Genomic DNA, 115,343 nt, shown 5'->3' on the forward strand with positions numbered 1-115,343 from the left:
AACGGCGGCTTGTGCACGACAAATCCCCTGCTCCAGATGCTTTCCTCAAAGATTGACCCGGGCTGGTCAGGATATCGAAACAACGGATTGTTGAGGTCGACGAAGTTGTACGTGTCACGCACGTCCTGACCACCGTTGTTCCGATAGTCCTTCACGCGATCGTTGCGCCAGCCGATGGTTGCCACGATCCATTCCTGCTTCAATGGCCGCCCCTGATAAATCACCGCTTTGGAGTCGATGACCTGCCGGGAGAGGGAACCAGCGGTGAGTGTCCGGTAAAACACATCGTCATTCAGGGCGCTGGACACCTTCGCCTCCCGCGTGACGAATGACTTCTTGTCGCGATCCCAATACCAACCGGTGACGGTCTCGGGTTTCAGTTCGGTCTGGATTCCCTGGAGATTGACTGCAGTCGGGCTGCTAAGTTGGGCCAGGCTCGGGCCGATGTAGACCGCGGTGCGCGCAAGGCCGTTGGAGGAATTTATGTCGTCGCGGGCGCTAGCAGGATTGACGAACGCCCGATTGGCCTGGGTCCATTCCAAGTCCAGCGAGTTGGATCCTGACAGATTTCGCTCCTTGATGTCGTAGCGGTTGACATACCCGGTGAGATTGTGCCGGCCGAGCCACTGGAGCCGCTTGGTGTTCCGGGCGAAGTCCAGCTCAAGATAGGTGGTCAGGCGTTCGCTGGTCTGTTCTGATCTTGTTGTGCCGCGCGTATTGCTGGAGGCGATGAACGGACGGCCGAAGTTCGGATTGGGGGCTCCCCAGGGGAGGGTGGTGTTGACATCGATGTTGATCTGGTAACCGCGCCCGCCGGGAAACATGTCGAAGAAGCTGCGCGTCATGACTTCGCTGCTGAACGCCCCTTCCACGCCGAAGGAACCCAGGGGATGCGTCCAGTTGTGGTCATAACTGATGTTGGCGACATGGAAATCCTCCCATTCCTTTTTGTTCGGGCCGTCCAGCAGATTCTTGCGCCAGTCGAAGATCGAAGTGTCGCCGATTACATCATCGGAGTAGAATGAACCGTGCTTGATGCCGAGCGCCCTTGCCGTAGCCGATGGATACCATTGGTCTCCCTTCGTGATGGAGACCATGTTGGCCTGGAACCCCAGCGTGGGGTTGCCGCCAGGGGTGCGAGGGACTCCGACAAGGAGATTCCAGGCGTACATCATGCGCGCCGGGACTAGGGCACCGTTGGATTCGTAGACAACAGCCGGCTGCTCGAACCATTCGCCAGGGGCGCGGAGAAGATCGCGGTTGATGGTGTTGAACTCGACGGTCCCGGGACTGTGCGTGATCTTGTTGAATGCCGGGCTCCACCAACGGGTAAGGTTGTCGCGGGGAGCATCCATGCGCGGCCTGTTTGCGTCGACGGCACCCTTCTCAAAGCTGGCGTGAAGGATCCCGTTCTTGAATGGGGAGAAATGGATGACCGCGTAAAGCCGCCTGTCGCGCTCGTAGGCGAATTTCTGCTCGAATTGCTGCCTTTCATTGAGCCCCGCAATGCGGACGGCGAGTCGTCCAGGGATCACAAGCCTGTCGATATCCAGGACCGCCCGGGATGAGCCATGCTGATCCATGGAGAACTCCAGTGAAGCGGCATTCTTCATTGTTGGACGGATCAACTGGCTGTTGATGATGCCGCCGGGACTGCCGAGGCCGAACAGGGTGGCATTGGGTCCGCGGTTGATTTCCACCCGCGAGGTGTTGTAGTGTTCTGTTGCTGAAATGACTAGACTTAAAAGTCGTTATCGTTCAACCTGCAAGCATGAGCAGGAAACCGACGATTCTGACGGTCACGGCAGACCAACGTGGCGTTTTGGAGCGCTGGGTGGGCGCGCACGGTACGCCCCAGCAGGTGGTGAAGCGCTGCCGGATCATTTTGCGCAAGGCCGAAGGGCTGGACGATGCCACGATTGCGGAGGAGCTGGAGGTGAACCGGCACACCTGCCGGCTGTGGCGCCAGCGCTTTGTGTCCGCAGGTCCGCAAGGATTGTGGGACGTGGCGAATGGCCGCGGGCGCAAGCCGCGCCGAGGGCTGGCGAAAAGGATCGTCGAAGCGACGCTGCACACGAAGCCGCCGGGGCGGACGCACTGGAGCGCGCGAACCCTGGCGAAGGCGCAGGGCGTGCATGCGAGCACAGTCGCGCGTATCTGGCAGGAGCATGGGTTGCAGCCGCACCGACAGGAGACGTTCAAACTCTCCCGCGATCCACAGTTTGTGCCCAAACTGCTCGATGTGGTGGGCGTTTACCTCAACCCACCGCAAAACGCGGTGGTGCTCTGCGTGGACGAGAAAAGCCAGATTCAGGCGCTGGATCGCACGCAACCAGGCCTGCCGCTGAAGCGCGGTCGCTGCGGCACCTGGACGCACGACTACGTGCGCCATGGCACGACCACGCTGTTTGCCGCATTGAACGTGGCCGCCGGCAAGATCAGCGGCCACTGCTTCCCGCGCCACCGGCACATCGAGTTCCTGAAGTTCCTGCGACAAATCGACGCGGAATATGCCGAGGCGGACGAGCTCCATCTTATCGTCGACAATTACGGCACCCACAAACACGAGCGGGTGCAGCGCTGGCTCGCCCGGCGTCCACGCTTCAAACTGCACTTCATTCCCACCAGTTCGAGCTGGCTCAATCTGGTGGAGCGCTGGTTTGCCGAACTCACCGGCAAGGCGGTGCGTCGCGGCAGCTTCTCCAGTGTTCCCGATCTGATCAACTCGATCACCCGCTTCATCGAGCAATGGAACCAGGAGCCCACGCCATTTGTTTGGACCGCCAAGGCGGAGGACATCCTTGCCAGGATCGAACGCTGTCGTCGCCGGCTCGAGGCCATCCAGCCCGGTTGCACCCGGCGAAAGCCGCGCAAGAAGGCCGCATGATATATGTATAGTCATTTCCGCGACAGAACAGTAGCTGTCGAAGACGATCGCGGTTGGAAAGTAATCGCGCGTGAGATCGGCGCGCGCCAGGCCGCGCACGCGGTTGTTTGTCTGGGGGTTCCGCGTGACGCCGGTAAAGATGGCCGGACTGCCGATTGACGCGCCGGAATAGTTTCCGCCGAGACCGCCCGCCTCCGTGTTCCCGGTGTAGACAAGCAGACCGACGGGTCCCGTCGCGCCGACATCCTGCATGAACTCGCGTGTCACCACGGAGATGGGGCTCGCGATGTCCTTCAGATCCGTGCGTATGCGCGTGCCTGCGAGGGAGGATGTTGCGACATATCCCTTGTCCTGCTCGGAGGAGACGGTGAAAGGAGACAGCTCGATGACCTCCTCCTTTGGCAGGGGGGGATTGACTTGTTGTGCATCGGCCGGGCTGACGGATACCGCCAGCAATCCTGCGAACAGGCTGGCGAGCAGGTTCTTTTTCTTCATGGGTCGAATGGGGTTTGAAATCGGATGCATGGGGGGATGGGTGATATCTGAGGTTTTTTTGTGGGGGAGGGGAGTGTGTCTGCCTACGGTGAGGGCGCCGGTGGTTTCGTCCTGTGTTATTATCAGATCCGTGCCGGCGGCCATCTGGTCCAGTGCTGCACGCGGGGTGAAGCTGCCACGGACGGATTTGGTTCGCACACCCCGCACCAAGTCCACCGGGAAGACGATCTGTTCGCCCGCCTGCCGAGCGAACTGCTGAAGGGTGACGGCAGCGTCGCCTTCCGGCAGACGAAAGGTTCTTTTTGTCGGGTCGGCTCTGGCGGCCCATGCGATCCAAAAGAATACACAGGTTGCCACCAGTGCACGTCGACTAAGCCGCGCGTGGCGGCCGAAAGGGGTCATGGGGTGACATTGAGGGAAACAGGGAGGGATTGCACGATGAGAACGCCGTCTCTGGCGCTAACGAGCGGGGGAGGCGTTTCCGTTAGGCCGATTTTCAAGTTTTTCGGGAGCCTATGATTTGTTCGTGCGTCAGGCTCTCCGGCGCACGGGTGCTATTCCCGCTTTCTCAGCACCCATGGGCCATCGGCCGGTCTGTCCACCTCGATGCCGAAGCTGGCCTCCAGAAGGCGTGCGAACACTTCCACTTGATCGGCGCGAAAGGTTCCGGCCACGCGGACTTTTCCTGCGATGGAATCTCCGATGTTAAGCTGCCGCCGGTTGCGCATGTTGAACTCCGCGACGACGGCTGACAGCGGAAGGCTTTCGAACTCCAGTCTTACGCTTCTCCAGGCGAGTTCGCGATCGATCTCCGCAGGACTGATTTGGGTGACGAGCGGCGGCGCATCCGGTGAGGTCGTGTCAACGCGAGCTCGCTGGCCCGCCACCAGAGCGGTGGTTTGCGCTTTCTGGAGTTCACCGGCCCGCGAGGGTTCAAGCTGCACGCGACCCTCGGTCACCAGCACATCGATGGCATCGGCGCCGCGTCGCACGGCAAAGGCTGTTCCCAGTGCACGCACGGCAGCGCGGTCGACTTCAACGATGAAGGGGCGCGCCGGGTTCTTGGTCACCTCCACATGCAGTTCGCCTTCAAGCAGGCGCACGCGTCGCTCGTGCTCAGTGAAGGCGACTTCGATATGGCTGCCAAATCGGGTGTCTGCGATGGATCCATCCGGGAGCTCCAGACGATCCGGGCCGGGTATCACATGAAGACCGGGCGAAGCGGATGCAGCCGCTTCATTTTGCATGGAGACGGGTTGAGGCATGAACCGCGTCCACAGACCTGCGGTGATGGCTGCGGCCAGACCTGCGGTGAGCAGGCCGGCGCGAAGGAAATGCCGCCTTCGAAACTGCTTCGGCTCCAGCAGGTCGGGGTTGGGATGAGCGCTGTGCTCCGGCTGCCACTGTGTCAGCGAGTCCAAGGAAGTCCATGTGCCGTCCAGCCTGGCCAATGCCTCCCGGTGACGGCTGTCCTCGTGGAGCCATTGCAGGAAGGCGTCCTGCTCGGCCGCGCTCAGTCCGCGGTCGCGCCGGGCGAGCCAAACGGCCGCCTCATGCGTCAGAGCGCCATCATCCTGGGAGGAGGAATCTGATGCGTTCATGGTGCTTCCTAGGGCAGGCCGAATCTGGCGAGAAACGCCGTGCAGCGCTTCACGCCCATGACAACCTGCGCTTCCACGGTGTGCTCTGTGATGCCGAGCTGGCGGGCGATCTCCTTTTGCGGCAGGCCGTAGATTTTTCGCAGGGTGAGGACTTGGCGACAGCGCTGCGGCAATGCCTGGATGGCCTCGGTCAGGAGCTGCAGTTCCTGGTTCCGGCCGACCGTGTCCGATACCCCCGGACGGTCCTCGGCCATCTGCTCGTTCTCGGCTTCGGGCAGGCTGTCGAGCTTGAGCACCTGCATGCGACGAAGCTCGTCCAGAGCGAGATTGCGGGCCGTCGTGAAAAGCAGGGGCTTGACCGCGTAGATGCGGTCGGGGTCGTGGGCGTGCATCTGGAGTACACGCACGAAAGTCTCCTGCAGCAGATCGTCGATGTCCGTGAGCACCGGATACTTTCCCCGCAGCCAGGCACGCAGCGCTGGCACATGCGGCTGGACTTCAGCAACGAACCAACGGGTCTGATCTGATTCGGGGAGGGGCATCGCTGGTATTAACGAATGACCGTGCAGCTTCCGTTAGGATGATTCCATGGTTGGACCGTGACTTCAATTGTGCATTGCGGGAAGAGTGCGAAACGAGCCTTGGCTGGAGCGTGCGGGTCGCAGGTTTGCGAACATGAAGGTCGTGTGGTGGTTCAGTCATGCTGTGCGTAGTCCTGCGTTCTCTGGCGCATGGTTGGCCCAGGGTGGATGCGATAGAATAAGTTACTTAAGACATTGTCCTGAAATATCTAACAGTGTCGGTTATGGTTGCATGGACACGCACTTATGCAAAACCGCTTGAGTTGCCGATCCTTTTGGGGGATCGTGTGGACGAACTCAGTTATCAAACCAAATGAAATTCTTCAAATTACTACTTCCCATTGTTGCGGCAGGTGCGGTTGCCCTGAGCGCTTATGCTGCTGATTCAGGCAAGCCTGCCGGTGCGGCCGCCAAGGGTAAGAAAGCCAAGTGTTGCGTGACCGCTGTCAAGAAGGGCGAGACCTGCACGCACGCCTGCTGCGTTGAGGCTGCAAAGGAAGGCAAGAACTGCGAGAAGTGCGGCGGAAAGAATCCCAGCTAGACCTGCACGCGCTTCGTCCCGACGAAGCTCCAGCCTTGAATTCGAACCGCGGTTGAATTTCAGCCGCGGTTTTTTTATTCCTCCGCCGTGCCCCTGTACCTGCAGTATTATTTCTGGCTTCTGCTGGTTTCCGCCTGCGTGTTCGCCTTGGAGCGCCTGGCGCCACGGTCGCGCACCCAGGAGGTGCTTCGGCCCGGTTTTGTTCAGGATCTTTTCTGGATGGTTTTTAATGTGCAGTATGTGAGTTGGATGCTCGCGCTCGCATCCGTGCATGTCGCCGAATGGCTCAATCGGGCCTTCCTTCACATTGGCCTGGAGCGACCCGATACGTTGAAGCTCATTGCGAGCTGGCCGTTCTGGGCCCAGTTTGCCGTCGCTCTTCTGGTCAAGGACTTCCTGGAATGGAATATTCACCGGGCGCTTCACAGTCATCGCTGGCTGTGGCGGTTTCACAGGCTCCATCACAGCGTCGAGGTTCTCGACTGGGTTGCGACGTTTCGCTCTCACTGGTTCGAGGTCATCATCTACAAGATGATCATCTATCTCCCGCTGGTCGTGCTTGGGGTGGAGCCCGCGGTCATTTTCTGGATGCTCGTGTTTTCGCTCCTGATCTCCGAACTGAGTCACGCCAATCTCAACTTTGACTGGGGAATCCTCCGGTATGTCGTCAGTTCGCCGCGATTCCACGCCTGGCATCACGATGTCGAAATGCATGGTGAGCATGGACAGAATTTTGGCGTAACCCTTGTGCTGTGGGACTGGATTTTTGGAACCGCCCACTGGCCGGCCGGCAGGATGTCGCCTGATCGCCTTGGCCTGAAGGATGCCGGTGCCTTTCCGGGCGGCATCTGGGCTCGGTTGTGGGAGCCCTTCTTTCCCCGCAAGCGTCGCCGCCGTGCGGACGCCGCCAAATCACGGGCGTCCACGCGGCCCGAGTGAAGCTTGGCCCGGCGCAGGCCGGGTGGAGGGTCGGCGGGCGACAAAATGAAAAGCCATCCGGAACGAATCCGGATGGCTTTGAATGCATGGCTAACCTGCGCGAAAGGCTATTTGCGGCGGCTCTTGATGAAGCGTGCGAAGATGCCGAGACCCAGCGCACCAGCTCCCACCAAAAGCGCGGTAGCGATGTTGGTATCGGGAACGTGCACGCCGTTTGTCGCGAGCTGAAGAATGAATGATGTCATGGACGGGATGATTTCGGGGGCTGTGATGCAAAGTCTGGCACCATTTGCTGGAAGCCAACTTGTCGCTGCCAACCGCGTGAAAACGCGGTGGGCGCGGGGAAACTATTTGCGGAGGCTTTTGATGAAGCGTGCGAAGAGGCCCAGACCCAGGGCACTTGCTCCCACAAGCAGCGCGGTCGCGGTGTTTGAGTCAGGGACTGTTTGCGCGGGGGCCGCCGCAAGAAATGCGATCAATGATGTCACCGGCTTGAATGTTTTCGTGAACTTAGGATTGCGAACTCGGGGGTGGTTGTTCGGAAGCGGGGCTCACCTGTCAGCGGGATAAATCGGGGGCGGTGGAGAAGCTTCGTGGAGATGAGGAAACCAATAAAAGAGCCATTCGAGATGAATCTTGGATGGCTCTGAATTCAGGTCGAACCAGCGCAGATGCTATCTGCGGAGGCTCTTGATGAAGCGTGCGAAGAGGCCCAGACCCAAGGCACCGATGCCGAGCAGCAGCGCGGTCGCGATGTTTGAGTCCGGAACATTGTTTGGCACTGTCTGCGCAAGATGAAGAGCAACGTATATCATAGCAGTAACAGTTTTGGGATTGTTTAGACGAACTAACGTACTACTGGTAGCATAAATTGCGCCGTTGCGTTGGCGAGTTCGCTAGTGGTGTCCAACTAGCTCACATGCACGGCTTAACACAATTCGATCGCCAGGTGCCAGGTATTGACAAACCAGGCGATGTGTAAGGTCTGGCGACAATGATGTCGCGTAAACGACCTATCGACGCGACGGGCCAGGGTGCTGCATTCGCACCATTTGACATCACTGAGGGTCAGCCGACCTTGTGCTGTCATGAAAGAACGTCTGAACTACGCCGCGGTATCACCGAAGGGCGTCGAGGCGATGCGCGCGTTGGAAACCCATGTGCGCCAGTCCGGCCTTGACCACTCACTGCTCGAACTCATCAAGACGCGGGCCTCGCAGATCAACGGATGCGCCTTCTGCCTTGACATGCATACGAAGGATGCCCGCGCCGCCGGTGAAACCGAACAGCGGCTCTACGGTCTGAGTGCCTGGCGTGAGGCACCCTACTACAATGCGCGGGAGCGCGCGGCCCTGGCATGGACCGAAGCGGTGACCTTGGTCAGCGAAAGCCATGTGTCCGATGATGCCTACGAGGAGGTGCGCCGGCATTTCGATGAGCCGGAACTCGTGAACCTGACCATGGCCATTGTTGCGATCAACGGCTGGAACCGTCTCGCGATCGCCTTTCGCAAGGAGGCGGGCACGTATCAGCCTCCTGGGAAGCGACCGCACGGCGGAGCGTGATGGATTCCTCCTCCGTCGCGCATCAATCGAGATCGATCGCCCTTCCACCTTCCCGTTTGTCGAGGCTCCGAAACGCGAACATCGTCTCGCTTTCGACAATGCCCTCCGTCTTGAGCAGCGCATCCGTGATCACTGATTCGATCTTGTCCACCGATTCGGACCTGATGACCGCAATCAGATCGAAACGACCAGACACCGAGTAGACTTCCGCAATGTCAGGAATCTCGAGCAGTTTTTCGGCGGTACCCGTCACTTTGCGGTGGTCAATCTTCAACATGACGATGGCGGTTGGCATGACGCTTCCATGAAACATTCCTGCAGCCAACGCAAGCCGGGGCGGCCCTGCCGGGAGATCAGCGGGGTCGCCGGACCCATGCGGGCGGCGCGCGACCGGGGGCCGCGTGCCGTTTGACGAACAACCAGAATCATGAATTCAAACGAACAACGCGTCCGGGCGACGAGGCTTCGGGACCTTCACCAGGGGCCTGGAATCCTTGTGCTGCCGAATGCCTGGGACTGCACAAGCGCCCGGCTCTTCGAGGAGGCGGGCTTTCCCGCGATAGCCACGACCAGCGGTGGCGTGGCGGCCGTACTCGGCTATGCGGACGGACAGCATGTCAGCGCCGGCGAAATGCTGCTGCTGGTCGGCCGCATTGCGGAAACGGTTGCCGTGCCGGTGACGGCCGATCTCGAGGCTGGATACGGGCAATCGGCGGGTGAAATCGCGGAGGTCATGCGGCAGGCCATTTCAGCCGGTGTGGTGGGGGTCAATCTTGAGGATGGCCGGGGTGCCGGTCGGCCGCTCGCGAAAACTGCGGATCAGGCCGAGATCATTGGAGCGGTGCGCGAGGTCGCGTTGTCCGCAGGCATTCCTCTCGTGATCAATGCGCGGGTGGATGTTTTCCTGCGGGCAGCGCCCGGCGATCCCGCAGGCCTGCTTGATCAGGCCGTGGAGCGCGCCCGGGCCTACTGTGGGGCGGGAGCGGACTCGATCTTTCCGATTGGATTGAGAGATTGTGAAACCATCTCGCGATTCGTTCGTGATGTGGGCTGCCCGGTGAACATCATGGCGGGGCACGGGGCTCCGGCGATCGCCGAACTCGAACGGATCGGTGTGCGACGGGTGACCTTTGGCAGTGCAATGATGCGCGCCACGCTGCCGTTGGTTTGGAGCATGGCAAAGGACATGCGCGCCCGTGGTGAGTCGAGCCCGCTTGAACAAGGCGATTTCACGCATGCTGCCGTGAACGCTCTTTTCAACCGGAAATGAGATTGCGCCACAGATGGTGATGCAGACCGGAGAGGAACCACGGATCGAACCGGATGAACGCGGGATGATGCGCGTTCAAAGCGAATTCGCGACGCGCTGACTGGGGAATGGTCGGCGTTACCGGGCCTCACTGGCCCACTCGGAGGCCAGCCGCGCGGCGAAGACGCGATCTCCGATGTACAGCGGGGAAAAATCAAACACGCGATTGAAGCGCTCGATCAGGGGGTGCGCGCGCAGCGCTTTTCTTTTCAACGGCGAGCGCTTGAGTTCATCCGTGAACCGCTTTGTGAGCTTTGTGGCTCCGCTTTCATGGACATCCCGGCGGTTGTCATATTCGGCCGGAGCGTGCTGTCCCACCGCGGCGATATAAAAGTGCGCCAGCTCATGATAGAAGGCACGCAGAAGGGAATGCTTGCGGTCCGCCAGTCGATCGATGCGAAGTTGAATGGTGGTGCCGAAACCGGCCATGTAGGTGACATCCGTGGCGAATGCGCCTGGATCTGTCACGATTTTCGGTGCCTCGGCATCATACCGTGCCCACCAGCGGCGCAATACATCGCGAACCTCATCCTCCAGCGTGTCAAAAATCAGCCAGAAGAGCGCGTGGATTTCCTCTGGTGTCGGCAAGTTTGGCGATTCGACCATTGCAAAGTCATTATTCGGCTGGAAAGGGCAGGGGCTGAAGGAGTCAATCCATTGCAGGCTCCGGTCCTAGGGAGTCCTTGGAGTTTCCTTGGTGCAAGCATGCATGTCTAAGATGAATTACCTACGTTGGACAGCGGATCCTGGTTTGGCCTCATGGAAGGGTCGACTGCGAGATGTCCGGCGTTGTGAACCAACGCGCGTCCCCTGGGCATGACAAAGCATGCCCCTCGTGCGGAGGGGGGGGATTCCAGCGGGGGGGGGGAATGCAAGCAAAGAGGGAGGAGAGAGGGTGCAGGCAAAAATGGAGGCTGGCAGGTCGCGGGGCGCGGGAATGCTCACTTTGAGGATTTTCATATGGGGAAACACGCTTCTACTTCTTCGAAATGAACATCCTCTCGATCCAGTCGCATGTTGCGTACGGGCATGTTGGCAATGCATCGGCGGTGTTTCCGATGCAGCGACTCGGACACGAGGTCTGGCCGATCCATACCGTCCAGTTCTCCAATCACACCGGATATGGCGCCTGGAAGGGCCGCGTTTTCGATGGAGGCATGATTGAGGAATGCGTCGAAGGCATTGAAATGCGCGGCGTGCTGGGCTCCTGCGACGGAGTGCTTTCGGGTTACATGGGGTCATCCGACATCGGAGAGGCGATCCTCGGTTCGGTTGCCAAGGTCAGGGCGGCCAATCCGCGGGCGCGCTATTGCTGCGATCCCGTCATCGGCGATGTCGGGCGCGGGGTGTTTGTGCGTCCCGGAATCCCCGAGTTCATGAAATCCAGGGCGGTGCCATCCGCCGATGTGATCACGCCGAACCATTGGGAGCTTGATTTTCTGTCGGGTTTCGAGACGCGAACGCTCGCTGCAACACGAAAGGCGATCGCTGCGGTGCACGATCTGGGGCCGGGCGTGATTCTCGTGACGTCGCTTCACACCGAGGAGACGCCGGAGGACAGCATCGATCTGGTGGCGTCGGACACCGAACGCCTGTTTCGCGTGCGCACACCCCGGCTGCCGGTGTCGGTGAATGGTGCGGGTGATGCGATTGCCGCGCTGTTTTTCGTTCACTGGCTGGGAGGCGGATCGGTCGCTGACGCGCTGGCCAGGGCGAGTGCGTCGGTGTACGGTCTTCTCAAACGAACAGCCGCGGCGAACTCGCGGGAGATCCTGACGGTGACGGCCCAGGATGAATTTGTTTCGCCGACGCATCGCTTCGACGTGGAAGCTCTTTGAACAACCGGCTTTCCGGACGTGCGCCCCCGCAGGCGCCGCAGTTCGCAGACGCTACGTGGGTCGCTGGGCGGATCAATGCGATCGAACCCGTCGCTGCCAAAGGTACCAGCCGAGCGGGGCAATCGTGGCGAGTGCCACGATTGTTGAAAGGATCAGGGTCTCCGCGGAGAGCGCGCTGGGTCGAAATGAGCGCGAGAAGCAGATCCCGATTGCCCGCAGGGAAAGCGCTTCGACGGTTGTTGCGATGATCAGCCACTTCCACACGCGATCCTGGACGCCCGGCGCGCACGCGGTGACGACAATCAGCGCGATGGCGATGGATTCCAGTCCGTGCCGGCCCAGTCCGTCCGCGCTGGTTCCCCAGACGACGATCATCAGGCTGAGAGCCCCCCAGACGAGCCAGCGCCACAGGGACTGCAGGACACCGGTTTTGCGTTCCGCGGCCACCAGGACGCAAAGAAGAAAGGCGACAAGGCCGACTCCTCCGGGCAGGGACCGGACATATCCGTCGATCCATCGCAATGGAAAAGACATCAGCAATTCCGGGGGGGCTGCCGATGACGGGGAGAAGAATGCCGCGGTCGGCATGAGCGTGTACCAGAAGTTGGATACACGCGCCATCAGCCAGGAGCCGGGATCCGCGGCGCGGTTCATTCCGTGTCCATCGCCGGCAAGGCTGCCAAGGACCTCCGTCATCGCGCTGCCGCGGAACGAGAGCATTATCCATGGTGAGAGCATGAGCAGCACCAGAAACGGAAGGGCGAGTCCGTACCCCGCGCCGACTCCAACGCGCCGCACGGAACTTCGATCGCGCGGCACGGCGGCATGAAGCATCAGGAACCCGATGATGGGCGGAAGAAACATGCCCGCCGTCAGATGGGAAAGGACCGCCAGGGCGCAGAAAACGGCGGCGAGAAACACCGAACCTCCGGCGAGGCCGCTGGCGACAGCGAGCATGGAGAAATACGCCGCCAGCAGCAGTGGAGTGGGAGAGTCGGCATTCAGAAGAACAACGGGAGCCACCGAGAGCCAGGCCATTGAGCGACGCCCGGCCTCCGGTGCCAGCGACACCGCCAGCCACGCGCCTCCAAGAATGACGAAGGCGTTTGTCAGGATGCCGAAGGCGCGACCAAGAAACCAGCCGCCTGAATCGAGCGGCCATCCACCCGCCGTTTGCATGGTTGGCTGCGCGGGATTCACGTGAAAAATCGACAGGAGCGAAACGACTGCGAGGGGAACAAGGGGACTCCTGAACGCTGGAAGGCTTTCGCCGTTGGGCTGCCTGGCTTGATTCGAATTCAACCGTCCGCCATTGAACAGGTCGCGAGCCGTCAGGAACACGGAAGCGCCCTCGTGCTCTGAGGTGACGAATCCACCATCGGGCTTGAATACGGGTGAAAACGATTGAGGGATCGACAGGGGAAGACTGGCGAACGCCAGGGATCCCAGGCAAATGCAGCCGTAGAGCAGGAACAGGGAACGGTCGGCGGAACCAAATGGCGAACCCTTCCTGCACCATCGGACTCCCAATCCCGCGCTTGTGAGAGCGGCAATTCCGAGAGTCACGACTGAGAAGGCTGCGGAAGAGTGGGGGAGCAGTCCGGCCCAGACTCCCAACCCTGCCAGGACCAGTGCCATCAAGCCTGGCAGGGGGAGCAGCGCGGCATGCCTGGGAAAGCGGGAGGAACAGGTGATGAGAAGAGCGCCAGGGATGAAGAGCAGACCGATCATTGCGAGAGTTGAGATGAGCAGCCCGGAAAAGTTTGTGGAGGCATTCGCCAGCCAGAGGTGCCCGGGAAGTGGCGGTCCGGCACCCAGCCAGCCGCGCATGGATGTCAGGCCATCCAACAATCGCAAACGCGCCCGGTGCCCGATCCACGCCTTCACGTCGATCGACCAGATTCCAACGGACTCCTTTGGGTTGCGCGCCTGGCATGTGATGGAGTGGACCACGTCCCCCTGTGCCCCAAGGATCTCCAGGGCGAGTGAGTTGCCGGGCGAGCTCGGGTATCCGATGATGGGGATGGCGATTTCGGATTCGGAAATTGAAAATTCCGTGCTCAGCGCGGTGCCCGTGTAGGCGTCTCCGCCCACATAGGTGCCGAACCAGACTGACCTGTCGCCGGCTTCCAGAAAAACAGCCCCTTTGAATTTGGGGTCGGAGGCCCCGGGTGCGGCACTGCCGGTCTCGCTCAAGCCGAACGGCCTTTCAGCCGCCGCCGTGGCTTGTCTTGAACCGGAGTCCGCGGAGGGCAGCAGTTTCCCCGTGGCGACCAGAGCTGCGGCAAGGGCCAGGGCGGTCGCGAGAACGAAGGCGGTGATGGCGGATGCCGGTAGGCGAAGCATGTTCATCGATCCGTAGCATGACGGACGCGATGAATCGACGCGAATTCACCGCGCTCGTTCAACGCGAGCCTGCGGCTGTCCATGCAGGAGACCGCTTCAGGTCAGCCAGTCCTTCTTCACGATGCCGTGCACATCCGTCAGCCGGAAGTCGCGGCCCTGGTATCGGTAGGTGAGGCGCGTGTGATCGACGCCGAACTGGTGCAGCATGGTGGCGTGCAGGTCGTGCACGCTCACGGGATTCTCCACCGCATTGTACCCAAGTTCATCCGTGGCGCCGTAGTTGAGTCCGCCCTTGATGCCACCGCCTGCGAGCATGATGGAGAATCCCTTGATGTGATGATCGCGGCCCTTGCCCTGCGCCATCGGCGTGCGCCCGAATTCGCCACCCCAGATGATGAGTGTCTCGTCGAACATGCCGCGCTCCTTCAAATCGCGAATGAGCGCCGCGGTCGGGCGATCTACCTCCTCCGCCTTGTATTTCACCTGGGAGACGTCGTCGTGATGGTCCCAGTCGCGGTGGTAGAGTTGAATGAAACGCACGCCGCGCTCGGCCAGACGGCGGGCAAGCAGGCAGTTCGAGGCGAAGCTGCCGTCGCCGGGTTTTGCGCCGTAGTCTTCCAGAACCTTCGCGGACTCGCCGGACACGTCCATCAGGCCCGGGACGCTGGTCTGCATGCTGAACGCCATCTCATACTGGCTGATGCGCGTGAGAATCTCAGGGTCCTGAACGGCATCATGCTCGGCCTGGTTGAGTTGATTGACGACGTCGACCAGGTCCTTCTGGTCGCGGTTGGTGACACCGGGCGGATTCTTGATGTACAGCACGGGGTCACCCTTTGACTGGAACTTCACCCCCTGGAACTTGCTGGGGAGAAAACCGCTGTGCCACTGGCGTGATGCTATCGGCTGCATCTGGCCACCGTTGCCCGAGGACATCAGAACGATGTATCCGGGAAGATCGTCCGCCTCCGAGCCGAGTCCGTAGGTCAGCCAGGATCCCATGCTGGGCCGCCCCGCGATGATGGACCCCGTGTTCATGAAGGTGTGGGCGGGATCGTGATTGATCTGTTCCGTGTACATCGAGCGGATGATGCACACGTCGTCGGCGACGCTGCCGATGTGGGGAAAGAGCGAGCAGATTTCCTGTCCGGACTTCCCATAGCGCTTGAATTCGAACTGTGGTCCGTAGCACTTGAGCTCCCTGCCCTGAAGCTGTGCGATCTGCTGCCCTTGGGTGAAGGATTCCGGCATGCCCTTGCCGTGCATCGCGGCGAGCTTCGGCTTGAAGTCGAAGGTTTCGAGATGCGATGGACCGCCCGCCTGATAGAGGTAGATCACCCGCTTGATTTTAGCGTGATGGTGAAGCCGGTGAATGATCCAGCGCCAATGCTCCGCCGGCGCGACGCCGCCGAGCAGGCGCGGATTGAGCAGGCTGGCAAGCGCCAGAGAACCGATGCCCGCGGCGGAGCGGCCGAGGAATGTCCGGCGTGTGACGGCTTGTGCGTGGGGATCAAAGAGGTGCATGCGAATCTTTCCGGAGCGGGGTCGCCTAGTTGCGTGTGATGGTTTCGTGAAGGTTGAGCAGGGCGCGTCCGACGGACGTCCATGCCGCGAGCTCCACCTTCGGCAGCTTGTAGGGCGGCCGGGTTGCACCGACGCCGAGCAGTTCCTCCGCCGCGTTGGAATCGCTCTGAAAGTGCGCGAGCTGTCTGACGAAAAACGCGTCCAGAACCGCAAGTTCCCGCGCCGTCGGGGGCCGGGTGAGCGCGTGGTTGAATGCCCAGGTGATGCGTGATGCGGTGTCATCTCCGCCCTCGCGCATCATGCGGACACCAAGCGCGCGGGCGGCCTCCACGTAGGTCGGATCATTCAACAGGACCAGCGCCTGAAGGGGCGTGTTCGACGGCATGCGGTTGGCGGTGCATTCCTCGCGCGAGGGGGCGTCGAACGCCATCAGACTCGGGTGGAGAAACGTGCGCTGCCAGTGGGTGTAGACGCCGCGCCGATAAAGGTTTTCACCCTCGTCCTCGACATATTCGCGCGATGGGAAGTTGAGCGCGGCATAATATTCGGCGGGCTGATACGGGAAAACGCTTCTCCCTCCGATCGTGGGAACGAGCAGTCCGCTGATCGCGAGCGCATTGTCGCGAACAATTTCCGCGTCGACCCGGAAGCGGGCCTGATGCGAGAGGAGCCGGTTGAGCGGATCGTGCTCCATGGCAAACGACGATGCGACCGAGGCCTGGCGGTAGGTTCGGGAGTTCACGATCAGGCGCACCATGTGCTTCATGTCCCACCCGCTCTCGCGAAACTCAACGGCCAGCCAGTCGAGCAGCTCGGGATGCGACGGCCAGGCGCCCTGCGTGCCAAGATCCTCCAGCGTCCTGCAGAGTCCCTCGCCAAAGAACTGGTGCCAAAGCCGGTTCACGAAGGCGCGCGCCGTGAGCGGATTGTCGGGTGCAACGAGCCAGTCGGCGAAATCGAGTCGCGTCATCGGCTGGCCATCCTCGCGTTTGATTTGCCTGAGGAAGGCCGGCACACCGGGCTCAACTATCTCACCGCTGTCATCCATCCAGTTTCCCCGCGGGAGAATGCGCATGGTGCGGCGTGGAACGCTCTTCGACACCGGCATCGTGGGGATGTCCAGCACAAGCTGGTCGCGCATCGAGGTTGTCGCGAGAAGCTCGGCCTGCTGACGGCCCAGCATGGGGCTGACCATGCGATGGTAACCAGCCAGTTCCTTCTTCTGCGCCGGTGTTCGCTCATCCTCCGGAGCCTTGAGCGCCTGCAGCACGCGCGTGGGCAGACCAGCGGGCGAGGCGTCGATTCCCGGCAGCGCGTGCACGGTGATGCGGAAGCGTCCCAGGTTCTGAAAGGGATGCCGGCCGGAGTGCCTCACCGTGATGTTCAGAGAACGACCGGGTCCGCCCGTGTAGGGCTCCGCGAGGTCCATGGCGACAGCGACGCTGGTCCTGCGCGCGAAGGAAAGCGATGTGTCGAAGTTGCCGTCGATGGCTGCGGAGGCCGGATAACCGGGCTGAATGGAGTTGCTGACCCTCGCGTTGAGGACCTTGAGCCGCCTGCCGGGTTGGTCCTTTGTCGCGGTTTCCGCCACCTCGATTTCGGAGATGTAGGCTGATGAGCCTGAGCGCGACATTTGGTCGCCTGGGAGACGCAGATCGGGAACACCCTCGACCCTGACGGCTGCAATCGAGGGCAGGGTGGCCGGGATGGTCAGAATGTAGGTGTCGTTGCGCGGGTTGATGCCACTGACAAAGATCGACTTGTCATCCTCGAGCGTGAGCGTGCTGCCGTAGGGCGAGTGAAACGATTCAGGGGTCACTTTAGTCCACTTGAGCGCGCCTTCCCTGACATTCTCAGCGGTCCGCTGCTCCCAGGCCACGCGTTCAGCCGCGAGCTGCTCATCGGTGACCGATGCGATTTCCTGCTTCAGTTGTTCGATGGCGGCATCCAGCTCATGAATTCTTTTCTTCTGGGATTCCGACTGGAAGATGAGCTCCTCCGAGATGTTTATCGGCGTGAATCCCGGACTGACGTCGCCCGCGCCCTTTTCCTTGAGGTCGGAGAAGATCGCGGCCAACCGGTAGAAATCCCTGGCCGTGTAGGGATCGAACTTGTGGTCGTGGCACTCCGCGCAGGCGAGGGTGGCACCCATGAAAACCGTCGCTGTCGTGCGCACACGGTCGGCCGCATACTTGGCTAGGTACTCCTTGTCCTGGATGCCGCCCTCGACGCTGATGCGGTGAATGCGGTTGTAGCCGGAGGCGACGCGCTGGGTGATGGTGGAGTTGGGGAGCAGGTCGCCCGCGAGCTGTTCGCGCGTGAACTGGTTGAAGGGCAGATTGCGATTGAAGGCGTCGATCACGTAGTCGCGATACGGCCAGACCTGGATGGGAACGTCGCTGTGAAACCCGATCGAATCGGCGTACCTCACGAGATCCAGCCAGGGAATCGCCATGCGTTCGCCGAAGTGAGGGGAGGCGAGCAGCTTTTCCACGAGTTTTGCGTAGGCGTCCTTGTCGGAACTGGCCAGGAAGGCCTCGACGTCATCCGCATCTGGTGGAAGCCCCTTCAGGTCGAGGCTGAGGCGGCGGATCAGCGTGCGTTTGTCGGCCTCGGGTGAGAATTGAAATCCCGCTTGTTCAAGTCCCGCGGCAATGAAGGCGTCGATCGGATTCATCCCCTTGTACCCCGGTGCGTTGGCTGGAGCAGGGGGGCGCACGGGGGGAATGAAGGCCCAGTGCGGCTCGTAGTTTGCGCCCTCGGCGACCCACCGCTTCAACATTTCCTTTTGCTTGAGCGTAAGGCTGTGGTTGGAGTCCGGCGGCGGCATGAATTCCTCCGGATCCGTTGAGAATATGCGCGTGATGGCGTCGCTGATGTCCGGCTGGCCCGGTTCGAACGCACCCTTCTCCAAGGCCACATCGCGGATGTCGAGTCGCAGCTTCGCCTTGCGCGCGGCCTTGTCGGGCCCGTGGCACGCGAAACAGTTTTCGGAAAGGATGGGACGGATGTCGCGATTGAACCGCAGGTATTCAGGCGTGCCTGAAACAGCCGTGCCGGCGCAAAGGCGGGCGCTTGCGATCAACGCGAGGCAAACTGGGACGGAGAGTACCCGGGGGACGGAACGAAGCGGCATCGAGACGTGCAGACACGTTGCTGCTCATGAAGCCGCTGGCAAGGGCGAACGCCTCCCAGGAGACGCCTGTCATGGCCTTCGGGAAGGGTGCGCCGCTTGTGTCAGACGGAGTTCAACGCCCTCGAGTTCCAGCAGCCGGGTCTTGATGGCGAGTCCCCCGGCGAAACCCGTGAGCGAGCCGTCGGCTCCGATCACGCGGTGGCAGGGAATGAAGATGGAGAGGGGATTCCGGCCGATCGCCGCACCCACGGCGCGCACGGCGCGCGGGCGGCCGATCTGTCGCGCGATCTGCGCATAGCTGCGCGTCTCGCCGCAGGGTATTGTCGAAAGCGCACTCCACACCTGCCGTTGAAAGGGCGTGCCGGACGGCACAAGGGGCACCGAGAACACGCGCCGGCGTCCCGAGAAATACTCGCCGAGCTGACGCTCCGCCGCCTGAAGCACGGAGCTCCGGCCCCGGGCCGCGGCGCCGCCAGGCGACACGCGATCAGGCCGCTCGTTTTCCCAAAGCACGGCCGTCAGGCCTTCGGCACTGGCAACCAGCGTCAGCCGGCCCACGGGGGAGGGGATGGATTTTGAATGGAGTTGCATGGCGTGCCGGCGGTGAGGGATCGATGTGTGGCGCGCGAACGCGCTTCCTGCGAGGATCATCCTAGCCGGACTGCCGGGAAAATACTCGCCATTTTCGGACATGACCACAATTTGGTTCCATGTCCGAAAACGGCCGGCGCTGAAGGGAGATTTCCGGTATTCATGCACAAGCACGATGATTGATCCCAAAGCCGCCCACAAGGCCCTGCTCGCCCGCGACGTCCGGTTTGACGGGGTGTTCTTCGTCGGGGTGACATCGACGGGCATCTACTGCCGGCCGGTCTGTCCGGTCAAATCTCCGCGTGCGGGCAACTGCCGGTTCTTCGAAAGCGCCGCGGCGGCGGAGAAGGCCGGCTTCCGGCCCTGCCTGCGGTGCCGGCCGGAGCTGGCTCCCGGCAATGCGCCGATGGACTCCTCGCGACGCATCGCCCACCAGCTGGTGGAGCAGCTGGAGGAGGGGCTGTCGGGTGATGGTGTTGACCTTGAGACGATCGCCGCGCGGGTGGGTCTGAGTTCCCGCCAGGTGCGGCGCATCACGGTGAAGGAGCTGGGCGTGACACCAATCGACCTCATCCAGACGCGCCGCCTGCTGCTGGCAAAGCAGCTCCTGACGGAGACCAGGCTGCCCGTTATCGACGTCGCCTTCGCCAGCGGATTTGCCAGCCTGCGCAGGTTCAACGACGCCTTCAGCCGGCAGTATCGCATGCCGCCCACACGATTGCGGCGGGCCGCTGGTGCGGCCGGTGGCGGCACAGTCGAAACGGATGCAACGACAGCCCTGAAGCTGTCCTATCGGCCGCCCTATGACTGGACGGCCATGCTGGAATTTTTCCGCGCGCGGCAGATTGAGGGCGTCGAATCGGTGACCCCGGAGGCCTACTCCCGCAGTCTGCGACTGGGTGACAAGGCGGGGTGGCTGCGGGTGACGCATCTTCCGGACGAACGCTCGGTGAGGCTTGAAGTTCCGCATGTGCTGACCGGCACCCTGCAGGCGCTTTTGGGACTTGTTCGCCGGGCGTTTGATTTGTCGGCGCAGCCCGACTTGATAGCGCGTCATCTGAGGAAGGATCGACGCCTCCGGGCGAGCCTTGCGCGCAGTCCAGGCCTGCGCACTCCTGGAGCCTTTGATCCGTTTGAGCTGACCTGGCGGGCCATCCTTGGCCAGCAGATCACGGTGAAGGCGGCGACCACGCTGGCGGGCCGATTTGCGCGGGCATTTGGGGAGCCACTGAGGCACCCCGTCGGGGAATTGACGCACCTCACGCCCAATGCGGAAAGAATCGCGGTAGCCCGCGTGACGGACATTGTCCGTCTGGGAATCACTTCGCCGCGCGCGACCGCGATCCGGAGCATTGCGCGGGCGCTGCACTCTGGATCCCTGCGGCTGGAGTCGGGCGGCGATCCTGAGGCGGTGATGGCGCAGTTGATGACATTGCCTGGAATCGGACCGTGGACCGCCCAGTACATTGCCATGCGCGCCCTGCGCTGGCCCGATGCCTTTCCCTCCGGTGATGTCGCTGTGCTGAAAAGCCTGGGAGGCCTTCGGTCGCGCGAGGCCGAGGCTCTCTCACAGGCTTGGAGTCCCTGGCGAAGCTACGCGGTGATGCACCTGTGGCGAAGCGGGCGGCCGTGATGGTGGTTCAAGCCGGCGCGCTCTTCGGGCAGCCCGGTCTCGGATCGGGCATGGGGTTTCTGCGCGCAAGAATTGCGATGATGCAGACCAGCGCGAGCAGGCCGAAGGAGAAAACAAGCAGAATCCTGCCCTGATCGGCGAGCCACAGGCAGAAATACGAGAGCACGGGCATTGTGGCAGGGCGGCTGAACGCCAGCCATGAGCCGGCACCTGAAGCCGTGGCAACGATCCTGAAGGGCTCGCCAGGACGGCGCACGTAGACGCTGGCGGGACTTTGGGTGGACAGTGTCGGCAGCGCGATGGATTCGAGGCGCGTGCGCAGATCGGCGGACCAGAGTTCGAGGCTCACCGCGCTCGGTGCTGTTGCCTGGCCGGCGACCTCGAAACGCAGGTAGCCGCCAGCAGGCGGATCGAGAGGATGGCTGACCCAGCGTCCGGCAGTTTCAGGTGCCGACGTCCAGAAAGTTCCGTACGAGAATGCCGGTGCATGGTTGTCAAGGTGCTCCTCGCTGAATCCTTCGCTGGTGTCCGCGGTGACGGGAAGCGCGTCGCGAACCGAGACGGGAAGCAGGGCACGCAGCTCGGGGATGTTGGTGTATTCGACCAAGAGTTGGTCGTTGGGAAAAGGAATGGAACGATTCTGGAGCCAGGTGCGGTCACGCGTCGACATGTAGTGCGCGAGGTTGGTCGTCATCTCCTGAAACCAGCTCCGAATCGGGTATGCGGTGTTGCGCAGAAGCTCGTTGGCCTGGTTGGAAAAGCCGACGCAGGCGCAGAGGCACCAGGCTGCGAAAAGCAGCTGCACGCCGAGGCGGGGAAGGCGCGTTTCACGCCATCGCTTCAGGAGAACAAGGCCGGCGATGAAATTGAGAAACACGCCCACGTTCAGACTGTCCAGGTAGCGCGGAGCTGGAAGCGGGGCGCCGGCTCCGCGGGCGTAGGCGGTGGCGATCAATTGCGCGACGGTCCAGATTCCTGCGGCGATCACAACAGGATCCCATGAGAAACGGGAATCCTTCGTTCCGGTTCGCCAGGCATCCCAGGTTAGCAGGGCCAGGGGAAGGTAGCTTAGTACGACGAACGGGGGAAATCCCTGCTGCGGCCACTCCATGAGTCTGAACAGCGCGTGCAGAAACTCCACCAGTGAGGACGCCTTGAGCGGCCGATGCGGCGGAAAATCGACGCGCAGCAGGGCTCCCGCCACGACGATGATGGCGCATGCGACCAGTGTGGGCCAGTGATTGCGCATCAGGCGCCGAAGCGGACGTTCGATCAGGGGCAGTGTCACCAGCACCGCGGCGGCGGCGGCGAAACCCGAACCCATGGTGAAAATGTCGAGCGCCAGGCAGACCACGCCCAGCCACCAGCCGCCGGAGGGGGCGGGGTGCCTGAGCGCCAGGTTGATGCCGAAAATGGAGAGGGCGATCAGGTAGAACTGCTGGGAGTGAAAGCCGTTGATGGTGTTCTGCCAGGAGTACGGAACGGCTGTCACGATCGCCAGCGCGAGGGTGACAATCGACAGTTGGCGGGGCGTGTTGAAACGCTCGCGCAGCCACCACCAGACGACCGTGACGGTGGCGGCGAAGAACACTGCATTGAACACCATCTCGACGCGTGGATCCCAGACACCGACGAGCGCGGTGAGGGCGAGGGCGGTGATGCGGGTCAGAGCCACGCGGTGTTCGTTGTGCGCGGCGAGGAGGTTGCCGGCGTGGAGCGTTCCCTGCTGCCAGGGGACCAGGACCTGCGTGCCCTCGGCCTCCCATTGATCCCAGAACGGAACATCGCTCGCCCAGGATGAGATCATCCACAACCGGGCGGAGACAACGGTGCCAAAGAGCCCGATCGCCGCCAGCACGCTGAAGGCCGTTGCCGATCGCAGCGCTTTCACCGGGGAAGCAGGGAATGACGATTCGAGCGCAGCCGGTTCGTGGATGCCCGAGCCGGGGACGCCTTCAACCGGCTCAAGGTTTTTTCCCCCAGCCATAGACCCACATGGGTCGGGTTTTCACCTGGCATTCCACGAAACCGGCGCGTGTGAGGAAGGTCTCCAGTTCAGGCACGCTGGAGCAGCGCGACGCATGCGCGGGTCGTGATTGGGATGGGAACTCATTGCGCACCTCCTGGAACATCGCCCAGCCTTCGTCGGACGCGATATTGGCGTTGTCGCAATAAAAGCGCCCCCCCGGGCGCAGCACCCGCATGGCCTCGAGGCAGTAGGTGTAGCGGTCCCATTCGTCCAGGTGCATGAAGACGACGGTGCAGTACACGACGTCGACGGAGGCGTCGGGAATGGGCGACAGATCGTATCCGGACACCTCGACCAGGCGGTAGTTGTCGATTCCGGTCAGTTTGCGCGCGGCGATGCGCAGCATTTCGCCGGAGACGTCGCAGCCCACCCATTCGCGGATGAAGGGGGCGAGGCTCCGGCCCACACGCGCGAGCCCGCAGCCGATTTCGAGAAACGTATCCGTGTCCCGGATACCAACGGTCTCCCGAAGGATCCCGAGCGTGTCATCCGCGGTGGCGTACATCTTCTCCTCGTCGTCGTAGCCACTGACGTAGGCTGCCGCGCCCTCCGGACTTCGGGCGAGGGACTGCCAGACATGCTTGTAGGTTGATTCCATGGGAGGATGGGACTCATGCGGACGGTTGCGCGGCGCAGGTCCGGCCTTCCAATGAATCGGGGCGTGGACGCGGCATCAAGGACGCAGTTGTGCTCAACGAGGAACGCGATGTCCAAGGCATCCAGGGTCTGGTCGAGAAATGGGGAGGACATCCCCCGTGGAGGAACCTGACCCGGTTGTGAGGCGGAACCTTGTGCGTCACCTGGCACCGCACTGCGCGGCGAAAGGCGATTCCAGCAGGACAAATTCGTGTTCGCGAACTGCGGCGGATGTGGAATGCTGCGCCTGCCCTGAAAATCCAGGGATGAAACAAGACAAGCAGCCATGACATTTCTGAACCATCGCGCGCACGCGTACAAGCAGCTCCGGGGGAGAGGCCTTGAGATCGGCGCATTGCACGAGCCCTCGCCGATTCCGCCCGGAGCATCAGTCGCCTACTTCGATGCCATCGACCAGATTGAGGCGCGGCGGCTCTTTCCGGAGATCGAGCCCGGGCGATTTGTTCCCGTGACCTTCAAGGGAGATCTGGACAGGGACGGTCTCGCGCAGTTTTCAGACGGTCAGTTTTCCTTTGTGATCATCACGCATGTGATCGAGCATCTGTCCAACCCCATCAAGGCCGTCGGGGAAGTCTTTCGAATCACCGCTCCCGGCGGGTGCGTGATCCTTGCGATACCGGACAAGGAGTTCACCTTTGACCGCCATCGGGAGCCCACTTCATTCGAACACCTTCAGGCTGACCATCGGAACGGCGTGTGCGAGAGTGATGACGCCCACTATCTGGATTTTCTGAAGAGCGCGGCGCCGCATGTTTTTTCCGAGCCTGCGGAGAATCTGCAGCATCACATCCGCCGCGCCAGGGAGCGGCGCGAGCATGCGCACGTCTGGACAAGCTCCAGTTTCAAGGACTTTCTCGACCGCACCTTTGAGCTTCTAGGAATCAGGGCGACGCTGGTTCTCGAGAGCCTCGCCGCGGAGAACAGGATCGAATGCTTCACGATGTGGAGAAAAGGGTGAAGTCATTGCGGGCTCCGGCTAGAACTCAGCGCGCATGGTGAGGGAGACCTCCCGCGGGTCCTCGCGAAAGCCCCGGCTGGTGTAGCGCGTGCGCGTGATGTCATCGAGCGCCGCCTTCGTGATGTAGATGGTTCGGTCGTCCAGGAGATTCTGGACGTTGACCTGCCAGGTGACAACGGCCTTGTCCGCCCACCAGCCAAAGAGTCCGCGGGTGCGGTACTGCAGCATCGCGTCGAAAAGCAGACGATCATTGCCATAGAGGGGAGTGTTGTTCAGCAGATCGGCTCCCGCGATGTTTCTGCTTTGATAACGCACGCCTCCACCCAGCGTTAGACCGTTGAGCCGGCCGTCGGTGAATCGATAGCGAACCCACGCGTTGAGCTTGTGCTTCCGGTTTCCGTATCCCTGCTCCTCGGCGAGGCGGATGCTGGCGAGCTCCCTGTCCGAATCGGCGATGCGATCGGCGACGGTTCGCGGCTGCACGACATTGCCGGCGTTCACGTACGGTTGCTTCAGGACCGAGGGCCGGCCGGTGCGCGCCGTGTAGATCTGGTCGAGGCTCTGCCAGAGCGCGACCCGTTCCGCCCACCAGGGCACGGCCTCGTTCAGGACGTTCGTCTTCGTCGTCTTGGTGCGGGAGTATCCGAGCCGAATCGCCCAGTTGGGCGTGGGATTCGCCACGAGTTCGAATTCCTGTCCGCTGCTCTTTCGGTCCGACAGGTAGGAGCCGGCCTGGGAAAAATAGACCGTGCGCAGTTCGTCGACGGATTGTATGGGATCGTTCGCGCTGAAGGTCGTGAGGCCCGCCTGCCGGAAGTAGTAGTCGAAGGACGCCATGACGTCGTTGTTGGGCTGAACAAAGGCCGTCGTGACCTGACCGTTGGCCTGCTCGCCGAGGAATTTCGTTTCGAAGGCCTTTATGGATCCGGCGATCCTGTCGTTCAGCAGGCTGAAGCTCACGCCGACGTCGATGCTTTCGCCCCGGTACGGCAGAGGAACCTGCTCGGTGGGAAGGACCGTGCGATTGCGGTCCGGCAGCTCGATGCCGTTCGATGTGTTCGCCGTGAGCGAGAACTGGTTCGTCAGATGATACACCGCGCCAAGCGATCGACGCCAGCCGCGCTGGTCCACTTCGTCGAACCACCGGGTGTTGGAAGCATCGAAGAACGGCTGATCCGCGGCGGAGGCCAGGCGAAAGGCCTGGGTGGCGGCATCCAGGAGCTTTTTCGGGCCCCATGTGTTCACCTGGTCGTGGCGGAGCCCCAGCGTGGTCACCAGCCGCCGGTTGAAAAAGTAACTCTGCATGACCAGGAGCTCCGAGTCCGTGGTGATCTCGTCGTCGAAATCCAGCGCGTTTGTGGGCACCAGACCGCTGTTGAGCGTGCCGATATTTGCGAACGAGGAGCGGTAGCTTTCCGAGCTGAGCGGCTCCTGGGGAAAGCCGGTTGTGTATTCATCCCAGGGCGAGCCGATCCGGATGTAGCGGCGGCGGGCGATCTGGTTCTGCACCGCCGCGGCGGTGCCGCCGAAGGGACGGCCCGCCCACACCTCGCGCAGGCGGTCCCGGCGATAATTGTTGATGTTGCGCTCGAGCATGGCGGCGATACGGTGCCAGCCCCAGTAGCGACCAAGATTCAGATCGTAGGATGTCGAGGCGCGAAACGTGAGGTTTTCCGTGAACAATGCCTGCCGGAGGAAACTGGGGGTCTGCATGAAGTAGTATCCCTTTCCGTAGAAGTAGGGATTCAGGCTTCCGTCTGGCAGCCGGTAGTTGAGGTCCGCCGCGATGGCCGGATCGCCGGCGAGGGTGGCAACGCTTGTCCGGCCGGATTGGTTTGCCGCGAGTTCTGCGTACCAGTGTTCCGCAAGCCGGTGATTGAGCGTGGCGGTGAAGACGTGGTAGTCGATTTTTCCATATTCCGATGCGCCTGTTGCCGTGACCTCCCCAAGCGGTGCAATCCATTCAGGCGCGATTGGCGCCACGCCGGCGGTGAATATGCTGGCGTTGCTCGCAAGCGTCGTTCGATTGGCGGTCGAACTCGCGCCCTCCCAGAGGGCCGGTTCACCGAGCTGCGGGCCGTATACCAGGAGCGTTCGCGTCGCGACGCTGCCCACGCCCACGGAAGCTCCCGCGGCGACGCCCGCAGGGGTCTCATAGCGCTCGCGCACGGGGTTCCACACCACTTCGCCGGAAGCCAGCGCCGCGAGAAACTTCGTGATGTTGTCGAGCGGCCCCCATTTGCGACCCGAGACTCCGGCGAGTCGGGTGTGCTCGTACGAGAGCGTCAGGTTGGAGTCGCGGCCGAAGCTGTAATTCGCCGCGAGCGTTGCGCTCTTCTTCCGCAGGAACTGAAATGGCATCGGACTGCCCTCGTTCTCATACAGCCCCATCACGCGCATGGCAAAGCGGTCCTTCAGGAGCACGTGATTGAAGTCGAACGTCCCCCGATGCGTCTCGTTGGTGCCGATCTTCAGTTCAATATTGCTCGAGTTGCGCGCGGGATTGGCCCTCTTGGTGCTGAAGTTCAGTGTTCCGCCGGGGGCGCCGGTGCCGAACAGGATCGAATTGGGTCCGCGGATCGAACCGACGCTCTCCATGTTGTAGGTGTCGAGCCCGCCGACTCCGGTGCGAAAGCCGTCCGTCGAGGTGGAGGATCGGAGGCCGCGCATGCGGAATGTCGTCAGCCCGTCCGTGAAACCATTGGCCTCGGCGCCCGCCGCGTTCGCCTGCGCGTCGCCAAAGTTCTCCTCCATGTTGAGATCGTAGCGGATGATGTCCTTGATGTCGGTGGCGCCGATGTCGTCGAGGAAGTCCCGCGTGAAGATGCTGATCGGGCCGGGAAGGTCCCGCAACGGTGTGTTCAACCGGCTGCCGAGGAGGCTGCTGGTGGCGCGATAGCCTTCGTCCGGCTCCGCGTTGACCTGGAATGGATTGAGGGTGACAACGCTTTCGGCGGGCGCGGGCTCGGCGGCAAGCGCACCCGTGACGAGAAGCCCGAAGGGTGCGAGAAAACAGAGATTTTTCTTCATGGTGGGGAGGCGGAAATGACTGCGCGTGGGAGGAGTACGGGGACGCGGTCAGTATAGGTGGTTTCCCGTGTCGTTGCTTTAACGCGGATGGAAATTGAGGTCGTATCGGTGGAAACCGAATGTCGGCCGAGCGCATCACGGCAACGGATGCGATGGCGGACATGGCCGTGGAATTTCTCGTCTCCGCCGCGGAACAGGCCGGGTGAAACGCGAAGAATCGCTTGCCCTCTGTTTGCACGGCGCGGTAGTTCGGCGTCGTGGCACCCCTTTTCTCCCGCCGCCTGGTGTTGCGATCGTTGCGGACCTGGCTGCTCACCCTCATCACCGGTGTGCTGGCCCAGGGCGGGGCTTCATTGTCGCCCGGCGCACCCTCCGCGGAAAAGCCGCTGGTGATCAATCCCCGGGATCGCGCCATGGTGCTGCGTGCGTTCGTGCCCCTGGAAGGCAGGCGCCGGCTGCACGCCTGCCTTGTGGGCACGCCCGCAGGGGTGCACTTTGCCTACGATTTCGACACGGGAATGCCGTTTCTCGTGTGGCGCGGTGCGTTCGCGGACATGTCCGGAATGTGGATCGGCGCCGGTCTCGATCAGGTCGCGCGTCCGGCGGTGCCGGCCACCCTGCTCCCGGTGAAACCGGCGCTTGCCTTTCTTCCCGGGCACCTGTTTACGCTGCCGTCCTGCTGGCCGGAGCAGCCGGAGGCGTTGTATCGATCGCTTGGATACGAGTTGGAGCGCAACGGCCAGCCGGTGTTTCTGGCCTCGCTCGAGGCGCTGCGGATCCGGGACCGTATTGCGCCTTCAGCGGATGGACGCGGACTGGATCGGTGTCTGGTGTTCTCCGGGCGGCTCTCACCATGGGAAACCTGGCTGCTGGTCGGCGAGGCCGGCGGGATTGTCGCCGATGATGAAGGATGGGCGGCGGAAAACGGTGCATGGCGGATCCACTGGCCGGTAAACGCCGGCTCCAGGCCGGTCGTGCACACGGGCACAGGGAACCGGAACCAGCAGCTCGTGCTCAGGCTTGAGGCGGTCCACCTCGCCGAGCCCGTGTGCTACACGCTCCACTGGCAATGAATCGCACAGGTTCAAGCTGGGTAGTGTTCATCGCAATGCTCGCGGCCATCCCGCTGGTGGTCCATGCGCAGCGACGGATCGAATCCCGCGCCGAGCGTTTCGCCGAGCCTTCCGCGGCGCGCGTTGCCCGGGAGCAGGCGGCCTGGCCGCGGGTCTCCATGGTGCCGCCGGCCGATGTGCTGCTGGAGGCCAGCGCGGTTCAGCTCCTGCCGTCGAAACGGCTCCTTGTGACAACCCGGCGCGGTGAACTCTGGTTCGTGGATGGCGCCTATGACGATCCACCCGCACTGCGATGCACGCTTTTCGCCGAGGGACTGCACGAACCGCTCGGGGTTTCGCATTGTCCCGATGGTGGGTTCTATGTCGTCCAGCGGCAGGAGTTGACCCGCCTGGTGGATCGCGATGGAGACGGCCGCGCGGACCTGTTTCAGACCGTGTGCCGGCTTCCCGTGTCGGGCAACTACCATGAATTCGCCTTCGGTCCGTTTCCGGCCCCGAATGGCGGCGTTCGAGTGACGCTCATGCTCGCCTACAATGCGCCCGCCTATTCCCCCGTGCCCTGGCGCGGATGGATGCTCGAGATTGATCGGGCGGGACGGATCACGCCCATTGCGGCGGGATTTCGTGCGGGTGCGGGAGCCGTTTTCTCCTCTCAGGGAATCTGGCTCACCACGGAGAATCAAGGGGAGTGGATGGGCACGAGCCACGTCACTCAGATTGATCCCGGCGACTTCATCGGCCATCCGAGTTCACTGGTTTGGAGTGCGCTCCCTGGGTCGCCGATCCATTTGCAGCCGGACGACATCCCCGACAGCGGCGAGCCCATCTTCGATCTGGCCAGACGCATTCCGGGAATCAAGCCACCCACGGTCTGTCTGCCCTACGCAACGTTTGGAATTGCTCCGACTGACATCGTGGAGGACACGACCAACGGAAAGTTCGGACCCTATGCCGGACATTTTTTTGTCGGTGACTCCGGGCAGAGTCGGATACTGCGGGTGTCCCTCGAACGCGTGCGAGGGATCTGGCAGGGGGCGGCCTATGCGTTTCGCGAGGGATTCGAGTCGGGAGTGGCCCGCCTGCGGTTTGGCGAGGATGGATCGCTGTTTGTCGGTGAAACGGCCCGCGGCTGGGGTTCGGTTGGCGGAAAACCCTTTGCCTTCGAGCGGGTGCGCTGGAGCGGCGAGACGCCGCTCGACATCAGGGAGGTGCGGATCGCACCTGAAGGGTTCGTCGTCACCTTTACCCGCCCCGTCGATCCCGAGACCGCCGCCAATCCCGCGAGTTACCGTGTCGGCAGCTTCACCTACCAGCATCACAGCAGTTACGGCAGCGCCCCGATCAACCGCTGGATGTGTCCGGTGAAGCGCGCGCGACTTTCTCCCGACCTCCTCAGCGTGCATCTCGAGGTGGCCTGTCTGCGGGAGGGGTACATCCACGAGCTGCAGGCTGCGGGTGTGCGCGGCGTCGGACGCCGGGAGGAACTGCTTCACGACACCATCTACTACACGCTCAATCGGCTGCCGGAGGGCGCTTCGGCCGGCGTCGGCAGCGGCCGCGAAGCTGAAATGTGCGCCCCGCCTGTTCCGCCCGAAGCGCTCCTGTCGACTGCCAGGCATCCAACATCCGCGCCCCCGGGATGGAAGCGTCCCCAGGGGGATCGGACGATCCTGCTGGGCACGCAGGCCGGCATGCGATTTGACCAGGCTGAATTGCACGCAAGTCCGGGCGAGGCGGTTCAATTCGTTTTTCGCAATCAAGACGACATGCTGCACAATTTCGTCCTTTGCGCGCCGGGTCGCGGCGAGTCGGTGGGTCGCGCGGCGCTTGAACTCGGCCTTGAAGCGGCGGCAAGGAATTACGTGCCCGACAGTGACGACGTTCTGTTTCACACGGCCGTCGTCATGCCGGGTGCGGTTGACCGCATCTATTTCAACGCGCCGGCGCGACCAGGCCGGTATGATTTCATCTGCAGCGTGCCCGGGCATTTCATGACGATGAAGGGCGTGCTCGTCGTTGATTGAAGTTCCCCGGATTCGCTGACGAGGGCCCTGCGGGCTACGGCTGCATGTTGCCCGATTTTTCCAGGAGGCCGGCATAGGTGGGAACCGTTTCCGCCAGGACCTGATGGATGCGCGACTTTTCGTCGTGCGGGATGTAGTCGTAGCGCTTGTCGGGGTCGATGCCGCTGAGCACTTCGTTGAGGCGATGAAAGACCTGTGACTGCAGTGGCGCGGGCAGCGCGGTGAAGCTTGCCGAGTAGATGAGGTAGCTGCAGCGCAGGCGGAAAATCCGGTCCTTCAGTTCGAAGTCGCGCAGGGAATCGCCGCTGCGGCTGCGGGTGGCCGCCGCGGTGAAAGCTGCCTTGAATGCGGCGCCGCCATCGACGCCATCGGGCAGCGGAGCGGCGTTGTGAAACAGCAGGCGGTCGACGATTTCCTGCGTGGCGCTGGCGAAGACGCGCTTCACGCTGTCGTAGGTCGGAACGTCGGTGAACGGCTCCTTGAACGACTCCTGCAGCGAGCGCTGGTAGGCCATCATCTTCCGGGTGGATTGATTGGCGCGCGTGAGCACGTTCTGCATCGTGGTCTGATGCTCGAAGACCAGCAGGGAGACGACGTCGCTGTGGGGGCGCAGGTAGCGCTCGACGTCGAAGTAGGCGTCGAGCTTGTCCGGGCGCGCCTCCGCGCCGGTGGTCGATGGCCGACCCTTGTCATCGACGAAAATCGAGTTGCCGCGGTGATGGGTGCCTCCGCTGTAGCCCGTGACATACCAGCCGCCCCAGCGATCGGCGAATGGCGTGTCGTCCTCCACGACCAGCGTGCCCAGTTGGAGCATGGGTTCGCCGGTTGAATCGGGAAAAACGGATCGCGCGAAGACGGCCGGGATGTCCCTGACGAATGCACCGCCGTGACAGCGCAGGCAGTCGGGATCGCGATGCACGGCGCTCCTTCTGTCGGCTCCGGCGCGCAGGTCGACCGCATAAAAGACAGGACCGAGGAGCGGGTCGATCGCCGCGACCTCGATCAAGCCGCCAGGCACCCAGCCCACATACACGGAGTCGGAGTAGTAGATGGCGCGCGGGCGTTCAGGACGGATCAGGCCGCGCTGCAGGCTCGTCTTGGTGAAGACGAGAAGCTGGCTTTCGACCGGCACGTGCAGGAATGCGAGAAGCTCGGTCAGCACCCGTCGCTCGTCACCCTCCATGCGCAGCGCGCCGGTGTTGATCCGGTCCTGCAGCACGGCGGCGGCATCCGCGGCGATGCTGGTGCTGTAGCTGATGGGAGGCTGCTCGAAGTCGGGTGTGCGCTGCGCGGCGACAGGCGGGGATGCGGCGGCGATCAGGAGCAGGGGAAGCAGGGAACGGCGCACTGGAGGCGGAAAATCAGGGATGAAATTCACGGGCGGCGGGTGTTCCTAACCAGAATTGGACGTACATATCCAGTTTTAAGAATCCATGTCGTGGAGGAATCGTCTCCGCGGAATGTCACCGCCTGCGATGTCATAACCGGATCGTCGAGGGGCGGCCATCGCTGGGGTGCGTCAGGCGAGAACCGTACCATCAAGGAAGGGCTGGCCCTTAGCCCGATTGACGAGATTCCGGATGGTGACCCGGGCGATCTCGTCCAGGGCCTCCTGGGTGAGAAAGGCCTGGTGGGCGGTGATCAGCACATTGGGAAAGGTGAGCAGGCGGGAGAGCACGTCGTCCTGCAGAATCTGGCCGGACAGGTCCTCGAAGAAAACTCCCTCCTCCTCCTCGTAGACATCCATGGCGACGCCACCGATCCTTCCGCTCTTCAGCGCGGCGACAAGAGCCGTGGTGTCCACGAGTTTACCCCGGCTGGTGTTGAGGATGAACACCCCCGGCTGCATGCGCGCAAACACCCCCGCGTGCAGCAGATGCCGCGTGGACGATGTCAGGGGCAGGTGAAGCGAAAGGACCTGGCTCTTTGCGATCAATTCGTCGAAGCCAGCGTAGGTCACCGCATGCGTCGCGGCCCATTCCGTCGAGGGAAACGGGTCGTAGGCGAGCACCTCCATGCCGAAACCGCGCAGGATTTGCGCGGCGATGCGACCGATCCTGCCCGTGCCGACGATGCCGACGGTTTTTCCGTGGAGGTCGAAGCCGACCAGGCCGCTCAGGGAGAAGTTGTGCTCGCGCACGCGATTGTAGGCCCGGTGAATCCTGCGGTTGAGGGCGAGCAGGAGAGCGACCGTGTGTTCGGCCACGGCGAAAGGGGAGTAGGCCGGCACGCGTGTCACAGCCAGGCCAAGGGAGCGCGCTGCTTCAAGGTCGACCTGGTTGAATCCGGCGCAGCGAAGCGCGACCATGCGAACGCCCGCCGCCTGCAGCCGCTCAAGGCAGGGCCGGTCGAGCCGGTCGTTGACAAACGCGCAGACGGCCTCGTCGCCGGAGACCGCCATGGCCGTCTCCTGGTTCAGGCGAAAATCGTGAAACCGGAGCCTGAGGGAGTCGTTCGCGTGCTTTTCAAAAAAAGTCCGGTCGTAGGGCTTGGTGTCGAAAAAGGAGACGTTCATGGCCGCGCAGGACTGTGACTCGAACAAGCCGGATGACAAGTCCCCCGCCGCCCGCACCGGCCCCCGCGCGCGGCATCCGGGCCGGTCCTGCCGGATTTCACCAGGCGATCGCCCTGGCACCCAGGGAAACCAAGTGCTGGTTCACCTTGGAAAAGCACCGGGAGCCGAGGAATTTTCGGGCTGACAGGGGCGAAGGGTGGGCGCACGCGACGACGGGATGGTGGTCCCGCGTGATCAGGCTGCGTTTGGTCTGGGCGGCGTTGCCCCAGAGGAGAAATACAATCGGACGCGACTGGGCGGCGAGGTGCCGGATCACCTGGTCGGTGAACGCCTCCCAGCCCCTGCCCCGGTGGGAGTTCGCCTCACCCGCGCGCACGGTGAGCACTGTATTCAAAAGAAGGATACCCTGGTCCGCCCAATGTTCGAGATTGCCGTGGTCGGGGGCGACGATGCCGAGATCGCTCAGGAGCTCCTTGTGGATGTTGCGAAGGGAGCGGGGGACGCGCCGGCCCATCCTCACCGAAAAGCAGAGGCCGTGGGCGTCGCCTGGGGTTGGATACGGATCCTGTCCGAGCAGGACGACCCTCACCGCTTCCGGCGCGCAGCGTTCCAGCGCGGCGAAGATCTGCCCGCGGGGCGGCAGGACTTCGTGGCCGCCGGAAATCTCCGTGTCCAGAAAAGCGTCAAGCGCCTGATAGCCGGGGTCACGAATCGCGGGCGCGAGGGCCTGTTGCCAGGAGACGGGAAGGGGAGGGAGCATGGTACGACACTCAGCCGGAGAGGTCCTGTCGAGGGAGAGTCAGAACCCGCATTCAATGGGCAAGGATCAAACCATCGGGACGATGGTCGCGCCGTGATCACTCGAAATGAAGAGTCATCAGGCATGCAGCCTAAACTGAAAATGCATTACAGACGCTAGAGCCATTCAACTGCATCGGCTTGTAATTGGAAAAAATCCGAGTATGATGATATGTCTGTTACATGCTTGCTGTCAGTATGTTATACTCAATTCAGAAGAGGACATTAATCTGGAATTGGCATGGCGAAACAGGCCGTTTTCGGAGGATTTTTACATCGATTGGTGCGGGTGCGGAGCCGATTTAAAGGGAGCAATATTCTCGAACCTTTTACTCTTTCGCATGAACCGGCGTCTCATTTTCGCACTGCTGCTCGCTGCTCTTTCCGCGTTGTTTCCTGCTTCAGGATATTGCGCGCACGAAAGCGACGGGATTTTCCAGGAAGTCGATGAGCCACCGGTGCCGCTCAAGACGCCGCCACCGATTTATCCCTATGCGCTCCGCCGTGGGGGAATTTCCGGAATCGTCGCGGTTTCCATTGTCATTGACGAGAAAGGGTCGGTCATAGACGCCGCCGTCTCAAAATCATCGAACGTTGAGTTTGAGCGGCCGTCACTGGAGGCGCTCCATGGCTGGAAATTCAGGCCAGGCCGGGTGGACGGTTCGCCGGTCAAGGTTCGCGTGGTGGTTCCGATGCATTTTCGGGTGCAGGGGTGACGTTGAAGAGACTTACCACTGATCAACAAGAACGTGAAATTCTTCTCCTTCACGATAGGCCGCAAGGTCACCGCGGGGTTTGTGCTGGTTTTCGCACTGTTTGGGGCGGTTGTAGCCACCTCCTACTACGCCCTGGGTACCGCGGGCAGAGGCATGAATGCGGTGTCGGCGGGAACTGCCGAGGCCAATGCTGCGACCAATCTTGAGACGGCGATGTATGCGCTTTGCCTCAGCGCGAACCGGTTTCTCGCCTCGGGTCGCACCGCCGACCTTGAGCAGTACAAGTCGACCCAGGCGAACCTCAGGACGACGATTGCGGATGCGGTGAAGGAAATCGCCGAGCCATCGCGTGCCAGCAATGTCGCCGGAGCCCGGAGGCTCCTCGATGAATATGACCAGGCGATGCTGAGGATCGTCGATCTCATGGGTGCGCGTGACCGCATCATGGCTGATGTCATCCGGCCTCACTCAGTCGAGATCAAGACGATGTTGAAGAACCTGCTCGAGACCTCGCGTCTCAGCGGCGACCAGAACGCCCAGTTCAAGACATCACTGGCGCTCCAGTGTTTTTTTGAGGGAATGGCTGCGGCGAATTCCTTCTTTGCATCGCGCGATGAGACCGACGCCATCACGGTTCGCCAGGCGTTTGCCTCGATGGACGATGAACTCCAGTCGCTCGTCAAGGATCTGAAGGATGCGGAGGAGCTCGATGTCAGTCTCGCGGCACCTGGCACGCAGAAGCTGTTGGCGACCCTTCATGCGCACGCAACGGCCTACCTGAATGCCTTTGAACACACGGTCAAGCTCTCGAGCCAGCGCAACGCCCTGGTGGTTGGCGACCTCGAACGGCTTGCACCGTTGTTCACGCAGAAGGTGGTCAACATCCGCCTGAGTCTCCGCCAGCTGCAGAATGACCTCGACCAGAAGGCGCACAGCCAGCAGGCGCGCCATGAGCTGATTGTTTTCGGATTTTCAGCCGCCGGATTTCTCTGCGGCATCCTCGGCGCGTACCTGATCATTCGCAGCGTCAACCGGGCGATTCGCCTCATCACGCTTCGCCTTGGTTCCGGTGCGGCGCATACGGCTTCGGCGGCGGCTCAGATGACATCCGCCAGCCAGATGATGGCGGAGGGTTCCTCGAGGCAGGCGGGTGCTCTGGAGGAGAGCGCGGCCTCGCTCGAGGAAATGGCGGGCATGACTCGGCGCAATGCCGAGAATGCCCAGGCCGCGAAACTGCTGGCCAACGAAGCCCGGCGGGTGGCCGATGCCGGCACCGATGAGATGAGGGAGATGAAGGCTGCGATGAATGCAATCCAGGCCTCCAGCGGCGAGATTTCAAAGATCATCCGGACGATTGATGAAATCGCCTTTCAGACGAATCTGCTGGCATTGAATGCAGCCGTCGAAGCCGCGCGCGCCGGAGATGCCGGCCTGGGTTTTGCCGTGGTGGCGGATGAGGTCAGGTCACTGGCGCAGCGATCCGTGCGGGCGGCGCATGAGACGACGCAGAAAATTTCGGATGCCAGGGACAGGAGCGAACAGGGTGTGAGGATCTGCGAGAAGCTGGCGCGCAATCTGGATGTGATCACGGAGAAGGCCCGAAGCGTGGACGCTCTTGTCGCGGAGATTGCGCTTGCCTCCCAGGAGCAGAGCCAGGGGATCGGCCAGGTCACGCGCGCCGTTTCCGACATGGACGGCATCACCCAGGCAAATGCCGCCACTGCGCAGCAGACATCGGCTGCGGCCGCGGAGCTGGATTCCCAAACCGCGCGGCTTCAGGATGTGATCAGGGAGCTGTCCGCCATGGTTGGTGGCTCGACAAATGCAGAGGCCGGTGACGGACAGGCGGATGCAGTCAGCGAATCGTTCCCGGATGAAGCGGCCCGGGAGGTGGAGGATCGCAGCCAGGCTCTGATGTCGCGCGCTGATCGTCCAGGGAGGGTTGCCAGGCCGCCTCGCGCGGTGCGCAAGGCCGGCGTGCCGGTGGTGGCTGCGGACAAGGGCGCGGGACAGTTTTTCAGGGATGTTTGAGTCGGGAGAGGGGTAGCTGGGTCGGGATCAGATGTCAGCGGCCAGGTTGGCGGACAACCGTCCGGACCTACAGCGCGGCCACGCCGATCTCATTCTCGAAGAGACGAACCGAGCCCACGGGAATGCCTGGTTCGTAGATCGCGTGATCCCAAAGCGCGGAGTGGCGGGTGAGTTTCATTTTCGCGAGCGCGGAGTTGTGGGTCGGCCAAAGCACCATGCAGGCGCCCTGGGTGTGTCGTGAGATGAAGCGTATCCCGTCGAATCGTTCCGGATGATCGTGAAGCCGCTGCGCAAACCGCCTGGGTCGCTCGATTTCCCGCGTATAGAGCGTGGCCAGATCCATTCCGATCCGTTTGGCGCTGCCTTCGGTGCTGAGATCGTACACCTTGAGCGAGAGCCCCGTTGGCGCAGTCGCAAATACGCGGGCGATCAATTCCTGTTTCGAAAGGATGGTTGCGGCTCCGGACTCCTTCGCCACGGCAATGTCATCCCCATAGATCTCGTGGAAGGACGTCGCCGCTTCGGATGCGAGGTACAGGCACCTTGCCTCGCCGCTTTCCGGCGTGAGACGACCTGTTCTTGAGACGTGGAAAACGGTCTCCGAGGTGAGGTGCGCCGCCCAGCGGAGATTCCACCATTCCCCGGAAATCGACAGATGATGCACGGGCAGCTTCAGTCTGTTGAATTCGGCTGCATCGAGCGGCCAGCGGAGGCGGCGCTCCATGGGCTGGCTACTCTGCGGACTCTGCGGCCAGATTCAGGACCAGGCGGATATCGTCGTCCCTGGCACCGCGCAGAAGATCGATCGGGCGCTTCCCTCCCAGCCTCGCGCTCGGATTAAGGAAAAAGGTGAACGGGAGCAGATCATGGAAGTGGGGATGCTGGCGGAGAATCCCCACAGCTTCCCTAAGGCCTGGCAGCACTCCTCCCTTCTCCGAGAACTGCCACAGGGGGAAGAGCATGTTGCCACGGCCTTCCTTGACCATGACAAGCTGGCCGAGTCGCGCCGCTTTCCGAACCGCTTCATCGGTCGCGGGCTTTCGCCCGCCATAAAGTGCCGCAGCCTCTTTTGCGGAGGCCACGCCGCCTTCCTGGCTGACAAGGTCCGCGAAGCCGATCCTGGCAGAGAAATCCCTTGCGGCTGGCATGCCATACAAGCCAAACATGGCCGCCGCAAAGGCTTCGGAAAGGGACTCGGGCGTCGCTCCCTTCTCCTTGGCCGCGCGCATCAGCGGTTCGACGGTCTCCGTGAAGACATCCGTAACGATGGAAGCGCTCATCCGAAAAGGTTGTTAAGGTTGTGGTCTCTTGTTGTTGATCAATATCGACAACCTGCGTCGGATTTCAAGCCTGATTGACAGCCTTGGGAACGAGTGCGTGTCCAAATGCCAGGGCTGAGCTTGGCACCCGTCATCCGGTTTTCATCCGGCTCGATCCGTGGTCAATCTCCGAGGTCCATCGGATCTGTGCTGAGGCAGTGCGGACTTGTGGGGGCGTCCGGCCTTTGCCGTCTCAGAATGTCGCGACCAGTTCCCGCTGCCGTCCTGGTTCGAGTGTTAGTGTACCGATCGAGACGCATTCGACCTGGTCGTTCTTGTAAAGCCGGACGGCGATCGGGCGCTGAACGTCGCTGGCTTCCCACCACCATTTTCCGATGGAAACGAATTGAAGCGGCACCCCTTTTTCCCAGGAAAGGCCGGCTCCGCTGCCGCGGACGTAGAGTTTGTTTCCGATGCCGATGTAGGCTGTGACCAGCAATCGGGTGGATCCGTCCTCCGTCAACGCGGAGATCGACTCCTCTTCTTCAAGCTCATCGTCAAAGGAGTCCTCGTCGAACGGCTCGCGTGGGCTTCGTGGCGATGAAATCACCGTGCTCTGCAGCTCCGGCAGGTCGGTGTCTGCGTCAGCTGTGGATTCTTCGTCAGATGCGCCGGCGGTCTGGTCGGATTTCCGTGCTGCCATTGGGGCCTGAAACAGCGTGTGCGCTGTGGTTCGAGACTGGGCCTCGGATGGCGCTCCCGGTTTATGAGTTGGGGGCGATGCGGGTGTGAAAGACTCCGGAGCGGGTGGGCTCGTGCGCGGTTGCTCCTCGCCCTTGCGTGCAGCCACACCGGTGGACTGGGTCGATGCAGAGGGCCGGATGTCTGGCGCGTCTCCTTCAGCAAGGTCGTGCTGCGCGGATTCGATCCGGGCGGTCATCCTGCCGAGGAGGGAACCGCAGGTGGTTTCGAGATCGGCGGTTGCCCGCGCGACCAGGGATTCCAAGGCGGCGGCATGCTGGGCTGCGGCCCCGCTCGCCGTTGTGGCGAACAGACTTCGCTGCTGTGTGAGGAGCGTGTCGATTTCCCGGCGTGCCGAGGCCAGCGACTGGGCCAGACCGTCGGCGGATTTTCCCACAGCCTGCTCAGCCAGGCGCGGCAGCGCGGCGACGGCATCGGCTGCGCGTGCGGCGTGGGATTGGATGAGCGTCTCCAGACGACCGAGCTCCCTGGCGGTGGCGGCGAGCTGGTCGATCGCGGTGACGAGGCGATCGGATTCCGCGGATCGCAGCGTCTGCAGCTCCTGCTCGAGTTCCTCGGTGTCTGAGGCGGTCGCTTCATTCAGCCGCGCATTGAATTCGGCGATCCTTTCCTGGAGTTTCTGTGGCAGACTCTCAATGGCCTTTGCACTTCGCGAAACGCTCTCGCCGATGCTGTGAAGGCTCGCCGCGGCGATGCTGATCTGCTCGGCGGAAGCCGCCGTGGATTGAGCGAGTGCGGCAATCTGCTGCTGGCGCTCGGTGAGCGCCGCCTCGGTCTTTCGTCCGTAGTCGGTAATGAACGGAACGGCCAGGGCGCATGCCCCGAGCGCGACAAGGACGACGACCGCAATCAGCGAGCCGCCGCCGAGTGGAGCCGGTGCAGTGAGGGCCAGGTAGGCGGCCGCCGCGAGGCAGAGGAGGTCGATCACGACAAAGGGCGGTTTCGGCAGACGAGGGGCTTCTTGGGGAAGTGACATGTCTAACGCGAGGTCGAGGGTTGGAGGCGGCGCGGGGCGGCCTGGGAAGGGCCTGTCCCGCTGAAAGCAAAGCAGTCTTTTGGTCCGGGGAAAAGATTGGAGTTCAAATTGCTCCAAGCGCCGTTAGGCTGGCATGCAGACTCATGAGCATCGCGCACTTTCTCCGTATTGAGCGGGAATTGGAGGGTGGTGCATCGGCCCATACGGTGATCCACACTCATGACCCGAAGTTTTCCATGGAGCTGGCGCCGGACCGGGATGCGCCGAACAGGATCGGGAGGGGGATCATCAAGCGCATCCGGGTCCCCAATTCCTGGGCGGGTGACTATGGCCGGTACGGACAGTTCGTCGCGGAGGCGCAGGAATTCTTCACCCGGTCTTTCGCGGATCCTGTGACCAAGGCCGAGGCGCGCCGGTTTCAGACGTGATCACTCAGGCGCGAAACGCTCCCGGATCTTCTTGATCAGACGCTTCCATTCGACGGGATTCAGGTCGATTTTGCGCGCGGGCGAGATTTGCCGATGGTCCGTCATGTCGGCGGGCGTCCAGCCGCGATTGCTCCAGCGTTCATTGAGCCATTCGATGGCGCTGGAGAGTTGATGGTCGGTCAGCGGGGCCAGGTAGGTGTCGCCGGCAAACGCGCAGCCCAGCAGAAAGTCATTGCACTTCGACCGGCCGCCGAACATCGACACGCCGGCGTGCCACGCGATTTCGTTGTCGGGCACCAGTGTGCAGCGAGTGCCATCGGTTGCGATGATGACGTGATAGCTTACCTGGCTTTCGGGATTCATCGTGTGGTAAATGGCCTTTTCGTAGGTCATCTCCGTATGATGAAAGCAGACGCCACGCTGCTCGTGGACGGGTATGGGCGAACAGTTTGGGGAGGATCTTCGGATGGTGAGGGCCACGGTGAATGGGATGATGGCGCAGTGCGGAATCGGCTGATCGGCGACTCAGTGGAGCATGGCGGGCGGGTCGGGTTTTGCAATCGAATCGGTCGTGAATGTCCCGCGGATCAGTAACCCACGGCACCGGAGTCCGGACTGCGGAGATCGGAGGCGCCGAATCGGGTTCCGCTTTGAGGATCCACGAGGATGGACTCGGCGTCGCCCCAGTAGCGCGCCGACGCCTCGGGATCGTTTGGATAGAGCTTTCTGGCCGTCAATGCATGGCCCATCGCCTCAAGCATGCGCATTGAGTCGAGGGAGGTCAGGAAGGGTTCGTAGTTGATGGTGTCGGGCATCCATTGGTGATGAAAACGCGGGGCGTCGACCGCTTGGGTCACATTCATCGAGTGGTCGATGATGTTGGTGATGACCTGCAGGGTGGTCGTGATGATGGTGGGTCCGCCGGGGCTTCCGGTGACGAGGCAGGGGGCGCCGTTCTTCAGGACCAGTGTGGGCGTCATTGACGATAGCGGGCGTTTGCCACCGGCGATGGCGTTGGCCTCGCCCTGCATCAGTCCGTACATGTTCTTCACGCCAATCTTGGAAGTGAAGTCGTCCATCTCATTGTTGAGAAGGAAGCCCGCGCCGGGCACGGTGACGCCATTGCCGAAGAGTCCGTTGAGTGTGTAGGTTACCGCGACCATGCCGCCCTGGGCGTCGATCACCGAAAAATGGGTCGTCTCGTTGGCTTCCTGCGGAGCCGACGGCTTGCTGCGCGTTGGCGGTGCCCCCCTGAGGCTGCCCGCAGCCAGGCCCTCGCTGGGAGTTGCGCGCGAGGGATTGAAGTCATCCATGCGGTGCCTCAGGTAGTCGCGGTCGAGAAGGCCGGCCGTGGGAACGACGACAAAATCCGGATCCCCGAGAAACTCCGCGCGATCGCGAAAAGCCCTTCGCATGATTTCGGCGAAGAGATGGATCTTTGCGGCTGAATTGTGTCCGAGGCTGGTGACATCATGGGGCTCGAGCATGCCCAGCATCTGAAGCAGGGCGATGCCGCCCGAGCTGGGTGGAGGCATGGTGAGGATTTCGAAGCCGCGGTAGGAGCCTCGAAGTACATCGCGCTCGATGGCGCGGTAGCTGCGAAGATCGTCCCGGGTGATCAGGCCGCCATTCCCCGCCATGTCATCTTCGATCATGCGTGCTGTCCGCCCCTCATAGAATTCGCGGGGGCCCTCCTTCTGCAGGCGCTCCAAGGTGTCGGCGAGGTCGGGCTGCATCCAGGTTTCCCCGGCGCGGTAGTGACGTCCGCCGCGAAGGAAGATGCGGTTTGATTCCGGAAACCGGGAGAGGAACTTGTCGCTGGCAGCAAGATCGCGGGCGAGGGAGGGCGAGACGGTGATGCCGTCGCGGGCCAGGCGGAGCGCGGGCTCGATGAGATCGGCCCAGCTCATTTTACCGGAGCCGAATTTTTGATGGAGCTCCGCAAAACCCGCGATGGTGCCGGGCACACCTGCGGCCAGGTGGCCGACGGTCGAGCGGCCGGGCACGACGACGCCTTGCGCGTCGAGGTACATGTCGCGCGTCGCGGCCGCCGGCGCGCGCTCGCGGAAATCGATGGCGGCCGCGCGTCCGTCCGCCATGCGAAGCACGGCAAAGCCGCCGCCGCCGATGTTGCCGGCGCGCGGATAGGTGACCGCCAGGGCGAGGCCGGTCGCGACGGCCGCGTCGACCGCATTGCCGCCCTTCCTCAGGATCGCCACGCCCGCCTCGGAAGCCAGCGCGCTGGCGGAGGCCACCATCCCGTGGCTGGACTCCACGGGCAGCCGCTGCGCGTGAAGCGCCGCACTGGAGGCGGACAACGCCAGGCAGCCCAGCGCTGAGAACGCGCGCATTCCGACGCGATTGTGCCAGATCGTCAGCATGCGTGCAGATTGCAGGCGGGCATCGGGCGGTGCAACCGTGGAAGGCAGCCGCGCCTCGGGCAGCCGGCGGCGGTTAGTTGCGCCAGTCGGCAAGGCGCAGCGCCGGAATGCGCGCAAACTCGCGGGTATTGTTGCTCACCAGAACCAGGCGGGCACTCAGCGCCTGACCGGCAATCAACAGGTCGTATGGCCCGATCTTTTGGCCGGTGATTTCCAGTTCGTGGCGCACCCGCGCCGCTTCGTCGGCCGCCGCCGCGCCAAACGGCAGCACGGCGATGACTGAAAATAGTTTTTCGAGCTTTCTCCGCTCCCGTTCGGGCTGGCTGCAACGGCGGACGCCGGTGACGAGTTCGAAGGCTGTGACGGCGGAAATCGCGCAATCGGCCGGGCTGATCGCTTCCAACCGGGCGCAGACCAGCGGGTGGCCCTTGAGTACGTCCACGCAGACGTTGGTGTCGAGCAGGTGGCTCATGCGCCCAAATCCACTGGCGGCGGCAGATCACCCTGCGCCGGGCGGTTGAAGGACCGGTCAGCGATGCGGATCGACCGGAAAAAATTGCGCGGCCAGCGGGCCCGCACGAGGGGTTCGAGAATGATCCGTTCACCTTCCCGGTGAACGGCGACCTCCTTTCCCGGCAGACGGAAGGCACGGGGGAGTCGGACGGCCTGGGAGCTGCCGTTCTTGAAGAGTTTGGCGGTGGCGGGCATGTCTAGACGGTATATACTCGAATGTTCCGGTCAAGGGACGATTCGTGCCGGCGCCCCCCGCACCTGGCCCGGACGGGATCTGCCCGGGCCAGGCGGAATCAGTTCTCCGTGAGCGTCGCCGAGGCTGCGGCGTTGTCCGCGGGATTGTCGGGGATGCGCATGCCGTAGAAGCTGCGATAGACGAACACCAGGCCGATGGCGAGGATCACGCCGCCGATCGTGTATTTCATGGTTGTGTCCGTCATGGTCACCGCGATCTCCACCGCAAGCAGGCCGAAGAGTGTCGTGAACTTGATCACCGGGTTCAGGGAGACGGATGACGTGTCCTTGAAGGGGTCTCCCACGGTGTCGCCCACGACCGTGGCGGCGTGCAGCGGCGTGTGCTTCTGCTTCAGCTCGACCTCGACGATCTTTTTCGCGTTGTCCCAGGCGCCGCCGGCGTTGGCCATGAAGATGGCCTGGAAGAGGCCGAAGAAGGCCATGCCGATCAGGTATCCAATGAAGAAATACGGATTGAAGAACGGCAGGGCGAGGGCGAAGCAGAAGATGACGACGAAGATGTTCACCATGCCGCGCTGCGCGTACTGGGTGCAGATCCGCACGACCTCCTTGGAGGCGTCGACGGAGGCCGCGGCCGCGTCGAGCTTCATGTTCTGCTTGATGTACACGACGGCGCGGTAGGCGCCGGTGACAACGGCCTGGATCGACGCGCCCGTGAACCAGTAGATCACGCTGCCGCCCATCAGCAGGCCGAGGATGGCCTCCGGGTGGACGAGGGAGAGCTTCTCGATCACGCCGCCAAACGCCTGCTCGAGCATGAGGATGATGCCGAACACCATGGTGGTCGCCCCCACGACCGCGGTGCCGATCAGCACCGGCTTGGCTGTGGCCTTGAACGTGTTGCCCGCGCCGTCGCCCTTTTCCAACTGGTACTTCGCGTTCTCGAAATCCGGGGCGAAGCCGAACTTCGACTTGATGGCGGATCCGACATTCGGACGACCCTCGATCTGGGAGAGCTCGTAGACGGACTGCGCGTTGTCGGTCACCGGACCGAAACTGTCGACCGCGATGGTGACGGGGCCCATGCCGAGGAATCCGAAGGCGACGAGACCGAAAGCGAAGATGGGCGCGGCGAACTTGATGCCGGCCGGCATCATGGCGAGCACGCTGGCATGCTGGGAGAAGTGGTACGCCCCGGCCATCAGCAGGAGGATGGTCAGTCCCTTCCAGAATCCGGAGAAGTTTCCGGCCACCAGTCCGCTCAGGATGTTCAGCGATGCGCCTCCCTGGCGTGACGACGTGACGATCTCCTTCACGTGACGGCTCTCGGTCGACGTGAAGACTTTTGTAAATTCAGGGATGATGGCTCCCGCGGCGGTGCCGAGCGAAATGATGGTCGAGAGCACCCACCAGAGACCCTCGTGGTCCGGCAGCGGAGCGAGCAGGAGGTAGCTGGCGAAGTAGGTGACGACGATCGAGACGAACGACGTGATCCAGACCAGATTCGTGAGAGGCTGCTCGAGATTGAAGTCCTTGCTGCCGCCGTAGAGCAGGCGGCTCACCCACTCGTTCACGAGGTAGCTCACGAGCGAGGTGAGGATCATCAGGATGCGCATGGCGAAGAGCCAGACGATGAGCGTGCCGCAGAGCACCGGGCTGGTGACCAGGGCGAGGGCGAGAAACGCGATGAGCGCGACACCCGTGACACCGTAGGTTTCAAAACCGTCGGCGGTGGGTCCGACCGAGTCTCCCGCATTGTCACCCGTGCAGTCGGCGATAACGCCCGGATTGCGCGGGTCGTCCTCCGGCAGGTTGAAGACGATCTTCATCAGGTCGGCCCCGATGTCGGCGATCTTTGTGAAGATGCCGCCGCAGATGCGCAGGGCGGAGGCGCCCAGCGATTCGCCGATTGCGAAACCGACGAAGCAGGGGCCCGCGAGATTCGACGGCAGGAACGCGAGAATCCCGATCATGAAGAGCAGTTCGATCGAGACCAGCAGCATGCCGACGCTCATGCCGGAGCGCAGGGGGATGCAGAGCGTGGCGAGCGGGTTGCCCTTCAGGGAGGAGAACGCGGTGCGTGAGTTGGCGACGGTGTTGATGCGGATGCCGAACCAGGCGACACCGTAGCTGCCGAGGATGCCGAGCACCGAGGAGGCGAGGATGATGAGGATGTGAGTGAAGGACTCCTTCACGAGCCCGCCGAAATAGTAGGCCATGCACAGGGCGATGAGCACCCAGAGCGCGATGAGAAACTTCCCCTGCTGGGCCAGGTAGGTCTTGCAGGTTTCCCAGATGATGTTGGAAACCCCGGCCATCGAATCGTGCACGGGCAGCGCCTTGGTCTTCAGGTACTGCCACCAGCCGAAAACTATTCCGACCAGGCAGACCGCCAGTCCGATCATGAGGATCTGATGTCCGCTGAGGACGCCGTCGAAGAACGAAACGGCATCCAGCCTCGGTATCTTGATGTCCGCTTCACTGGCTGAAGCCGACGAATTGAATGCGACCCATCCGGCCGCGGTTGCAACACAACGCCACGTTTTTGAAACCATAAGGGGTGTAACTCTGCCCCGATGCTGACTGTTGAATGGATCGGGGCGAGCCAATTCAGCGCAAGAAGCCCGATCATGAGGACTTTGCGGGAAATCCAGCGACCGCACCCCTGAAATTGTAACGAAAAAACAACTACATTTTACCTCCGATCGCCTGGTGGTGCGAGCCGCAGCATGCGCCTCAGGACCCAGCAGAAGGCGAGCGTGTCGAGAAAGGGGAGGACCGCCATCTTCCGGAAAGTGTAGTTGGCGACGCCGGCGGTTCGGGGGCGATGCGCGACGGGAACCTCCCTGACCTTCCAACCGCCCGAAACCGCGCAGGCGGGAATGAAGGAGTAGAGTGTCCGGAAGGGTGGCAGCGAGCCCAGCACCTCGCGGCGGAAAAGCCGCAGGGCGCAGCCGCTGTCGCTGACACCGTCCGCCAGCAGGACCCGCCGGACGTTGTTTGCGATGCGCGACATTATTCGGCGCCCGAACGAATCCTGACGTCCCTGACGAGCCCCCACCAGCATGTCGGCAGTGGCGCGAAGCCCCCACAGCTTCAAGAGCTCGAGCGGCGGATTCTGTCCGTCGCCATCGAGCGTCGCCACCCAGGCGCCCCGCACGCGTTCGAAGCCGCGCCACAATGCGATGGCCTGGCCCCCATTGACGCCGAGGGGCAGGACGCGGACCGCGTTCCAGGCACCGGCGGCGGTCTGCAGAACCGTCTGCGTTGCGTCGGTGCTGCCGTCGTCGACGGCTATCACCTCGACTGAAAGCCCCAGCGTCTCAACGGCCTGGCGCAGTTCGGCAAGGAGCGGCGCGATGTTCTCCGCCTCATTGTAGAAGGGGATGACCACGCTCAGTTCCGGCGCGGCGGATTCGGCTGGGGATGGGGGAAAGACACTCATCGGAATTGGATCGCACGGAAGTGGCCGGTGAGGGTGACAGGAATGCCGGAACAATCCTGCCAGCCTGAAGCTGTTCAACAGGAATCGCAGCCCACCGGCTTGGCAAGCCCGGGAGCCGAATTTGCGGGGGAATCAAACCACGATTGGTTCTGGCGTGGTAAACAATTCGCCGGTCGGAAGCGGACCGGCCAGGCCGCAATCTATCCGATCAGGCACGCTTGTCCGAGTCGCGCGCCGGAGTCTGTTTCGCCTGAAGTTCGTGAGCGAGTTCCGTCACGTCCTTGTGCACGGCCGCATCCTCGGGCTTCCTGGGCGCCTGGGTGTTCGTTGCATTGACCGTTGCCACGGCGATTGCTGCGGCAGCAGGAATCACGTGTTTCAGCGGAGAATGACCGTGTTCCTGCCGGGCGAGGACCGATTTGCGGGCGGCCTCGACGGAATCCCGGTGCTCGGCGCGCGCGCCTTCATCGAGCACGGACTGCGGCACGGCCTTCAGTCCCCAGATGAGCCCGGTCCAGGAAAGCAGCTTGAGTCCGTAGTAGGTGATGTCGATTTCCCACCAGTAAAAGCCGTTGCGGGTGCTCGACTGATAGCGGTGGTGATTGTTGTGCCAGCCCTCGCCCAGGGTGATCAGCGACAGGATGAAGCTGTTGCGCGAATCGTCGTCGGTCTTGAAGCGCCGGCGCCCCATGAGATGGGCCATCGAATTGATGCAGGCGGTGCCGTGAAACAGCGCGGTCGTGCTGATGAAAAACGCCCAGACCAGCATCTGGAGTCCATTGGTGCCAAGCTCCGGCGCGTAGCGCTCCATCAGCACGCCGGAAAGAAAGATCGATGCGGCGAAGAGGACGGGGACGACGAGGTCGAAGCGATTGAGCCAGACGAGCTCCTTGAATTTCGCGAGATCCCTGATCCTCGAATAATCGGTGGGAAAATTGCGGCGGCTGGTGATCCAGCCAATGTGCGACCACCAGAACCCGTGGACATGCGGTGAATGCGCATCCTCGGGTGTGTCGGAGTGCTGATGGTGGTGACGGTGGTGGTAGGCCCACCACAGCGAGCCCCGTTGCACGGTCGTGCCCGCAAAAACAGCGAGAAGGAACTGGCCGACGCGGCTCGTCGCATAGGTCCGGTGCGAGAAGTACCGGTGATGGACACCCGTGACGGCGAACATCCGAATGAAGTAGAGCGCCACCGCCGACGCCAGTGCGACGGGGCTGACGCCAACCCAGAAGGCGCCGAAACAGCCCAGGTGCAGGGCGACGAAGGGCATCACGCGCGTCCAGTCCACCCTGTCGGGCTCGTTGCGAATCTTGTCCGCCCCCTGCGGGCAGTAGTCGGAATCAATCCATTGTATCAACGATGTGATGAGACGTCGGGAAAACGGAGTGCTGGAGATGTTGCGTGCGGTTTCGGACTCGGACATGGAAGGTTTCACCATCGGTTCGAACTCGGGCAAGGCAAGCGGCGTTTTCCGCCACCTCCCTACAATCGACCAGGATTATTCCAAGTTGCGGCGAAGTTTAATGCGGGTCTCTGGCGAGTTCGAGCGGGGGTTGCCTCACTTGACGCCGAAAACATACACGACGCCGCTGGCGGCGCCGACGGTGAGGAAGGCGTCGTTGTGCGACCAGGCGATGCGGGTGACTTTGGAGGGAAGCTTGATCGTGGCGCGAAGTGGTTTTTCCCGCTCCGGGCTCCAGAGGCGCACCATGCCGTCCTCGCTGCCTGTGGCGAGGAGTCCGTGAGTGTTTTGAAACGCGACCGCGCAGAGTCTCGCTTCATGGGGAATCATGACCGGCTCGCGGCCCTCGGGGCCGCTGCCCTGGCAGTCCCAGACGCAGCCTTCGGTGCCGCCGCTCGTTGCGAGCCAGCGTCCGGTGTGATCGAAAGCGACGGCCTCCACCTTGCTCGCATACCCGCTCATGTGAAACTCGAATCCGGATTCCGGTATCCAGAGATGCACGCTCGGGTCCTGGTTTCCCGACACGAGCCACCTGCCGTCGCCGGACCAGGCGAGCTTGTGGATGCTGTTCGAATAGCCGAATTCCTTGAACGCCACCAGGTGGTCCGCGTCCCAGAGACACACGCCGCCAAAATACGCCACGGCGAGCAGATGACCCGAGGGAGACCAGGCGAGCGATGAAATGGTTTTTGGCGCGATGGGGAACTCGTGGTGCACGGTGGCGTCGGGCCGCAGCAGCTTCAGTTGCCGTCCTGCGGCGGCTGTGAGCAATCCGGGCCGCCCACCGGCTGGGGATTCCCCCGGGCGCCAGGCGAGATGCTCGACCCAGGCCCGCTCGAATTTGACGGCATGGGACTCCTGGTTCGCGTGAATGTCCCGAAAGACGACGCGTCCATCCTGTCCGCCGGACACGAAACCCGCCTTTCCCCAGGCGAGCACATTCGTGCCGCCATCGTGCCCTTCAAAGGAGGCGCGCGTCGCACCGTCGGTTCCGCCGAAGACGACGATCGGTCCTGCAGCTGATGCGACCGCAAGAAAGTCGTCGCCTGGAGACCAGGCGAGATCGATCACATAGTCGTCCAACGATGCGGCCCAGTGTTTGACCAGTTCCATGGTTGCCTCAATCAAAGTGCGCGCGGCGGTGCGCGTCAAAGCCCCCTTTGGCACCGGGTGGCGTCCGCATCCGGATCATTTCACGGTGCGCAACTGCACGCTGTCGACGAGTCGATTGGCGGAAAGGATGTCGGTCGCGATCACGAGCTTGTCGCCCGCCTGGATCCGCCCCTCCCGCTGGAGGAAGTCGATCGCCCGGCCGATCGTCAGGTCGGGATCCGAATCGAGCTGGAGGAGGAAGGGCTCGACACCCCTGAGCAGGCGAAGCTGCCTCAGGGTCTGCACGGATGGAGTGAAGGCGAAGATCGGGGCCAGGTGCGGCCGCATTGCGGCGAGACCGCCGGCCATGAAGCCGCGGCGGGTGAACGTGAGGATGGCGCATTCGTCGAGCTCGTTCGCGAGCTGCACCGCCGACTGCAGCAGCTTGACCTTGTCTCCGTCGACGCAGGCGGGCTCCAGGAAAACCCCGGGCGGCAGGCTTTCGATGCGGATGGCGATCCGGTTGAGCACCTCCACGCATTCCGCGGCAAACTTTCCTATCGTGGTCTCACCCGAAAGCATCACACAGTCCGCCCTTTCGAAGACCGCGTTGGCGACATCGGTGATTTCCGCGCGCGTGGGGACCGGGTTGGCAATCATCGATTCCAGCATGTGGGTGGCGACGATGACGGGGCGGCCGTAGTTGAAGCAGATCTCGCCCGCGCGCCGCTGGATGATCGGCAGCTCCTCGAGCGGACATTCGATGCCGAGGTCGCCGCGCGCGATCATCAGCGCATCACTCGCCCGCACGATCTCCTCGAGATTGGCAACCGCCGACTGGTCCTCGATCTTGGCGATGATGTGCGCGGATGAGTTGTGTGCGCGCAGAAACTCCCGGAGTGTTTCCACGTCATCCGCCTTCCTGACGAACGAAAGCGCGACAAAGTCGATTCCCTCCTCGAGTCCGACCAGAGTATCCCGGCGGTCCTTCTCGGTGAACGCGGGCAGGTTCACGGTCACGCCGGGAAGATTGATGTGGCGGCGCGACTTCAATTCCCCTGGAACGAGCACGCGGCATCGGATCTTTGCATCCCGCTTCTCAAGGACCTCGAGCTGGATGAGGCCGTTGTCAACGAGCACGGTGTCGCCCACCTCGATGTCCTTGACGAGGCCCTTGTAATTGACGTCGACCGAGCGAACCTCCTCGAGGTTCGGCTCACCCGCCCTGGCTCCGGGTTTGACGGTGAAGTCGAACACCTCGCCCGCCTTGAGCTCGATGGGGTGGTCGAGGTCCCCCGTGCGGATTTCGGGACCCTTGATGTCCATCATGATGGCGACCTCCCTGTCGATGCGCTTCGACAACTCCCGAATCCTCCGGATCATGGTGCGCGTCCATTCATGCGTGGCGTGGGCCATGTTCAGGCGCATGACATCAGCGCCCGCCCGGATGAGTGTCTCAAGCATCGCCTCGCTTTCCGTGGCGGGTCCGAGGGTGACAATGATCTTTGTGCGCCGAAATGCCGCGATGGGCCGCGATGAACTCATGTGTGCATGACCCGTACAGGTTTTTCAGTCCGGGAGCAAGCGGCGGGAGCGGCGGCCGTGCGGGAGGCGGTCAGCCTCCGCGGGGCCTCAGGCTACCATTCGAAGGTGGACGTGCCTCCCCCGGGTGCGACGACGCTGAACTCGCATTTCAACCGGGAGCGCAGGGTCGACACCATGGCTTCCACCGCATCGAGGCTGTTGCAGTCGCGTGAAAGATGCGTCAGGAACACCCGCTGCCAGCGCGGATTGATGAATCCGGAAAGCAGCTCGCGCACGGTCTCGTTGGAAAGGTGGCCGTGACGTCCGCCGATGCGCTGCTTCGTCGACCAGGGGCGTGTTGCGCAGGCCTTGAGCATGACCGGGCAGTGGTTGGATTCGATGACGATGGAATCGCAGTCGTTGAGGCGCTCGCGGATGTGCGGCGGGACGTGCCCGAGGTCGGTCAGCCAGGCCAGGGATTTCCTTGGATGAAAAAGATCGTCGGCGAATCCGGTGGAGAAGCGGAAGCCGACGGGGTCGTGCGCATCGTGCGGAACGGAGAAGGTGTCGATCTCCAGGTCGAGGAACCGGAAGCGCGAGCCGGTTTCAAATATCTGCCAGGACGGCTGGCGGTCCAGCGTGGCCTGCACGGCGCGCATGGTGCCGGCGTTGGCGAAGACCTTGAGATTGGGCAACCTTGCAAGCCCCGAAATGCCAAGGGTGTGGTCGCCGTGGTCATGGGTGACGAACAGGGCGTCGATCGACTCCAGTTTCTCCCCGGCCTCGACGAGCAGCGCGCGAATGCGGCGTGCGGAGTAGCCGGCATCGATCAGCACCCGCGCCTGCGCGGTCTGCAGGAGGGCGCAGTTGCCGGAACTGCCACTGGCGAGTATGCGAAGCTTCATCGGTCGGACAGACGGGTTGAACGATCGGGAGGCGAAACGCGCAAGCGCGAACTCGCACCCGCCGCATTTTTGCTCCGCCCGGATCCTGCGCGCAGCGGCGCGGGTGCTCCGGCCTGCGGGTTTGACCTGGCCGCGGAGGGCGCTATCCCATGATCCTCCATGCCGCGCATCCGCCGCCAGTCAACCACCGCACCCGTGCCCCGGGCACCGGTTTCGCGCATCGTGCATGTGACGCGGCAGGTGCATTTCAATGCGGCCCATCACCTGCACAATCCGGCCCGCTCGGCCGCGTGGAACCGCAGGCGCTTCGGCCTGTGCAACAATGCCGGTGGGCACGGACACAACTACGTGCTGGAGGTGACGGTGAGAGGCGAGCCCGACCCGGACAGCGGGTGCGTCATCGAGTTTTCCGAGTTGAAGGCGATCCTCAACAAGGCGGTCGTCGAACCCTGCGATCACCGGAACCTGAACACGCAGGTGCCTTTTCTCAAGGGGGTCATTCCGTCGACGGAAAACCTGGTGATCGCCTTCTGGAATGAAATCGAGCCGCTCCTGACGCGAGGCACGCTGCATTGCGTGCGGCTCTATGAAACACCGCGCAATTTCGCGGAATACCGGGGGCCCGCGGTCACCTGAGCCGCATGCCTGCATGGCGGTCCCGGTTGTTATCGTCACCAACCGGCGCCGTTCGAAATCAAAAACGAACATGACATCAACGTCGAAAAGCAGCCCGTACCTGCATCGCAAAAAAATGGGCCGTGTGCCGGAGGCGGGGCGGAGGTACGATGCGAAGTTTTCTCCCGGGCGGGAATATCTGGAGTCGCTTCCGGACATGATGGAGGCGCGGGATCAAATCCAGGGCGCTCCTGTGGAGATCCAGCAGGTGGGGGTCGCCAACTTCAGGCTGCCGCTTCGCCATCGCACGGCTGCAGGGAGGCTGGTGAAGCTGGAAACATCGGTGACGGGCACGGTGTCGCTCGCCGCTGATCGCAAGGGAATCAACATGAGCCGCATTGTGCGCACGCTCCATGACCTGCGGGAGGAGGTTGTTGCGCCGGAGCTGCTTCGCCGGGTGCTTTCAGTGTATCGAAGGCGGATGGATTCGAGGACTGCGCGGGTGCGGTTCTCGTTCTCCTATCCGATCCCGCAGCGCTCGCTGCGCAGCGGCCTCACGGGGTTTCAGTACTATCCGGTTGTGTTTGAAGGGACCGTGGACGAGCGCGGGCGATTCAGGAGGTTTGTGGAGTTCGACTTCGTGTATTCGAGCGCGTGTCCCTGCAGTGCCGCTTTGTCCGAACACGCGCGGGACATGAGGTCGGCATATGCCATTCCGCACAGCCAGCGGTCAAAGGCACGCCTCCGGGTTGAAATTGCGCCCCGATCGAAATTGTCGATCGAGGATCTGCATGCACACTGCCTTTCCGCGCTCAAGACGGAGACACAGGTGATGGTGAAGCGCGAGGACGAGCAGGCCTTTGCGGAGTTGAACGGGGCGAACATCAAGTTTGTCGAGGACGCCGTGCGCCTCCTTTACGCTCAACTGCGAAAGGATCGTCGCATTGTCGATTTTCAGGCCGCCTGCGCGCACCTGGAATCGCTGCATTCGCATGACGCGGTGAGCGTGATCTGCAAGGGCGTGCGGGGTGGGATGACAGGCGATTTCAGCGACTTCCGCTCGCTGGTTTGCTGAGGGAGGGCGTGGTGATGGGGAGCGCGCTGCGCCGTGTCCGGCTGAATGAATGACTGCCCAACCGCCATTCCGCTTCACTTGCAGTCTGCAAGGGGGAGGGGAAAACTGACATGCGAATTGCATGGACAATCCGGCGGCAACCGGATTGCAGCCAGCCAAAGTGTTTGTGAAACAATTGTTTGAATGGGGCCGATTCCATCTGGCACGCGTCCAGCATCCCGGTGGGCATGAACACCAGGGATGCTCATGGATTCGTCGCCGCAGGCATTGTGATGAAATTCCTGCCCGTCTGGTTGCCGTCCGTGCTTGGATCGGCCTCTGCGATGGAGGTGCGGGGCCTGTGGCTCGCCTTCATGAGCTGGGTCATGTTTTCGGTGGCGCTGCTTCACTACACTCCGATAGCGGCAAGGTGGAGTGCCGGGCAGATTGCCAGGTACCGGGCCCTGTCGGCTGCCGCGCTTGCCGCGAGGCGACAGGCTGCCGTTGAAGCGTCGGCCACACGCATACGGGTCTCCGTCTGAACGATGCTCTCGCAGCGTCGCTCTGCAGCCTGGGATGGCGCATTCGCTTTGGTGCGATGGTTGGAATCGCCCGATCGTGTCCCCAGGTGGCTCGTGGCTTGTGCTTGCTAGCGGTCCGTGTCAGGAATTTTTTGGCGGTGCATGGGAACCCATCTTGGCCTGGACATTGGTTCGTCGTCGGTCATCGCCGGCATTCTGCAGGGGAGGAGGGTTTCCGCCGTGGCGCCGCGCGTCTTTTTCAAGACCCGTTACAACACAGGCACGGCGGAGGTGGACCCCGACGATCTCCTCGCGGCCATGGCGAAGGCGGTCGCGAGTCTCGGTGCGAAGGCGCGGCGGGTAGATGCGGTGGCGCTGGCCACGATGTGTCCGGCGTGGGTGGCCATGGACGCGAAAGGGCGCGCGCTGACGCCGATTGTGACGCATCAGGACCGGCGCAGTGTCGCCGAGGCGAAGGAGATCGAGGCGCGCATCGGGAAGGAGCGCCATCTCGCCTTGTGCGGATCGCGACCGTTTCCCGGCGGCATCAGCTCCACGACGTGGGCGTGGTATCTTGCCCACCGGCCGCAGGCGCTGCGCGGGGTCGATCTCGCCGGGCATTTGAACACCTTTCTGCACCGGCGGATAACCGGCGCGCGGGTGATCGATCCGTCGAATGCGTCATTCACGGGATTGTACAATACGCTTTCGCAGGACGGGTGGAGTGATGAATTGTGCGCGAACATAGGCGTGGGCCGTTCGGTGCTTCCGGATGTCGTGGACGCCGATGTGATCGGCGGAGGCGTGACGCGTTCGGCGGCCGCGGCGCTTGGTCTCCGCGAGGGAACTCCCGTGATGACGGGCCTGATGGATGGCAGCGCGGGCATGCTGCTCGCGGGTGCAAGGGTCGGGCAGTTGTTCAACGTGGTGGGATCGACGGACGTGCTGGCGCTGTGCACGAATCGCCCCCGGCCGCACGAACGGCTGCTGACACGCGCGCTGGGGGTTCAGGGAAAATGGCTGCATGTCAGCACGATTGCCGCGATGGCGTCGTCAATCTACTGGGCGCGCGACCAGTTCTTTCCGGAGATGCCGATCGAGTCGTTTCGCAGGGAGTTTCGGCGTCTCAGTCGCCGCGGCGCCGCGGCCTCCGGATCCGTTCGCGTCGAGCCCTACATGGCTGGAACACGCACGGAAATCGAGCAGCGCCAGGGCGCGTTTTCGGGGATCACGCTTGCAACGACACGCACGGAAATGCTGTCGGCGATCGTCGAGGCGCTCACCCGCGCGAGCGCCGAACGACTGCCGCTCCTGGAGGCGACGGGCACGCGTCTGCTCCGCACCGTGGCGGTTTCCGGCGGCTCGGACCGGCTCGATGAACTGATGCACCGCGACTGGCCGGGACGCTGGAAATACAGACCGGTCGAGGATGCGACGATGCGCGGACTGGGTGTGCTGGAACCGCGCGAGCGGACCTGAAATTTTCCCCTTCTCAAGCCATGAGACTCTATATTCTGGTCGGCCTCGGCGGCGCATTGGGGACGGTGACACGTCTCTATCTTTCCGACGTCGCAGCGCGTGCGTGGGGTCCCTCGTTTCCCTGGGGAACGTTTTTCATCAATGTGACGGGCTGCCTGCTCATTGGATTCTTTGTGACTGCAACCGGATTGGGCGGACGCTGGACATTGCCGGCTGAACTGCGGCTTGCGGTCAGCGCGGGATTCTGCGGCGGCTACACGACATTTTCAGCGTTCAGTTATCAGACGCTGGAACTTTTCAAGGACGGCGCCTGGGCCCGGGCCGGGACCTATGTTCTCGGCTCGGTGGTGCTATGCCTGGCGGGTGTGGTCCTTGGGCACTGGTTGGGGATCCTCTTCAACAACCGGGGTGCCTGAGGATGATGAAGCCGGGGAAAACATAGGATAGGTAATTGAAAACCAGTTAATTGCAATTGTGATAGTTTTTGATCGAAATCTTTCAAAATCTATCAGACGATTGAGGAATGCCCGCGTCAGCCCCTGCCACAGACCTTGTCGATCGACTGCTACACCTTTCCCACCAACTGGGGAGGGAGGAGCGCAAATTGGCGATTCTGGGCGAGGGAAACACCTCGGCGCGCCGCGATGGGGAAACGTTCTGGGTCAAGGCAAGTGGTTCCAATCTGGGGTCGCTTTCGCCCGCTGATCTGACGGCCTGCCGTTTTGCCGGACTGCTGCCGCTGCTTGATCGCAAGCGCATGAGTGATCAGGCGATTGATGAGGCATTGTTTGCCGCGCGACTGGATGAGTCGGCGCGGAAACCTTCGGTTGAGGCGATTTTTCACGCCTGGCTGCTGACACTTCCGGAGGTGAACTTTGTGGGGCATTGTCATCCGGTGGCGGTGAATTCGCTCCTGTGCACCGCGATGGGACGCACGTTTGCGCGTCGCCGGGTTTTCCCGGATGAAGTCGTGTGCTGCGGTGTGGAGAGTGTTTATGTTCCCTACGCTGATCCTGGCTTGAAGCTCGCGCAGGCCATTCGGTTGGCAACGCAGGCGCACATCCGGCGACTCGCCCGGCCGCCTCGATTGATCCTCCTGGAGAACCACGGATTGATAGCCCTGGGTTCCAGTCCGTCCTCAGTTCTGGCTTCGACCCTCATGGCGGTGAAGGCGGCGGAGATTTTCGCCTGCGCGCTTGCGACGGGTGCAAAGCCGCGGTTCCTGACGGCGGCGCAGGTCTTGCGCATCGCGGGCCGTCCGGACGAGCATTACCGCCAGAAGGCGCTTGGCATTTGATTCCATTTTTTGCCCATGAAAACGTACACCCATGTCAATCATCTCTGGGATGACGCCAAGGCGTCGAAGCTCGATGCCGTCGGCCGCCTGGTCTACCGCTCCAATCTCCTTGGAAGCGATCAGCGCGTCACCAACACCGGAGGCGGAAACACGTCCTCGAAGATCACGGAAACGGATCCGCTGACCGGCAAGCCGGTCGAAGTCCTTTGGGTGAAGGGGTCGGGCGGCGACCTGCGCACCAGCACGCGCGAGAACTTCTCCTCACTGTATCAGGACAAGCTTGTCGGGCTCCAGTCGCTTTACGCGGCCCGGAAGGACAAGGGCCTGAAATCGCCGGCGGAGGACGAGATGGTGGGCATGTACACCCACACGACGTTCAATCTCAATCCGCGCGCCTCGTCGATCGACACCCCGCTGCACTCGTTCATTCCGGGCAAGTTTGTCGATCACATGCATCCGAATGCGATCATCGCGATCGCGGCTTCGCAGAACTGCGAGAAGCTGACGCGGGAGATTTTCGGCGACGCCATGGCGTATGTTCCGTGGATGCGTCCGGGTTTCGAACTCGGGCTCGCCATGCAGAGGATCGCGCGCGAGCAGCCCAATGTGCGGGCGATCATGATGGGCCAGCATGGCTTCATCTCATGGGCGGATGACGAGAAGCAGTGCTACACGCTGACGCTCGACATGATCGAGAAGGCGGCGGTCTACATCGAGCAGAAGTACCAGGCCAAGGGCGGTGACGCCGCGGCCTTCGGCGGCGCGAAACATGCGTCGCTTTCGCCGGAGAAGCGTCAGGCCGCTTTCGCCACCATACTCCCCTGGCTGCGCGGACAGGTGTCGAAGGAGAAGCGCTTCATCGGCACCGTGCAGGACGACGAGCGCATTCTGCGCTTCGTGAATTCCAGGGATGCCGCGCGCCTGGCTGAGCTGGGAACGTCGTGTCCCGACCATTTTCTGCGCACGAAGATCAAGCCGCTTTATGTGGATTGGAACCCGCAGACGGAGGATGCAGCGGCGCTCAAGGCGAAGCTTGCGGCGGGACTTGTGCAGTACCGCAAGGACTACGAGGCGTATTACACGAAATGCCGTCATGCGAACTCGCCCGCGATGCGCGATGCCAATCCGACGGTGGTGCTCATTCCCGGGCTCGGCATGATTGCCTGGGGCAAGGACAAGTCGGAATCGCGCGTCACCGCCGAATTCTACAACTGCGCCGTCGAGGTCATGCGCGGCGCGGAGGCGATTGATCGCTACATCGCGCTGCCGCAGCAGGAGGCGTTCGACATCGAGTACTGGCTGCTGGAGGAGGCGAAACTGAAGCGCATGCCGGCGGAGAAGGAACTCGCCCGCCAGGTGATCGTGGTTGTCGGTGCGGGCTCCGGCATCGGCAAGGAAACCGCCCATCGCCTGGTGAAGGAAGGCGCCCACATTGTGTGCGTCGACCTCAACGAGGCGGCCGCCCAGGCCACGGCGAAGGAAATCACGGACAAGTACGGGCTGGGCATCGGGGTAGCCGGGTCTGGGATTTCCAACTGCGGTCCATCCCTCGGACTCTCCGCGAACGTGACCGACCGCGCCAGTGTGCGCCGCATGCTCGATCAGGTGGCGCTGGCCTATGGCGGGTTCGACTCGATCTGCGTCACGGCGGGCACGTTTGTCGCGAGCGACGTCACGGGTCACATTCCCGACGACAAGTGGGCGATGACCTTCGCGATCAATGTGACGGGCAGCTACATCGTCGGCGACGAGGCGGCGAAGAGCTGGAAGGAGCAGGGGCTGCGCGGCAGTCTGGTCCTCACCACATCGGCCAATGCGGTTGTGGCGAAGAAGGGCTCGGTGGCGTACGACACGTCGAAGGCCGCGGCGAATCATCTGGTTCGCGAGCTGGCCATCGAGCTCGCGCCGCTGGTGCGAGTGAATGGCGTGGCGCCTGCGACGGTCGTGCAGGGGTCCGCGATGTTCCCGCGCGACCGCGTGATTGGGTCGCTCGCCAAGTACAATATTCCCTACACTGAGGATGAGGCGACCGAGAGCCTCGTGCGAAAACTGGCGCAGTTCTATGCGGATCGCACGCTGACGAAGTCGCCGATCACACCGGCTGACCAGGCGGAGGCGTACTTTCTGCTCGTGACCCAGCGGCTTTCGAAGACGACGGGCCAGGTGCTGACGGTCGACGGCGGACTGCACGAGGCGTTTCTGCGCTGATTGCGGTAGGCCCGACAGAAGAGCGGAATTGCAGTTTCAACGTGACCCGGCCGGGAGAATTTCCGGCCGGGTCATTTTTTCAGCGGGCACGGTCCGTGACCGGACGTGCGTCCTGTGGAGCCGCGTGGCTCAGGGCGCGAGTGGATTGTGGGTGCGTCCGCGGATTTGTGCGGCGAGCCGGGTCACCACGGGGCGCAGGATGAAATTGAGGGGCAGGACGATGAGGGGCATGCTGATGATCCACGCGGTCAGCGCATGTACGCCCGCCCATCCGAAACGGTGAAGAAAATCGAGGAAGGGCTGGTGGCGGAACGTGTCGATCAGGATGGGAATGGAAAAGGGGATGCGTTCCGCGCCCCAGATCGCCTCGCCGACGCGCACGTAGACGATCACCATGATGAGATGGACCGGACCGAGAAGGTGATTCAATGCCTGCAGTATGGGTTGGTTCAGTCGGAATCGAAATCCCACCGCAAAATTGAGCAGGGAGGTGAAGCCGAGAAAGGGAAACATGGAAAGCCATGATCCCAGCGCCAGTGTGAAGGCGATGCGGTCAGGGGCCACTCCCTGGGTCACCACGGCGATGACCGGATCGACGATGCGCCGCTGCCAGAATGTGCGCGGTCTGGTGGCAGGAACTGCTGACGCGAGAGGAGTGGTTGGCGGATCGATCACACGGTGGAACAGGACATCGGGCTGTGCTTCAGTGAAGCGGCGGCCTCTGTTCAGGAAAAGTGGCGCAAGGCAGGCATGAATCCCGTCAGGATGTCGAACTGTTGGACAGCAGCAATCCCCAGCTTGGGTGAAAGCTGTCCGAGGGATGTTTCTGACATGGATTCAACAGCATACAAAAACCACTCTCGTTTCTGAGAGTGGTTCTTGAGCGGGAGAGCCTTGATTGGGCCTAGAATGTCACGCGAACGCCGCAATTGAAGGTAATCGGCGGCCCAAAAAACACTTCCGCGCGCTGTGCGCTATGGGACGGCGCCAGATTCAGACCGACGGCCTCGAATTGGCTGTTGTCGGTGGCATCAGAAATATAGACTTTGTCAGTCAAGTTCAGGATGTGAAGGAACACGCTGATGTCTGCATTCCTGAAACCAAAGGGCAGATCATAGTTCGTATGGAGATCGTAGATGCTGTAGCTGGGAATTTTCCAAGGCTGTGCACGATCGTCGGGTCCACCGCGTGATTCGGGAGTGTAGTCTGACCAGTAGCGGTCATACCAGCGCCCCTGCAGCTTGAGCGAAAGGCCACGTGTGGGACGAAAGGTGACGGCATAGGCAATCTGCGATTGCGGTGCATCGCCGACTTTCAGGTTCTTCGAGTAGACCTTGCCGCTATAGGCAGGATTGGTCGCCTGAGTGCTGATGAAGTATTGCTCGCTGTTGAGAACATCGTCTGTGTATATCCAGTCGCCGAACGATGCTGCTGCGTCGAAGCGCAGCCAGCGATTGACCCGGTAGGCCGCTTCGATTTCCAGGCCAGCGTAGTCGGAGTTCAATCCGTACAGGTAGGTGATGGTATCAGCAGTTTCCGAGGTGATGGATACTGTGCGATCACGCCACTGGGTAAAATAGTAACCTGCAGAGACATTGAGGTTGCGATTGGGCGAAAGATACCGGAGGCCGGCTTCAACCGATTTGAATTTTTCATTCTGCGGCTTCTTGACGAACTGGCCCACGGTATCGTTGATCGCCCCATCAAAAATCGGTGCCTTGGTCACCCAGCCGGCGTTCGCATAAACGCCGAGGTTGGCATTGATCGAATATTGGAGACCGCCCTTGGCTTGCTTGCCGTCAAATGTGTTCGAATCCAGCTTGAAGGTTGCATTGGAGCCTGGGGATGCACGCCGGAAAAGGTCTTCATAGCCAAACTTCACGCTGGAATATCCAACGACGCCAAACGCAGTGATCCGGTCATGTTCGTACTGCCCCTGCAGGAAGAGACCGAGCCAGTCCACGGAATTCGTGTTGTTGTAGTCAACCCTGTCTCCAAGCCGCAGCTGCGTGTTGGTTCCCGCGTCCCAAAACTGGCTGGCTTGCGGGACGGTAGGCAGATAATATTCTCCCCCCAGAAGATCGCGGACTTCGCGGAAATGTGTGATTTCCGCAGTGCGCCAATCCGCGCCAGCGGTAAATTTCCATTCATTGCTGAGCTCGTAGGCGAGTTTGGAGACGATACCGAATTGATCCTGATTGTTTACGCTGTTGCGCAAGATGCCCAAGGAGCGGCCGGGTGTTTTTGCAGAACCATTGGCCGCGACTGCGCCCGCATTGCTGGCGATGGTCGCATCCCAATTTATGTTGCTGCCGTAGCGCGTATCGGAGTTCGGGTAGCGGCCGAAAGCTGCGGAGCTCGATCCGTTGTTAAGAGTACCCGAACCGCCGCCCCGGCCGCCGGAATAGTAGATTACGGACGAAAGCTTTAGACGGTCACTGAGAGTCGAGTACCAGTTTAGATTGACCTGCGGCTTGTGGAAATAATTGACGCTCTCATTGAGAAAATTCCGATCTTTCCGGGCATGGGTGCCGCCCCAGTAATATTGAAGACCGGCGTAGCTGGAGCTGACAGGAGCGACATTCTGATTGTAGTCCCTGCCGGCTCCGACTGGTCCTTGACGGAGCGCACCGGCGTTTGCGCCCGATGAGGTACTGTAGATTTGTGCATCGGTGTAGCCGAGACCGCGGGCGAAATCGATGTCGTAGGCCGCGATGTTCGAAGCAAAGCGTCGCTGCCCGTGTTGTTGCGGCGAGCCGATGGCAAAAAGCTCCAGGCGATTGCGGGCATTCACCTTCCACGTGGCGCCAAGGTAGTAGCCGTAACCTTCGACCCACGTCCCGCGTGCATAGCCATCGCCTTGTTTTGCGACCAATCCAACCGTAAACGCCACCTTGTCTTTCATCAGACCCGTGTTGAACACTGCGTTCGCCTTCATGAAGCTGTCGCTGCCTGCCTCCAACTTCACGGAGCCACTTCGGCGGGACGCGGCGGGATCTGTAATTATGTTCATCGTTCCGCCGATGGAGGGCATCGGCAGGGTGACGTTGCTCATGCCGCGCTGCACTTGGATCGTACTCGTGACATCGCCGAGTGCGTCCCAGTTCGACCAATAGAGCCAGCCGTTTTCTATGTCATTTGTCGGGACGCCGTTGATCAAGATCGCAACGTTTCGTTGATTGAATCCACGCACATTCACGCGGGCATCTCCGGCGGCACCGCCGTCGGTGGTGGCAAAGACGGACGGTGTCGAGTTGAGCACCAAGGGAAGGTCCTGTGATGCAAGTTCTCCAGCAATTACCGACTTGGGGACTTCCGTGAAAGCCACTGGAGTTCGACCTTCAATTGCTTGATCGGAAAGGCTTCTCATTTCGGTCACGTCAAACGCAGGGAGGCTGACGACCTCCTCGGTTGTCTGCGTCTGCTGCGCATGTACGACAACAGGAATCAGCATCGCTGCGAGTATCGCGGCAATTGCCGACCCGGCGGAAAACAATCTGAGCATTGGACTTCGGTTAGGTTGTTTCATCGGTTTGAAATGATCGTGCGTAGTCTTACGATCTCCCGCTACGTGATACGGCTTGGCTGCGTTTGCCAAACCCCTAATTGGGGCAATTTCTGACTTTCCCAATTATCGAGAATTTTCGGCTCAAGGCAGTCGATGCCTTACAGGTAATTTGCGAAGAATGATCCGCTGTGGCACTACCGAGTTCCGTCTCTACAAGGGAGCGGACAACTCGAGCCAGTCCGCATGCTCCCCGGCATGTCTGGCTATTTCATCGAGGATCGTTTCCGTCGGAGTGACAGGCTTCCATCCCCAGAGTTTGGCGGCTCGTGTCGAATCGAGAACAACCCAGGGAAGATCGAACGGGCGCGGCTTAGGGTCAGCACCTATCGCATGCTGGCCGAAGCGGGCGCTGCACCAGTCGCTCAATTGTCGAAGGGATCTCGCGGACGCGATTCCTCCGGAAACGTTGATCGTCCTGTCAGCCGGGGCGATGGACGGCGCGGCAAACTGCCTAGTGAGGAGCGGTATTAGATCGCGTGGATGCAGACAGTCGCGCACCTGATAGCCGTGTCCGCCGAAACCGATGTATTTCAGCGGGCGCCGGCGGAGGTGGCTGTTGATCCAGAACGCGAAGATGCCCTGATCCGCGCGGCCGAACTGGCCGGCTCCTGCGAGCACGCCGCAGCGATTGATGAACACGGGCAGGTCGAACGCAGCGCCGTATTCGAGGGCAAGCGCCTCGCTCGCCAGTTTCGTGGATCCGTAAAGTGAAACCGGGGCTGCCGTCGAGAACGATTCGCCAATGCCCTGGGCAGTCACGCCTGGAGGCAGGTTTGACGGGGACGTCCCGTCCCCTGGCGTCTCGAGATGAAACGCCGAGTCCCTTGCGGTGACCGGAAGCGCCGCCAGCCCTGGAATCGAGTAAACGCGACTCGTGCTCAGGAGAATGAAACCGGCGCGGTGCTGTTTGCAGAACTCCAGCATGTTGATGGTGCCGCCGAGATTGTGCTCCACCAGTTGGCGCGAGCTTGTTCTGCCATCGACGCCCGCGAGCACGCTCGGATTGGCGGCTGCGTCGATCACCCAGTCGAGGGCTGGAATCGATTCGAGATCGCTCGCCGCGCGCAGGTCGCCGTGGAAAAGCTTCACGCCCAGGCGGCGAAGCTCCTCGCGGTTGCGTTCGCTTCCTGGACGGATAAAATTGTCGACGCCGAGAAGCGTGTGACCCGCGCCGGACTCGGCGAGGGCGCGCGCCAGTGTATTGCCCACAAAGCCGCAGACACCGGTTATCAGGATGCGCATGGGGCAATGATTGATTCAATCCATGCGTGCCGGGAAGGCAATTTCCCAGGGAGTGGCCACGCCGCGCAGCCTGTTCCGTCACAATGCCTGCAAGAGCCCCGGCGCTTCCGGGTCTATATGCTCCAGGAGGGATTTTCCGCCGGTTCAGGCGCGACAAGGCGATCGATGTCCAGCAGGGGGCACACCTGATCCTTGACCTTGGCCATACCCAGGATGTACCGGGCGTCGATGCTTGATCCAAAATCAGGGGTGGGTTCGATCTCGGCGTCGGTGAGATTCAAGACGTCACTGACACCGTCCACGATCAGACCCATCTGCACGGTTTGAGCGGTGGGTAGCTTGACCTGGACAACGACAATGCACGTGGCGCTGCTGAGGGTGGCGGCCAGGCCGAATCGCACTCGAAGGTCGATGACCGGGATGACGCGCCCGCGCAGGTTGAACACGCCCTTGACGTGACCGGGCAACCTGGGCACCGGCGTGATTTTCTGCATGCGGATGATCTCGCGGACCTTCATGACGGCGATGCCGTAGGATTCACCGGCGAGCACCATCATGAGGTATTTGCCCGTGGCTTGCGGTGTCGGCCTTGTGGCTGGAGATTGAGCGGTCATCCTGTTCGGAAGTGCAAAGGAGTGGGTGAAAGGATCCAAAACGAGGTTTCGGCGCGACCGGAGCGCTCTTTAGCGAAAAGCGTGCTGGGATACTGTTTAGGTTTTGCGGAGGAGAGTCCGAATAGAATGGGAGGGGGTCCGCCTCCTTCGTCGGGCCATGTCTTTCTCTCCATCCATCATCAATGCCCTTGAGGAGGCGATCAACCGCCTCGCGGGCGAACTTGCGCTCGCCAGGCCGGGGCGGGACGATGGATTGATCCCGGCCTACAGTCTGCTCGGCGAACTGGCGGACCTGGCTGAGTCCGAACCGACCCTCGGTCAGCCGATTCTGCGCACCCGGGCCGCACTGGATGCGCTGCTGGAGCAAGCGCGGCCATTTGACGACCAGGCGTTGGAGGCGCTTTCAAACCTGGTTGACTGGCTTCCCTCCGCGATGGCCGCGATGCAGGCTGGCGAAAAAGCGGGCGGTTTTGGCGACGATCGAGCCGCACGTGTCGGCGCCCAGTCGCAGGCGGTTCAATCTCCTGAGCGGCCCGGTGGAGACGTCGTTCCGGCGGACTGTTTGTTGGATCTCAATCTGGACGAGAACCGCGACCTTCTGGAGGAGTTTCATGCCGAGGCGCTGGAGCACTTGAACCAGATCGAGATGTCGCTGCTTGTGCTGGACGGGGAGTCGGGAAATCGCGACGCGATCGACCAGATCTTCCGCTCGTTCCACACGATCAAGGGCGTGGCCGGCTTTCTTCAACTCAACCCGCTGCAGGCCCTGTCGCACGAGGTGGAGTCGCTCCTGGACAAGGCCAGAAGCGGACGGTCGACGCTGACACCGGCGATGATCACGCTGATTCTGCATTGCCGGGACGCGATGCTGCGGATGCTGGCGCAGATCGGCGCCGCGCTTCAGCAGGGGGAGCAGCCGAAGGAGCTGGTTCCGGTGGCGCTTCTGATCGAAAGGGTGCGGGAACTGGCGGCTTCGTTTGCGGGGGATGATGCCGGCGCCCCGCGGGGTCAGGATCGGCCGCCGGTGGACCGCGCGGAGTTGCGGGCGCCCGCCGGCGCGGCGGGGGCAGGCGGCGAGGGAGGCTCGTCGCGCACGATCCGGATAAGTACTCAAAAACTGGATACAATGATGGAGGTGGTGGGGGAGCTTGTGATCGCCCACACCCAGATTGCGGAGGCGTCGCGGGCGGTTGCCGAGGAGGCGTCGCCGCTCGCGGGCGTGGTCGCCCGGCTCGGACGAATCACCCGGGAGCTTCAGAACACGGCGATGGGCCTGCGCCTGGTGCCGGTCCGGCCGCTGTTTCAGAAGATGGGACGCCTCGTGCGGGATCTCGCGCGGCAGGGGGAAAAACCGTGCGCGTTTCAGACTTTTGGCGAGGAGACGGAGATCGACCGCGTGGTGGTTGAGGACATCGCGGATCCGCTGGTGCACATGATCCGGAACGCCGTGGACCATGGACTCGAGTCTCCGGAGGTGCGCGCCGCAGCAGGCAAACCGGCCTCCGGGACCATCACCTTGAAGGCCGTCCAGGAAGGCTCCCATGTCCGGATCGAGCTCAGTGACGACGGCAGGGGGATCGACGCCGACCGCGTGCATGCGAGGGCCGTGCAGAAGGGACTGGTCTCCGCCCATGCCGTGCTTTCACACGAGGAAAAGCTCAATCTGATCATTACGCCCGGATTCTCGACCACTGAAACCGTCACCGCCCTTTCCGGACGCGGTGTCGGCATGGATGTTGTCCTTCGCAACATCACGCGACTCCGAGGCAGCCTGCGTATCGAGACGGCTCCTGGAAAGGGAACCACGTTCCGCATCACGCTGCCGCTGACCCTCGCGATTGTTGACGGACTGGTTTTTCGCGTGGGCGGGGACAGGTTCATCCTGCCAAGCACAAGCGTGCGGAAGGTGTTTCGCCCGAGGGCGGGAATGATTTCAACATCGGACGGCCGCGGTGAAATGCTCGAGCACAAGGGGCGGTCGCTTCAGGTGCAGCGCCTCAGCCGGAAGTTCCAGATACCGGGTGCCGTTGAGGATCCGACGCAGGGCGTGGCGCTCCTGGTTGAGACGTCGGATCGCGTGACGGCCCTGCTGGTGGATGAAATGGTTGGCAGGCAGGAGGTGGTGATCAAGGACCTCGGCGGTTATCTTTCGCGGCTTCCCGGAATTTCGGGTGGAGCCATTCTCGGCGATGGCGACATCGCGCTCATCCTGGACCCGGTGTCACTCGTCGCCGCGTAGGAGACAAACGCATGACCACGATCACGATTGAGGAAGTCTGCCAGAAGGCGCTCCGGCTGCCGTGCTCCCCCGTGCTGCTGCCGCGCATCATTGAGGTGATGGAGCGGGAGGATGCGTCGATCGCGGAGCTGGAGAAGATCATCTGCATGGATCCGGTTCTCGCCAGTTCCACCCTTCGGCTCGCCAATTCCGCCTACTTTGCCTCGGGCAGCGCCAGGGTGGACCGGCTGGACGAGGCGATCCACAGGCTGGGGCTCACGGAAATCTACCGGCTGGCGGCGCTTTCGCTCGCGGGCAGATGGATGGCCCTGGATGCCGATGGTTATCGATGGGAGGCGGGGGACTCCTGCCGGCTGGCGCTGGTGACGGCGGTTGCCGCGGAATACCTGGCCGAGACAATGGGAGCGCTGGATCCGCGCTCGGCCTACACGGCGGGACTCGTCCACGAGGTGGGGAAACTGGCGGTTGCGTATTCATGTGGTGAATACTTTGGGCGGATTCGTGCGCACCAGCAGGAGAAGCGATGCACCTGGCTCAGGGCGGAGAAGGCGGTGCTGGGATTCGACCACGCCGACGTCGGATCGCGGCTGCTCGGGAAGTGGAATTTTCCGGACAGGCTTGTGGCGGTCGCGACATTCAACCCTCCGACGCATGCGGCGCCGGCGGAGATGCTGCCGCTGATCGTGAATGTGCATGCGGCCAAATACCTGGCTGTCTCGATGGGCGCGGGAGTTGCGGAGGACGGATTCCTTTTTGAGCTGCATTCGGGCCTGCTGCTGGAATGGGGCTACACGGCGGAGGTTCTCGAGAAGGCGCTGCCTGAGGTGTTAACCCGATCCAGCCGCCTCCTGCGGGAGAATCTCCTGCACGGTGTATTGAAATTTTGACGCGGGACACGGCTGTGGGCCGCTCAAGTGAGCGGACAAAATGCCGATAGGAGAATCAACCCACGGGGCTCCGGTTCAGGACCCGGACCACCCCTGCAGGTTGTTTCATAGTGTGTGTTTGTGTGGCTAACCGGCCGGGTGTCTTCATCCGGCCGGTTATTATTTTGCAGGCTGGACGCCGCGATGCCCCGTGGGGCGGGCCGGTGGCGGCTGTCAGACCAACTGGTCCGCGGGCTGCGTCACAGCCCTGCTGTTGCGGCGGATGGCACCGAGCAGTTCGCCGATGCGGATGGGCTTTCGCAGCACCTCGGCGGCGCCGAGGCTGCGGAGTTCGTCCAGGATGGCTGAGGTGATGTACCCACTGAGCACGACTACGGAAACGCTTATGCCGTCCCTCGCGAGTGCGGCGAGCAGGTCGCGGCCGCCGAGGTTTGGCATGTTGAGATCGGTGACCACCAGGTCGTAAAGCGTGGGTTCCAGCCGGATCAGTGCGAGCGCGGCCGCACCGTCCGTCGCCACGGTCACGCGGTGCCCGGAGCGTTCAAGGCCGAGCTTCAGGGCGCTCGCAACCATGTCATCGTCCTCGGCGAGGAGCACGTGCCGGCCGGGGCCCGCGGCCTCGAGAGCCGACTGGGCGGACGCGGGTTGCGGCGTGTTCACGGGCTTGGGACTCGGCAGGTAGACGCGGAATGTCGTTCCCTCTCCCTGGGTGCTTTCGAACTGCATCCAGCCTCCGAGGGCCTGGACGCTTTTGCGCGTGATGGCGAGTCCGAGCCCGGTGGCTTTTCCGTGATTCTTGGTGCTGAAGAAGGGTTCAAAGAGCCTCTGCTGCACCGCCTCGGACATTCCGGAGCCTGTATCGCTGATTTCGATGCACTGGCATGGCCGCGGCAGGCCGGGAGTCCGGCCACCCAGGCTGCGGTCCAGAGCCATCAGCGTGGAGGTGCCGATCCGGATCACCGGCCGCCACTCGGCCGGGGCCTTGGGAAGCCTTTCCATCACGGCATCGCGTGCATTGGAAAGGAGGTTGATGACGATCTGGGTGATCAGGGTCGGCTGCAGCGGCAGGGGAGGGAGGTCGGGGGCGAGGAGGACGATCACGCGGATGCGGGAGTCCAGTGTACGGCGAAGGAGTTCCACCGTGTCCTGCACATGGGGGTTCAGCGGCTGCCAGACCGCCACCTCCGAGTCGGTGTTTCGACCGAGCGCCAGGATTCTCTGGCCGAGCCCGATGGCCTGGGTGACGGCACCCCGGATGGGTTTGACCTGATCCCGAAGGCCGGGAAACTCCCGATTGGAATTTTCGAGCAGGTCGAGGTGAATGATGGCGGGAGTGAAGAGGTGATTCAGCTCCTGGGCGAGGCCGCAGGCGAGCTGTCCCATGGAGTCCAGTCGCTGAAGCTGGCGCATCTGGGCCTCGAGATCCGAGCGTGCGGTCATGTCCTGGACAAACGAAGTCATGCCGGTCAGGGATCCTCTCGAATCAAGATCGGCCATCAGCAGCCATTCGCAGACCACCCGGGTTCCGTCGGTGCGCGTGTGGGCGTGCTGCGCGCGGTGGTGGGTGCGTTCGATCTGAACCTGCCTCCAGTCGGCCTCGATCGCCGCGCGTTCATTGATGGGGAAGAGCAGATCCAGGCCGTTCTGCCCGATGGCGGCGGAGCCTGGGATGTTGAAGATGGCCTCCGCCGCAGGATTCCAGGAAAGGATTTTGAAGTCACTGTCCCATGTGATGAATCCCGCGGGTGACTGGCGGACCTGGAAGGCCAGGTTCCTTTCCGCGTCGCACAGTGCGGATTCCGCCGCGATTTGCGCGGTCATGTCGATGGCGCAGCCGAGGAGACCGACGACCTTGTCGCCCGAGCGCACGGGTGTGATTACGGCTTCAAAATGACGCGCGCCCTCGGGCTCGGCGGTGATGAACCGGTAGCTCACCCGTTCTCCGGAAAAGGCGCGGTGAATGGCGGACTCCCAGACGGCAAACGACTCCGGAGTCTGTATGTGGCTGCATTCGGCCGGCGTCCTGCCGATGAAGCCGTCGCCGCGTCGCGCTCTGGCGGCGCGATTGAACAGACAGAACCGGCCCGATTCATCGATGGCCCAGCATTCGTAGGGGAGATCCTCGAGATGGTTCTGGAGATGGAGCTGGCTGGCCAGGCGTGCGGACATGTGCATGTCGATGGCCCGGCGCCGGGCCGCCGACCTCAGCCAGGCCACACCCGCCGCCAGGATGGCCGCGAAGGAGAAGAGAATCAGGAGGTATGCGTAGGTGGGCATGGTGCGTTCTCACGCCAGCGAGTAGAGTTCCGTCCGATCCGGCGTTTTCAAAGTGAGGTTGCCCGTGGCCAGTTCGAGGTGAACCGTGCGATTGACGTTTCCGCCGAGGTCTTCCCCGCAGATCGCGATCTGGTAGACGCCGAGGATTTTCCGCACCGACGCCTCGTTGCGCTCTCCAATCCTGAAGGGATCCGTGCCGTTCAGAACACTCGCGCCTCCGGCGAGAAAGGTCCGGATGCGATGGCGCTCGAGCTTGATTCCCGAAAGGGAGCGGAAGAAAATCGGCAGTCCGGTGTCTGCGAACATCGCCGGCTGTTTCGCCGCCTTGTCCGGCGAAATGAGGGAATCCGGAAGCATGATGTGCAGAATGCCGCCGGCCTTCACCACCGGATCATAGGAGATGACGCCCACACAGGATCCAAGCGCATAGGTGCTCAGTGTCACCTGGGGATTGTTTGAGACCGCAAGGTCGCCGACGCCGATGATGACGCGCTGGGCGAAGAGTGCGGGAATGGAGGGGGCTCCGGCCATCGAAATCTAGCGATCCCTGCACCTTGCGTCCCTGGGGAGCGCAGCGCAGCACGAGGCTGAATGTGGAATTGGGACGCAATCGTCCATATCGATATCTACGGTTCCCCAAGGGTTGAACTTGAGCCACGCCCGGGTATTTCCCCCCGCGTGCGGGTGGATTTCCCGGAGCGGGCATTGCCCGTCGTTTGCGGTGCCGGCCGGAACTGCGTCGGCACCGGCTTGATCAGGAGTAAACCAGCAGACGCTGGCTTATCGGCGTCATGAGATTGTGGTTCCTGATTTTCGAAATCGTGCTCGCATTGAGCGTCTGTCCCTCGCTGACCAGCAGCAGGCCGTGCGGACTGTAGAGTCCATTCGCGAGGATCATGCCCGGCTGGAGCTCATCGAGCAGGATCTCACTCACCTTGCGGGGCAGTTGAAGCAGGTGCGTGACCTTGAGAAAGAGCCGCACCGCCTCGGGATCCAATGCCGTTCCCGATTGCGCGAGCACGGCCTCGATGCCCTGATCCTTGGGCAGGCCGCTTTCGACGAAGCAGACGGCGACGGCGAGACAGCGGGCCGTCCACGGTATGGACTCCCGGGAGAGGCGGTCGGGATAACCGGTTCCGTCAAAACGCTCGTGGTGGGCGCGAATCGTCTCGCCGACCTCCGGATGACTGTCGACGTAGGACGCCAGTGTCTGGCTGAAAACCGGGTGGGAGTTGATGGTGAGCCGGTCGGGCTCGCTCAGCTTCTCAGGATGCGTGCGGAACAGTCTCAGGGTGTCCCGGGGAATGCCTATCAAGCCGAGGTCGCACAACCATGCGCTCGCCTTCAGGATCCGCTTTTCCCTCTCGTTGAAATGCTCGGTGTCGGCCATCTTTCGCGCGATTTCAACCATCGCCTTGGTCTGGCCCGCTAGATACGGATCGAAGGTGCTGAGAATGCGGCTGCAGAGTTCGAGCGAGCGATCGTAGCTCGTCGAGAGCTCCCGATTCGCGACCGCAAGCGCCGCCTTCTGCTCCTCCAGATTCCTGATCTGGCTGGAGAGCGCGGCGTTCGCGATGGTGAGCTGCTCATTGAGGCGGCTGGCTTCGGCGTGAAGCCGTTCATTTTCCGTGACGAGCTGGTGGCGGGAGATGGCGTTCCTGACCGTGGCGGAAAGTTCCTCCCTGAGCCACGGTTTCGCCACAAAGCGGAAAATCTCACCCTTGTTGATCGCGTCGATGATCGTCGGCAGCGACAGAACGGCCGTGATGAGAATGCGCGAGGCGAGAGGATTGAATTTCCGGGATTCGATCAGGAAATCGAGTCCGAGCATTTCCGGCATGCGCTGGTCGGAAATGATGACGGCGAACTGCCGCGTGCGGAGAACCTCGAGCGCCTTCAGTGGATTGTCGCACGCGACCACCTGATACTTCTCGCGCTCGAGCGTGTCCCGAAGCGCCGCGAGCACTATCGGCTCATCATCGACGATGAGCACGGAGCTGCCGACAGGCGTCGTGGATGGCGGGGTCATGGAATGCGAAGCAGTTTTGCGAGCGCGTCCACAGCGTCCGGTTCCCTCGTGCCAGCCGGGAGAAACAGGTCAACCTGCGCCCGCAGGGCGCCCGTCTGCGCGCCGGCCTGGCTCGAAAGGTGCAGCGCGAGCCGGAGTCCCGGGTGATCACGGCGCAGCTCGGCAAGGAAGACGCGCAGGGAGGTGTCCGGTTCATCCTGGCTCACGAAAACAAAGTCCAGCCTGGCTCCCTCCTCGCGCAGGTGGCGCCGCGCGTGTTCGAGGGTCGCGATGGTGCGAATCGACCAGTCCCGTGAACGAAGCGCGTCCACCATCGGGCCTTCGTCAGTCATGTCCCGCTCGAAATACAATCCGCGAATCGTGCGCGGGATGGCGGCCTCGCCTGGGATTGTCGGGGCGGAATGGTCGAGATCGACCAGGGGAAGGACGAGCGCGATCTCGGTCCCGCGTCCGGCAGTGCTGCGGGCGGCAATCGTCCCCCCGCAGGATTCGGCAAAGAGCCGCGCGTGATAGAGTCCGAGTCCGGTGCCGCGCGCGGCATCCTTCGTGGTGAAGAAGGGATCGAAAATGCGCTCCAGGTGCGCCGGGAGGATCCCCATTCCATTGTCCGAAAAGGTGAGCATCACGGAATGGGTCTGAAGCGGCGGCACCGCGGGACTCGAACCCGGCGCGGGAGTCTGTCCGGCTGCAAGGGCGTGCAGCGCGATCCTGATGTCACCCGGACCGCGCAGCGCGTCGCGCGCATTCATCGCGAGATTCACCAGGGTCTGGCGGAACGCCGTCTCGTCGATGTAGACCGGCCATTCGCCGTCCTCCAGCGGACCGGCGAGCTGTGCGCCGCGTGGCAGGATGACCTTGAGCAGGTCGAGCTGCTCGCGCACGATTCGTCCGAGATTGACATACGTTTTTTCCCCGGAGGATTCACGGTTCAATTCGAGGATCTTCCGAAGCAGGCGCTGGGCCTGGCCGGCGTTCTCCTTGATGAGACCGAGGCCGTCCCGCAGGGGGTGACGGTTTGGCAGCGTGTTGTGATAGAGTTCACTCAGCGAAAAGATGCCGGTCATCACATTGCTGTAGTCCTGGAGCAGGCCGGTCGTGAGGGTTGAGAGTGACTCCTTCCATGCCCGGCTGTTCAGCCGGTGCTCGGCGATCTTCTGCCTCGTGATGTCGAGCCAGATGCCCTCGTGTCCCAGAAGGAGGCCGTCAGCGGTCCGCACCGGGGTGCGGATGTCGAGCAGGTAGAGATAGGTTCCGGACTGGGGATTCAGGATGCGGTAGACCTGGGAAAAGGGTCGCTGCGCCGTGCGGTTGCGTTCGAGTTCGGCGTGAAAGGCGCGTTCGTCCGCCTCGTGGATCAGGCGCAGGAATGGCTGGCCGTTCTTCGCCAGAGGCTGTGGATGAATGCCGACGAGCGATTCGAAACCGGGTCCGATTGACGCGAAGGAAAAGTCCGAGCGTTGGTGAAAAACCACGCCTGGAAGCAGGGTGAGCGTCTGGTCGAGGCGCGCCTCGACGGTGCGAAGCCGCAGGAAGATCCTGGCGAAGGACGACGGGTCGGGGGACAGATCGGCGAGGCCGAGATGCTTGAGTTCCGCCGGCGCTGCGAGCTCCGGGGTGAGGGTCACGGTCATCGCGTCTCCGAAACGCAGACGATGTAGGCCGAGCCCGATGCCCGGCTTGCCGGCGGTGAGTTCAGGCAGGAAGAGCGGAAGTTCGGATTCGAACAGGGAGCCGGGCAGCGCCCGCGCCCAGGCCGGCGAGACATCGGCGAGCGCCTGACGCAGGGAGCCGCCTTCCTCCGCCTTCGCAAAGAGCGAGTCGTCCCCGGAGATGCTCCTCGCCTGAATGCGATCCTGCGCGTCAATGATGAACTGGGCGCAGTTCAACGGTCCGCGCGGAGCGCCGCACACATCGGCGGCCCATGCCGGTGCCACGGATCGGTGCGCGGGAAGCGCGGGAGGCGAAGCGGGCGCTTCTGAAGGAATGGATGGCGCGAATTCAACCGTGGGCATGTGCGGAAAGGGCTGGGCTACTGGTAGCCGGGGAGAAGGGATGCACGGCCGGTACCGTGCCGGCGCAGGAAATGAGGTGGGCGGCGATGCTTTCGAGCGGTATGCGGTGCCGGGCTGCTCCGGTTTCCCATGCGGCGCGGGGCATGCCGTAGACCGCGGAGCTGGCTTCATCCTGGGCAAATGTCAGCGCACCCTTTTCGCGCAATCGCCGTAGTCCGTCGGCTCCGTCGCGGCCCATTCCCGTGAGCAATCCGGCGATGACGTGCGGGCCGGCTCTTTCGGCGGCTGATCTGAACAGGATGTCGACCGCGGGACGCTGGTGCCAGATGTGCGGCCCACCGACAACGCGGACGCAATAGCCTCCGGAGTCGCAGTCGACCAGCAGGTGATGGTTTCCGGGCGCAATGAGCGCAAGACCTGGAAGCAGCCGGTCGCCGTCAGCCGCCTCGCGCACGGCAATCCGGCACTGTGAGTCGAGCCGCTGGGCGAGGGCCCTGGAAAACAGGGCGGGGATGTGCTGGACGATCGCGATCGGCGGGAAATCGGACGGCAGGCGGGGAAGGATTTTCTGCAGGGCATCGGTGCCGCCGGTTGACGCCCCGAGCAGGACCAGGCGGCGCGCCGCGTGCGGGAGCGGCGCTATGTTCCCGGCGGAAGCAAAGTTGGAGGCCTCTGTCACGCGAAGGTTGTGGTGCGCCATGGACAATGAGCTTCGCTAGAGGGGGCTTCGGTAGACCGCGGACTCCACCTGCTCCAGATCGTGGCGGATTCCGGTGAGGCTTTCAGCATGCCCCACGATGAGATAGCCTCCCGGCACGAGCAGATCGCCAAGTCGCCGCACGAGGTCCTGCCGGGTGGCCCGATCGAAATAGATCATGACGTTGCGGCAGAAGATCACGTGAAACCGGTCCGAGAAGGGTGGCGGGCCTTCCAGCAGATTCATCTGCCGGAACGTGACGGATTCCTGGAAGCAGGATTTCACGCGAAAGTAGCCCTCCTGTGGTCCGAAGCCCTTCTGGAAACAGCTTCTCGCAAGCCGGGCCGGTACATTCTTCATGGACTCCTTCGAGTAGATGCCGACGCGAGCGCGCTGAAGAACGCGATGGGAAATGTCCGTGGCCTCGATATGGACGGGCCAGGCGGGTTTGACATTCCCGAGCGCCCGCATCAGCGAAATGGCGATGGAGTAGGGTTCCTCACCCGTCGAGCAGGCCGCACACCAGACCTTGAATGCCGGCCACGCCTTTCCCTGGCGCAGGGCGATCATCTCAGGAACCACGGTCTCCGTGAGAAAGTCGAAATGCTTCGGTTCGCGGAAAAAGTAGGTGTGGTGAGTCGATATCGCGTCGATGAGATGCGACAACTCATCCCCTCCCGCCCTGCCCTGGAGGTAGCGGCAGTACTCACCGATTGACGTCAGGTTCGTCGCCCTGAGCCGGTGTCCCAGCCGGGCGCTCACCAATTCCTTTTTTCGTGGCCCAAGATGGATGCGACTGTGCTGGTAAACCAGCTCCCGGATGTACTGATAATCGCGGTCGAGCATGAGTATCCTAACGCCTATCGGCGCTTTTGATCTCCAATAAAGGTTTCCCCCCGGAAAACAGGCGCATCACGCGGGGCGGTCCGTGGCCCGGCAAGTTTTGCCGCCGGCGGTCACGAGGCCGCTTCCGGCGTTTGATTTGCGGCCTCGAGTGAGGCCATTGAATGTTTTATCTAATTATTAGACAGTGTGTTGGAGTACACGTCGCCTCGCATGGCACGCGCATTGCAAAGGCGGGGAGGTCATGGTTGATCCGATCTTTCAGTCCGCCAACTACCAGCTTGCGCGCAAGTTGCTGGACGCGTCGGTCCTGAGGCAGAGTGCGATCGCATCGAACATAGCCAATGCGGAGACTCCCGGGTTCAGACGTCTCGATCTCTCGCCGGATTTTGCAGCCCAGCTGAAGTCGCGCCTGGCGGATGGGCGTCAGGATTTTTCAGGTGTGAACCCGGTGCTGGCCGAGGACGCGCAGGCTCGCGCGGTTCGCCCCGACGGAAACTCCGTCGAGGTTGAAAAGGAGCTGCTCGAGATGAATCGCAATACGGTCGAGTACGAATTCCTGACAGACCTCGTGAGCAGAAACATCAAGCAACTGCGGCTGGCCATAACAGGCCGTGCGGTGTGATGAGGCATGCACCCCAGGAAATTTTGACCCCCGCCCCCTCCGCTTTCCCATGAATCTCATCGGTGCGATTGATGTAACGTCCGGAGCCCTCAATGCGCAGCGCACGCGCCTTGATGTCGTGGCGCAGAACATCGCCAATGCGCAGACAACCCATGGCATCGATGGCGCGCCCTACCAGCGCCGCATGGTGTCATTTGAAACCGAGCTGCTTCGCAAGCAGGGAACACCTGGCGCGGCGCTGCAGACGGTGCGCGTGGGTGAGATCACGACCGACAAGTCGCCGGGCCAGCGCGTCTACGATCCCCAGCATCCGGATGCCGGCGCGGATGGCATGGTGCAGCTACCCAATGTGAATCTCGCGTATGAAATGGTCGACTTGATCACGGCCACGCGTGCGTATGAGGCCAATCTCTCCGTGGCAAAGAACGCGCGCCAGATGGCCATCAAGGCGCTTGAAATCGGCCGTTAATCCCTCCTCCCGCGACCCGCATCTTCCTGATCCCCATGTCACTCATCGGTTCCATCAGTGGTGTCCAGCACGCCGTCCCCCAGCGCCTCTCGGGCACAGGTTCTGTCGAGGGGCCATTCCCAGCGCTCTCCCCGAAGGGCGGCGGAGCCATTCCGCTGACGGACGCGCAGCCGGCGAGCTTCAGCTCGATCTTCGAGACCATGGTCGCCGCGGTGGATGCCAAACAGTCGGAGGCCCAGGCTTTGACGCGGCAGGTGCTGCTCGGCCAGAACGACCAGCTTCACTCCAGCGTCATCGCCATGCAGGAGGCCGGTGTTGCGTTTCAACTGATGGTCGAGGTCCGCAACAAACTCGTGGACTCCTATCAGGAACTGATGCGCATGCCGGTGTAGTTGAAAAACACCGACGCTCCCCGACCACTCTCCCTATCACCGCTGCGAACGGCGCATGAAATCATTTGCCACCTCCCTCCTCGGACTCTGGAAACAACTCGGCCTCAATCAGCGCGTCACCCTCTCTGTCGCCACCGCCGCACTGGTGGCGGGTCTGATCGCGCTGGTCATGTGGTCGCGACAGCCCGACTACCAGCTTCTCTACGGCCGGCTTTCGGAAAAGGACGCCTCGCAGATCGTGAGCGCACTGCAGTCGCAAAACATCCCGCACCGCGTGACCAATGGCGGGGGCACGATCTACGTGCCGGCGGACCAGGTGCATCGCCTGCGCATGGAACTCGCGGGCAAGGGCGTGCCCACCGGCGACGGCGTGGGCTTCGAGATCTTCGACAAGGGCCAGTTCGGTCTCTCGGATTTTGTGCAGCGGACAAACTATCTCCGCGCCCTGCAGGGGGAGCTCGGCCGAACCGTCAGCCAGCTCGACGGCGTTCGCAGCGCCCGGGTGATGATCGTCCAGCCTGAGAACCGCCTGCTGCTCACAGGCCAGGGGGTCAAACCCACGGCCTCGGTTTTCGTTGAACTCGCCGGCTCGCGTCTCGACGTGGAGGCGGTGAACAGCATCCGGCATCTCGTGGCCAATGCGGTCCAGGGCCTCGATCCGGACGAGGTGGCCGTGGTCGACCAGAAGGGCAGGGTGCTTTCCGAGGACCTGCGGCAGGACCCCCTGCTCAGCACCGCCTCTTCGCAGATGCGTTATCGCCAGCAGATCGAGGACTACCTCGCGAAGAAGGTGGAAACGATGCTGGTCCCGGTGCTCGGAAATGGAAACGCCGTCGTGCGCGTCTCCGCCGAAATCGACACGGAATCCACGACGATGATGCAGGAAAAATTTGACCCGGATGGTCAGGTCGTGCGCTCGCAGACGAGCACGGATGACATTTCCAACTCCACCGAACGGCACAATGTCGGCGTCGTCGGCGTCACCGCCAACACCCCTGACAAGCCGGGCACGACAACGGCCGAAGCGGCGCGCCCGACAAACGTGACCGAATCCAATCGCAAGAACCGCACGACTAGCTACGAGATCAACCGCTCCGTCACCAACACCACCCGTCAGCCGGGTTCGGTGAAGAACATCACGGCCTCCGTCTTTGTCGCGCAGCGGATGGTCGCCGCACCTGCCGCCGCCGACGGAAAACCCGCTGCGCCCGTGCCGCAGCCCCGCACCCCGGAGGAACTCCAGGCCTTGCGGCAGATCGTCCTGAACGCGCTCGGCGTGAAACCGGCCGCTGGACAGCCGATCGAGTCCGTGGTGACGCTTCAGGAGGTTCCCTTCCAGTCGGAACCTGTCTCGGCCGGCATCGAACGCATTGAGTCCGCCACACGCGTCCAGGGATGGATCGAGGGCGCGAGCCGCTACATTGCCGTCGCTGTCGCGCTCGGCGTCCTGGCTGTCTTCTGGAGGATGCTCGGCCGCCAGAAGCCGGAGACCGTCCCGGTAGAGCTCCTGACGGTGGATCCGCGCAGCGCGCAGCACCAGATCCAGGGAGGCGCCGCGCTCACACCCGAGCTGCTCAACGATCTCATCAGGCAGAAGCCGGCGAACATTGGAACGGCCCTGCGCGACTGGGTCGCCGTGAAGAAGACGTAGCCCGGCCTGACATCGAATCCCATTCTCCATGGCAACAAGCACAGCGACTGAATCGTCCGCACCCGCGGCAATCGACTACGGCAAGCTGACCCGGCTGCAGAAGCTCGCGGTGTTTCTCATCGTCGTCGGCACGGACTCCGCCGCCCAGGTGCTGAAGATGTTCGACGATTCCGAGATCGAGCAGGTGTGTCGGGAAATGAGCCAGTTTCCGATGGTGCCCGACAGCCTGCGCAGGCAGGTGCTGGATGAATTCTCCCCGATCATCGGCGAAAGCATGGACTCATCCCTGGGAGGACTCGACTACGCGCGGCAGGCGATCGAACGCGTGAGGGGTGATTACAAGGCCAACTCCATCCTCAGCCGCGTCGGCATCGCGCAGGGTGGAACCTCGCTCGATGTGATCCAGGAGATCGCGGAGATGGAGGGCCGGCAGATTTACAACCTGATCAAGGACGAACAGCCGCAGACAGTCTCCTTCGTGCTTTCCTATCTCAACGTGGAGAAGGCCAGGGAGATTTTCATGCTGCTGTCTCCCGAGATTCGCGAGGACGTGGTCGAGAGACTCGGAACCATCGAAAGCACATCGCTCGACCTGGTCGGAAAAATAGTGCGCAGTCTGGGCAAGCATTTCGACACGAAGGCGCGTCCGACCTTTCACCGCAGCGGAGGCGTGCGCGCTGTCGCCGACCTGCTCAACAGCATCGACAAGGAAACCTCCAAGGGCCTGCTCGCCCGCGTGGAGGAGCGCAACAGCGCGCTGGGATCGGCCATTCGCAAGAAGATGTTCAGCTTCGAGGATCTGATCCGGCTCCAGGCGGCGGATCTCCAGCGCGTGCTGCGCGAGGTGGACTCGCAGAATCTGGCCACGTCGATGAAGTCCGCCAGCGAGTCGCTGAAGGACAAGATCTACGGGGCGATTTCGAAGCGCGCCGCGGAAAGCCTGCGCGACGAGATTTCCATGCTCGGGCCGGTGCGTCTCAAGGACGTCGAAATGGCCCAGGAGGCCATCATCCAGGTCGTGCGCCGGCTCGAGGAGGAAGGCTCAATTTCGCTCGATGGCGCCGAGGCGGCCGTTGTCGCCTGAAGGAACGAGAATCGCATCCCATGGCCTCCACTTTCCGAAAACTCATCGCCTTCGACCGGCCGCTTTCCTCGGCGACCATTCCCGGGCTGTCGGGACGGCAGTTCAGCGAGAGCGAGGTCGCCGCTGCGCGTGTCGCCGGCTTCCAGGAGGGGGCGGATTCGGCGCGCGCCTTCGCGAGCCAGCAACTGGTTGATTTTCGAGCGGAGGTTCAGGCGCTTCAGGACGGGGTTTTCAGCAGGCTCGCCGATGTCGATGCCGCAGTTGTCCGGCAGGTGCACGCCCTGCTGCCGAATCTGGTCATGGATATTGTCCAGCGACTGCTTGCCGGATTCGAGCCGCCAGCGGAGGCGGTGGACCGGATATGCTCCGAGACGCTCAGCCAGCTCTACCCGGAGACCGAGAATCTCGAACTCATGGTCAGCCCGCAGGATGCCGCGGTGCTGGAAAAAATTTCCCCTGCATGGACAAGCCGCTATCCGGGGCTGCGGATAACCGCGGCTCCGTCGCTGTCCCCCGGAGACTGCCAGGTTCGCAGCCGGTTCGGCATCACCGATGCGCGGTTGAGCTCAAAACTGGACACCCTGGGGAGGGAGTTCCTCGCCGCCGGTTGAAATGAGAGCCATGCCCGCCGACATCACACCGATCTTCGAGGATCTACGCGTGCAGCTCCGCACGATGCCGGCGGTGCGCCGTCTCGGCAGGGTCACAAGTGTCACCGGCCTGATCGTCGAGAGCGAAGGACCGAACGTGGGGCTGGGCGAACTGTGCAAGCTGCGGTCCGACCGCGGTGAGTTTGATTTTCTGGCGGAGGTCGTCGGATTCCGCGGCCAGCATGTGCTGTTGATGCCGCTGGGTGAAATGACCGGCCTGCACGCGGGCGCCGAGGTGATGGCTTTTGATCTTCCTCCGCTGCCCGCGCGCGGACCGCAGCTGCTCGGCAGGGTGCTGGATGCGCTGGGCCGCCCGATCGACGGGCTGGGACCGATCCGCACGCAGCGGGGGGACGTCACCTCGTCGAAGCCCCCGCATCCGCTGAGACGCCGGCGCATACACGATGCCTTTGTCACGGGTGTCCGCGCGATCGACGCCTTTGTGCCGCTCGGACGCGGACAGCGCGTGGGGCTCTTCGCCGGATCCGGCGTGGGCAAGTCGACGCTGCTTTCCATGATCGCGAGAGGCGCCGACGCCGATGTCGTGGTTGTCGGCCTGATCGGTGAGCGCGGCCGCGAGCTCAGGGAGTTCATCGAGAAGGACCTGGGTGACGACGGACTCGCCCGCTCCGTGATTGTCTGCTCAACCAGTGACACGCCCGCTCCTCTGCGCATGCGCGCGGCCTACACGGCCACGGCGATTGCGGAGTCCTATCGCGACGCCGGGGCCAACGTGCTGCTGCTCATGGACAGCGTGACCCGCTTTGCAATGGCCCAGCGCGAGATCGGGCTGGCGGTCGGTGAACCGCCCGCGACGCGTGGCTACACGCCCAGCGTCTTTGCGCTTCTGCCGCGACTGCTCGAACGCGCGGGAGCGGGGGAGACGGGCACCATCACCGCGCTTTACACGGTCCTTGTTGAAGGCGACGACATGAATGAGCCGGTTGCCGATGCGGTTCGAGGCATCCTCGACGGCCACATCGTGCTTTCGCGATCCCTTGCGCAGGCGAACCACTACCCGGCGATCGACGTGCTTGAGAGTGTGTCCCGCCTCACCAACGACATCTGTTCCGCTGAGGAAATCTCCGCGAGCGGGCGAGGACGCGAGCATCTCGCCATTTATCGGAAGAACGAGGACCTGATCACAATCGGGGCGTACCAGAAGGGTGCGAATCCCGCGCTGGATCAGGCGGTCAGCCTGCATGAGCCGCTGCGCGGATTTCTCAGGCAGCCGGTCGACGATCGTTCGGAGCGCGCCGAGACGTTTGCCAGCTTGAAACGCATTGTCGGCTGACAACTGCACGCCATGAGACGCTTCAAGTTTCCACTCAAGTCTGTGATCGTTGTCCGCGAGGCCCGTGAAGCCCGGGCGCGGGATGCATTTCTTGCGGCGGTGCACGCGGCGATCGCCGCCGAGCGCGAGCTCGAGTGCCTGGTCGCCGAACGCGCGTCGATCGAAAGGGTCCTCATTGCTGAACGCCAGTCGTCCTTTCGGGCCGCTGAACAGGCCGGCTTTCTCCAATCGCTTCATCGTGTGGAATCCCGGGAGGCCCTGGCGCGCGACGCGGTACGCAAGGCGCAGGAATTCCGCGAATGGCAGAGGCAGGCGTGGCTGGAGGCCAGGCGGGATGTCCGCCTGATCGAGAAACTGAGGACGACGGCGCTCGAGAAGTTTCGCCGCGACTTTGAACGCGAGGCCCAGCGCATCCTCGACGACCACACCGGCGCCGCCGTTGCCCGGGAATCAAGCGCATTCGCCACCAACTCCGTGCTCCCGACATGAAACTACTGGCAAATCCCATCGTCGTTGTCCTGCTTGGCCTGCTCCTCGGCGTTGGCACAAGCACAGGCGTGGTCTGGACCACGGCCAGGCCGCTGGTGCGGCAGCTCGCGAGCTCCCTTGCATCTGAAAGCAAGCCCGCGCGGCCGGAGCCGCCGTGGGATTTCTGGACGATTGAAGTCGAATCCCTGGCCAGGGAGCTGAAGGAGCAGAAGGCCGCGTTGAAGACACGCGAGGAAGGCTTCGCGGTGCGGGAGACGCGCCTGCAGGCGGAGCAGCGGGAACTGGAGAAGACACGGAAGCAGGTCGAGGCGCTGCGCGACGAGATCGCATCGAAGATGATCGAGGTCCAGGCGGATGAGGCGAAGAACCTGAAGACTCTGGCGGCCACCTATCGCAATCTTTCCCCCAAGACCGCAGTCGCGATCCTTCGCGAGATGGACGAAATGACGGTCGTCAAGATCCTGTCCCTGATGAAGACGGATGAGCTGAGCGCGCTCTTTGAAGAGATGGGCAAGTCGGCCGATCCCGCGCTCATCAAGCGTGCCGCGCAACTCTCTGAACGCATCCGGCTCATCAAGGCGAGCCGCACCACCACCACGGCAAGCAATATTCCGTAGCGAAAATCTTTTCAGTCAGGCTGGCGCACCAGGGACGGGGCGCATCGTTTCCAAGGATGGAGCAAACTCATGCCAATTACTCCATCCACACTTTCGATTGAACCCTCGGCGCCGAGCGCGCTCGCATCAACCGCTCCATCGACCGGGCAGCCGGTCGACGGCTGCGAAACGACGGCGGCGGATTTCGCCGATGTCTTTGCGGACTCGGTGGACAGTTCGGCTGATGCGCCGGCGGTTCAAGGTGCTTCTGCGGGTTCCGGGCCGCCCGACGGTGAAAAACCCGCCCAACTGCAAGCTCGTGTGCCGACATTTCCGCATCTTGCCTCCCCGAAGGCATGGACGCTGGTCGAGGCAGCGGTCACAGCCGGCGCCGTGACGGTGGAGATGCTGGAAGCCGATCCGAATCTGCCTCGTGGGGATGCTGCGCAGGGTGAGCCGGACAAGTCCGAACAATCTGACGAATCTGAGGACCATGATCGGTTCGGCATGCGTGACCCGGGTGCTGTCTCTGTGGTCGGGAATCCCTGCTTGAGCATGGTTTTGCCGGCAGGCCTCACGAACCCGCTCGCGGCTCAACAGGAGGTGGTCGTCGATTCCAAGGATGATGTTCCGGTCACCGGAGTCACCGCAATGCCTTGCGCGCTTGGATTCCGTTCATCTGCCGGAGCGGCGCAATCGCGGATCCCTGCGGATCTCCCGGCTGGCCCTTCGCCGGCGATTCAGGCCAATGTCGCGGAGCCGGGACAGATGCATGAGAAGGCGCCGGGCGCGAGCCAGCAGTCCTTGCTCAATGCAGAGATGGTCAGCCGTCCGACCAACAGGTCTTCCAGTGTGTCGATCGCCGGATCAGCGATCACTGTTTCGCAAGCCTTGTCAGGTCCTGAAAAACCACCCGTGAATGCAGGTTCATCCGGTGATCTGTCGGAATTCTCGGGCAGCATTTCCTCAACTGGCGCGGAAAAAGGGGCTTCATCAATCGATGGATTCATGCGCCCGCTGGACGTTGGAAGAGCGCTTGGTGCGGAGGATGGAATCGCTGCCAGCGGCGATGCCCCCGGCAGAAATTCACCGGTGCAGATTTCCGACGAAAAGGCGGCGCCAGTCGGTATCCGATTTCTGACTACGCGGCGGGAAAAAGTTGCCGGTGAAGCCGGTCCACCGGCCGCGCCGCAAAAGGCCGGTGCGGTTTCCAGTCCTAAGGAAGACAAAATGCCTTCGTTACGCGTTGATGATTCATATGTTGCGCATGGCCGGCGCGACGTTGGCACTGAAGCTGCAACGCCGGTGGCTCCCATGATTCATGAAGGTCGCCATCCCCGGTTTTCTGCGATGCCTGGCGACGCATTGATATCGGGCCTCGAGAGCGCTTCGAGTTCCGGAAACGCACGCAGCGCCCCTTTGAATCCTCCTGGCACAGGCGGCAGGGCCGCCGTCGCAGCCGTGGAGACGATCCGGCAGATCACTGACGCAGCCGATGTTCTCTGGGCGACCGAGCGTTCCGGCGTGAATCTCAGACTGAAGCTCGACGATGTGGGCATCAATGTGAGCGTTGCCTATCGTGATGGAGAGATTCGGGCGACATTCCATGCCGACTCCCCCGAGCTGCGCCAGGTGCTGACATCGGCGTGGGAGAAGCACATCGCGTCCATTTCCGATCAGAAGCCCTATCGTTTTGTCGAACCGGTCTTTTCCGGCTCGCATGCGTCCCCGACCAGCGACGGCGGTTCGTCAGCCAACTCCTGGTCAATGGGAGGAGACTTGTCGCGGCAGTCTTCACAGCAGACCCAGCGCGAAGACCACGGATCCGTTCGACGCCCCCGCCGCGCGAATTCCACCGTCGCAGTTTCCCACGCGGCTTCCGCAACCACCCGGCTTTCCGACAACGCAGGACGCCTGCGGGCCTTCGCCTGAAAACCTGATCACAGCCATGCAGATTCAACCCAACACGACGACCGGCAACTTCGCCGACCAGGTGCTTGCCCGGACTCCGAAGCAGACGCTGGGGCAGGAGGATTTTCAAGCTCATCACGGTTCAACTGGCGCACCAGGATCCCATGAAGCCGATGGAGGACACCGCCTTCATTGCCCAGATGGCCCAGTTCACCAGCCTTGAGCAGACCACGCAGCTCAACCGTGAATTCGCGGCGTTGCGGGCGTCGAGCGAGCTTAGCTCCGCCGGTGGACTGATCGGCCGCCAGGTCACGGTGCTGGACTCCGACAACCTGCCCGTCACCGGGATAGTTTCGGCAGTCGACCACACGACGAGCACGCCCCGGCTGGTGATCGACGATGTGCTCTACCCATACGCGAGCGTGCTCCGCGTCGAGGCTGCTCCCGTCGAATCCCAGCCCGCGCCGGACGCCGCGCCCCCCGCACCTTGATTTTTGAAAACATAACCAACCTCCCAACGACAACCTCAGTCAAATCTTAGATCATCATGTCACTCATCGGAACACTCACCTCGGGCGTCAGCGCCATGAGAACCTTCACCAAGGGCCTCGAGGTCATTGGCAACAACATCGCCAACGTCAACACGATCGGCTACAAGAGCACGCGTGCCGTTTATGCGGACAGCTTCAGCGACACCTTGAAAGGCGCTGCTCCCTCCACGGCAACCACGTCCAATCAGTCCGCCCTGCAGATTGGCACGGGCGTAAAGCTCGCGGCCGTTGTGGCGCGTTACACCCAGGGGTCGCTCAACACGACGGGTGTCTCCACCGATCTCGGCATTTCGGGCAACGGCTATTTCCGGGTGCAGAATCCGGTCGACAGCCAGGAGTACGTCACGCGCGCCGGAGCGTTTCGCATCGACGACAGCGGTTATCTGGTGACTTCCCAGGGCTACCGCGTTCTCGGTCTGACCGGCGGTGTGGCCGGGACTCCGCCGGCGACGCTGGGACCCATCCGTCTCGCCACGCTGGCGCCGACGGATCCGCAGCGGAAGGAGATCTCCATCGACCGCACGGGAAATCTCATCGAATTCTACGCCGACGGCACGTCGGTCACGACGAACCAGGTCCTGCTCCAGAATTTTGCCGATCCATCCTCGCTCGTGCGTGAGGCGGACAACCTCTTCTCCGGCATGCTCACGGCGGGTCCGATCGGCGGGGCGACCATGACGGCCGCAAACAATACACCGAGTGGAAACGGGCTCGGTAGCATCGAAAGCGGTGCGCTCGAGCTGTCGAACGTCGATCTCACCGAAGAGTTTTCCAACCTGATCACGACCCAACGGTCCTTTCAGGCGAGCTCCCGTCTCGTGACGGTGTCGGACTCGGTTCTCGAGGACATCGTCAATCTGAAGCGCTGATTTTCCTGAATCCTTCGCCACATGGCTGCCAAGACAGAAGCTCCTCCTGCGGCAACACCTTCGGGTGAGGCAGACGCACCCGAAGCTAAAGCGCCGGGCATGCTCTCCAAGCTGGTTCCGATCATCGCTGTTGTTGTGCTGGCCCCCGTGGCATCGTGGGGTGTCGCGAAGTACGTGATCATTCCACAGCTCAAGCACGAGCTCTCGTCGCTTTCGGCTGAAGGGTCCGCCCCTGCCGGTCATGGGGAGGCGCCTGCTGCCGCCAAGGCCGAGAAGGAGTCGGGGGGCCATGGCAAGAAGGCGGCTGCTTCAACCGGGGAGGGCAACAGCTACACCTTTGAGAACGTTGTCGTGAATCTTGCGGGCACGATGGGCACGCGCTATCTCAAGGCGACCTTCATGGTTTCCGGCTCCGACGCGGGCCTGCGCTCCCAGTTCGAGTCGAACAAGCCGAAGATGGTGGACGTTGCGTTGAATGTCCTTTCGGCACTCACGCTCACCGATCTGGAGGAGCCCGGCTCCAAGAACATCATCCGTGAAAAGCTGATGGGTGCCTTCAACCAGGCGCTTGGCAGGAAGGTTGCCGAACAGATCTATTTCTCGGACTTCGTCGTGCAGTAAATCAGCAATCACCATGGCGGAAGAAAACAGCAACCCCGTGCCGGAGGTCCTGGACCAGGGCGAGATCGACCGCCTGCTGGCGACGTCGGTCGAGGCGCCGAAACCAGTGGTGTTCCGCTCCGATGGGCGGCGCCTGCAGGGCTCGGAAGTCTCCAAGATTGAAGTCTACGACTTTCGGAATCCGGTCTTCCTAGCCGAGGCGGAACTGCGGCGTCTGCGCATGCTGCACGAGGAGTTCATCCGCTATCTTTCCGCGCGGCTGTCGCTCTTTCTCCGCATGGAGCTCGGCCTGAAGATGGCGAAACTCACAACGGTGTCGTACGGCAAGTTCACCGAATCGCTGCCGAGTCCGACGCATATCTGCCTCTTCAAGACCGACCCTCTGCCCGGAGTCGGCATTCTCGACATTAATCCGCGCCTGGCGCTTTCGATCGTCGACCGGATGCTTGGCGGCAGCGGAAAGTCCGTGCCGCTGGAGCGCTACCTCACGGAAATCGAAGTCACGCTGCTCGAGGACATCCTTGTCATGATTCTCGAGGAATGGTGCGCGCAGTGGAAGGACGTCCGGGAGCTGCATCCCTCACTCATAGGCCATGAAAGCAACGGCCGGTTCCTTCAGACCTCGACCAAGGACGCGGTTGTCCTAACCCTGACAATGGAGGCGACCTTCGGCGACTGTTCCGAGCAGATTCAGATCGGCATTCCGTACTTCACGATCGACCCGCTGGTGAAGCACCTGCAGGCCTCCAGGGAGAAGGAGGGCACGCCTGCGGCAAAGGCCCAGAAGGCGGAATGGAAGCCGGTCTATGAGCACATTTCGATTCCGGTGCGTGCGGAATGGGATGCCTTCGAGCTTTCCCTCCGTGAAATCGCGGAACTCCGGGTCGGGGACATCATCGAGCTTCCCTCCGAGATTGTCGACCGCACGACCGTCACCCTGAACGGTACACCAAAATTTACCGGCACCGTCGGACTCGATGGTGAGGCGGTTGTCGTGAAACTCAGCCAGAAGATTTCGCAGGAGCATGCTCCCAAGCCCAAGCACCATGGAAGATAAAGCACTCGACGTCGTGCTCGACGTCAAAGTCAAGGTCACCGTCCAACTCGGCTCCTGTCATCTGCCGATGCGCGAGGTTCTCGAACTCGCGCCGGGCACTGTCATCCAGTTGAATCAGCAGGCCAGCGATCCCGTGGGGCTTTTCGTCAACGACAAGCTCGTCGCCTATGGCGAGGTCGTCGTGGTGGAGGACAGTTTCGGCATAAAGATCACCGAGCTTGTCGGCGGGCGATAGGGTGTTGCTCAATGCAGCGTTCAATGCAGCGCTGCGATTGGACTCGCGTGGCAGTGGCAAGCACCGGCTTGTGTCCGCCCGCCCGGCGCGTTTGGATCCAAGCCGAGCATGTTCACTCAAGCGCGCGATGCCATGACGAGCCGGGGGGCGCGGGTTTACCTGAACGGCCTGTTTGCGCCGTATGGCAGGCTTGTTGAACTCCGGATCGACTCCAGGCAGAGGACCATTGAGGCGTCCTGCCTGCTCCATGGCGAAAGCGCGCCGATCGTGGTCACTGTCGGCAGCTACGTTGTTGAGACGGACGGCTCGAAACGATTTCTCCGCGTGTGCGACTGCGCATGCACGCGTGCCTGGGCGCAGGCGTTGCTCAAGAACCTTGTCGAAGGCCGGCGGCTGGAATTGCCCGCCTGGGCCGCAGCCGCGCTAAGTTAGAATATCCGTCTCCTGGAGGGGCATGCTTTGTCGTGCCCAGGGGACGCGCGTCGCAAAACGCCGCCGGATGGTTTTCACGCGAAGCAGCAGAGCTGAGGAGGGAAAGAAGAGTGGCTGGGGCTTCCAGCCCGCAGTCATCCTTGGGATCAATGGGAAGGTGGAATGCCGAGGTCGGAGATCGGAATGTTTTCACGCGGAGGCGCGCAGCACGCGGAGAAAGGAGCTCGCAAACAGGCGGACCATGGCAGCCCACGGCAATGCGCGAGGCGATCGCGCCAACGGATTCTCGGTCGGCTGAGCGCGCTTAAGGTGCACACCATGGCGGCATGGGTGAATGAATGCGCACCAACGGAACCTGGATCGAGCGCGCTGAAGGCGCAGGTCATGGCAGCCCATGGCAACGCCATGGGTTTCGCCGGCAGCAAGAATCTTGAGCCCTGAAGGGGCGATCCACGGTGCGGTTGTGACAGGCGTTGGGCCGCCCCTTCAGGGCTCGGGTTTGGTGTTTGGGAATGGAACCCCGGGCGGTGCCCGGGGCTGGTGTTGGTGCGCCCCTTTGGGGCTGGGGAAAAATTCAATCCGTCGAACCGGTCACGACGGAGCGTGCCCCTCCAAAACTATTTGCATCCGCCTTCCGAACTGGAGGGGCGCGCTTCGTCGTGACCAGGGGACGCGCGTCACGAAACGCCGCCGGAATGTTTTCACGCAGACCTGTCGCTTTCACAAAACGCCCGAATTCCCCACCCGGCTTTCAGGCGGGCAAATCCTGCCGGTCGCTGGTCGGGGTTCGCACGCACGCCGGTTTTCCACCGGTTGCGCGCCATTAGAGTCTCAGAAAGGATTGTATAATAGCGACATCCATGATTCCTGTCGGCGCTGGCACGCATTTCGCTTAGCGGAGGCAGCGCATGAGGATTTCCTCCCATCCCTTTACCAGCGTCACCCGCTGGCTGATAGTGGTAGTCGGCTGCGCCGTTTTGGAGACGGCGCAGCTGATGAGGGCCGAGGAACCGGCCGCTCCGGTTCCCGCTCGCGCACCGGAGACGATCATTTTTCCGCAGGGTTCCTCAGAGAATCCGGGGGGACTGATTCCGGCGAAGGATCGTGGTGGTCGCTCCTGGGGCGTCCTGATTGCCGCGCTGCTTCTCGCCAGTGCAGGGGCCTGGTTTCTGATCAAACGGCGCTCGGCGGGGCCGCTCGGCGGCGCAAAGGGTGAGCGCCGCATCCAGATCGAGGAGACTCGTTCGCTCGGCAACCGCCAGTACCTCGTCGTCGCGGACTACGAAGGCAGCAAATTTTTGATCGGTGTCACGCCGGGGCAGATTCAGATGCTCGCATCCTTGAAGTCCTCCCAGAAACCGTCGTGAAACCACAGCCCTTCGGTCAGTTTGCGCTCTTGAATTTCAGGTCTGGGCTCCTCGCCTGCCTCGTCGCGCTGATTTTCCTGGGCGCTCCGCTGCGGGGTCAGGCGCCAGCACCGGCACCCGCACCTCCGCCGGCCACCGAGTCCACGTCTCCCTCCGCAGGCACGTCGGCAGCACAGCCTCCGTCCGGTGCCTCGATAGCTCTGCCGCCACCGGGTGCGGGAGGAACGGCGAGCCCGCTGCGGCTGAACATCGGCCTCGAAGGCACGGGAAAGCCGGGCGACGTCGGAGTCGCGATCCAGCTCGTGGTCGTGATGACCCTGCTGACGCTCGCGCCGTCGCTGATCATTCTGATGACGAGCTTCACGCGCATTGTCATTGTGCTGGGTTTCGTGCGCACCGCGCTGGGAGTGCCCTCGGCGCCATCGAATCAGATTGTGATCGGGCTCTCGCTTTTTCTGACGTTTTTTCTGATGGGACCGGTTTTCGAACAAATCAACAGCGACGCCCTGCAGCCGTACCTGGCGGGTCAGGCGACGTCCGGTGATGCCTTTGAGAAGGCGACCGTGCCCCTGCGTGCCTTCATGCTCAAGCAGACACGCACGCGCGATCTCGAATTTTTTCTGCAGCTCGGGCGCTTTCCTCCGACACGCGTGGATGAACTGCCGATGCGTGTGGTCATTCCCGCCTTCGTGGTCAGCGAACTGCAGACCGCCTTCCAAATGGGGTTCATGCTGTTCCTCCCCTTCCTGGTTGTGGATTTCCTGGTTTCCTCGGTGCTGATGGCGCTCGGCATGATGATGATGCCGCCGGCGATCGTCTCACTGCCGTTCAAGCTGCTGCTCTTCGTCCTTGTCGATGGCTGGCACCTCGTGGTGAAGAGCCTCGTGGACAGCTTTCACACATAGGCCATTTCCAACCCGATCCCAAACCCTCTCCCCTGTGAACCCGGAACTTGCCATCGATATCTTCAAGAACGTGATCACGTTCTCAATCTACACGGTCGCCCCTTTTCTCGGGGTGATGCTGATCATCGGATTCGCCATGAGTCTCTTTCAGTCAGTGACCAGCATCCAGGAGCAGACGCTGACCTTTGCCCCCAAGCTTGTGGCGCTTGCGGGCCTGCTGATTCTGCTGGCTCCCTGGCTGCTGAGATCCATTTCGGAATTTGCGACGATGATGATCACGCGAATGGCGACATTGGGCAACTGAACAGCGGAGGGAGGGATGTTTCCATGCCGATCGACCTGGTGTTCGCCTGGTTGATGGTTTTTCTCCGGAGCCTCGGAGTAGTCCTGCTTTTTCCGACGCTGGCGGGGCGTCCGCTGCCGGTCATGCTGCGTGTGGCCATGGCGGCGTGCCTGGCCTCGATCCTCTACGGCATTGTCCGCGGAAGTCAGTTTCCGGCTGGGATTGGCGGACTGATATATGCCGCGGGAGGCGAGGTGATTCTCGGGCTTGTTTTCGGATTCATTGCACGGCTTGCCTTCGCCGCGGTTGAGCTGGCGGGACGGCTGATTGCAAACGAGATCGGCCTGATGGCGGCGCCGGGATTTGACGTGCCGCAGCCGGCACAGGAACCCCTGCCGTCGTTTCTGTCGATATTTGCGGGAGTGCTGTTCTTTCTTTTTGGCGCGCACCTGAGCGCGCTCACGGCGTTTCTGCGCAGCTTCGAACTCGCCCCCGCGGGCGCTCCCGCATTCAGCGACGGCACGATACTCTCGCTGATCGTGCAAACGGCGCATGTCATCGATCTCGGATTCCGCATCGCCGCGCCGTTCATCGCGTTGAACTTTCTCGTCAACCTGGCGTTTTCCGTGCTTGGCCGGGCGGTGCCGAAGATGGGAGTTTTTGTCCTGAGTTATCCGCTGCGCATACTGGCTGGGTTCACCCTGCTTGCGGGTGCGGGCGGATTGATTGCGCGGTACCTCTGGACGGAATTTGACGCGATGCCCTTCAGGATCCTGGAGATCCTGCCGCATTGAACCACGGATCTGCCGGCGAGCAGGCGGAGGCGCGGAGCACGCGGAGGGGAGAATCGGAGGGCGAAGCCCAATTTGTGAACTGGAGGGGCATGCTTTGTCATGCCCTGGGGACGCCCCTCGCAAAACGCCGCCGGATGGTTTTCACGCGAAGCAGCAGAGCAGAGGAGGGAAAGAAGAGTGGCTCGGGCTTCCAGACCGCAGTCATCCTTGGGATCAATTTGAAGGTAAAATGCAGAGGTCGGAGATCGGATGGTTTTCACGCGGAGACGCGGAGCACGCGGAGAAAGGAGCCCGCAAACGGTCGGACCACGGCAGCCCATGGCAATGCGCGAGGCGATCGCGCCAATGGATTCTCGGTCGAGCGCCCTTAAGGCGCACACCATGTCGGCATGGGTGAATGAATGCGCACCAACGGAACCTGGATCGAGCGCGCTGAAGGCGCAGGTCATGGCAGCCCATGGCAACGCCATGGGTTTCGACGGCAGCAAGAATCTTGAGCCCTGAAGGGGCGATCCACGGTGCGATTGTGACAGGCGTTGGGCCGCCCCTTCAGGGCTCGGGTTTGGTGTTTGGGAATGGAACCCCGGGCGATGCCCGGGGCTGGTGCTGGTACGCCCCGTTGGGGCTGGGGAAAATTCAATCCGTTGAACCGGTCACGACAAAGCGTGCCCCTCCAAAATTGTTTGCATCCACCTTCCGAACTGGAGGGGCATGCTTTGTCATGCCCAGGGGACGCGCGTCGAGCTGCCCCGACTGGATGACACCAAACCGCCATTCCGAGACGCCTTCATCCGGTTCGAATCCGGATTGATCCGTGGTTGAAACTTCCGAGGTTTTCGTTCGGTCCATCCGTGGTTGCTCCCACTGCAAATTTTGCCGCTCCAGCAACCGTGCGCCGGAGACAATTTCGTAACAATCACACCAACAGAACTATCCAGGAGCCCAACGCATGCTGGCACTGTCCTTGCATTGCCTGACGGGAGGCCATGGCTGACCACAACGACGACTCAAAAACCGAGCTGCCGACAGACAAGCGGAAGACGGAGGCCATGGATCGTGGTCAGTTCGCGAAGACGCCTGAACTTCAGGTCGTCGCCATGCTTGTCGCGGCATTGGGCGTCTTTTCCATGAGCCTTGCCGGTGGCACGCGCGAAGTCGCGGCGCTGGCCACGCTTTTCTGGCGGGATCTCGGTGCCGCGCGACTGGAGATTTCAACCCTGCCGGATCAGCTCGACGATGTCGGACTCGTCCTCGCCCGAGTCCTGATTCCCGTGATCGTTGCCACCACGGCCGCGACTCTGCTGGCGGGTGGGTTCCAGACGGGCTTCCGGATTTCCCCGAAGGCGCTGGGCGTCAAGTTCGAGCGGCTCGACATTGTGCAGGGATGCCAGCGGCTGTTTTCGAAAACCACGATGATGCATGGGCTGATCGATTTTCTGAAAATGCTCGGCATCGGGCTGGTCCTCTGGATGGCGGCGAAGAATCTGCTTTCGGATCCGCTGTTCAGTGCGCCCGTCGAAAGCGCCTATCTCGGAGGATTTCTCCACCGCGCCACGATGGAGTTCTTTGCGAAGCTGCTGCTCGCCCTCGGCATCATCGCCGCCCTGAGCTACGCGTATGAGCGCTTCAAGACGCTGAGCGAGATGCGCATGACGCGGCAGGAGGTGAAGGACGAGCACAAGCAATCCGAGGGCGACGCCAACACCAAGAGCGCCATGCGGCGCATGGGTCGCCGCCTCCTCCAGAAGCAGATGCTTGGTGCTGTCGCGACGGCCGACGTCGTCGTCACCAACCCGACCCACTTTGCTGTCGCGCTGAAATACGAACGCGGCAAGGACAACGCCCCTGTCGTGCTGGCGAAGGGCGACAACCGCTTTGCGCTGCGCATCAAGGCGCTGGCGGCGGAGCACGGCGTGCCCATGGTGGAGAATCGCCCCGTTGCGCGCATGCTTTTCAGCGTGGGCAGGGTGGGCGAGCCGATTCCGAGTGAACTCTACCAGGCCGTAGCCGGCATTCTCGCCTTCGTCTACAAGACCCACCGCCTGTACTTCCACGAATTGAAGATGCGCCGCACCGTCGCGGAAAGCGCGGAACTGCGGGGCGTTGCCTGACCGTGATCCCATCCCGTTTTCATCACTGACACTTTCATGGCCTCCGCCGCTGCCACCAGTCCTGCAATCGTACCCGCAACATCGCCTTCGAAGGGAGCCGGTGTCGACCTGTTGAAACGCGCCGATTTGATTTTCACGGGTGCGCTTTTCATGACCGTGCTCATGCTGCTGGTGCCATTGCCCGCACTGGCGCTCGATGTCATGCTCGCGCTGCAGATGGGTGTCTCCCTGCTGATGCTGCTCATCGTGATCTATGTGAAGGATCCGCCCGAGTTTGCCGGATTTCCCACGCTGCTGCTCGCACTCACACTCTTTCGTCTGGCGCTCAACATCTGCTCCACACGGCTGATTCTCACCAAGGGCGAGGCCGGCCACGTGATCGAGTCCTTCGGCCACTTTGTCATCCAGGGCAACTACATCGTCGGCTTCGTCGTCTTCCTGATCCTCGTCGTGATCAACTTCGTGGTCATCACCAAGGGTGCCGGCCGCATCGCGGAAGTGAGCGCGCGGTTCACCCTCGACGCCCTGCCCGGCAAGCAGATGGCCATCGATGCCGAGCTGAACGCGGGCATCATCGACGAGGCGACCGCCACAGCGCGCCGGCAGAAGGTGCAGAAGGAGGCGGATTTCTACGGTGCGATGGACGGTGCGTCCAAGTTCGTGCGCGGCGACGCCATCGCCGGCATCCTCATCACGCTCGTCAACGTCATCGGCGGTTTTGCCATCGGCGTGCTGCAGATGGACATGACGCTTTCCGAAGCGGCGACGAAGTTCACGCTGCTGTCGATCGGTGACGGCCTCGTCTCGCAGATTCCCGCGCTGATCGTTTCGGTCGGAGCCGGCATTCTGGTTACGCGTGCGGCGGGGACCGGAAATCTTGGCCAGCAGATCGGCGGGCAGTTGGTACGCTACCCGCGCGCGATCGGCATCTCTGCGGCGATGCTCGCCGTATTCGGCCTCATGCCCGGCATGCCTGCGCTTCCATTTTTGAGTCTCGCAATCGTCGGCGGTTACATCGCCCGCATTCTCAAGCAGCAGCAGCGCGTCGATGATGCATCGGCGGAGATTGCCGCGGCGACAACCAAGGCCGCGGGCTCGGGCAAGGCACCGGCCACCGGCAAGGACGGTGCGTCCGCCGCGGGAAAATCGGCCATCTCCGAGGATCTGCGCAGACTTGTCGATCTCGACGTGTTTGCGATCGAGATTGGTTACGGGTTGCTGCCCCTTGCGGATGCCAAGCAGGGAGGCGATCTGCTGGCGCGGGTCACGGGAGTTCGCAAGACACTCGCACGCGAGAAGGGCATCCTGGTACCGCCGGTCTCCGTGCGCGACAATCTCGAACTCGAGGCAAACGAGTACCGCTTCCTGCTCCGCGGAAAGACGGTTGCCAAGGGCCAGGTGCAGCCGGGCCGCAGCATGGCCATGAATGTTTCGAACAGCACGGTCGCGCTTCGCGGCCTGCCGACGCGCGAGCCGGTGTTCGGGCTCGAGGCGGTGTGGATCGACGAGGCGGAACGCAAGACAGCGGAACTCAATGGCTACACGGTGGTGGATCCGTCGTCCGTGATGATCACGCATGTTTCCGAGACGCTCAAGAATGTCGCGCACCTGCTGCTCGGCCGCCAGGACGTGCAGACGCTGATCGATCACCTGAAGGAGTCGCACCCCGCGCTCATCTCCGAGCTGATTCCCGACCTCGTCAATCTCGGCATCATTCAGCGAGTCCTGCAGAACCTCCTGCGGGAAAATCTGTCGATTCTCAATCTGCCGCTTGTACTTGAGTGCATTGGCGACTTTGCGGGTGTCACGAAGAACCCCGACGATCTCAGCGAGCTCGCACGCCGGCGACTGGGACTTTATTTCGTGCCAGAGCTCGAGTGTCGCCCGGGAATGCTGAAGGCGGCGACGTTTGATCCAAGGCTCGAGCAGGTGCTGGTTGCGCGCATTCATCGCACGCCGAGCGAAGTGGGGCTGGCGCTTGACCCGATGCTGGGGCGTCACCTGCTGACGGAAATCAACGCGCGCGTGGCGGAGTTCACGAAGGAGAATCTCACGCCGGTGCTTGTGGTCAGCACCGAGTTGAGGCTCGCGCTGAAACGCTTTTTTGAGCCATCGTTCCCGAGGCTGGTGGTCCTGGCCTTCCAGGAGCTTCCGGCGACGACGGAAATCGAGAACACCGCGATCATCACGATCCCGCCGCAGATCGCAGCCCGCCTGGAGTCGCCCGCGCCCGCGCTGCGGGCGGCGTAACGGGCGTGGTGGATCGAGCGCGCTGAAGGCGCAGGCCATGGCAACGCCATGGGTTTCGACGGAAGGAACAATTTTGAGCCCTGAAGGGGCGATCCACGGTGCGATTGTGACAGGCGTTGGGCCGCCCCTTCAGGGCTTGAGTTTGGTGTTTGGGAATGGAACCCCGGGCGATGCCCGGGGCTGGTGCTGGTGCGCCCCTTTGGGGCTGGGGAAAAATTCAATCCGTCGAACCGGTCACGACGGAGCGTGCCTCTCCAAAATTGCTTGCATCCGCCTTCCGGCCTGGAGGGGCATGCTTTGTCATGCCCTGGGGACGCGCCTCGCAAAACGCCGCCGGAATGTTTTCACGCGGAGGCTCGAAGCAGAGGAGGGAAAGAAAAGTGGCTCGGGCTTCCAGCCCGCAGTCATTTCGAGGATCAATTTGAAGGAGGCATGCAGAGGTCGGAGATCGGAATGGTTTCACGCGGAGACGCAGAGCACGCGGAGAAAGGACAGTGCAAACGGGCGGACCACGGCAGCCCATGGTAATGCGGGAGGTGATCGCATCAACCGATCCTGGATCGAGCGCGCTGAAGGCGCAGGCCACGGCAGCCCATGGCAACGCCATGGGTTTCGACGGGAGCAATAATTTTGAGCCCTGAAGGGGCGATCCACGGTGCGATTGTGACAGGCGTTGGGCAGGATTCGGCAAATTCTGCCGATGGCTCGCGCTTCCGCTTTTCGACATCGGCTCGTCTAGGCAATCAACCCTAGATAGAATCTCGTAAGTATCGTTGTGATAAAACGATAAGGTTCAGTCTTTGAGATTGGCATGAATATGGCATCAGGCGGTGCCGAATGTCCCCTTCCGCTGCTGCCATTGCTGAAAATCGTTCCCCGGCCAATGCGATCTACAAGCTCGTCGTGCGGTCTGCGGATGAGGCGGTTCAGGCGATTCGGACGCAGCTCGGCGAAAACGCCAAGGTCCTGTCCGTAAGGCAGCTTCCCGGCCAGGGACTCTCGGGACTCTTCGGTCGCCCGCGGCTCGAGGTGATTGCTCAGATCGATTCGGGTGAAACCGCTGAGTCTGCGCAGCCCTCGAAAGACCCGGCCGCGTCGTCGCCGACACCAAACGCGGCGGAACAGCTTCAGGATGACGCAAAGGCATCCGGCAGAGCGACCGTTTCGGCTTCTGCGGCGCGGGCAGCGTCGCCGGCCCTGCAGCTTCCCGATCTGCTTCGACGTTCCGGATTTTCCGAGACATTGGTCGCGCGACTGCAGACTGCTCCAGCGGGTGCGTCTCCCGCTCCGCTGCATCGTGCGCTCGCGGATTTCGGTCAGACGTTGCGCACTTCGTCCACCTCCCAAGCCTCTCGGCCGCTGCCATCGCGCGTGGCATTCATGGGCACGGCCGGATCGGGTCGAACGACGGCTCTTTCGAAGTGGCTGTCACAGTGCGTTTTTGTTCAGGGGCGCAAGGGCCGGGTGATAAAGGCCGAGTTCGATCGTCCCAACCTTGCGGAAGGGCTTTCCGTTTTCTGCGAGGCGCTCGGACTTTCGCTGGATCACCATGTTCCCGGCGAACCCGGTGAGCGCACGATCCCTGATGTCGCGGCGAAGGAATTTGTTTTCGTCGATCTTCCGGCGCTCTCCCTGCAGCCGTCGGAAAACGCCGGCATGGTTCGTTTTCTCGACACCGAGCGCATCGACGGCCGCGTGCTGGTCCTCAATGCGCTGCATGATCTTTCAAGCCTGCGCGCGGCCTACAACGCGGGCCGGGCGGCCGGTGCCACGCACCTGGTTTTCACGCATCTCGACGAGCTCGGTCAGTGGGGAAAGCTCCTCGATTTCCTGATCGATGCCGACGTGGCGCCGCTCTTCCTCGCCACCGGACCGAGTCTGACGGGCGACCTCGAGGTGGATGCCGTGGGCGCCGTCCTTCGAAAAACGCTCCCGGGCTCCTGAGAACCGACCGCCATGAAGTTCATCTTTCTCACCGGCGGATTTGCCGGATTCGTCATCACCGCCGCCACCGGATTCCTGGCTGACCGCGCACCGGACCTGGTGCTCAGGGACGCCGCCATCGGGTGTCTCGCGGGCGCATTGCTCTTCCGCTGGTTCTGGTCGGTCGTGATCAAGGTTTTTGGCGAGACGATGGAATTGAAACGTCTTGCCGCCGCCGCCGAAGCCGAGGCCCAGGCCGCCGAAAAGGCGGTGCCGGTCAGCGCCGCCGCACCGGCAAAGACGCGCTGATTCCCTATTTTTCCACCACAACTCCACATCCTGAACGTCAGTCCCCATGAAACACGCCGCAGTCGCCTATGCCCAGCCCGCAGCCGCCGCCAACGCCTGGCGCGCCTATCAAACCTCCAGCGGTTCCGTCGATGAGAAGGAACTCATCGAACGCTACCTGCCGCTGGTCAGAAATGTCGTCGATCGAATCAAAATCAACCTGCCGGCGCATGTCGACGTCGACGATCTCTACAGCGTCGGCGTCACCGGCCTGATCGCCGCCGTCCGCAAGTACGATCCCGAGCAGGGCCACACCTTCGCGGGTTACGCCAGCACGCGCATCCGCGGCGCCGTGCTCGATGAGCTGAGACGCCTCGACTGGTGTCCGCGCCGCGCGCGTGCGAAGGCAAAGAAGCTCAAGGAGTCGATCAACGAGCTCGAGCAGAAGCTCGGGCGCGCCGCGAGCGAGGAGGAGGTGCGCGAGTATCTCGGTCTCACGCCGAAGGAATATGCCAAGTGGATGGAGGAGGCCCGTCCCGTGTGTTTCGTGGCGATCGATCAGACGACCGAAAACGAGGAAAGCGACGGCACTTCACTGCATGAATTGATCGCCGACGAGAGCGACGTCTCCATCCGCGACCGCATGGAGAAGGAGGAGCTGATGCAGCTCATGGCCCAGCGCATCGCCGAACTTCCGGAGATTCCCAAGAAGATCATTGCGATGTACTATCACCAGAACATGCGGCTCGCGGAAATCGCGGCGGTCTTCAACCTGACCGAGTCCCGCATCTGCCAGATTCACGCTCAGACGGTTATTGGGCTGCGAGCCTACCTCAAGCGCGTGCGCGACAAGTGAGCCGCTGGCGGACCGCAAGTTCGGGATCCAATCAGCGCCTTTTGCTATCGAACGGGAATGTGCGGACCAGGAGCACACGCACGCGCTCCAAATTGGTTCTTCACGTTTGGTAGTGGGTACCCGAGTGATCTTCCATCCCTCGCGACTCCCCCGATCAACGATTTTTGGGGTGGAACAAGGATTTTGAGCAGCCTTTGGGGCGATTTCGACCGAATCCATGCATACCGCTCTGTCACCCTCTGGGTGATTTTTCGTGCGCCGGGAAGGTCTTAAAGAGGAATACCTTGGCCTGGGCGCCCATTTGCTGGCGAAGCCGGCAGGGAGTCCTGATTGACTCTGGAGGACCGGCCGAATCAATGGCTTCGCGCACATGAGATTCGGACTTCATTTAGGTGAATTGGATGGTAAATTTGGCCAAACTTTGGAAGATTTCCCCTTGAAGCGCCAAGCGCGTTGCCTGACATGAACCAAGCTGAAAATCCTCACGCTGGATGAAGTGGCGGACTACCTCAAGGCGGGGAATAAGACCGTGTACCGACTGGCCCAGCAGGGGGAGATACCGGGATTCAAGCTGGGCGGCACCTGGCGGTTTCGTCGCAGCGAGTTGCGAGCGCTGGATTGCCGAACAGATAGGCGAGAAAACGCAAGACAAGACATGAGCGCACCGCAGAACAGCAGCGGCCAGGCAGCCTTGCCCAGAGGGATGTCCGCTAGCCCATGAACGCCGTAGAAATCGAACAGGCCATCACCGACCTCGCGGAGCAGCCCTTCGACCGCGCGGAGTTCCCCTACGCCTACGCCGACTGGCTGGCCGAGCTGAAAGCGCAGATCCATGACGCTCAGCAACGCGCAGCGCAAGCGCTCAATCTTGAGTTGGTGGTGCTGTATTGGAGAATCGGCAATGCCATCCTGGAGCGACAAGACCGGCAGGGGTGGGGCGCAAAGGTCGTCGACCGTTTGTCGCAGGACTTGCGCTCGGCCTTTCCGGAGATGCAGGGGTTTTCGGTTCGCAACCTGAAGTACATGCGGGCTTTCGCCCTGGGTTGGCCGGATCTGCCATTTGTGCAGCAGGTGTTGCACAAATTGCCCTGGGGTCACAACCTGGTTTTGCTGGACAAGCTGCCCGGCCCGCAAACCCGCAAGTGGTACGCCGCCCAGGCCATCGAGCACAACTGGTCGCGCAATGTGCTGGTGATGCAGATTGAGGCCCGCTTGCTGGAGCGCAGTGGCAAGGCTGCCACCAACTTCGAGCTGACCTTGCCGAAGCCGCAGTCCGATCTGGCGCGCGAATCGCTGAAAGACCCGTACCGCTTCGACTTTCTCGGCCTGACCGAACAGGCGCAGGAGCGCGCGGTGGAGGGTGCGCTGGTCAAACACGTCACCGAATTCCTGCTGGAGCTGGGCGCCGGCTTCGCCTTCGTGGGGCGGCAGGTGTTGCTGGACGTGGGCGGCGATGAATTCTTCATCGATCTGCTGTTCTATCACCTGAAACTGCGCTGCTATGTGGTCGTCGAGCTGAAGGGCGGGAAGTTCCAGCCCGAGCACCTGGGCCAACTGAGCTTCTACCTGACGGCGGTGGATGAGCAGGTCAGGCACCCGCAGGACAACCCGACCATCGGCCTGCTGTTGTGCAAGAGCAAGAACAAGGTGGTGGCCGAATACGCACTGCGCCAGAACACGCATCCTCCACATCCCGAACGTCAATTCGCGCGAGAGCACGAAGGACAAGATGCGCGAGGTGGAACACATCATCGAGGCGCTGGGAGAGTGGCAGGGGATCGATGTGGCCACGGGCTTCCAGCTCGTCAAGCGACCGGATGGTCGCGTGCTGCGCATCGCCGATCTGGTCGATGACGATGACTCGAAGCGGGACCGTGTGTCCGCCGCGCTCAAGGACCCGGCGCAGAAGAACAACCGCGACCATGTGGACATCATCATCGCGCTGGGCATGGCGAAAGAGGGCTTCGACTGGATCTGGTGCGAACACGCCCTGACCGTGGGCTATCGCGCGAGCCTGACCGAGATCGTGCAGATCATCGGCCGGGCCACCCGTGATGCGCCCGGCAAGACCCGGGCGCGGTTCACCAACCTGATCGCCGAGCCGGACGCGGCCGAGGAAGCCGTCACCGAGGCCGTCAACGATACCTTGAAGGCCATCGCGGCGAGCCTGCTGATGGAGCAGGTGCTTACTGGGTACATCTACGATCCCAAAGCTGCAAAGCTTGTGACGGTGAGATAGCTTGGAAAAATGGGTTCTTCACGTTTGGTTGTGGGTAAGGGTCTGGGCGGTTAGCCCCATGCCCCCCACCTTCTACCGCGCAATCATCGTGATTGTCGCTAAATGAACAGTATTGGGGTTAGGGTGGCTGGGAACGCTTTTTGCCGAAACTTGAGGGGAAACTTCAGCGATTTATGGGGTATGCCATAGACATGAAACGAGGGATCGTCCCGGTGCCGGATTAAAGAGTCCACCCCATCGGGCCGTTAACGTCACCCAGAAACATGCTCATTCTGATCGGCAGTTTTATCGTTGTCGCCTCGACACTCGGCGGCTTCATGCTCGCTGGCGGCAACCCGCTGGTGTTGCTGCATGTATCGGAGTTCGTGGTGATTCTGGGAGTGGCGGCCGGCATTCTGGTGATCGCGAGTCCGGCCACCGTGATGAAGGAGATGGTCCACAAGGTCCAGCTGGCCGCCTTCGGCAAGGGCGTGGGCAGGGCGGAGTATTTCGATCTGCTGAAGATGCTCTACGAGATCTTCATGGTGGGTCGCCGAAACGGCCTGATCGCCCTCGAGGAGCATGTGATGAATCCGTCACAGAGCGCGATTTTCAAGAAGTACCCGGGAATCACAGCCAACAAGGAGAGGATGGATTTCCTCATCAATGGCATCAAGCCGGTGATCGACGGAAAAATAAAGCCCGACCAGCTCGAGGAGCTCATGTCCGCCGAGATGAATGCGAAGGCCGAGGAGAGCGATCATCCGGTGCATCTGCTGCAGATGGTCGGTGATTCACTGCCCGCGATCGGAATTGTCGCGGCGGTGCTGGGCATCATCAACACCATGAGCGCGATTGCCGAGGGCCCCGAGGCTGTCGGCGAGAAGGTCGCCGCGGCGCTCACGGGCACGCTGCTCGGCATCTTCGTCGCCTACGGATTCGTGCTCCCGCTCTCGAACCGCATCCGGTTCATGAATCAGACGGACGGCCAGTACCTGCGCTGCATTCTGGTGGCGGTCGCAAGTTTTGCGAAGGGCCTCGCGCCGCTGACCGCGGTGGAGATTGCGCGCCGCTCGCTCGACAGCGCGGTTCAGCCGGGTGGCGAGGAACTCGAATCAACCCTCAAGGGAATGCCCGCGGGCCGATAGGCCGCCTGCGAAACACAGCTCGCACGATCATGGCAAAAGGAGGTGCATGGAAGGTGGCCTATGCGGACTTCGTCACCGCGATGATGGCCTTGTTCATGGTCCTGTGGATCTCGTCCCAGGACAAGGAGGTGCTCGTCGCCACCTCGCGCTATTTCCAGCAGCCGTTCAAGTCGCCGCTCACGGCAAACGCCGGCGTTCTCAATCTCGATGGGAAGAGCGCATCGGAGCCCTCCTCGAGCTCGAGCAAGGCCGACAGTTCCCAGAAGGGCGGGGAACCCCAGACCGATCCGAAGGCCGTCAACCTCCAGTTTCTCAATTCGCTCGCGAAGGACTTCTACCGCCTGCTTCACATGGATCAGGATTTGAAGGACAAACCCATCGACATCCAGGTGACGAGCGACGGCCTGCGCATCTCGCTTTTCGATCGCGCGCGCAAACCGCTCTTTGTTGAAAACACGGCGGAGTTCACGGAATGGGGGCGCTTCGTCATGCAGAACCTCGCGTGGATGATCGATCGCCACAAGTTTTCCGTCGTTATCGAAGGCCATACCCGCACGGGACTGGAGCTCAAGAAGCCCGACTACACGGCTTGGGAGCTTTCGGCCGATCGGGCGAACTCCGCGCGGCGAAGCCTCACGTACTATGCGGTTGATCCGAGTCTGATCGCGAGGGTGACCGGCTATTCGGACACCCGCCCCATGCCGCTTGAACCGCCGGAGTCGGAAACCAACCAGCGCGTCACCATCAGTTTGTCCCTGGCCAAGCGCGAGGCCCGGCCACAAGGAGCTGCTCCCGTCGCAACACTGCACCCATGAAACCCTTTCTAAGCGGAAGAACTTCAACCGGCACACCGGCCCTGCGTCCGACCGCGGACGGAAGTGATGCCGGGCTCGCCGGCATTCCGTCGCTCGCTGCTCAGCCCGGACTCAAATCCGGGGCGGCCGCGCATCAGCACGGTCCGAGCATCGAGTGCGTGAAGCAAGGGGACAAGGTGGTTCGCATGATCATCACCTGCTCCTGCGGGGAAAAGATCGAGGTGGAGTGCCTCTACCCAGCCGCCGGTTGACCAACGGGTGAGACCGGTGTGAAGGGAGACTTTCACGCGGGTGCGTAAAGGCATGGAAATCCGCAGACGGCGCGGATTTCCGCAGATTGAGATGGCAGGTCTGCGTCCGAGAACCTGCGTTAATCGGTGTAATCTGCGGATGCGCTTCGCGGGAACAGGAACGTACTTTCCCATCAACCTTTCGGCAGGGTCACCGGCAAAACCTGCCGCATGCTGCCAAACTGCGGTTTTGCCCGGATCGAGGATTGGTCAATCAGTTGTCAGACCGTCAGTTACGCATCTGGCATTCCAGCTGCTTGTTGTGTGCCACCCATGAATGTAGGCATGTATCAAAGCGCTGCGTCACTATCCGCTCTCGAGCGCTGGCAGGACGCGGTTACCCAGAACATTACCTCGAATCAGGTCGCCGGGTTCAAGAAGCGCACGGTCAACTTTTCAACCGTCTCTGCGGGTGAACTGGAGATGGGTGACGGCAAGGTCGGGGACAGTCGTGGGCAGCCGATGTACTTTCCGCGGGCCTCCTATGGGATCAACTTCTCAATGGGCGAGACGCAGCCGACGCGCCGCGAACTCGACGTTGCGCTTCAGAGCGACGGCTTTTTCGAAGTGCAGCTTGAGGATGGACAGCGCGGATACACGCGGGCGGGCGAGCTGCGCATCCGTCCCGATCGCACCCTGGTCACAGCGCAGGACACGCCCATTCTCAGCGATGCGGGTGCGCCGATCCAGTTGCTCCCGGGTGGAGGGCCCGTTGTGATCAACGCCGATGGCACCATAGTCCAGAACAACACCCAGCTTGGCCGGTTGAGCGTCGTGAAATTTGCGGACAACAGCCGGCTGCGTCCGATGTCCGCGGGAGTCTTCCTCAGCGGGGGCATGAACTCCCAGCCGGTTGAGCGTCCGGAAATCCTCCAGGGATACCTCGAGGGAGCCAACACGGCGCCGCTCCGCGAGATGGTGGACCTCGTCAACATCGCCCGCGCCTACGAGGCCAACCAGAAGCTGATCCAGGCCCGCGATGATGCGCTCGCCAAGACGATCCAGAGCCTGGGCTGAAGCCGCGTATCCAACTTTTAACCACACCGTCCATCCCGACCTGATTCCCCGTCATGAACCTTTCCCTCTACAGCGCCGCAACCGGAATGGAGGCGCAGCAGCTCAACCTCAACACGATCGCCAACAATCTCGCGAACGTGAACACGCCGGGTTTCAAGCGCAGCAAGATCGAGTTCCAGGACCTGCTCTACCAGCGCCCGCGCGGCGTCGGCAGCGAGAGCGGCGGCGGCAACCTGGTCCCGACCGGCGTCGAGGTGGGCAACGGCTCGCGCGTCGCGGCCACCGCAAAGGTCTTCACCCAGGGCCAGGTCAACGCGACGGGCGAGAAGCTCGACGTCGCGATCCAGGGTGACGGCTTCTTCGAGGTGCAGCGTCCCGACGGCACGATCGCCTACACGCGCGACGGGTCGTTCAAACTCTCCCCGACCGGCCAGGTCACCAACAACGACGGCCTTCCCATCCTCAGCGGATTCCAGCCGATCCCGGCCGGGGCGACGTCGGTGAACATCTCCGAGGGCGGCGAGGTCACCGTGCAAAGCGCGACGGGCAGCCAGACGTTCCGCCTCACGCTCACGCGGTTCGCGAATCCTTCGGGCCTTCGCAGTCTGGGCGGCAATATTTTCGAGGAGACAAGCGCGAGCGGCACTCCGGAAACCGGCCAGCCGGGCGAGCAGGGCTTCGGCCATGTGCTCCAAGGCTACATCGAGATGTCGAACGTCAACATCGTCGAGGAAATGGTGAACCTCATCGTCGCCCAGCGCGCCTATGAGATCAACAGCAAGTCCATCCAGACTTCCGACGAGATGCTCCAGAGCGTCGCGCAGATGAAGCGCTGATTTCCCCCTCACCTTGTTGTCCATGGGCGCATGCGCACTCCCGATTTCATGAAGTCTCCTCGCTCCGCATTCACAGCCACCCTCCTTGCCATCGTCACCCTGCTTCTCCCTGTGCGCACGTTCGCCGAGGCGGCGCCCGAGTCTGGTGCCGCGGACGAATTGCGCGCGCGGTTGCTTTCCGAAATCGCACAGGAACTCTCCGCCCATTTCAACGCCGAGGGGGAATTGCAGCTCGAGGTGATGCGTCCGTGGCTGCCGGTCAAGGGACCGGCCGAAGCTGCGTCAGGGGTGACGGCCAGGCTGGCGGAATTTCCCACTGCGCTCGCTTCCACGCTCCTGCTGCGCGTGCGGGTGATCGAGGCATCTCAGGAACCCCGTGAGGAAACGGTCCTCTGCCGGGCCCAACTCTGGCGCGATGCCTGGGTCGTGCAGACCCCGGCCGATCGCGGCGCGGCCTTCGACCCAACCCAGTGCGACGCGCGCCGCATCGATGCGTTGCGCGAGCGCGATGCCATTCCGGCCTCCTTTGTCAATTCGAGCGACTGGTCCTACCTGCGTCCCGTTCCCGCCGGCAGACTGCTGACCTGGCGCGACCTTTCCCGCCGTGCGCTGGTCCGCAAGGGGCAGGTGATCGACGTGAGCGCGCTCGACGGCTCGCTGCATGTCAGCCTGAAGGCGCTCGCCATGCAGGACGGCGGAAAGGGCGAAACCGTTCGTGTGCGCAACCTCGAGTCGCGCCGTGAATTTGCCGCGCTTGTTGTTGGTGAAAACCGCGCACAGGTCCGCTTCTAGGAGCCATCCTCATGCTTCACTTCCTTCTCACCCTCTTGCTTCTCGCAGCGACCGCCCTGACCGCCGCGGCGGACTCCCTCTGGACCGCCGCAGGCAGCGGCGAACGGTCGATGTACTCCGACCGCAAGGCGTCCCGCGTGGGCGACATTCTCACCGTCATAGTCCAGGAGTCGGCGGCGACCCAGTCTTCGCAGAGCAAGAAGACCAATTCCTCCGCGAGCGTGGATGCCAGCGTCGACCAGTTCCTCTTTCCGGCGAACATCAGCCGCTTCGGCACGCACAAGGGTGCGCTTCCGGCGATCAAGCTCGGGGGCGGCAATGACTTCAAAGGGGGGGGCGAGGTCAACAATACGCAGAGCCTCAATGCGCGCGCGGCCGTCATGGTCACGGACGTGCTTCCCAATGGGAACCTCGTCATCGAGGGTGTTCGCCGGGTCGTTTCAGCCGGCGAGACCCAGCACGTGGTGCTTCACGGAGTCGTTCGCGTCGACGATGTCTCCAGCATGAACACCGTGTTCTCCAGCAATATTGCGGATGCGAAGGTGGAGTTCATCAATGAGGGCAGCCTGACCGATGCGCAGAAGAAGGGATGGCTGGCGAAACTGTACGAGAAGCTGCGTCCGTATTGAAAACGCCCGTTCTGAAAATCCTTTCCATGCCGCGCCTGACTACACTTTCCTGCCGCATCATCCGGATGACACCGCGCAAATCTGGTCACGACGAAGCGTGCCCCTCCATTTGGTATTTGGCGGGCAAGTTGCGTTCGGTGGTCAGTTGGCGGTTCGCGGCCGGGTGGCTTGCGGTGCTTGTATTGGCGACGGCTGCCGCTCCGCTTCACGCGTCGCGCGTCAAGGACCTGACGCTGGTCAATGGCGGACGCGAAAACCAGCTCGTCGGCTACGGACTCGTCGTCGGCCTTGCGGGCGACGGCGATTCCAACTCGCAGGCCACGCTTCGGGCGATCGGGAACTCGATGCAGCGGTTTGGAATCACCGTGGATTCAAACCAGATCAAGGCGAAGAATGTTGCCGCGGTCATGGTCACCGCTGACATCAGCGCCTTCCTGAAAAACGGATCGCGCATCGATGTGACGGTGGCGTCCATGGGCGATGCCAAGACTCTCCAGGGAGGCGTGCTTCTCCAGACACCGCTGCTTGGCGCCGACGGGCGCGCCTACGCCGTTGCCCAGGGCGCTGTTGCCATCGGAGGTTTTCTCGGAGGCTCCGGCGGGGCCGGCGGAGCGACGGTTCAGAAGAACCACCCCACGGTCGGACTCATCAGCAACGGTGCGATCGTCGAACGGGAGATTCCCGCGAAATTTGTCACGGATGGATCCGTTTCCCTGCAACTGCACAATCCCGACTTCACCTCGGCGGCCCGCATGGCCGACGCGATCAACGAAGTTTTCCGGGGCGCAGCCTCCGCGGTCGATGCCGCCAGCGTTTCCGTTCAGCTTCCTGAAATCTACCGCGGCCGTGAGGTCGCCTTTCTCGCCGATCTCGGCCAGATCCAGGTCGTGCCTGACACAATGGCCCGCGTCGTGATCAACGAACGCACCGGCACGATCGTCGCGACGTCCTCCGTCCGCATTTCGCAGGTCGCGATCAGCCTGGGCTCACTCACCATCACCGTCGCCTCGAATCTCGGCGTGTCGCAGCCGAATTCATTCAACAACTCGGGGGAGACCGTGGTCGTCCCGAGCACCCAGACCGATGTCGACGAGCACAAGGGCAGCTTCACCATCGTGAACGAGGCGCCCTCCATCGAGCGCCTCGCCTCCGCCTTGAACGCCCTCGGTGTTTCCACCCGTGAGATGATGGCGATTTTCCAGACACTCAAGCGCTCCGGCGCGCTGCAGGCGGAACTCGTGATCAACTGACCACAGGGCCCGCGCGAAAACCATGAGCATTTCTCCGATCTCCCCTCTTGCCAGCGGCGCCTGGAACAAGGTTCTCGATGCCACGGGACCGGATTCCACCGCGGCGGCGAAAGAGAAGCCGGCGGGATCCGCGGCATCCGCGAAGGACGTCAAGCACGCGGCCTCGCAGTTTGAAGCCATCATCCTCCGGCAACTGCTTGCGCCGACAATCGAGCCGCTGATGAGCGGCGGACTTGGCGGATCGAGCGCCGGTGGCGGTGGTGGCGGAGTCTATGGCTACATGCTCACCGACGTCCTGGCGGATTCGCTCAGCAAGGGCGGCGGCCTGGGACTTTCGCAGATGCTTGTGCGTCAATTCACCCCCCGGGGAAAACCCGTGCAGGAAATCTCCACTCAATCGGCGGCCACGGTCCCGTCTGCGGACAAGAACAATCCACCTTCCGTTTCCTAAACTTTGCTCACCATGTCTTCTTCCTGGCAACCCATCGCCGAACACCTGCGGAACGAACTGCAGGGCTATGGCGGACTGCTCGCACTTTTCGATGAGCAGCAGGCGCAGCTTCTCCGGCGCAATCCGGACGCCGTGCTCGAACTCTCCGGCACGATCGAGGCGCAGGCCCGCGCCACCGCGGAGCAGCGGCTGCAGCGAGAGATGGCCGTCCGCGAACTCGCGGAAAGCCGCGGCTATCCCTCGGACACGCCGCTGCGCGAACTGCTTCCCCTCTTTCCCGCCGACGTGCAGCCGATGCTCGACGCCCTGGCTGATGAGATCAACCACCTGATCCACCGCGTGCGTCGTGGAGCGCGTCAGAACCAGCTTCTTCTCGCGAAAGCGGTGGAGATGCGGCAGCAGATGCTCTCGACACTGCGGCCGGCGGCCTTCGTGAAGACGTATTCCCCGCGAGGGGAGGTCAGCATTTCAACGAGCGACGCCGCCTGGCAGGCCGCCGGCTAAACTCGTAGATTCAGGGACGACTCCTCCCTGCGATTTCGCGCGCAAACAGCAACCCACGATCCAATCCTCATGTCCGGACTCCTCGGCAGCCTGCAGATCAGCGTCAAAGCCCTCAATGCGCATTCGCGCGCCATTGACACGGCGGGCCGGAATCTGGCGAACGTCAACAATCCCAACTATGCGCGCCAGCGCGTGGTGATGGGGGACCGTGGGACCGTTATGACCCCGATGGGACCGCAGTCGCTGGGCATCGAGGCCCGCTACCTCGAACACCTCCGCGACCGCCTGCTCGACCAGCAGACCGCGCGCGAGATTTCGATGACATCCCTGCTCAAGGCGCAGCAGTCGGGATACGAACGCGCCCAGGCCTCCCTCGGCCAGTCAATCAGCCGCGCGCAGGATTCCGCCTCCGTCAATTCATCGAGCGGCGGACATGGCATCTCGGAGTCGATCACCGATTTCTTCAATGCATTCCAGAGTTTCGCCGCGCGTCCGACAGACATGGGCGAGCGCCAGACGCTGGTCCAAAAGGCGGGCATTCTGGCGGAGCGTTTTCAGGTGACGGATGAGCGCCTCGCACAACTGCAGGGCGACCTGACGAGCCAGATCGACGAGGATGTTGCCGGCGTCAACAGGATCCTGGCATCAATCGCCCAGTTGAACGGCGAGATTGGCAGCCTGGAGATCAATCATCCGGCTGCGGCGGTGGACCTGCGCGACAAGCGCCAGGCGCTGCTGGAGGAACTCGCAACCAAGATGTCGTTCGAGACCCGTCCGTCGGCCAACTCACCCGGCCAGATCGAAGTTTACACGAAGGACGGCGTGGGCGGGGACATCCAACTGGTGAATCGCGCAGTTGTCTACGGCACCGTGACGTTCTCCGGATCGACGCTGACCGCCGGAGCCACACCGACGGCGGTGGCGCTGACCGGCGGCTCGATCATGGGTGCGCGCGATGTGCGCGACGTTGCGGTTCAGGATCTGCGCAACCAGATCGATGCGCTCGCCAACCAGTTCGTGACTTCGGTCAACGCGGCGTACAATCCGACGAACTCCACCGGCAACTTCTTTCTGGCGAGCGGCACGACGGCCGGGACCATGGCGGTCGATCCGGGCGTGACGGCGGTGACGCTCAAGGCGTCGGACGGCGGTGCGGCTGGCGACAATTCGATCGCGCTGGCGGTTGCCGCGCTGGCGAGCCGCTCGTTTTCGGTGTCGGGTGGCGATGCCATCGATGGCACGTTCACGCAGTATTTTGCCAAATCCGTGACGAGCCTCGGGCAGGGGCTCTCCGGGATCAATTCGCGCCTCGAGGACCAGCAGAACGTCGAGGCGATGGTGCGCAGCCAGCGCGACGCGATAAGCGGCGTTTCGATGGATGAGGAGATGGCGGATCTGTTGAAGTACCAGCGCTCCTACCAGGCGTCGTCGCGCGTGATCACCGTGATTGACGATCTGCTCGACACCCTGATCAACCGCACCGGCCTGACCTGATTTTCCAACTGACTTCGCTTCAACTTTCATCCCATGCGCGTGCCCACCAACAGTTCCGCCGAGGCGGTCATTGCCCAGATTCAAAAGCTGTCGGCCAGACAGTCGCATCTTCAGACGCAACTGGCCACGAATCAGCGCATCTTTCTGCCCAGTGACGACGCGCCGGCTGCGGGACGCGTGCTGAACATGGAGCATGAGCGCGGCCAGCTCACGCAGTTCACGAAGAATGCGGGCACGGCGCTGGAGATTTCCCAGGCGTCGTTCGCGGGGCTCAAGGGGCTGAAGAACATTTCCGACCGCGCCGGAGAAATCGCCACGCTCGGCACCGGCACGGCCAGTCCGGACGCGCTGCGCGCCTACGCGGCGGAGGTTGACCAGCTCATTGAGCAGACCCTTCAGACCGGCAATTCCAGATTCCGAAACGACTACCTTTTCGCCGGCACGGCTGTCGACACCGAGCCCTTCACGGTGACGCGCAATGGCGCCGGTCAGATCACGGCGGCGGCCTATGCGGGAAACACCGGCCAGATGTCGGTGCCGTTGTCCGAGACAACCACGGTCCAGCCCGGCACGGATTCCACGGCCAATCTTGGCATACGCGACATGATCAACCGCCTGGTCACGCTGCGCGACGCGCTGGCGAGTGGAAACACGGCGGCGGTGACCGCGGCGCGGCCGGCGCTTGAGCAGACCGAGGATGTGCTGGTCAATTCCCTGAGCGGGCATGGTGCGGTTGAACTTCGCATTGAGATCAGTCAGGCGCAGCAGAAGGCGCGCCTCGACAACCTTGAAGGCCTGGTTTCGGACGAGGTGGACGCGGACATTCCTGAGACGGTTGTCCGCCTGAGCCAGGCGTCGACCGCCTATGAGGCGGCGTTGTCATCGGCGACAAAGATCCTCCAGATGTCGCTGCTCGATTATCTCCGTTAGAATCCTCCATTCTCCCACTCGACCAAACGACCGATATCGTTTCTTCTCACGAATCATGAAAGTCAGCACCGAAGCACCCCCGCTTCCTGAATCACCCCCGCAGCAGGTCCGGCTCCCGGAAGGGCTGGTGGGATTTCCTGATCACACGGGATTTGAGCTGCTCTACAATCCCGAGCAACTGCCGTTCCGCTGGATGCGTCTGCTGGGAGGGGCGTCGGTTGACTTTGTGGTGATCGAGCCGGTGGGAGTGATCGCTGACTATGAGATCGAATTGTTCGATGAGGACGCGTCTTTCCTGGGCATCACCAACGCGTCGGATGCGCTCATTCTCAACATCGTCACGGTCAGCCGCTCCACACCGCCGACCGCGACCGTGAATCTTGTCGGCCCGGTCGTCGTCAACCGCCGCACGGGTGTCGCCAAGCAGGTCGTGATCGCCAATCACGGCCGCTACAGTGCGCGCCACCCGCTCGTAACCGCCTGATCAACGCCGTTCACCCATGCTAGTCCTGACACGTCGAGTGAACGAAGCCATCGTGATCGGTGGCAACATTGAGATCCGCATCACCCGGATCGATGGCGACACCGTGAAGATCGGCATCGACGCTCCGCGCGAGGTGCCGATTTTCCGCAAGGAAGTCCTGACGGAAATCGCGGCGACGAACAAGGCCGCGGCCGTTGCGTCCGCGGCGTCCTCGCTGCCGAAACTTGCCCTGCCCAAGCTGCCGCCAATTGCGCCGAAGCCCCCGACAACGGCCTGAGCCGAAGCACTGGAAGCCCCGGAACAACGGTTCACCAACCCTTCATTCTCTCTCCCCTTTTTCTCCAACCCATCGATGAGCAGCACCTCGTTCAGCATCACGTCGAATGTCCTGGCCCAGGGTCTTGGCCGCACCCAGGAATTTCTCGGCAGGTCCATTTCACGGCTCGGATCCGGAAGCCGCATCCTGAACCCGTCCGACGATCCGCCGGGCGTGGGTATTGTGGCGAAGCTGGACGGGCAGACGCGGCGCAATGGCGCGGCGCTGACGAATGTGCAGAACGCCATTTCCCACGTGCAGACGGCGGACGGCATGCTGGCGAAGATCGGCTCGTCGCTGACCCGACTTTCTGAACTGGCGACGCGTGCGCGGGACCCGATACAGAGTCCGGCCGACATCGCGCTTTACCAGGAGGAATTCAAGACGCTGCTTCAGCAGGTGCGCGACACCGTTGGCGGCACGACGGCGCAGATTGGCGGCACGGCGGATGTCACCGATCCCATCGGAGTTTTTAATGGCCGCCAGTTGTTTGGTCCCGATGGCGGCATGAGCCTGCATGTCGGCGCGCATGCGGACGAAGTGGTCGCAATGGCGCCGAACAATCTCCGCGTTGGATCGCTGGCCTCTGTGATCACGCAGGATGGCTCCGGAAACTTCCTTTTGTCGGTCAGCGACCCCAATGCGGCGGCGTCACTGGACAGCGCGCTCGACGCGGTGTCCGCGGAGCGCGCCAAGATCGGAGCGGTGCAGAGCCGTCTTGAGATTCTCGGTCAGACTCTGACGGTTGAAGGGGAGAACCTCGGCGCGGCGGTGTCGCGCATCCGCGATGCGGATGTGGCGAGTGAGACGACGCAGATGACCAAGTTGAAGCTCCTCAACGAAACCTCTACCGCCATGCTCACCCAGGCCAACCAGTCCCCGCGCAGCGTGCTGCGGCTGCTGGAGGAGTGAGTGGGGTGGGGACGGGTATCCGCGAGAGTAGGTTGGGCTGAATTAACCCGCTTGCGGCGGTTACTCCCTTGAATCATTGTCCTCCCATGCAAGTCGAAGTCGAAAAAGAGGCCGATGGACGATGGATTGCCGAAGTCCCGTCGCTGCCGGGAGCGATGGCCTATGGGGTGACGAAGCAGGAAGCGGTTGCGAAGGTCACGGCCCTTGTGCTTCGAGTTCTTGCCGACAAGATTGAGCACGGGGAAGAAGCTCCGGAACTCGACCGCGTTTTCACTGTCGCGTGATGAGTGCCTGGGGCGCTCGAAAGGCTAGAGTTGTCCTCGTGGCGCTTTTCCGCATCGGGTGGCGACTCAAGCGGCAGAGTGGTTCGCATCGAGTCCTGGAAAGACTCGGCTGGGCGGATGTGATTTTCGCATTTCACGACGGTGAAGAGATCGGCCCGCGGATGCTTGCACGGATCGCACGCAATACTGGATTGCGGCCCGATGATCTCTGAAACGCACATCGCGGAGCATTTCAACACGGCCAAACTGTCTGCCTAGCGGACGGGTTTGAGAAGCCGCTTCAGCGAACGAATGGCGCGAGAGCATCGTTGCAGACCGATCCAGACGCAGCGGTCGACCTGCATTTTCCAAACCAGCAACTCAAGAAGTACGCCTGGCGCACGCGGACAGGAGGCCCGCAGCGAGGCGGTTGGCCAGGGCCAGAGGTCCACTCGTCGCCACGGGCTCAGCATGCGCTTGAGAAGTTGCGGCAGATGAAAAACCGGAATCAATGAAGGCGGAGTTGTCGTCGGCGGTTCCGGCCAGGTCCAGAAGTTGAATTGCTTCCAACGTTCGACCTGGGCCGCGGCAGGGTGAACGAGGAATGTGCGCAACGCGTGATCAAAACGCGGTGGCGGAGCGCCCAGGCGAATGGCCAGGTCGACGTAGGCAAGAGCGCCCGCATGCAAGTCAGCGCTGTCCCTGGGAGGAGCAACGCAATCACTGGCAAGAACCGGTTCGAAGCCTGTCTGATCGCACGCATACCCGATGGTCTGGCCGTGGTCGGCGGGAACCAGCATTTCGACAACCGAGGGAAAGGCTCCCACTGGTCCGAGCCACAAACCTGGTCTGATGTGGAAGAAGAGGCGATCCTCGGAAACATTCCGGTGCAGGCCAAAAAAGTATCCGATCGTTCTTCCAGGTGGACGCGGCCCCTGGGCAAGCAGGCGGACAAATGCCTCGTGCATGGTCCCTGACCAACCGATGTCGACCAATGCAATTCGATCGTGGGCAAAGGCTCCTTGTTCCTGCAAGTAGCCCAGGGCCAGCGCAAGTCGCCTTTGACGGTGGCGGGCAAAGTAGTCGGATGCCTGCGGATCTTGCGACAGTAACTCCAGCAGCCGCGCGCGCACGCGTGGAGCAAGCGGCGCGCTCCAATTTGATCGCGGGAAGCCGAGGGCGTTCAGATTGCTTTCGAGGTCGGAAGGATCGAGATTGAGATTTCTGAACAGCCCGTTGATCGAGGGGTCCTCGATGAAATGCAGCCAGCGGCGATGATCGGGGATGGCGGGATCAAAGGCAGCCAGGTACCAGGCGAAGCGTGAGCCGAACAGATAGCGGGTTTCGGGCAGCGTGGGATCGGCAGCACGCAGTTTGCAGGCAATTTTTTCCGGCAACTGACCGTCGCGGGAGAGAAAAAAAACGCGGGTGATGCCGCGTTTCCGCGCATCCTGGAGCAGCCAGGTCGCGTAGGCATGAAAGACCGGGCCGGAGATGTTCGCGCCATCGTCCCAGAACGCGTTTGCGCCGGCAGGGCGTGCCAGCCGGGCGAAACGTGGCAAACCGGCGGCCAGAGGTTGTGCGGGATTGTCGCGAAGGTAGGCGTGTTCCAGTCGGTTGGGATGCGCGCGAGTCCAATGCTCGGTTTCGATGCCGTATCGGGCGGGATTGACAACGTCGCTGCGAGGATTGTCCCCGATGTGAAGCCAGGGTTTGGCATATGCCTTGGAGAGTGTTGCCCACCAGGTGCGGCCCTTGGAGTCGCCCGCCTCATGGGAGAACAGCAGGGTGTCATCCGCAATCCAGATGGGTGCGAGCCGTGCGAGCAGGAAATCGCGCGGCAGATACATGTCCGTGATGTAGAGGATGCGCGCACCCTGGGCGCGCGCGGCGGTGACGCGTTCGACCGCGGCAGAGTCGAGGCACATCGTCTCCTCCCACTCGAGC

General features: G+C 62.4%; 108 protein-coding genes and 1 pseudogene (2 of these 109 running past the window's edge). 67 read left to right on the forward strand and 42 right to left on the reverse strand.

The features are described from left to right. On the reverse strand, positions 1–1,700 hold the 5' portion of the coding sequence (locus HS122_07265; GenBank protein MBE7538194.1) for a hypothetical protein. It extends 1,078 nt beyond the left edge of the window; 1,700 of the gene's 2,778 nt are visible here — the first part of the coding sequence; it begins with the start codon at positions 1,698–1,700; the stop codon falls past the left edge of the window. Positions 1,701–1,771: 71 nt separating this feature from the next. On the opposite strand from HS122_07265, the gene HS122_07270 reads away from it, so the two are divergent. Further along, complete coding sequence (locus HS122_07270) at positions 1,772–2,887, forward strand: IS630 family transposase (protein ID MBE7538195.1); 1,116 nt, start codon at positions 1,772–1,774, stop codon at positions 2,885–2,887. Positions 2,888–3,936: 1,049 nt separating this feature from the next. Here HS122_07270 and HS122_07275 read toward each other — a convergent pair. Together HS122_07275 and HS122_07280 are read right to left on the reverse strand one after the other, a co-directional pair. After that, positions 3,937–4,983: a FecR domain-containing protein gene (locus tag HS122_07275; GenBank protein MBE7538196.1), complete on the reverse strand. Its 1,047-nt coding sequence runs from the start codon at positions 4,981–4,983 to the stop codon at positions 3,937–3,939. A gap of 8 nt (positions 4,984–4,991) precedes the next feature. Next, the gene (locus tag HS122_07280; GenBank protein ID MBE7538197.1) at positions 4,992–5,525 is read right to left on the reverse strand and encodes a sigma-70 family RNA polymerase sigma factor; all 534 of its coding nucleotides are present in this window, start codon (positions 5,523–5,525) and stop codon (positions 4,992–4,994) included. 352 nt (positions 5,526–5,877) lie between these two features. Here HS122_07280 and HS122_07285 point away from each other — a divergent pair, with 352 nt between their 5' ends. Together HS122_07285 and HS122_07290 are read left to right on the forward strand one after the other, a co-directional pair. Then, complete coding sequence (locus tag HS122_07285; GenBank protein MBE7538198.1) at positions 5,878–6,105, forward strand: hypothetical protein; 228 nt, start codon at positions 5,878–5,880, stop codon at positions 6,103–6,105. An 87-nt stretch (positions 6,106–6,192) separates the two neighbouring features. Beyond that, positions 6,193–7,044 (forward strand): sterol desaturase family protein, encoded by an 852-nt coding sequence (locus HS122_07290; GenBank protein MBE7538199.1) that lies wholly within the window; start codon positions 6,193–6,195, stop codon positions 7,042–7,044. 107 nt (positions 7,045–7,151) lie between these two features. Here HS122_07290 and HS122_07295 read toward each other — a convergent pair whose 3' ends face one another. After that, positions 7,152–7,289 carry a hypothetical protein gene (locus HS122_07295; GenBank protein MBE7538200.1) on the reverse strand — a complete coding sequence of 46 codons (138 nt, stop codon included), beginning with the start codon at positions 7,287–7,289 and terminating at the stop codon, positions 7,152–7,154. A gap of 429 nt (positions 7,290–7,718) precedes the next feature. After that, positions 7,719–7,859, reverse strand: a complete 141-nt coding sequence (locus HS122_07300; GenBank protein ID MBE7538201.1) for a hypothetical protein — start codon at positions 7,857–7,859, stop codon at positions 7,719–7,721. A 273-nt stretch (positions 7,860–8,132) separates the two neighbouring features. Here HS122_07300 and HS122_07305 point away from each other — a divergent pair, with 273 nt between their 5' ends. Then, the gene (locus HS122_07305; GenBank protein ID MBE7538202.1) at positions 8,133–8,609 is read left to right on the forward strand and encodes a carboxymuconolactone decarboxylase family protein; all 477 of its coding nucleotides are present in this window, start codon (positions 8,133–8,135) and stop codon (positions 8,607–8,609) included. Between the two features lie 22 nt (positions 8,610–8,631). On the opposite strand, the gene HS122_07310 is transcribed toward HS122_07305, so the two are convergent. Further along, on the reverse strand, positions 8,632–8,904 hold the full coding sequence (locus tag HS122_07310; protein MBE7538203.1) for an Lrp/AsnC ligand binding domain-containing protein: 273 nt from the start codon (positions 8,902–8,904) through the stop codon (positions 8,632–8,634). Between the two features lie 132 nt (positions 8,905–9,036). Here HS122_07310 and HS122_07315 point away from each other — a divergent pair, with 132 nt between their 5' ends. Beyond that, a complete protein-coding gene (locus HS122_07315; GenBank protein MBE7538204.1) occupies positions 9,037–9,879 on the forward strand; it encodes an isocitrate lyase/phosphoenolpyruvate mutase family protein in 843 nt (280 codons plus the stop codon). A gap of 117 nt (positions 9,880–9,996) precedes the next feature. Here HS122_07315 and HS122_07320 read toward each other — a convergent pair whose 3' ends face one another. Next, entirely contained in the window at positions 9,997–10,506 is a 510-nt protein-coding gene (locus HS122_07320) for a hypothetical protein (GenBank protein ID MBE7538205.1), read from the reverse strand. A gap of 401 nt (positions 10,507–10,907) precedes the next feature. Here HS122_07320 and pdxY point away from each other — a divergent pair, with 401 nt between their 5' ends. Next, a complete protein-coding gene (gene pdxY / locus HS122_07325) occupies positions 10,908–11,756 on the forward strand; it encodes a pyridoxal kinase PdxY (GenBank protein MBE7538206.1) in 849 nt (282 codons plus the stop codon). Between the two features lie 72 nt (positions 11,757–11,828). Here pdxY and HS122_07330 read toward each other — a convergent pair whose 3' ends face one another. From HS122_07330 to HS122_07345, 4 genes are all read right to left on the reverse strand, one after another. Continuing rightward, positions 11,829–14,102 (reverse strand): hypothetical protein, encoded by a 2,274-nt coding sequence (locus HS122_07330; GenBank protein MBE7538207.1) that lies wholly within the window; start codon positions 14,100–14,102, stop codon positions 11,829–11,831. Positions 14,103–14,198: 96 nt separating this feature from the next. After that, positions 14,199–15,626: a DUF1501 domain-containing protein gene (locus HS122_07335; protein ID MBE7538208.1), complete on the reverse strand. Its 1,428-nt coding sequence runs from the start codon at positions 15,624–15,626 to the stop codon at positions 14,199–14,201. A 25-nt stretch (positions 15,627–15,651) separates the two neighbouring features. Continuing rightward, entirely contained in the window at positions 15,652–18,711 is a 3,060-nt protein-coding gene (locus HS122_07340; protein MBE7538209.1) for a DUF1553 domain-containing protein, read from the reverse strand. A gap of 120 nt (positions 18,712–18,831) precedes the next feature. Continuing rightward, positions 18,832–19,353 (reverse strand): methylated-DNA--[protein]-cysteine S-methyltransferase, encoded by a 522-nt coding sequence (locus HS122_07345; protein ID MBE7538210.1) that lies wholly within the window; start codon positions 19,351–19,353, stop codon positions 18,832–18,834. A gap of 175 nt (positions 19,354–19,528) precedes the next feature. Here HS122_07345 and HS122_07350 point away from each other — a divergent pair, with 175 nt between their 5' ends. Continuing rightward, positions 19,529–20,986: a DNA-3-methyladenine glycosylase 2 family protein gene (locus tag HS122_07350; GenBank protein ID MBE7538211.1), complete on the forward strand. Its 1,458-nt coding sequence runs from the start codon at positions 19,529–19,531 to the stop codon at positions 20,984–20,986. Between the two features lie 7 nt (positions 20,987–20,993). Here the strand turns inward: HS122_07350 and HS122_07355 are convergent, their stop codons facing one another. Further along, positions 20,994–22,877, reverse strand: a complete 1,884-nt coding sequence (locus HS122_07355) for a hypothetical protein (protein MBE7538212.1) — start codon at positions 22,875–22,877, stop codon at positions 20,994–20,996. Between the two features lie 73 nt (positions 22,878–22,950). Further along, positions 22,951–23,613: a class I SAM-dependent methyltransferase gene (locus tag HS122_07360; GenBank protein ID MBE7538213.1), complete on the reverse strand. Its 663-nt coding sequence runs from the start codon at positions 23,611–23,613 to the stop codon at positions 22,951–22,953. 324 nt (positions 23,614–23,937) lie between these two features. Here HS122_07360 and HS122_07365 point away from each other — a divergent pair, with 324 nt between their 5' ends. Beyond that, positions 23,938–24,630 (forward strand): methyltransferase domain-containing protein, encoded by a 693-nt coding sequence (locus HS122_07365; GenBank protein MBE7538214.1) that lies wholly within the window; start codon positions 23,938–23,940, stop codon positions 24,628–24,630. 18 nt (positions 24,631–24,648) lie between these two features. Here HS122_07365 and HS122_07370 read toward each other — a convergent pair whose 3' ends face one another. Continuing rightward, complete coding sequence (locus HS122_07370) at positions 24,649–27,660, reverse strand: TonB-dependent receptor (GenBank protein MBE7538215.1); 3,012 nt, start codon at positions 27,658–27,660, stop codon at positions 24,649–24,651. Positions 27,661–27,944: 284 nt separating this feature from the next. On the opposite strand from HS122_07370, the gene HS122_07375 reads away from it, so the two are divergent. Beyond that, a complete protein-coding gene (locus HS122_07375) occupies positions 27,945–28,733 on the forward strand; it encodes a hypothetical protein (protein MBE7538216.1) in 789 nt (262 codons plus the stop codon). Beyond that, entirely contained in the window at positions 28,730–30,757 is a 2,028-nt protein-coding gene (locus HS122_07380; protein ID MBE7538217.1) for an auracyanin family protein, read from the forward strand. Before HS122_07375 ends, HS122_07380 begins: the two co-directional genes overlap by 4 nt. 34 nt (positions 30,758–30,791) lie before the next feature. Here HS122_07380 and HS122_07385 read toward each other — a convergent pair whose 3' ends face one another. From HS122_07385 to ung, 3 genes are all read right to left on the reverse strand, one after another. Next, positions 30,792–32,135, reverse strand: coding sequence for a hypothetical protein (locus HS122_07385; protein MBE7538218.1), 1,344 nt, complete (start codon positions 32,133–32,135; stop codon positions 30,792–30,794). Between the two features lie 141 nt (positions 32,136–32,276). Beyond that, complete coding sequence (locus tag HS122_07390) at positions 32,277–33,272, reverse strand: 2-hydroxyacid dehydrogenase (GenBank protein MBE7538219.1); 996 nt, start codon at positions 33,270–33,272, stop codon at positions 32,277–32,279. Between the two features lie 97 nt (positions 33,273–33,369). Next, a complete protein-coding gene (ung, locus tag HS122_07395) occupies positions 33,370–34,032 on the reverse strand; it encodes a uracil-DNA glycosylase (protein ID MBE7538220.1) in 663 nt (220 codons plus the stop codon). A gap of 202 nt (positions 34,033–34,234) precedes the next feature. On the opposite strand from ung, the gene HS122_07400 reads away from it, so the two are divergent. Beyond that, positions 34,235–34,786: an energy transducer TonB gene (locus HS122_07400; GenBank protein MBE7538221.1), complete on the forward strand. Its 552-nt coding sequence runs from the start codon at positions 34,235–34,237 to the stop codon at positions 34,784–34,786. Between the two features lie 33 nt (positions 34,787–34,819). After that, positions 34,820–36,817, forward strand: coding sequence for a hypothetical protein (locus HS122_07405; GenBank protein MBE7538222.1), 1,998 nt, complete (start codon positions 34,820–34,822; stop codon positions 36,815–36,817). A 67-nt stretch (positions 36,818–36,884) separates the two neighbouring features. Here HS122_07405 and HS122_07410 read toward each other — a convergent pair whose 3' ends face one another. The 3 genes from HS122_07410 to HS122_07420 form a co-directional block, all read right to left on the reverse strand. Beyond that, the gene (locus HS122_07410) at positions 36,885–37,541 is read right to left on the reverse strand and encodes an RES family NAD+ phosphorylase (protein MBE7538223.1); all 657 of its coding nucleotides are present in this window, start codon (positions 37,539–37,541) and stop codon (positions 36,885–36,887) included. Positions 37,542–37,548: 7 nt separating this feature from the next. After that, the gene (locus HS122_07415; GenBank protein MBE7538224.1) at positions 37,549–38,097 is read right to left on the reverse strand and encodes a hypothetical protein; all 549 of its coding nucleotides are present in this window, start codon (positions 38,095–38,097) and stop codon (positions 37,549–37,551) included. A gap of 232 nt (positions 38,098–38,329) precedes the next feature. Then, on the reverse strand, positions 38,330–39,814 hold the full coding sequence (locus tag HS122_07420; protein MBE7538225.1) for a hypothetical protein: 1,485 nt from the start codon (positions 39,812–39,814) through the stop codon (positions 38,330–38,332). A 143-nt stretch (positions 39,815–39,957) separates the two neighbouring features. Here HS122_07420 and HS122_07425 point away from each other — a divergent pair, with 143 nt between their 5' ends. Beyond that, the gene (locus HS122_07425) at positions 39,958–40,242 is read left to right on the forward strand and encodes a hypothetical protein (protein ID MBE7538226.1); all 285 of its coding nucleotides are present in this window, start codon (positions 39,958–39,960) and stop codon (positions 40,240–40,242) included. On the opposite strand, the gene HS122_07430 is transcribed toward HS122_07425, so the two are convergent. From HS122_07430 to HS122_07475, 10 genes are all read right to left on the reverse strand, one after another. Beyond that, positions 40,243–40,635, reverse strand: coding sequence for an N-acetylmuramoyl-L-alanine amidase (locus HS122_07430; GenBank protein ID MBE7538227.1), 393 nt, complete (start codon positions 40,633–40,635; stop codon positions 40,243–40,245). 194 nt (positions 40,636–40,829) lie between these two features. Further along, on the reverse strand, positions 40,830–42,593 hold the full coding sequence (gene ggt, locus HS122_07435; GenBank protein ID MBE7538228.1) for a gamma-glutamyltransferase: 1,764 nt from the start codon (positions 42,591–42,593) through the stop codon (positions 40,830–40,832). A gap of 103 nt (positions 42,594–42,696) precedes the next feature. After that, complete coding sequence (locus tag HS122_07440; protein ID MBE7538229.1) at positions 42,697–43,095, reverse strand: PIN domain-containing protein; 399 nt, start codon at positions 43,093–43,095, stop codon at positions 42,697–42,699. After that, positions 43,092–43,331 (reverse strand): AbrB/MazE/SpoVT family DNA-binding domain-containing protein, encoded by a 240-nt coding sequence (locus HS122_07445; protein ID MBE7538230.1) that lies wholly within the window; start codon positions 43,329–43,331, stop codon positions 43,092–43,094. The genes HS122_07440 and HS122_07445 overlap by 4 nt, the downstream gene beginning before the upstream one ends. 98 nt (positions 43,332–43,429) lie before the next feature. Next, positions 43,430–45,886, reverse strand: a complete 2,457-nt coding sequence (locus HS122_07450) for a sodium-translocating pyrophosphatase (GenBank protein ID MBE7538231.1) — start codon at positions 45,884–45,886, stop codon at positions 43,430–43,432. A 140-nt stretch (positions 45,887–46,026) separates the two neighbouring features. Then, positions 46,027–46,776, reverse strand: coding sequence for a glycosyltransferase family 2 protein (locus tag HS122_07455; protein MBE7538232.1), 750 nt, complete (start codon positions 46,774–46,776; stop codon positions 46,027–46,029). 208 nt (positions 46,777–46,984) lie between these two features. Then, positions 46,985–48,202: an acyl-CoA desaturase gene (locus HS122_07460; GenBank protein ID MBE7538233.1), complete on the reverse strand. Its 1,218-nt coding sequence runs from the start codon at positions 48,200–48,202 to the stop codon at positions 46,985–46,987. 135 nt (positions 48,203–48,337) lie between these two features. After that, positions 48,338–49,354 (reverse strand): WD40 repeat domain-containing protein, encoded by a 1,017-nt coding sequence (locus HS122_07465; GenBank protein ID MBE7538234.1) that lies wholly within the window; start codon positions 49,352–49,354, stop codon positions 48,338–48,340. Between the two features lie 75 nt (positions 49,355–49,429). Further along, positions 49,430–50,878, reverse strand: a complete 1,449-nt coding sequence (gene pyk / locus HS122_07470) for a pyruvate kinase (GenBank protein MBE7538235.1) — start codon at positions 50,876–50,878, stop codon at positions 49,430–49,432. Between the two features lie 92 nt (positions 50,879–50,970). Beyond that, positions 50,971–51,762 carry an MBL fold metallo-hydrolase gene (locus HS122_07475; GenBank protein ID MBE7538236.1) on the reverse strand — a complete coding sequence of 264 codons (792 nt, stop codon included), beginning with the start codon at positions 51,760–51,762 and terminating at the stop codon, positions 50,971–50,973. Positions 51,763–51,921: 159 nt separating this feature from the next. On the opposite strand from HS122_07475, the gene HS122_07480 reads away from it, so the two are divergent. The 7 genes from HS122_07480 (at position 51,922) to HS122_07510 (ending at position 58,936) form a co-directional block, all read left to right on the forward strand. Then, on the forward strand, positions 51,922–52,398 hold the full coding sequence (locus tag HS122_07480; GenBank protein ID MBE7538237.1) for a 6-carboxytetrahydropterin synthase: 477 nt from the start codon (positions 51,922–51,924) through the stop codon (positions 52,396–52,398). Positions 52,399–52,468: 70 nt separating this feature from the next. After that, on the forward strand, positions 52,469–53,452 hold the full coding sequence (locus tag HS122_07485) for a GTP cyclohydrolase I FolE2 (GenBank protein ID MBE7538238.1): 984 nt from the start codon (positions 52,469–52,471) through the stop codon (positions 53,450–53,452). Between the two features lie 227 nt (positions 53,453–53,679). Next, on the forward strand, positions 53,680–53,973 hold the full coding sequence (locus HS122_07490; GenBank protein ID MBE7538239.1) for a hypothetical protein: 294 nt from the start codon (positions 53,680–53,682) through the stop codon (positions 53,971–53,973). A gap of 141 nt (positions 53,974–54,114) precedes the next feature. Then, positions 54,115–55,431: a hypothetical protein gene (locus HS122_07495; protein ID MBE7538240.1), complete on the forward strand. Its 1,317-nt coding sequence runs from the start codon at positions 54,115–54,117 to the stop codon at positions 55,429–55,431. Between the two features lie 20 nt (positions 55,432–55,451). Further along, positions 55,452–55,847: a fluoride efflux transporter CrcB gene (crcB, locus tag HS122_07500; GenBank protein MBE7538241.1), complete on the forward strand. Its 396-nt coding sequence runs from the start codon at positions 55,452–55,454 to the stop codon at positions 55,845–55,847. Positions 55,848–55,954: 107 nt separating this feature from the next. Beyond that, a complete protein-coding gene (locus HS122_07505; protein MBE7538242.1) occupies positions 55,955–56,728 on the forward strand; it encodes a class II aldolase/adducin family protein in 774 nt (257 codons plus the stop codon). Positions 56,729–56,743: 15 nt separating this feature from the next. Then, positions 56,744–58,936 (forward strand): bifunctional rhamnulose-1-phosphate aldolase/short-chain dehydrogenase, encoded by a 2,193-nt coding sequence (locus HS122_07510; protein ID MBE7538243.1) that lies wholly within the window; start codon positions 56,744–56,746, stop codon positions 58,934–58,936. Between the two features lie 129 nt (positions 58,937–59,065). Here the strand turns inward: HS122_07510 and HS122_07515 are convergent, their stop codons facing one another. From HS122_07515 to HS122_07530, 4 genes are all read right to left on the reverse strand, one after another. After that, entirely contained in the window at positions 59,066–59,611 is a 546-nt protein-coding gene (locus HS122_07515) for a DUF2062 domain-containing protein (GenBank protein MBE7538244.1), read from the reverse strand. Positions 59,612–59,840: 229 nt separating this feature from the next. Next, a complete protein-coding gene (locus tag HS122_07520) occupies positions 59,841–62,390 on the reverse strand; it encodes a TonB-dependent receptor plug domain-containing protein (GenBank protein MBE7538245.1) in 2,550 nt (849 codons plus the stop codon). 264 nt (positions 62,391–62,654) lie between these two features. After that, entirely contained in the window at positions 62,655–63,746 is a 1,092-nt protein-coding gene (locus HS122_07525; protein ID MBE7538246.1) for an NAD-dependent epimerase/dehydratase family protein, read from the reverse strand. A 113-nt stretch (positions 63,747–63,859) separates the two neighbouring features. Then, complete coding sequence (locus tag HS122_07530; protein ID MBE7538247.1) at positions 63,860–64,360, reverse strand: purine-binding chemotaxis protein CheW; 501 nt, start codon at positions 64,358–64,360, stop codon at positions 63,860–63,862. 157 nt (positions 64,361–64,517) lie between these two features. Between HS122_07530 and HS122_07535 the strand changes: the two genes are divergently transcribed. Both HS122_07535 and HS122_07540 read left to right on the forward strand, forming a co-directional pair. Further along, complete coding sequence (locus tag HS122_07535; GenBank protein MBE7538248.1) at positions 64,518–66,599, forward strand: chemotaxis protein CheA; 2,082 nt, start codon at positions 64,518–64,520, stop codon at positions 66,597–66,599. A gap of 11 nt (positions 66,600–66,610) precedes the next feature. Further along, a complete protein-coding gene (locus tag HS122_07540; protein MBE7538249.1) occupies positions 66,611–67,486 on the forward strand; it encodes an HDOD domain-containing protein in 876 nt (291 codons plus the stop codon). Positions 67,487–67,699: 213 nt separating this feature from the next. Here the strand turns inward: HS122_07540 and HS122_07545 are convergent, their stop codons facing one another. From HS122_07545 to HS122_07570, 6 genes are all read right to left on the reverse strand, one after another. Next, on the reverse strand, positions 67,700–69,763 hold the full coding sequence (locus tag HS122_07545) for a PAS domain-containing protein (protein ID MBE7538250.1): 2,064 nt from the start codon (positions 69,761–69,763) through the stop codon (positions 67,700–67,702). A gap of 9 nt (positions 69,764–69,772) precedes the next feature. Next, positions 69,773–70,294 carry a chemotaxis protein CheD gene (locus tag HS122_07550; GenBank protein ID MBE7538251.1) on the reverse strand — a complete coding sequence of 174 codons (522 nt, stop codon included), beginning with the start codon at positions 70,292–70,294 and terminating at the stop codon, positions 69,773–69,775. 223 nt (positions 70,295–70,517) lie between these two features. Continuing rightward, positions 70,518–71,792, reverse strand: a complete 1,275-nt coding sequence (locus HS122_07555) for a response regulator (protein MBE7538252.1) — start codon at positions 71,790–71,792, stop codon at positions 70,518–70,520. Beyond that, positions 71,789–73,804, reverse strand: coding sequence for a PAS domain-containing protein (locus HS122_07560; protein MBE7538253.1), 2,016 nt, complete (start codon positions 73,802–73,804; stop codon positions 71,789–71,791). The genes HS122_07555 and HS122_07560 overlap by 4 nt, the downstream gene beginning before the upstream one ends. Then, on the reverse strand, positions 73,791–74,504 hold the full coding sequence (locus tag HS122_07565) for a chemotaxis protein CheB (protein MBE7538254.1): 714 nt from the start codon (positions 74,502–74,504) through the stop codon (positions 73,791–73,793). Before HS122_07565 ends, HS122_07560 begins: the two co-directional genes overlap by 14 nt. 15 nt (positions 74,505–74,519) lie before the next feature. After that, positions 74,520–75,347 (reverse strand): protein-glutamate O-methyltransferase CheR, encoded by an 828-nt coding sequence (locus HS122_07570; GenBank protein ID MBE7538255.1) that lies wholly within the window; start codon positions 75,345–75,347, stop codon positions 74,520–74,522. A 241-nt stretch (positions 75,348–75,588) separates the two neighbouring features. On the opposite strand from HS122_07570, the gene flgB reads away from it, so the two are divergent. The 20 genes from flgB (at position 75,589) to HS122_07670 (ending at position 91,619) form a co-directional block, all read left to right on the forward strand. Continuing rightward, on the forward strand, positions 75,589–75,969 hold the full coding sequence (flgB, locus tag HS122_07575) for a flagellar basal body rod protein FlgB (GenBank protein MBE7538256.1): 381 nt from the start codon (positions 75,589–75,591) through the stop codon (positions 75,967–75,969). A gap of 49 nt (positions 75,970–76,018) precedes the next feature. Continuing rightward, positions 76,019–76,438 carry a flagellar basal body rod protein FlgC gene (gene flgC, locus HS122_07580; GenBank protein ID MBE7538257.1) on the forward strand — a complete coding sequence of 140 codons (420 nt, stop codon included), beginning with the start codon at positions 76,019–76,021 and terminating at the stop codon, positions 76,436–76,438. Between the two features lie 35 nt (positions 76,439–76,473). Continuing rightward, complete coding sequence (gene fliE, locus HS122_07585) at positions 76,474–76,830, forward strand: flagellar hook-basal body complex protein FliE (GenBank protein MBE7538258.1); 357 nt, start codon at positions 76,474–76,476, stop codon at positions 76,828–76,830. A 55-nt stretch (positions 76,831–76,885) separates the two neighbouring features. Continuing rightward, positions 76,886–78,481, forward strand: a complete 1,596-nt coding sequence (fliF, locus tag HS122_07590) for a flagellar M-ring protein FliF (protein ID MBE7538259.1) — start codon at positions 76,886–76,888, stop codon at positions 78,479–78,481. A 28-nt stretch (positions 78,482–78,509) separates the two neighbouring features. Beyond that, a complete protein-coding gene (fliG, locus tag HS122_07595) occupies positions 78,510–79,565 on the forward strand; it encodes a flagellar motor switch protein FliG (GenBank protein ID MBE7538260.1) in 1,056 nt (351 codons plus the stop codon). Positions 79,566–79,585: 20 nt separating this feature from the next. Further along, entirely contained in the window at positions 79,586–80,176 is a 591-nt protein-coding gene (locus HS122_07600; protein ID MBE7538261.1) for a flagellar biosynthesis protein, read from the forward strand. Positions 80,177–80,186: 10 nt separating this feature from the next. Further along, on the forward strand, positions 80,187–81,509 hold the full coding sequence (locus tag HS122_07605; GenBank protein ID MBE7538262.1) for a FliI/YscN family ATPase: 1,323 nt from the start codon (positions 80,187–80,189) through the stop codon (positions 81,507–81,509). A gap of 12 nt (positions 81,510–81,521) precedes the next feature. Beyond that, positions 81,522–81,998 (forward strand): flagellar FliJ family protein, encoded by a 477-nt coding sequence (locus HS122_07610; protein MBE7538263.1) that lies wholly within the window; start codon positions 81,522–81,524, stop codon positions 81,996–81,998. Further along, on the forward strand, positions 81,995–82,615 hold the full coding sequence (locus HS122_07615; protein ID MBE7538264.1) for a hypothetical protein: 621 nt from the start codon (positions 81,995–81,997) through the stop codon (positions 82,613–82,615). The genes HS122_07610 and HS122_07615 overlap by 4 nt, the downstream gene beginning before the upstream one ends. 69 nt (positions 82,616–82,684) lie before the next feature. Then, on the forward strand, positions 82,685–84,526 hold the full coding sequence (locus HS122_07620; GenBank protein ID MBE7538265.1) for a hypothetical protein: 1,842 nt from the start codon (positions 82,685–82,687) through the stop codon (positions 84,524–84,526). A 65-nt stretch (positions 84,527–84,591) separates the two neighbouring features. Further along, positions 84,592–84,996 carry a hypothetical protein gene (locus HS122_07625; protein MBE7538266.1) on the forward strand — a complete coding sequence of 135 codons (405 nt, stop codon included), beginning with the start codon at positions 84,592–84,594 and terminating at the stop codon, positions 84,994–84,996. Positions 84,997–85,052: 56 nt separating this feature from the next. Continuing rightward, on the forward strand, positions 85,053–85,925 hold the full coding sequence (locus HS122_07630; protein ID MBE7538267.1) for a flagellar hook-basal body complex protein: 873 nt from the start codon (positions 85,053–85,055) through the stop codon (positions 85,923–85,925). Between the two features lie 21 nt (positions 85,926–85,946). Further along, positions 85,947–86,546 carry a flagellar basal body-associated FliL family protein gene (locus HS122_07635; protein MBE7538268.1) on the forward strand — a complete coding sequence of 200 codons (600 nt, stop codon included), beginning with the start codon at positions 85,947–85,949 and terminating at the stop codon, positions 86,544–86,546. 13 nt (positions 86,547–86,559) lie between these two features. After that, positions 86,560–87,603: a flagellar motor switch protein FliM gene (locus HS122_07640; GenBank protein ID MBE7538269.1), complete on the forward strand. Its 1,044-nt coding sequence runs from the start codon at positions 86,560–86,562 to the stop codon at positions 87,601–87,603. Next, positions 87,593–87,838, forward strand: a complete 246-nt coding sequence (fliN, locus tag HS122_07645; GenBank protein ID MBE7538270.1) for a flagellar motor switch protein FliN — start codon at positions 87,593–87,595, stop codon at positions 87,836–87,838. The genes HS122_07640 and fliN overlap by 11 nt, the downstream gene beginning before the upstream one ends. Before the next feature lie 108 nt (positions 87,839–87,946). Next, positions 87,947–88,270 carry a hypothetical protein gene (locus tag HS122_07650; protein MBE7538271.1) on the forward strand — a complete coding sequence of 108 codons (324 nt, stop codon included), beginning with the start codon at positions 87,947–87,949 and terminating at the stop codon, positions 88,268–88,270. Positions 88,271–89,178: 908 nt separating this feature from the next. Continuing rightward, positions 89,179–89,637 (forward strand): flagellar biosynthetic protein FliO, encoded by a 459-nt coding sequence (locus tag HS122_07655; protein MBE7538272.1) that lies wholly within the window; start codon positions 89,179–89,181, stop codon positions 89,635–89,637. After that, positions 89,634–90,542, forward strand: coding sequence for a flagellar type III secretion system pore protein FliP (fliP, locus tag HS122_07660; protein MBE7538273.1), 909 nt, complete (start codon positions 89,634–89,636; stop codon positions 90,540–90,542). The genes HS122_07655 and fliP overlap by 4 nt, the downstream gene beginning before the upstream one ends. Before the next feature lie 34 nt (positions 90,543–90,576). Next, positions 90,577–90,846 (forward strand): flagellar biosynthetic protein FliQ, encoded by a 270-nt coding sequence (locus tag HS122_07665; protein MBE7538274.1) that lies wholly within the window; start codon positions 90,577–90,579, stop codon positions 90,844–90,846. Positions 90,847–90,869: 23 nt separating this feature from the next. Then, positions 90,870–91,619, forward strand: coding sequence for a flagellar biosynthetic protein FliR (locus tag HS122_07670; GenBank protein ID MBE7538275.1), 750 nt, complete (start codon positions 90,870–90,872; stop codon positions 91,617–91,619). Positions 91,620–92,255: 636 nt separating this feature from the next. On the opposite strand, the gene HS122_07675 is transcribed toward HS122_07670, so the two are convergent. Further along, complete coding sequence (locus HS122_07675) at positions 92,256–92,468, reverse strand: hypothetical protein (GenBank protein ID MBE7538276.1); 213 nt, start codon at positions 92,466–92,468, stop codon at positions 92,256–92,258. A gap of 137 nt (positions 92,469–92,605) precedes the next feature. Between HS122_07675 and HS122_07680 the strand changes: the two genes are divergently transcribed. The 25 genes and pseudogenes from HS122_07680 (at position 92,606) to HS122_07800 (ending at position 113,629) form a co-directional block, all read left to right on the forward strand. Beyond that, positions 92,606–93,730 carry an EscU/YscU/HrcU family type III secretion system export apparatus switch protein gene (locus HS122_07680; GenBank protein ID MBE7538277.1) on the forward strand — a complete coding sequence of 375 codons (1,125 nt, stop codon included), beginning with the start codon at positions 92,606–92,608 and terminating at the stop codon, positions 93,728–93,730. A gap of 36 nt (positions 93,731–93,766) precedes the next feature. Further along, entirely contained in the window at positions 93,767–95,980 is a 2,214-nt protein-coding gene (gene flhA / locus HS122_07685) for a flagellar biosynthesis protein FlhA (protein MBE7538278.1), read from the forward strand. Between the two features lie 837 nt (positions 95,981–96,817). Continuing rightward, positions 96,818–97,924, forward strand: a complete 1,107-nt coding sequence (locus tag HS122_07690; protein MBE7538279.1) for a flagellar GTP-binding protein — start codon at positions 96,818–96,820, stop codon at positions 97,922–97,924. A gap of 12 nt (positions 97,925–97,936) precedes the next feature. Next, entirely contained in the window at positions 97,937–98,212 is a 276-nt protein-coding gene (locus HS122_07695) for a hypothetical protein (protein ID MBE7538280.1), read from the forward strand. Between the two features lie 46 nt (positions 98,213–98,258). After that, a complete protein-coding gene (locus HS122_07700) occupies positions 98,259–99,047 on the forward strand; it encodes a FliA/WhiG family RNA polymerase sigma factor (protein MBE7538281.1) in 789 nt (262 codons plus the stop codon). Positions 99,048–99,519: 472 nt separating this feature from the next. Beyond that, positions 99,520–99,706, forward strand: a pseudogene (locus HS122_07705) (helix-turn-helix domain-containing protein). Positions 99,707–99,764: 58 nt separating this feature from the next. Next, the gene (locus HS122_07710) at positions 99,765–100,901 is read left to right on the forward strand and encodes a DUF1016 domain-containing protein (GenBank protein MBE7538282.1); all 1,137 of its coding nucleotides are present in this window, start codon (positions 99,765–99,767) and stop codon (positions 100,899–100,901) included. Next, complete coding sequence (locus tag HS122_07715) at positions 100,873–101,286, forward strand: hypothetical protein (GenBank protein ID MBE7538283.1); 414 nt, start codon at positions 100,873–100,875, stop codon at positions 101,284–101,286. Before HS122_07710 ends, HS122_07715 begins: the two co-directional genes overlap by 29 nt. Before the next feature lie 263 nt (positions 101,287–101,549). After that, positions 101,550–102,413, forward strand: coding sequence for a flagellar motor stator protein MotA (gene motA, locus HS122_07720; protein ID MBE7538284.1), 864 nt, complete (start codon positions 101,550–101,552; stop codon positions 102,411–102,413). A gap of 29 nt (positions 102,414–102,442) precedes the next feature. Further along, a complete protein-coding gene (locus tag HS122_07725) occupies positions 102,443–103,228 on the forward strand; it encodes an OmpA family protein (GenBank protein MBE7538285.1) in 786 nt (261 codons plus the stop codon). Beyond that, positions 103,225–103,479 (forward strand): hypothetical protein, encoded by a 255-nt coding sequence (locus tag HS122_07730; protein MBE7538286.1) that lies wholly within the window; start codon positions 103,225–103,227, stop codon positions 103,477–103,479. Before HS122_07725 ends, HS122_07730 begins: the two co-directional genes overlap by 4 nt. A gap of 312 nt (positions 103,480–103,791) precedes the next feature. Next, positions 103,792–104,535: a flagellar hook-basal body protein gene (locus tag HS122_07735; GenBank protein ID MBE7538287.1), complete on the forward strand. Its 744-nt coding sequence runs from the start codon at positions 103,792–103,794 to the stop codon at positions 104,533–104,535. 53 nt (positions 104,536–104,588) lie between these two features. Next, on the forward strand, positions 104,589–105,371 hold the full coding sequence (gene flgG, locus HS122_07740; GenBank protein ID MBE7538288.1) for a flagellar basal-body rod protein FlgG: 783 nt from the start codon (positions 104,589–104,591) through the stop codon (positions 105,369–105,371). 48 nt (positions 105,372–105,419) lie between these two features. Further along, positions 105,420–106,163, forward strand: a complete 744-nt coding sequence (gene flgA / locus HS122_07745) for a flagellar basal body P-ring formation protein FlgA (GenBank protein MBE7538289.1) — start codon at positions 105,420–105,422, stop codon at positions 106,161–106,163. 11 nt (positions 106,164–106,174) lie between these two features. Beyond that, positions 106,175–106,792, forward strand: coding sequence for a flagellar basal body L-ring protein FlgH (locus HS122_07750; protein ID MBE7538290.1), 618 nt, complete (start codon positions 106,175–106,177; stop codon positions 106,790–106,792). A 65-nt stretch (positions 106,793–106,857) separates the two neighbouring features. Further along, positions 106,858–108,042 (forward strand): flagellar basal body P-ring protein FlgI, encoded by a 1,185-nt coding sequence (locus HS122_07755; protein ID MBE7538291.1) that lies wholly within the window; start codon positions 106,858–106,860, stop codon positions 108,040–108,042. A 22-nt stretch (positions 108,043–108,064) separates the two neighbouring features. Then, the gene (locus HS122_07760; GenBank protein MBE7538292.1) at positions 108,065–108,493 is read left to right on the forward strand and encodes a rod-binding protein; all 429 of its coding nucleotides are present in this window, start codon (positions 108,065–108,067) and stop codon (positions 108,491–108,493) included. 12 nt (positions 108,494–108,505) lie between these two features. Next, positions 108,506–108,997, forward strand: a complete 492-nt coding sequence (locus HS122_07765) for a flagellar protein FlgN (protein MBE7538293.1) — start codon at positions 108,506–108,508, stop codon at positions 108,995–108,997. A 69-nt stretch (positions 108,998–109,066) separates the two neighbouring features. After that, the gene (flgK, locus tag HS122_07770; protein MBE7538294.1) at positions 109,067–110,491 is read left to right on the forward strand and encodes a flagellar hook-associated protein FlgK; all 1,425 of its coding nucleotides are present in this window, start codon (positions 109,067–109,069) and stop codon (positions 110,489–110,491) included. Positions 110,492–110,524: 33 nt separating this feature from the next. Then, complete coding sequence (locus tag HS122_07775) at positions 110,525–111,421, forward strand: flagellin (protein MBE7538295.1); 897 nt, start codon at positions 110,525–110,527, stop codon at positions 111,419–111,421. A 55-nt stretch (positions 111,422–111,476) separates the two neighbouring features. Then, on the forward strand, positions 111,477–111,905 hold the full coding sequence (locus HS122_07780; GenBank protein ID MBE7538296.1) for a flagellar assembly protein FliW: 429 nt from the start codon (positions 111,477–111,479) through the stop codon (positions 111,903–111,905). Positions 111,906–111,921: 16 nt separating this feature from the next. After that, positions 111,922–112,182, forward strand: coding sequence for a carbon storage regulator CsrA (gene csrA / locus HS122_07785; protein MBE7538297.1), 261 nt, complete (start codon positions 111,922–111,924; stop codon positions 112,180–112,182). Positions 112,183–112,257: 75 nt separating this feature from the next. Then, complete coding sequence (locus tag HS122_07790) at positions 112,258–113,133, forward strand: flagellin (protein ID MBE7538298.1); 876 nt, start codon at positions 112,258–112,260, stop codon at positions 113,131–113,133. Positions 113,134–113,219: 86 nt separating this feature from the next. Beyond that, positions 113,220–113,417, forward strand: a complete 198-nt coding sequence (locus tag HS122_07795) for a type II toxin-antitoxin system HicB family antitoxin (protein MBE7538299.1) — start codon at positions 113,220–113,222, stop codon at positions 113,415–113,417. Continuing rightward, positions 113,417–113,629: a type II toxin-antitoxin system HicA family toxin gene (locus tag HS122_07800; GenBank protein ID MBE7538300.1), complete on the forward strand. Its 213-nt coding sequence runs from the start codon at positions 113,417–113,419 to the stop codon at positions 113,627–113,629. Before HS122_07795 ends, HS122_07800 begins: the two co-directional genes overlap by 1 nt. Before the next feature lie 42 nt (positions 113,630–113,671). Here the strand turns inward: HS122_07800 and HS122_07805 are convergent, their stop codons facing one another. Beyond that, positions 113,672–115,343 carry the 3' portion of a hypothetical protein gene (locus HS122_07805; protein MBE7538301.1) on the reverse strand. The gene runs 245 nt beyond the window's last position, so only the last 1,672 of its 1,917 coding nucleotides appear in the window; its start codon lies beyond the right edge, outside the window; it ends in the stop codon at positions 113,672–113,674.

The sequence above is a fragment of the Opitutaceae bacterium genome (assembly GCA_015075305.1).
Taxonomy (GTDB): domain Bacteria; phylum Verrucomicrobiota; class Verrucomicrobiia; order Opitutales; family Opitutaceae; genus UBA6669.

Bases quoted from the DNA above. Each gene is read 5' to 3' on its own strand.
- HS122_07380 (MBE7538217.1), top strand. From the start codon at position 28,730: ATGAATCGCACAGGTTCAAGCTGGGTAGTGTTCATCGCAATGCTCGCG.
- HS122_07540 (MBE7538249.1), top strand. From the start codon at position 66,611: ATGACCACGATCACGATTGAGGAAGTCTGCCAGAAGGCGCTCCGGCTG.
- HS122_07485 (MBE7538238.1), top strand. From the start codon at position 52,469: ATGACATCAACGTCGAAAAGCAGCCCGTACCTGCATCGCAAAAAAATG.
- HS122_07775 (MBE7538295.1), top strand. From the start codon at position 110,525: ATGCGCGTGCCCACCAACAGTTCCGCCGAGGCGGTCATTGCCCAGATT.
- HS122_07510 (MBE7538243.1), top strand. From the start codon at position 56,744: ATGAAAACGTACACCCATGTCAATCATCTCTGGGATGACGCCAAGGCG.
- HS122_07600 (MBE7538261.1), top strand. From the start codon at position 79,586: ATGGCCTCCACTTTCCGAAAACTCATCGCCTTCGACCGGCCGCTTTCC.
- HS122_07725 (MBE7538285.1), top strand. From the start codon at position 102,443: ATGGCAAAAGGAGGTGCATGGAAGGTGGCCTATGCGGACTTCGTCACC.
- HS122_07365 (MBE7538214.1), top strand. From the start codon at position 23,938: ATGACATTTCTGAACCATCGCGCGCACGCGTACAAGCAGCTCCGGGGG.
- fliN (MBE7538270.1), top strand. From the start codon at position 87,593: ATGGAAGATAAAGCACTCGACGTCGTGCTCGACGTCAAAGTCAAGGTC.
- HS122_07615 (MBE7538264.1), top strand. From the start codon at position 81,995: ATGAAACTACTGGCAAATCCCATCGTCGTTGTCCTGCTTGGCCTGCTC.
- pdxY (MBE7538206.1), top strand. From the start codon at position 10,908: ATGAACATCCTCTCGATCCAGTCGCATGTTGCGTACGGGCATGTTGGC.
- HS122_07610 (MBE7538263.1), top strand. From the start codon at position 81,522: ATGAGACGCTTCAAGTTTCCACTCAAGTCTGTGATCGTTGTCCGCGAG.
- HS122_07350 (MBE7538211.1), top strand. From the start codon at position 19,529: ATGATTGATCCCAAAGCCGCCCACAAGGCCCTGCTCGCCCGCGACGTC.
- HS122_07335 (MBE7538208.1), bottom strand. From the start codon at position 15,626: ATGCACCTCTTTGATCCCCACGCACAAGCCGTCACACGCCGGACATTC.
- crcB (MBE7538241.1), top strand. From the start codon at position 55,452: ATGAGACTCTATATTCTGGTCGGCCTCGGCGGCGCATTGGGGACGGTG.
- HS122_07270 (MBE7538195.1), top strand. From the start codon at position 1,772: ATGAGCAGGAAACCGACGATTCTGACGGTCACGGCAGACCAACGTGGC.
- HS122_07655 (MBE7538272.1), top strand. From the start codon at position 89,179: ATGAGGATTTCCTCCCATCCCTTTACCAGCGTCACCCGCTGGCTGATA.
- HS122_07275 (MBE7538196.1), bottom strand. From the start codon at position 4,983: ATGAACGCATCAGATTCCTCCTCCCAGGATGATGGCGCTCTGACGCAT.
- HS122_07735 (MBE7538287.1), top strand. From the start codon at position 103,792: ATGAATGTAGGCATGTATCAAAGCGCTGCGTCACTATCCGCTCTCGAG.
- HS122_07710 (MBE7538282.1), top strand. From the start codon at position 99,765: ATGAACGCCGTAGAAATCGAACAGGCCATCACCGACCTCGCGGAGCAG.
- HS122_07790 (MBE7538298.1), top strand. From the start codon at position 112,258: ATGAGCAGCACCTCGTTCAGCATCACGTCGAATGTCCTGGCCCAGGGT.
- HS122_07530 (MBE7538247.1), bottom strand. From the start codon at position 64,360: ATGACCGCTCAATCTCCAGCCACAAGGCCGACACCGCAAGCCACGGGC.
- HS122_07670 (MBE7538275.1), top strand. From the start codon at position 90,870: ATGCCGATCGACCTGGTGTTCGCCTGGTTGATGGTTTTTCTCCGGAGC.
- HS122_07415 (MBE7538224.1), bottom strand. From the start codon at position 38,097: ATGAGCGCTTCCATCGTTACGGATGTCTTCACGGAGACCGTCGAACCG.
- HS122_07640 (MBE7538269.1), top strand. From the start codon at position 86,560: ATGGCGGAAGAAAACAGCAACCCCGTGCCGGAGGTCCTGGACCAGGGC.
- HS122_07690 (MBE7538279.1), top strand. From the start codon at position 96,818: ATGTCCCCTTCCGCTGCTGCCATTGCTGAAAATCGTTCCCCGGCCAAT.
- HS122_07730 (MBE7538286.1), top strand. From the start codon at position 103,225: ATGAAACCCTTTCTAAGCGGAAGAACTTCAACCGGCACACCGGCCCTG.
- HS122_07295 (MBE7538200.1), bottom strand. From the start codon at position 7,289: ATGACATCATTCATTCTTCAGCTCGCGACAAACGGCGTGCACGTTCCC.
- HS122_07300 (MBE7538201.1), bottom strand. From the start codon at position 7,859: ATGATATACGTTGCTCTTCATCTTGCGCAGACAGTGCCAAACAATGTT.
- HS122_07560 (MBE7538253.1), bottom strand. From the start codon at position 73,804: ATGCCCACGGTTGAATTCGCGCCATCCATTCCTTCAGAAGCGCCCGCT.
- HS122_07465 (MBE7538234.1), bottom strand. From the start codon at position 49,354: ATGGAACTGGTCAAACACTGGGCCGCATCGTTGGACGACTATGTGATC.
- HS122_07305 (MBE7538202.1), top strand. From the start codon at position 8,133: ATGAAAGAACGTCTGAACTACGCCGCGGTATCACCGAAGGGCGTCGAG.
- HS122_07330 (MBE7538207.1), bottom strand. From the start codon at position 14,102: ATGCTTCGCCTACCGGCATCCGCCATCACCGCCTTCGTTCTCGCGACC.
- flhA (MBE7538278.1), top strand. From the start codon at position 93,767: ATGGCCTCCGCCGCTGCCACCAGTCCTGCAATCGTACCCGCAACATCG.
- HS122_07520 (MBE7538245.1), bottom strand. From the start codon at position 62,390: ATGCTGATTCCTGTTGTCGTACATGCGCAGCAGACGCAGACAACCGAG.
- HS122_07630 (MBE7538267.1), top strand. From the start codon at position 85,053: ATGTCACTCATCGGAACACTCACCTCGGGCGTCAGCGCCATGAGAACC.
- HS122_07750 (MBE7538290.1), top strand. From the start codon at position 106,175: ATGCTTCACTTCCTTCTCACCCTCTTGCTTCTCGCAGCGACCGCCCTG.
- HS122_07635 (MBE7538268.1), top strand. From the start codon at position 85,947: ATGGCTGCCAAGACAGAAGCTCCTCCTGCGGCAACACCTTCGGGTGAG.
- HS122_07755 (MBE7538291.1), top strand. From the start codon at position 106,858: ATGACACCGCGCAAATCTGGTCACGACGAAGCGTGCCCCTCCATTTGG.
- fliF (MBE7538259.1), top strand. From the start codon at position 76,886: ATGAAATCATTTGCCACCTCCCTCCTCGGACTCTGGAAACAACTCGGC.
- HS122_07495 (MBE7538240.1), top strand. From the start codon at position 54,115: ATGGGAACCCATCTTGGCCTGGACATTGGTTCGTCGTCGGTCATCGCC.
- HS122_07565 (MBE7538254.1), bottom strand. From the start codon at position 74,504: ATGGCGCACCACAACCTTCGCGTGACAGAGGCCTCCAACTTTGCTTCC.
- HS122_07620 (MBE7538265.1), top strand. From the start codon at position 82,685: ATGCCAATTACTCCATCCACACTTTCGATTGAACCCTCGGCGCCGAGC.
- csrA (MBE7538297.1), top strand. From the start codon at position 111,922: ATGCTAGTCCTGACACGTCGAGTGAACGAAGCCATCGTGATCGGTGGC.
- pyk (MBE7538235.1), bottom strand. From the start codon at position 50,878: ATGAGTTCATCGCGGCCCATCGCGGCATTTCGGCGCACAAAGATCATT.
- HS122_07650 (MBE7538271.1), top strand. From the start codon at position 87,947: ATGTTCACTCAAGCGCGCGATGCCATGACGAGCCGGGGGGCGCGGGTT.
- HS122_07315 (MBE7538204.1), top strand. From the start codon at position 9,037: ATGAATTCAAACGAACAACGCGTCCGGGCGACGAGGCTTCGGGACCTT.
- HS122_07455 (MBE7538232.1), bottom strand. From the start codon at position 46,776: ATGAGTGTCTTTCCCCCATCCCCAGCCGAATCCGCCGCGCCGGAACTG.
- HS122_07410 (MBE7538223.1), bottom strand. From the start codon at position 37,541: ATGGAGCGCCGCCTCCGCTGGCCGCTCGATGCAGCCGAATTCAACAGA.
- HS122_07425 (MBE7538226.1), top strand. From the start codon at position 39,958: ATGAGCATCGCGCACTTTCTCCGTATTGAGCGGGAATTGGAGGGTGGT.
- HS122_07310 (MBE7538203.1), bottom strand. From the start codon at position 8,904: ATGCCAACCGCCATCGTCATGTTGAAGATTGACCACCGCAAAGTGACG.
- HS122_07285 (MBE7538198.1), top strand. From the start codon at position 5,878: ATGAAATTCTTCAAATTACTACTTCCCATTGTTGCGGCAGGTGCGGTT.
- HS122_07505 (MBE7538242.1), top strand. From the start codon at position 55,955: ATGCCCGCGTCAGCCCCTGCCACAGACCTTGTCGATCGACTGCTACAC.
- HS122_07480 (MBE7538237.1), top strand. From the start codon at position 51,922: ATGCCGCGCATCCGCCGCCAGTCAACCACCGCACCCGTGCCCCGGGCA.
- flgA (MBE7538289.1), top strand. From the start codon at position 105,420: ATGAAGTCTCCTCGCTCCGCATTCACAGCCACCCTCCTTGCCATCGTC.
- flgB (MBE7538256.1), top strand. From the start codon at position 75,589: ATGGTTGATCCGATCTTTCAGTCCGCCAACTACCAGCTTGCGCGCAAG.
- HS122_07440 (MBE7538229.1), bottom strand. From the start codon at position 43,095: ATGAGCCACCTGCTCGACACCAACGTCTGCGTGGACGTACTCAAGGGC.
- HS122_07370 (MBE7538215.1), bottom strand. From the start codon at position 27,660: ATGAAGAAAAATCTCTGTTTTCTCGCACCCTTCGGGCTTCTCGTCACG.
- HS122_07430 (MBE7538227.1), bottom strand. From the start codon at position 40,635: ATGACCTACGAAAAGGCCATTTACCACACGATGAATCCCGAAAGCCAG.
- HS122_07765 (MBE7538293.1), top strand. From the start codon at position 108,506: ATGTCTTCTTCCTGGCAACCCATCGCCGAACACCTGCGGAACGAACTG.
- HS122_07280 (MBE7538197.1), bottom strand. From the start codon at position 5,525: ATGCCCCTCCCCGAATCAGATCAGACCCGTTGGTTCGTTGCTGAAGTC.
- HS122_07550 (MBE7538251.1), bottom strand. From the start codon at position 70,294: ATGGCCGGAGCCCCCTCCATTCCCGCACTCTTCGCCCAGCGCGTCATC.
- HS122_07360 (MBE7538213.1), bottom strand. From the start codon at position 23,613: ATGGAATCAACCTACAAGCATGTCTGGCAGTCCCTCGCCCGAAGTCCG.
- HS122_07680 (MBE7538277.1), top strand. From the start codon at position 92,606: ATGGCTGACCACAACGACGACTCAAAAACCGAGCTGCCGACAGACAAG.
- HS122_07700 (MBE7538281.1), top strand. From the start codon at position 98,259: ATGAAACACGCCGCAGTCGCCTATGCCCAGCCCGCAGCCGCCGCCAAC.
- HS122_07450 (MBE7538231.1), bottom strand. From the start codon at position 45,886: ATGGTTTCAAAAACGTGGCGTTGTGTTGCAACCGCGGCCGGATGGGTC.
- HS122_07390 (MBE7538219.1), bottom strand. From the start codon at position 33,272: ATGAACGTCTCCTTTTTCGACACCAAGCCCTACGACCGGACTTTTTTT.
- HS122_07675 (MBE7538276.1), bottom strand. From the start codon at position 92,468: ATGGACCGAACGAAAACCTCGGAAGTTTCAACCACGGATCAATCCGGA.
- flgK (MBE7538294.1), top strand. From the start codon at position 109,067: ATGTCCGGACTCCTCGGCAGCCTGCAGATCAGCGTCAAAGCCCTCAAT.
- motA (MBE7538284.1), top strand. From the start codon at position 101,550: ATGCTCATTCTGATCGGCAGTTTTATCGTTGTCGCCTCGACACTCGGC.
- HS122_07605 (MBE7538262.1), top strand. From the start codon at position 80,187: ATGCCCGCCGACATCACACCGATCTTCGAGGATCTACGCGTGCAGCTC.
- HS122_07445 (MBE7538230.1), bottom strand. From the start codon at position 43,331: ATGCCCGCCACCGCCAAACTCTTCAAGAACGGCAGCTCCCAGGCCGTC.
- HS122_07695 (MBE7538280.1), top strand. From the start codon at position 97,937: ATGAAGTTCATCTTTCTCACCGGCGGATTTGCCGGATTCGTCATCACC.
- HS122_07760 (MBE7538292.1), top strand. From the start codon at position 108,065: ATGAGCATTTCTCCGATCTCCCCTCTTGCCAGCGGCGCCTGGAACAAG.
- HS122_07475 (MBE7538236.1), bottom strand. From the start codon at position 51,762: ATGAAGCTTCGCATACTCGCCAGTGGCAGTTCCGGCAACTGCGCCCTC.
- fliE (MBE7538258.1), top strand. From the start codon at position 76,474: ATGTCACTCATCGGTTCCATCAGTGGTGTCCAGCACGCCGTCCCCCAG.
- HS122_07490 (MBE7538239.1), top strand. From the start codon at position 53,680: ATGAACACCAGGGATGCTCATGGATTCGTCGCCGCAGGCATTGTGATG.
- HS122_07525 (MBE7538246.1), bottom strand. From the start codon at position 63,746: ATGCGCATCCTGATAACCGGTGTCTGCGGCTTTGTGGGCAATACACTG.
- HS122_07795 (MBE7538299.1), top strand. From the start codon at position 113,220: ATGCAAGTCGAAGTCGAAAAAGAGGCCGATGGACGATGGATTGCCGAA.
- flgG (MBE7538288.1), top strand. From the start codon at position 104,589: ATGAACCTTTCCCTCTACAGCGCCGCAACCGGAATGGAGGCGCAGCAG.
- fliG (MBE7538260.1), top strand. From the start codon at position 78,510: ATGGCAACAAGCACAGCGACTGAATCGTCCGCACCCGCGGCAATCGAC.
- ggt (MBE7538228.1), bottom strand. From the start codon at position 42,593: ATGCGCGCGTTCTCAGCGCTGGGCTGCCTGGCGTTGTCCGCCTCCAGT.
- HS122_07460 (MBE7538233.1), bottom strand. From the start codon at position 48,202: ATGTCCGAGTCCGAAACCGCACGCAACATCTCCAGCACTCCGTTTTCC.
- flgC (MBE7538257.1), top strand. From the start codon at position 76,019: ATGAATCTCATCGGTGCGATTGATGTAACGTCCGGAGCCCTCAATGCG.
- HS122_07800 (MBE7538300.1), top strand. From the start codon at position 113,417: ATGAGTGCCTGGGGCGCTCGAAAGGCTAGAGTTGTCCTCGTGGCGCTT.
- HS122_07545 (MBE7538250.1), bottom strand. From the start codon at position 69,763: ATGCCCACCTACGCATACCTCCTGATTCTCTTCTCCTTCGCGGCCATC.
- HS122_07780 (MBE7538296.1), top strand. From the start codon at position 111,477: ATGAAAGTCAGCACCGAAGCACCCCCGCTTCCTGAATCACCCCCGCAG.
- HS122_07535 (MBE7538248.1), top strand. From the start codon at position 64,518: ATGTCTTTCTCTCCATCCATCATCAATGCCCTTGAGGAGGCGATCAAC.
- HS122_07555 (MBE7538252.1), bottom strand. From the start codon at position 71,792: ATGACCCCGCCATCCACGACGCCTGTCGGCAGCTCCGTGCTCATCGTC.
- HS122_07570 (MBE7538255.1), bottom strand. From the start codon at position 75,347: ATGCTCGACCGCGATTATCAGTACATCCGGGAGCTGGTTTACCAGCAC.
- ung (MBE7538220.1), bottom strand. From the start codon at position 34,032: ATGCTCCCTCCCCTTCCCGTCTCCTGGCAACAGGCCCTCGCGCCCGCG.
- HS122_07400 (MBE7538221.1), top strand. From the start codon at position 34,235: ATGATGATATGTCTGTTACATGCTTGCTGTCAGTATGTTATACTCAAT.
- HS122_07345 (MBE7538210.1), bottom strand. From the start codon at position 19,353: ATGCAACTCCATTCAAAATCCATCCCCTCCCCCGTGGGCCGGCTGACG.
- HS122_07420 (MBE7538225.1), bottom strand. From the start codon at position 39,814: ATGTCACTTCCCCAAGAAGCCCCTCGTCTGCCGAAACCGCCCTTTGTC.